Origin of the sequence: Aeromonas sobria, assembly GCF_050266975.1 — a bacterium.
In the GTDB taxonomy this organism is placed as follows: Bacteria; Pseudomonadota; Gammaproteobacteria; order Enterobacterales; family Aeromonadaceae; genus Aeromonas; species Aeromonas sobria_B.
The window spans coordinates 1-94,688 of record NZ_JBKISU010000018.1 but is presented as its reverse complement, the minus strand read 5'-3'; the positions used below and the strand labels follow the sequence as shown (position 1 = coordinate 94,688).

Genomic DNA, 94,688 nt, shown 5'->3' with positions numbered 1-94,688 from the left:
GGGCAGTTTGTGCTGCCGGCACGAAGAGAGCGAAGTTACCCTCGCTGCGTGAAGCCAAGACCACAGAAGTACAGTGTGAAAAAAGCCAATAAAAACAATGCCAGTCAGCCTTAACTGACTGGCATTAGCCCCAGGGGCGCCTCTTTATTTGTCCGTCAATCCGGATGGGGCCAGCCCCGTCCGCCTATTCATCGACCCGGGTAATGGCAAAGATCACCCGGCGCTTGGAGATCAGGGAGCTGCATCCCTGGCAGAAGTAATCGACCGCGCCGCACGCCTGCAGGCGCTCCAGCGGGGCCCCGCAATCGGGGCAGCTGGCCTCGAACCTCAACTCGGCATGGCAGCCAGGACAGCGCTGCTCGCCGTGGCGAGGATCCAGCGCCGCCGCGCAGAGGGGGCAGCAGGGGGAGGAATCATTCATGACAAGGGTCCTCATTGGATGGCGCCGGCCCAAGCAGGCGCGCAGGTTCACCGCTATCAGCATGGGGGCGACGGCTGGCCCGGGTCAAGGTAACAGGGTCCGGGCCCCCGGACCTTGACCCCCATCAAGGTAAAACGGCTGCCCTGAGGCAGCCGTCGTCATCACTTCTTCTTCATCTTGAGCAGGCGCTTGCGTTGGCGCTCCTGGCTCAGGGTGAGGTTGTTCTTCTTGCCCTCGAACGGGTTGACCGACTCCTGGAACTCGACCCGGATCGGGGTGCCCATGATCTTCAGGGACTTGCGGAAGTAGTTGATGAGATAGCGCTTGTAGGAATCCGGCAAGTCGTTCAACTGGTTGCCATGGATCACGATGCGCGGCGGGTTGTAGCCACCGGCGTGGGCATACTTGAGCTTGACCCGGCGACCGTTGACCATGGGCGGCTGGTGATCTTCCTGGGCCATCTGCATGATGCGGGTCAGCATGGCGGTGCTGGTGCGACGGGTCGCGGACTGGTACGCCTCCTGGATGGATTCGAACAGGTGGCCGACCCCGCTGCCGTGCAGGGCGGAGATGAAGTGCACCCGGGCGAAATCGATGAAGCCCAGACGACGGTCCAGCTCGTTCTTGACGTCCTCTTTCACCTTCTGATCCAGGCCGTCCCACTTGTTCACCACCAGCACCACGGAGCGGCCGGTGTTGAGCACGAAGCCCAGGATGCTCAAGTCCTGATCCGTGATGGTCTCGCGGGCGTCGATCACCAGCAGGCAGACGTTGGCATCTTCAATCGCTTTCAAGGTCTTGATGACGGAGAACTTCTCCACCGTCTCGTGCACCTTGCCGCGGCGACGCACGCCGGCGGTGTCGATGATGACGTACTTCTGCTCGTCACGCTCCATGGGGATGTAGATGGAGTCCCGGGTGGTGCCCGGCATGTCATAGACGATGACCCTGTCTTCCCCCAGCATGCGGTTGGTCAGGGTGGACTTGCCGACGTTGGGGCGACCGACGATGGCGAACTTGATGGGCAGGTCGGCGAACGGGGTCTCCTTGGTGTCCTCCCTGGTATCGAGCTCACCGGCGGCGACCATGCGCAGCAGGGCCTCTTCGTCGAAGTCCTCCTCTTCCTGCGCCTCTTCTTCGGCGTCGGCGGCGGCCTCGACCAGCTCCTCCAGATGGGGGGCCAGGGCCAGCTCCAGCAGGCTCAGTACGCCACGACCGTGGGCGGCGGCGATCTGGTAGACCTCCCCCAGCGCCAGGGAGTAGAACTCGGACACGGCGGAATCACCGTCGATGCCGTCGGTCTTGTTGGCGACCAGGAACACCTTCTTCTGGGACTTGCGCAGATGCTCGGCGATGGCCTGATCCGCGGCGGTCAGGCCGGCGCGGGCATCCACCATGAAGAGCACCACATCGGCCTCATCGATGGCCTGCAGGGACTGCTCGGCCATCTTCAGCTCGATCCCCTCCTCGGTGCCATCGATACCGCCGGTATCGACCACGATAAATTCCAGCTCGCCCAGCTTCGCCTGGCCGTACTTGCGGTCCCGGGTCAGGCCGGGGAAGTCTGCCACCAGGGCATCCCGGGTACGGGTCAGGCGGTTGAACAGGGTGGATTTCCCCACGTTGGGGCGGCCCACCAGGGCTACTACAGGAGTCATAAAAGCCTCATTCTCAAGACGACAAAGGCTCCGGGTCCGAAGACCAGGAGCCGGATAATCATAATGTCGGACGATCAGGGACGCTTCAGGGCGTACAACTTGCCGTCACGGCTCTGCACATACAGGGTCTCGTCATCCACCAGGGGGGCGGCGTAGAGGCCACTGCTGTCGAGCTGTTGCATCGCCTGTATGGTGCCGTCGCTACGATCCAGCCAATACAGGTAACCTTCCACATCGCCGACCACCACATAGTCACCGAAGATGACGGGGGCCGTGACGCTGCGATTTTCGAGCTGGGTGTTGGACCACAGCTCCAGACCGTTGCGACGGTCGATGGCAAACAGGTGGCTGCGGCTGTCGGTCAGCACGATGGCATTGCCGGTCACCGCCATGTCGCGATAGCCGGAATACTTGCGCTTCCACACCTCGTCACCGGTCATCAGCTTGCGGGCCATCAGTTGGCCATTGTAAGCGATGGCGTAGAGTTCATCGCCGGCGATGAGGGGGGCGGCATCCACGTCCACCATGCGATCCAGCTCGGTGGCGCCACGCGGGTCGGCCACCTTGGACTGGCGCACCGGCTGGCCGTTGCCGAGCAGGGCGATGCCCACCTTGCCATCGGCGCGGCCGTAGAGCACGGCGCCATTGGTGATCACCGGTGCCCCCGTGCTGCGCAGGGTCAGCGGCGGCTGCTCCTCGGCCAGGGTCCATTGCAGCTTGCCCTCGTCGGTATCGAGCGCCACCAGGCGGCCCGAGGTGGTCAGCACCACCACACGGCCATCCTCGACGGCGGGACTCGCCACCACTTCACCGGGCACATTGGTCTGCCACAGCACCTCGCCATTCTCCTCGGAGAGGGCATAGACCTGACCATTCTCGGAGCCGAGGAACAGCTTGCCGTAACGGGAGACCAGGCCGCCGGAGAGGCGGGCGCTGCGCTTGTCGGCATTGACCGGCAAGTCCGCCAGATCCACGCTCCACAGCGCCTTGCCGGTGCTGCGCTCGAAGGCGGTGACGTCCCCGTCGCGGGCGGCGGCATAGATGACATCATCCTCGACCACGGGACGCAGCTGGGAGTAGAAATTGCCGATGCCATCCCCGACCGAGCTGCGCCACAGGGTGTCGGCCTGGAAGCTGGACTCCACCTTGGGCAGGGGCGCCATGGGATTGAGATCCTCATCCTTGCTGAACAGGGAGCAGCCCTGCAGCACCACGGCGATGGCGGTGGCGAGCGCGACGCGTTTGAGGTCGCGCTGCAAACCCGATGTCAGATCACGCATCCGGAGCTCCTGCAGTGGCGGCGGCCGGCAGGGCCAGATCGTCCATCTTCAGCTTGAGTTCCGGGCTGGCCTGCAGGCCACCGGCATCGGCCGCCGCCTGGTAGGCATCCCGCGCCTCTTCCGGCTTGCCCTGTTTGAGCAGCAGGTCGCCACGCACTTCCGCCACCTGGGCCTTGAAGGCGTCATTGCTGATCTTGCCAAGCTGGGCCTGGGCCTCGTCAAACTTGCCCTGATCCCCCAGTACCCGGGCCAGACGCAGGGCGGCGATGGGCTGCACGCTCTCGTCACCCTCGGCCACGACCCGGGTCAGCTGCTCTGCAGCCAGATCCAGCTTGCCCGCCTTGACGGCGGCGGCAGCCAGCTGCAGGGCGGCCAGCTCGCTGTAGGACTCGCCCTTGTGCTCGGCGATGAAGCTCTGCGCCTGGGCAAAGGCGGCATCGTCGCCCTTGGCCAGGGTCTGGGTCAGCTGGTTGTAGGCCTGGGAGGCGGCCTCCTGGTTCGACTGCTGGTGTTCGTTGTAATAGCGCCAGCCAAACAGGGCCACCAGACCGATGACGGTCCCGGCGATGACCGAGGTGCCGTTCTCTTTCCACCAGTTCTTGATGACTTCAACCTGTTGTTCTTCGGTGGTATACACTTCCACGGCTTACTCTCCTTTGTCTGCCAGCAGGGCAATGACGGCATCGACCGGGGCGGTCTGTTGTTCCCCCTGGCCACGCAGATACTTGATGGTCACCTCGCCGTTCTGCGCCTCGGACTCGCCGAGGATCAGGGCGATGGCCGCACCGCTCTTGTCGGCACGCTTGAGCTGTTTCTTGAAGTTGCCGCCGCCGCAATGGCTCATCAGGCGCAAGTCAGGCAGCGCATCGCGCAGCCGCTCGGCCAGGGCAAAACCGGCCGCTTCCACCCCCTCGCCCACCATGGCCAGGTAGACATCCACCGCAGGGCGAATGTCGGCATTGAGCTCCAGGGTCTCGAGCATCAGCACCAGACGCTCCATGCCCATGGCGAAGCCCACCGCCGGGGTGGCTTGACCGCCCAGCTGTTCCACCAGGCCATCGTAGCGGCCACCGGCACAGACGGTGCCCTGGGCTCCCAGGCTGCTCGTCACCCACTCGAAGACGGTGAGGTTGTAATAATCGAGACCGCGCACCAGTCGCTCGTTCACCTCGAACCGGATGCCGGCGGCGGTGAGCAGGCGCTTGAGCCCCTCGAAGTGGGCCAGGCTCGCTTCACCCAGGTGGTCGAACAGGCGCGGCGCGCCCACCAGGATCTCCTGTACCCGCTCGCTCTTGGAGTCGAGCACCCGCAGCGGGTTGCTGTACATGCGGCGCTGGCTGTCTTCGTCCAGTTCCTCCTTGTACTGCTCCAGGTAGGCGACCAGGGCATCGCGATAGGCGGCGCGCTCCTCGCTCTGACCCAGGGTATTGAGCTGCAGGGTGACGTGATCCTGGATGCCGAACAGGCGCCACAGGCGGTGAGTCAGCATGATGAGCTCGGCGTCTATGTCAGGCCCATGGATGCCGAACAGCTCGACCCCGAACTGGTGGAACTGGCGATAGCGCCCCTTCTGGGGACGCTCGTGGCGGAACATGGGGCCCATGTACCACATGCGGCGCTCCTGGTTGTAGAGCAGACCATGCTCGATACCGGCGCGCACGCAGCTGGCGGTGCCTTCGGGGCGCAGGGTCAGGCTGTCGCCATTGCGATCCTCGAAGGTGTACATCTCTTTTTCGACCACGTCGGTCACTTCACCGATGGCACGCTTGAACAGATGAGTCTGCTCGACGATGGGCATGCGCACCTCGCTGTAGCCATAACTGGCGACAACCTGACGCAGGATCTGTTCCACTTTCTGCCATACCGGGCTCTGCTCCGGCAGGCAGTCATTCATACCGCGAATCGCTTGAATCTGTTTTGCCACGTTGCTACTCGAGAAAAGACGTGAAATTTGGCCGCATTATAGGGATTTTCGACCCCGAGGTAAAATCAGGGTGCCCGGATGCGGGATGTAAAATCAATAACCTAAAGGCGGGGCCACCCCAGGTGGCCCCGCTCTGGTTGTACCTTTACCGGTTCAACCCTTGTCCACCTGGATCTGGTTGGCGGGATCCAGCATGGCGGCGCGGGCACGGATGCGCCGCTCCAGGGTCGGGATGAGATCCTTGTTGTCGAGCCGGTCGACCCGCTGCCCCCCCTCGTAGAAGGCGCTCTTGTTGGCCGCGCCGGCGAGGCCGAGATCCGAGACCAGGGCCTCGCCCGGGCCGTTCACCACGCAGCCGATGATGGAGACATCCATGGGGGTGATGATGTCTTCGAGCCGCTCTTCCAGGGCGTTGACCGTCCCTATCACGTCGAACTCCTGACGGGAGCAGGAGGGACAGGCGATGAAGTTGATGCCACGGGAGCGAATGCGCAGGGACTTGAGGATATCGAAGCCCACCTTCACCTCCTCCACCGGATCGGCGGCCAGGGAGATGCGCAGCGTGTCCCCGATGCCCTCGGTGAGCAGCATGCCAAGGCCGATGGCGGATTTCACCGCGCCGGCACGGAACCCGCCCGCCTCGGTGATCCCCAGGTGCAGGGGCTGGTCGATCTGCCTGGCCAGCAGGCGATAGGCGCCGACCGCCAGGAAGACGTCGGATGCCTTGACGCTCACCTTGAAGTTGTCGAAGTTGAGGCGGTCCAGGTAATCCACGTGGCGCATGGCCGATTCGAGCAGGGCCTCCGGGGTCGGCTCGCCATACTTTTCCTGGATGTCCCGCTCCAGGGAGCCGCCGTTGACGCCGATGCGGATCGGGATGTTGTAATGACGGGCGCAGTCGACCACGGCGCGCACCCGCTCTTCATTGCCGATGTTGCCCGGGTTGATGCGCAGGCAGTCGGCGCCATACTCGGCCACCTTGAGGGCGATGCGGTAATCGAAATGGATGTCGGCAACGATGGGGATCTGGGTCTGCTGCTTGATGAGGCGAAAGGCTTCCGCCGCCTCCATGGTGGGCACCGAGACCCGGACGATATCGGCACCGACCCGCTCGATCCGCCGGATCTGCTCGACGGTGGCGGCCACATCCGTGGTCTTGGTATTGGTCATGGTCTGGACCGTGATGGGGGCATCGCCCCCCACCGGTACCTTACCCACCATGATCTGCTTGGACTTGCGACGAATGATCGGGGATACATGAGCGGACATGGGTACAACTTACTCCTGCGGCAACGCGAACTTGGCGGTCCGGCCGTTATTGTAACGGCTCATGTCGATGGACTGGCCTTCGAACTCAATCCGGACCGCCATGGGCGCGCCCACGATGAATTTCAGCGGCGCGGTTCCGTTCAGAACCAGCTCGTCATTGGCCTTCTTCAGGCCGCTAAACAGGGTCTTGCCGGTGGCATCCTTCACGTCGAGCCAGCAGTCGGCGGTGAAGTTGAGCTTGAGCTGGGGCACGCTGGCCGGCTCTGCGGCGGGCTCGGCCACCGTGGCCACGGCCTCGCTGACCACGGGCTCTTCGACCGGGGCCGTGGGGATGGCGGCGCTCACGGCAGGCTCTTCGCTCACGGGCGCAACGCCTTGATCCACCTCGGCCAGGGGAGCCGGTTCTACCAGGGAGAGCTCGCCTTCGGTGGCCTCGCTCACCTCGGGGGAGGCCGAGGGGCCTATCTCGCTGGCGGCCAGCGCCTCCTCCCCGGCGGATCGCTTGGCCGTGCTCTGCCACCACCAGGCGACCGACAGACCGATCAGGGCCAGGATCACCAGCCAGGTCACCAACTTGAGGCGGCTGTCATTGGCCTGCTGACGGGAGCGGCGCGAGAAGCTCTGCATGTCGATGTTGTCCGGGGGGGTCAACCCCAGCTTGGTATAGGCGGCGAGCACAGTCTCCTCGGGCACCCCCACCAGCTTGGCGTAGGTGCGCAGGTAACCCCGGATGAAGGTATGAGAGGTGTGCTTGTCGTAAGTATCTGATTCGATAGCCGCAATCAGGGTAAGACGAAGATGAAGGCGTGACGCTACCTGTTCACGGGTCCAGCCAAGCTGTTCGCGAGCGGCGCGCAGCAGCTGGCCAGGGCCCGCTGCCTGAGATTCGTCTTGAGAGTCGTGTTGCTGTTCAATAGTCATTGGCTAAGTAACGCTTGGCTTGTGGCGAAGAGGGAAAGCGCTGTACCAGCTCAGTCCCGAATTGGTGAAGTAATGCCGGTTTGTCCATCGACTGGGCGAGACGCAGTCTCAGCCAGAGGCTCTGTTCGCTCTCCTCGGCCACGGCCGCATAACGAACGAGATAGTCCTGCACATCGGTCAGCTTGCCATCTTTCATGGAAAGCTCGGCCAAGTCCAGCAATAACCCTGGATCGCGGGGATTATACCCCAAGGCCAGATGATAGTATTCGCTCGCCTTGTCTTTTCTGTTGTTTTGCAACGCACAGAGCGCCGCATTCTCGTAGGTGTCGGCGATCTTGACGTAGTCTGGCTGGGCGATGGCCCGGTTGAAGGCCTGGTCGGCCTCGTCGAAGCGGCCGCGATTGCAGAGGAAGGCGCCGTAGTTGTTCATGGCGTCAGCATTGGTCGGATCCATGGCCAGGGCTTTCTTGTAGCTCGCCTCGGCCGACTTGAAATCCTGCACCTGCTGGAAGAAATAGGCAAAGCCTATCTGGATCTGGGGGTTGCCGGGGTCATATTGCAGCGCCTTGTCCAGATTGAACTTGGCCTGCTCGCTGTTGCCCTGACGCAGATACTGGATACCCAGATCCAGCCTGGTCTGGGCCGCGGCCTTCAGATCCGGGCCGACTTCCCTTTGTGTCGAGTTCGGGCCAACGTAGCTAGTCTCGGTCACGCAGCCGGACAGCGCACAGAGCGCTGCCACCATAATCAATTTACGTGTATCCATTTCCCTGACTATACAATGGCTTAGCGGTTAGACCATTTTGACGGAAATCCCATCCTGTTGCATCCGCTTTTTCATGGTGCGTTTAGTGCGGTCGATCACATCTCCGACCAACTGACCGCAGGCGGCGTCGATGTCGTCCCCGCGGGTCTTGCGCACTATCACGGTCAGGCCGTACTCCATCAGCACCTTGGAGAAGCGGTCGATGCGACTGTTGCTCGGCTTGCCAAACGGGTTGCCCGGGAAGGGGTTGAAGGGGATCAGGTTGATCTTGCTCGGGGTATCTTTCAGCACCTGAGCCAGCTCGTGGGCATGCTGCATGTCGTCATTGATATGATCGAGCAGCACATATTCCACCGTGACCCGGCCCCCATTGGCGTTGGACTTGGCCAGGTAACGACGCACACCGGCGAGGAAATCCTCGATGTTGTACTTGTCGTTGATGGGCATGATCTCGGAGCGCAGCTTGTCATTGGGCGCGTGGAGCGAGATGGCCAGGGCCACGTCGATCTGATCCCCCAGCATGTCCAGGGCCGGCACCACGCCGGAGGTGGAGATGGTCACCCGACGCTTGGAGATGCCATAGCCAAAATCGTCCATCATCAGTCGCATGGCCGGGATCACGTTGGAGAGGTTGAGCAGGGGCTCGCCCATGCCCATCATCACCACGTTGGTGATGGGGCGCTTGCCGCCGACCACCTTGGCGGCGCGCCACACCTGGCCAATGATCTCGGAGACCTTCAGGTTGCGGTTGAAACCTTGCTGGGCGGTGGAGCAGAAGGTACAGGCCAGGGCGCAGCCGACCTGGGAGGAGACGCACAGGGTGGCGCGGTCCGCTTCCGGGATGTAGACGGTCTCGACTTCCTGGTCCCCGACCTGCAGGGCCCACTTGATGGTGCCATCGGAAGAGCGCTGTTCACGGCTCACTTCCGGAGCGCGGATCTCGGCCACCGCCTTGAGCCGCTCGCGCAGCACCTTGTTGACGTTGTTCATCTGATCGAAATCGTCACAACCGAAGTGATAGATCCACTTCATCACCTGATCCGCCCGGAATGGCTTCTCGCCCAGTTCGACGAAGAAGGCACGCATGGCATCCCGATCAAGATCCAGCAGGTTGGTTTTTGTTTCGCTCATCAAAGGCCTCAGTCCACACACTACGAAATGATTGCTGACGGTCGTCAGGGGGCGGCATTGTACAAATAATGTGTCTGCCTTGCTACCCGCAGCATACGGAGTTATCCGGCTTTTCGCCAAATAACGAAAGGGAGCCGAGGCTCCCTTTGCTGGTTTTCACTGCCGACGTCATCAGGCGCGCGGGCAGATCTCGTCATCGCCGAAGAAGTAGGCAATTTCACGGGCGGCAGAGGCCGGGGCATCGGAACCGTGTACGGCGTTGCGATCTATGCTGTCGGCGAAGCAGGCACGCAGGGTACCGGCCAGGGCATCGGCAGGATTGGTGGCGCCCATGATCTCGCGGTTGCGACGGATGGCGTCTTCGCCCTCCAGTACCTGCACCATGACGGGACCCGAGGTCATGAAGGCAACCAGGGCATCATAGAAGGGACGCCCTTCGTGCTCGGCGTAGAAGCCGGCAGCCTGCTCGCGGCTCATGTGGATCATCTTGGCTGCGACGATGCGCAGGCCCGCGCTCTCAAAGCGGTTGTAGATGGCACCGATCAAGTTCTTGCTGACCGCATCCGGCTTGACGATAGAGAAGGTACGTTCGATAGCCATTAGATCTTCCTTAAACTACTGAGAATTAGGGTAAGAATTGATGTTCGGCGGCGATTATACGTAAACAAAAAGCGAAACAACATACAAAAAGGCAACTTTTTGTTAAACAAAGTCATCGTTAAAACAACATGACAGCTCACCTTGCCGTAGCCTAACCCAAAAAAATGTGCGCTTGCCCACGTTTTTCTGACCAAATGCATGAAAATCAAGCTCTCCCCCCCCTTTCGGGCGCCCTGTTGGCCTGCTGCCTTGCGGCGGGCGATCGCCCGAAGGCGCGGATCTTCGCCATGAAAAAGGCGCCATCAGGCGCCTTGTGGCAATGGGGTGAGCACTATCGCGTCTCGTCCAGCAGGGTGCGGGCCAGGGTACGCATCCCCAGGGTATTGGCCCCCGGCGCCCACAGGCTGTCACCGTTCTCGCTGAAACAGGAGGCAAGATCCACGTGCAGCCAGCCCTGCCCCTCGTTGGCGACGAAGCGGGAGAGGAAGCCGGCCGCGTTGGAGGCGCCCCCCGGGCCGCCGCCCGGCACGGGACGGCTGTTGGCGGTGTCGGCATAGTGGGACGGACACTGGGTGCGGTGCCACGGTTCGAGGGGCAGCGGCCAGGCCGGCTCCTGCTCCGCCTCGGCGTAGGTCATGGCCCGGCTCACCAGTCCCTTGTCCAGGCCGAACAGGGCGTTGTAACGTCCCCCCAGCGCCATCACGGCCGCCCCGGTCAGGGTGGCGGCGTCCAAGATGAGGGGCGCGCCGCTGGCACAGGCCAGCTGCAGGCCATCGGCCAGTACCAGACGCCCCTCGGCGTCGGTGTTGACTATCTCCACCGTGGTGCCGTTCTTGTAGGTGAGGATGTCACCCAGCTTGTAGGCGTGGCCCGAGACCAGGTTCTCGGCGCAGCAGAGGATGAGCTTGACCCGCTTGTCCAGGCCCCGCAGCATGGCCAGCGCCAGGGCGCCGGTGACGATGGCGGCGCCCCCCATGTCATGCTTCATGGTCAGCATGCCCTGGGAGGTCTTCATGGAGTAGCCGCCGGAGTCGAAGGTGATGCCCTTGCCCACCAAGGCCGCGGCGACGGGGGCCTTGGGATCCTTGCCCGGGTTGAAGTCGAGCTCCAGCATGACCGGCTCGCGATCGCTGCCCCGGCCCACCTGATAGAGGCCCACCCAACCGGCCTGGGCCAGGGCCTCGCCCTTGAGGATGCGGTGGCTCACCTTGTCCGGCGCCAGCTCGGTGATGAAGGCCGCCGCCTCCACCGCGAGATCCAGCGGCCCCAGCTGCTCCGGCGTGGCATTGGTCATCTCGCGCACCCAGCGCCCGCACAGCCAGCGCCCTTCCAGCTCGGCCCTGTCCTCCTCGCTGCAGGTGGCCCATTGCAGCTCCACCTCCACCTTGGGGGTCTGCAGCCCCTGGGCGAAGGCCCACTGCTGCTCCCTGTCCCAGTGACCGGCCAGGCTCACCCTGTGGATCCCCTGGCTGCAGAGGCGGCGCGCCGCCTGCTGGATATCCTGCAGGGGACTCGCACTCACCAGATGGATCAGGGCGCCGTCGGCGCGATGGGAGAGCAGGGCTCCCTCCCCCCACTCTGGGGCGGCAAATTCACGGCTCAGCCAGACATTCATACAGACACCTCTTCGAGACAGATCGCAATGGAGGCCCCCCCGGCTAACACCGGGTAGCCGTGGTCATGATCCCCCTGTTTCAGGCAGGCGTTCATGCCGTCACCTCTTCGAGCCAGCGGGCGATGGTGCGCAGGCCATGGCCCTTGGCGCCGGTGGCCCACAGCTCGTTGCCCGCCTTCTGGTAGGCACCGGCCAAGTCCATGTGCAGCCAGCCCCGCCCCTCGTCACGGACGAAGCGCGACAGGAAGGCGGCCGCCGTGGTGGCGCCGGCCGTGCCTTCGGCCGTGGCCACGTTGCTCATGTCGGCAAACGAGGAGCCGAGCTGGCCCTGATGCCAGGTCTCCAGCGGCAGGACCCAGGCCTTCTCGTTTTCCGCCTTGGCGGCGGCCAGGCCACGGGCCTGCTCGGCCTCGTCCAGGGCGAACAGCGCATTGTAGTCACGGCCCAGGGCCATCTTGGCGGCGCCGGTCAGGGTGGCGGCATCGAGAATGTAGGGGGCGCCGCTCTCGCTGGCGGTCAGCAGGCCGTCCGCCAGCACCAGGCGTCCCTCGGCGTCCGTGTTCTGGATCTCGACGCTGATGCCGTTGCGATAGGTGAGGATGTCGCCGAGCTTGAAGGCATGGCCCGAGACCAGGTTCTCGGCGCAGCAGAGGATGAGCTTGACCCGCTTGTCCAGGCCCCGGGCGATGGCCAGGGCCAGGCCGCCGGTTACCATGGCGGCCCCCCCCATGTCGGATTTCATCGGCAGCATGCCATCGGACGATTTCATGCTGTAGCCGCCGGAGTCGAAGGTGATCCCCTTGCCCACCAGGGCAGCGGCCACGGGGGCATCCGGGTTGCCGCTCGGGTTGTAATCGAGTTCCAGCAACACGGGCTCGCGCTCGCTGCCCCGGCCCACCGACCAGATGCCGATGTGGCCCGCTTCCTTCAGGGCTTCACCGCTGGTGATGCGGGCGGTGACACTGTCACCGGCCAGGCCGCGAATGAGCAGCAGGGCGGATTCCGCCAGGCTCATGGGGTAGATCTCCTCCGGGCAGGCGTTGGTCACGTCCCGCACCCAGGCGCTGGCCTTGAGCAGGCCATCGAGGGCCTGGGCGTCCTGGGCCGACTGCTCGCCAAACGCCAGTGTCCGCTCCCCCTTGGCGGCATAGAAGCCCTGGGCGAAGGCGAAGCGGCGCTCCAGATCCCAGCCCTCACCGGCCAGGCGCACCCGCTTGATGCCGGAGGACTCCAGGCGGCGGGCGGCCCGCTGAATGGCGCGCAGGGGCTCCTGGTCAAGATGTACCCGGGCCTCGTCACCGTTGAAACTCAGCAGGGCACTCTCGCCCCAGTGGGGGGCGGCCGCCTGGGTGGACAACACTACATTCATCATCTCAGCCATCTCTTCTTGCTTCCTTTTCTTTTTGGCAATGGGTCGGTCGGGGAATGGCGGCAATAAAAAAGGCCGTCTCCCTCTCGGGTCACGGCCTTCACCATATCACTTTTGCATCCGCACCGGCTGCATACTCGTTTGACCCGGCGCGGATCAGTGGCGCTCGGAGGCGAGGTTGAGGGTGTACTTGGGCAGCTCCACCACCAGATCCTCGTCCGCCAGACGCGCCTGGCAGCTCAGCCGGGATTCCGGCTCCAGACCCCAGGCCTTGTCCAGCATGTCGTCTTCCAGCTCGTCGCTCGGCTCGAGGGAATCAAAGCCTTCCCGTACCACGCAGTGGCAGGTGGTGCAGGCGCAGGATTTCTCGCAGGCATGCTCTATCTCGATGCCGTTGCGCAGGGCGATGTCCAGTATGGTCTCACCGCTCGCCCCTTCCAGGGCCGCGCCCTCCGGGCAGAGTTCGGGATGGGGCAAAATGATCAGTTTCGGCATATCACACCTTGTTAACGTCTTGGCCGGTCAGCACCTTGCGGATGGAGGCATCCATGCGACGGGCGGCAAACTCGCCACTGGCAGCATCCGCCGCCTCGATGGCATCTTTGATTTCATTGGTCGACCCGGCCAGGCGCATCTGGCTGAGATGGGCGATGGCGGCATCGAGTTCGGCCCGCTCGGCGGCGCTCAGCAGGATCTCGCCATCGGCGGTCAGGGCGGCATTGAGGCTCTCGATGACTCGATCCGCCTCTACCTGCTGTTCGGCCAGCATGCGGGCGGCCATGTCCTGCTCCGCATGTTCGATGGAGGAGGTCAGCATGGAGAGGATCTCCTCCTCGGCCAGGCCGTAGGAGGGCTTGACCTGGATCTCGGCCTGCACCCCGGAGGACTTCTCCATGGCGCTGACCGAGAGCAGACCATCGGCATCCACCTGGAAGGTGACCCGGATGTGGGCGGCCCCCGCCGCCATGGGCGGAATGCCGGTCAGGGTGAAGCGGGCCAGGGAGCGGCAATCGGCCACCAACTCGCGTTCCCCTTGCACCACGTGGATTGCCATGGCGGTCTGGCCATCCTTGAAGGTGGTGAACTCCTGGGCGCGGGCCACCGGGATGGTGGTGTTGCGCGGGATCACCTTCTCGGCCAGCCCCCCCATGGTCTCAAGCCCCAGGGAGAGCGGGATCACGTCCAGCAGCAGCATCTCGGCGTCGGGCTTGTTGCCCACCAGGATGTCGGCCTGGATGGCGGCACCGATGGCCACCACCTTGTCGGGGTCGATGCTGGTGAGCGGGGTGCGGCCGAAGAAGCCCCCCACCTGTTCACGCACCAGGGGCACGCGGGTCGAGCCGCCGACCATCACCACTTCCAGCACCTCCTCGGCGCCGAGCCCGGCATCTTTCAGGGCGCGGCGGCAGGCCAGCAGGGTGCGCTTGACCAGGGGCAGGATGAGGGCATCAAACCGGACACGGCTCACCTCCCCCTGCCAGCCGGCAAAGGTGCAGGGCACGGTGTCGGCATCGGTCAGGCCATGCTTGACCGCGGCCGCCGTGTCCAGCAACTCCCGTTGCAGGCGGGCATCGAGGTCACCGGCCAGACCGGCCTGCCCCTTGATCCAGTCCGCCAGCAGGTGATCGAAGTCATCGCCACCCAGGGCCGAGTCGCCGCCGGTGGCCATCACCTCGAACACGCCGCGATGCAGGCGCAGGATGGAGATGTCGAAGGTACCGCCGCCGAGATCATACACGGCGATCACCCCTTCCTGGCCCGAATCCAGACCGTAGGCGATGGCGGCGGCCGTGGGCTCGTTGAGCAGGCGCAACACGTGCAGACCGGCCAGACGGGCCGCATCCTTGGTGCCCTGGCGCTGGGCATCATCGAAATAGGCAGGCACTGTGATGACGACACCATCGAGATCGCCCCCCAGGGACGCGGCACCGCGCTCGGCCAGGCTCTTGAGGATCTCGGCCGACACCTGCACCGGATTGACCAGCCCCTGGCGGGTCAGGATCTGGGGCGAGCCGTTGTCACTGGCCACAAACTCGTAAGGCTGCTGTCGGGTGTCAATGTCCGCCAGGGCCTTGCCCATCATGCGCTTGACCGAGATGATGGTGTTGCGGGGGTCGAGGGCGGCCTCGCGCTTGGCGTCAAATCCGACCCGGATGGTGTCGGTCTGGTAGTGCACGGCGGAGGGCAACAAGACCCGCCCCTGACTGTCACTGAGGGTATCGGCCTGGCCGCTGCGCACCGCGGCAACCAGCGAGTTGGTGGTGCCCAGATCGATGCCGACGGCACGTTTATGCTGATGAGGCGCGGCGCTCTGGCCGGGCTCGGCGATTTGCAGTAATGCCATGGGAGTGAAAATTCCAGCGTTAAGGGATCAAGACTCGAACAGCGAGTCTTCGAAACGTTCCAGCTCATCGAGCAGCTTGTCGACAAACTTGAGCTTGCGCACGCAATCGGCGGCCTTGAGATCGTCGCCAGCGGCGAGACTGTCGATCAGCCGTTGCATCAGATGGCGGTGATCCTGCCCTATCTCCTGGCGAAAATCCGCGATGGCCGCCTCAGGTTGGGGATCGGACTTGAGATCCGCCAGCCGCTCGCGCCACTCCAGTTGCTGCATCAGGAAGGCGGTGTCTTGCAGGGTCTGCTGTTCGCCGCGGATCTCGGTGCCCCGCAGGGAGAGCAGGTATTCGGCACGGCGCAGGGGCGCCTTGAGGGTGGCGAACGCATCGTTGATGCGGGCCGCCTGCTGCACGGACGCCAACCGCTCCCGTTCGGGTGCGGTGGCAAAACGGTCTGGATGAAACTGGCTTTGCAGCTGGCGGTAGGTCTCCCCCAGCTGGCGGGTATCGAGCTCGAACCCTGGTACCAGTCCAAACAGCTCGAAATGGTTCATGAGGTCCCCTTACACACTGAAGCTTTCGCCGCAACCACACTCGCCCTTGGCATTCGGGTTGTTGAACTGGAAGCCCTCGTTGAGGCCCTCCTTGACGAAATCCAGCTCGGTGCCATCCAGGTGGGCCAGGCTCTTGGCGTCGACGATGATCTTGACGCCCTGTTGCTCAAATACCCGATCGCCGTCGCTGAGCTCGTCAACGAACTCCAGCACATAGGCGAGACCCGAGCAGCCGGTGGTCTTGACGCCGAGGCGCAGGCCCAGGCCCTTGCCGCGGTTGCTCAGGAAATTGGATACCCGCTCGGCCGCGGCTGCTGTCATGGTAATGGCCATACTGCTCTCCGAACCTTAAACGAGACCTTTCTTCTGCTTGTAGTCGGCGATGGCTGCCTTGATGGCATCCTCAGCCAGGATGGAGCAGTGGATCTTGACCGGCGGCAGCGCCAGCTCTTCGGCGATATCCGTGTTCTTGATACCGGCCGCTTCGTCCAGTGTCTTGCCCTTGACCCACTCGGTCACCAGGGAGCTGGAGGCAATGGCGGAGCCACAACCATAGGTCTTGAACTTGGCATCTTCGATGATGCCGGCGTCGCTGATCTTCAGCTGCAGCTTCATGACGTCGCCGCAGGCCGGCGCACCGACCATGCCGGTGGCGATGCTGGGGTCGTTCTTGTCGAAACCGCCGACGTTACGGGGGTTTTCGTAGTGGTCTATTACTTTTTCGCTGTAAGCCATGATTAACTCCTGCTAATTCCGTTGTCGCCGCTGATCCTCAGTGATCAGTGGTGTGCCCATTCGACCGTGTTCAGATCGACGCCGTCCTTGTACATCTCCCACAGGGGAGACATCTCGCGCAGACGACCGATGGAGTCACGGATAAGCTTGATTGCGTAATCGATCTCTTCTTCCGTGGTGAAGCGACCCATGCTGAAACGAATGGAGCTGTGTGCCAGCTCGTCGTTCAGGCCGAGGGCGCGCAGCACATAGGAGGGCTCCAGGCTGGCAGAGGTACAGGCCGAACCGGAGGAGACCGCCAAATCCTTGAGCGCCATGATGAGGGATTCCCCTTCCACATAGGCAAAGCTGACGTTGAGGTTGCCCGGCACGCGCTGATCGAGATCCCCGTTGACGTAGACGGCTTCGATGTCTTTCACCCCGTCCCACAGACGCTGGCGCAGGGCCATCATGCGCTGGCTCTCGCTCGCCATCTCTTCCTTGGCGATGCGGAACGCTTCGCCCATGCCGACGATCTGGTGGGTCGGCAGGGTGCCGGAGCGCATGCCACGCTCGTGACCGCCGCCGTGCATCTGGGCTTCCAGACGAACCCGGGGCTTGCGACGCACGTAGAGGGCGCCGATCCCTTTGGGGCCATAGACCTTGTGGGCGGACACGGAGAGCAGATCCACCTTGAGGGCTTCGACGTCCACCGGGATCTTGCCGGCGCTCTGGACCGCATCGACGTGCAGGAAGATCTTGCGCGAACGGCACAGGTTGCCGATGGCGGCGATGTCTTGCACCACGCCGATCTCGTTGTTGACGTGCATGATGCTCACCAGCACGGTGTCATCGCGCAGGGCGCCTTCGATCTGCTCCAGGGTGAACAGGCCGTTGGGCATGGGCTCGAGGTAGGTCACCTCGTAGCCTTCACGCTCCAGCTGGCGGCAAGTGTCGAGCACCGCCTTGTGTTCGGTCTTGGAGGTGACGATGTGCTTGCCCTTGCTGGCGTAGAAGTGGGCTATGCCCTTGATGGCCAGGTTGTTGGACTCGGTCGCACCTGAGGTGAACACGATCTCGCGGGGATCGGCACCGATGAGCTCTGCCACTTGATTTCGGGCCAGATCGACCGCCTCTTCGGCCTGCCAGCCGAAGCGGTGGGAACGGGAGGCAGGGTTGCCAAACAGGCCATCCATGGTGAGGCACTGCATCATCTTCTCAGCGACCCTGGGGTCGACGGGGCAGGTTGCCGAATAATCAAGGTATATAGGCAGTTTCATCTTTTTCTCCGTTACAGACCGACCACACATCGGTTGGCTGTGGAAAGCACGTTTATAGTTGGACTTTCAGGCTCACATCGCCGCGTTCCGCCCGGTCAACCAGGGACAACACGGTTTTCATCTTTTCATCCTGCTTGTCGGCAATCCGGCGGACATCCGCCTGCCCGACCAACTCGGCCAGGGTGATATCGCCAAGGAAGCTGGAGATACGTTCACTCAGATCGCGCCACAGGGAGTGGGTCAGGCACTGGGTACCGCCATGGCAGCCCCCTTTGCCGAGGCACTTGGTGGCATCGACCGACTCGTCGACGGCCGTGATCACCTGGCCGACCGAGATGGCCGCCGGATCCAGACCGAGGCGATAGCCGCCGCCGGGACCGCGTACGCTGCTCACCAGGCCGTGCTTGCGCAGGCGGGCGAACAGCTGCTCAAGGTAGGACAGAGAGATGCCCTGGCGTTCGGAAATATCAGCCAGGGGCACGGGCCCCTGCTCGGCATGTAACGCCACATCTAGCATGGCGGTTACTGCATAACGTCCTTTCGAGGTCAGTCTCATATCCGTTACCGTCTTGCGAACCAATTGGCAATTATGGTCACATACCCGACTAAAACAGTCAAGTTTATGGTTGACTGTTTTAGTCGGGATTAATCCTGGGGTCTGGGCTTCTGTACCGAGGTCAGGATGCCGCGCAAGATGTTGAGTTCCACCGCTTCCGGCCGGGCCCGGTTGAACAGGCGGCGCAGCTTGTTCATCACCTGTCCCGGGTGCTCCTCGCTGATGAAACCGGTCTTGAGCAGGGTCTGCTCCAGGTGCTGATAGAAGCCATCGAGCTGAGCGGCGCTCGGGTAGACAGCCTCGTCTGCCGGCTCAGGGGACGGTGCCTGCTGCGCCAGCCAGTGCATGCGCACCTCGTAGCAGAGGGTCTGCACCGCCATGGCAAGGTTGAGGGAGCTGTATTCGGGATTGGCCGGGATGGCCACATGAAAATGGCACTTCTGCAGCTCGTCATTGGTCAGGCCGGTACGCTCGCGACCAAACACCAGGGCGACCGGATGCCGGGCCGCCTCCGCCACCAGCTTGGCTCCCGCTTCGCGCGAGTCCAGCATCGGCCAGCTCAGGGTGCGTGAGCGGGCACTGGTGCCGATCACCAGACCACAATCGGCGATCGCTTCATCCAGGGTAGAAACGATGCGGGCATTGGCCAGGATATCGCTGGCACCGGCGGCCAGGGCATTGGCGTTGCCATCGGGCAGCGCCTGGGGGTCAACCAGTACCATCTGGCTCAGGCCCATGGTCTTCATGGCCCGGGCGGCCGAGCCCATGTTGCCGGTGTGAGAGGTGTTTACCAAGACGATACGAATCTTATCCAACATGCCCGGTCAATCTTTCGTGAAAAATGGCGCGCAATTGTAACATAGCCGATGCCCCTTTTGGCATCGTAAATGGCGATCCATTTCGAGGGCCCAGGGAACTTATTGGCCCATCTCCCGGGACTAACAAGATAGGTACCCCACACAGGTTGATGGCATGTTGCCGCTCTGGTTGTATGAAAGCCTGCCCGCCGCCTCTCTGGGCGGGGGCCTCTTGTTGCTGCACCTTGGTGCTCATCCTCTCCTGCTGGGGGGCGGCGCCCTGCTGTTTGGCTGTGGCGCCCTGCTCTGGATGATGCGCTCCAGCTATCGACGCACCGACCTGGTGGTCTATCCCAGCCACTGGTGGTTTCGCCCCGAATGGTTCTATGAGGCGCAGCCCTTCCTCTGGCTGGGGTTGGCCGCCGCCCTCGGCCGGCTCGAGCAGGGCACCTGGCCGGCTCTGCTTGCCAGCGGGTGGGCCCTGCGCTGCCTCTGGGCCAGACACAGGCATCGCCATCACGCCGACGGCCTGGCGTCTCAGTTAAAGCGCAGCACCCTGCGCCGTCGCCACCGGCTGCTCTGATGCCTGTCCCTGCACGATGAAATGGGCCAGATCCTGCAACGGATACCTGAGCAGCGCCGGCAGGGCGGCCAGATCCAGGCTGTCTATCAGGTTCTTGAGTTCGAGCCCGAGCTCGGTGTCCCCTTCGATCTTGAGGCGACGCTGGAAGAAGAGGGTATCGGGATCCTCCTTGCGCGCCGAGATGAGAATGAGATCGCTGCCGCTGCCACTGAAGCTGACATCGACCCTGGGGGAGGCGTCGCTCACCAGCAGCGCCCCCTCCCGCTGACTGATGAACCAGCACAGCCCCAGATCCGTCACCTCCACCTTCAGCCACTTGTCCGCCAGAAAATCGAGATCCCCGTCCGCGATGGCCTCTCGGAACACCCGGGCCAGCAGCGGCTCCATCAATCGGCGTTGCAGGGCAAAGGGCACCATCCCCAGGGGACGGCGCAGCAGCTGGGGGGCCTGGGCGACCAGACGGCGCTGTAGTTGTTGAAACACGGTTCTCTCCTCCTCGGGGTTTTCGGCATTCAAGCACAGGCCGGCAAGACGGATCCTGTTGAAAATCAAACTTGTGCGCGGTTAACCCTTGCTGGGTAAAGCCACCTAAAACTGCCTCAGGTCAAAAAGCGCGGCCGCCGCCCTGCATACAATCGGGGCTCTTTTGCGTTATCGGAGCACAACCGATGGAATTACTCTGCCCGGCGGGGAGCCTGCCGGCTCTGAAAAGCGCCGTGGATAACGGCGCCGATGCCGTCTATATCGGCTTCAAGGACGACACCAATGCCCGCCACTTCGCCGGCCTCAACTTCGATGGCGGCAAGCTGGAGAAGGCGGTCGACTATGTGCACCAACATGGCCGCAAGCTGCACATCGCCATCAACACCTTCGCGCACCCGGGCGGCGATGCCAGGTGGCAGCAAGCGGTGGACAAGGGGGTGGCCCTGGGCGCCGACGCCCTCATCGTCGCCGATCTCGCCGTGCTCGATTACGCCAGCCGTCGCCATCCCGAGATGGAGCTCCATGTCTCGGTGCAGGCCAGTGCCACCAATGCCGCCGCCATCCGCTTCTACCAACGCCACTTCAACGTCGGCCGGGTGGTGCTGCCCCGGGTGCTCTCCATGCATCAGGTCAAGCAGCTGGCGCGGGAGACGGACGTCGGCCTCGAGGTGTTCGCCTTCGGCAGCCTCTGCATCATGGCCGAGGGGCGCTGCTACCTCTCCTCCTACCTGACCGGGGAGAGCCCCAACACGGTCGGGGCCTGCTCCCCCGCCAAGTTCGTGCGCTGGGAGGAGACCCCGAACGGGCTCGAATCTCGGCTCAACGAGGTGCTGATCGATCGCTACGGTCCGGGTGAGAACGCCGGCTACCCGACCCTGTGCAAGGGGCGCTTCGAGGTGGATGGTCAGACCTATCACGCCCTGGAGGAGCCCACCAGTCTCAACACACTCGGCTTGTTGCCCGAGCTTTTTCAAAGCGGGATCCAGTCGGTCAAGATAGAGGGACGCCAGCGCAGCCCCGCCTACGTGGAGCAGGTGACCCGGGTGTGGCGCGCCGCCATCGACAGCTACCTCGCCTCCCCCGAACGCTATGGCGTCAAACCCGAGTGGGATGCCCAGCTCGCCCGCGTCTCCGAGGGCAACCAGACCACCCTCGGCGCCTATCACCGCAAGTGGCAATAAAAGGAGCACATATGCAATTTTCTCTCGGGCCCCTGCTGTTCTACTGGCCCAAGACCCAGACCCGGGCCTTCTACGAAGCGGCGGCCCAAAGCGAGGCCGATATCGTCTATCTGGGGGAAACCGTCTGTGCCAAGCGGCGCGAACTCAAGGTCGATGAGTGGATGGCGCTCGCCAAGGAGGTCGCGGCGAGCGGCAAGCAGGTGGTGCTCTCCACCCTGGCCCTCATCTCGGCGCCGTCTGAGCTCAAAGAGCTCAAGCGACTCGTCGACAATGGCGAGCTGATGATAGAGGCCAACGATCTGGGGGCGGTACAGCTCGCCCGGGAATCGGGGGTGCCCTTCGTCTGCGGCCCCGCCATCAATGCCTACAACGCCGAGGTACTGCGCCTGCTGCTCAAGCAAGGGATGCAGCGCTGGGTGATGCCGGTGGAGCTCTCCCGTGACTGGCTGGTGCAGCTGGCACAGGATCTGGGCAAGGAGCGTCAGCAGTTCGAGGTGGAAATCTTCGCCTACGGCTATCTGCCCCTGGCCTACTCGGCGCGCTGCTTCACCGCCCGCTCGCTGGACAAGCCCAAGGATGGCTGCGAGCTGGCCTGCATCCACTACCCTACCGGGCGTCAGGCCCTGAGCCGGGAGGGGCAGCCCCTGTTCAACCTCAATGGCATCCAGACCCAGTCCGGCTACTGCTACAACCTCGGCAACGAGCTGGCGGGGATGCGGGATCTGGTGGATGTGGTGCGCCTCTCCCCCCAGGGGATGGACACCCTGGCGATGCTGGAGCGATTTCGGGCCAATCAGGGGGGGCTGGCTCCCCTGCCCCTCTCGGCAGATCGCGAGTGCAACGGCTACTGGCGCCAGATCCCGGGCATCCAGCTGGCGCAGTGACCTGCGTTCGCCAGAGACGAAAAAGGCCTCGTGACGAGGCCTTTTCTCATGGGAGGAACAGACCCAGATCAGATGGCGGGCTGCTTGCTGCCCTGATCGCGCCTGGCCTCACCCCCCGGCTGCGCCGCCTTTCTCGCCATCAGCTCCAGCTCCAGCAGGGCGTACCTGTGCTCGATGAAGTCATAGACATTGTTCGCAAGCGCCAGCTTGAAGTAGCTGATCGCCTCCTTGCGGTTGCCCTTGGCCAGCTCGAACTTGCCCAGGTAGAAGTAGGCCTCGCACAGGCGCTCGGCCAGCTCGCGGTTGTCCTTCACCCCGGTCACCACGCTGGCCATCAGCTGGGTAGGCGTGAGTGTGCCGCTGTAGAGGCGCACCAGATCCCAGTTCCAGGCGCTATCACCATGCTGGCGCAGGTGCTCGCGCAGATGGCTCATGGCACTCGCCTCGTCGAGCTTGCGCTCGGCCAGGTAGAGCCAGAGCACCCGGTAGGGATCTTCGGGCTGGGCATCGTAGAAACGCTTCATGTCCGAGACCGACAGCGAGGCCCGGTTGCCGTAATAGAGGGCGATGCCGCGGTTGAGGTAGGCATAGTCGTAATCCGGGGCCAGCTCCAGCGCCGAGTCGAACGCCTCGTAGGCCTCGTCATAGTTCTGCTGCTGCACCAGATAGACGCCGATGAAGTTGTACGCCTCGGCAAAGTCCGGTTTCTCCCGCAGGGCGCGGTTGAAATCCAGCCTGGCGAGGGAACGCAGCCCGACCCGGTCAAACACCACGGCGCGCTCGTAAAACAGCTCGGCCCGCTGCTCCGGGGTCAGCTCCATCTCTCCCAGCATCTGGCCGAGGCGGGCCAACGCCAGCTCACTCTGGTAAGAAACCTGCAAGGGGGTCGCCAGCACCAGCGAGGTGGGCTGTGGCACTACTTTAGGGGGCTCTACCTGACTACGACTGCTGCATCCCGACAGGGGCAGCAATACCAGGACACCGAGCAGGTATCCCATCCCTTTACTGACGCTCAATGAACACTCCGACGCAGACCCTTGACTGGCATATGGTAAAGAGGAAGTCCGCCTTTGTCATGTGGCTGACCCCTTTCCCGACAAATAAATCAGGATTCGACAGGGTATCCAGCATCGAGCCAGCCCCTGAAGCCTCCATCGACGCTGATCACATGGCGGTATCCCATCTGGCGCAGGGCATCTGCCGCCAGAATGGAGCGAAAACCGCCGCCACAATAGAGGTAGAGCGGGGTTTCCGGATCCGGGTAGTTGACCTCTATGTCCCGCTCTATGATCCCCTTGCCGAGGTAGCGAGCCCCCGGCAGGTGGCCACGGGCCCACTCGCTCTCCTCGCGGATGTCGATGAGATGAAAGTGACGCCCCTCATCCTGCCAACCCTTGATCTGATGAACGTCCGTCTCTTCAACCCGGCCTCGGGTTGCCTCGATCAGAGCCAAAAAACGGGGACTGTGTTGCATGTGATGCTCCTTGTCTTGTGACCAATGGGAGAGAGAATGAAGTGCCATGCTCCCGCTGCGCAGTGACGATACGGGGTCTCGCCCCCTTTGTCACCCTGCCTGAAGATGCCGGGCGATGCAAAACAAGAGAGCGCCCGCAGGCGCTCTCTTCATATCAGGATCAGGGATGCCGCTCAGGGCAGTACATCGGGCTGATCCGCCCCTTCCTTCTCGACCTGGGTCGGCATCATGTGCTCGCGCTTGATGCCGATGAACATGGCGAAGGCGCTCGCCACATAGACCGAAGAGTAGGTACCAAAGCCGATGCCGATCAGCAGGGCCGTCGCGAAGCCGTGGATCAGGGTGCCCCCCTTGAGGAACAGGGCCACCACCACCACCAGGGTCGTGCCTGAGGTGATCAGGGTACGGCTCAGGGTCTCGGTCATGGAGGCATCCAGGATCTCGGCGGTATCGCCACGGCGCAGCTTGCGGAAGTTCTCCCGCACCCGGTCAAACACCACTATGGTGTCGTTCAGGGAGTAGCCCACCACCGTCATCACGGCCGCCAGCACCGTCAGGTCAAACTCCCACTGGAAGAAGGAGAAGAAGCCCAGGGTGACGATGACGTCGTGAGCCAGCGCCAGCACGGCGCCGGCCGAGAGTCGCCACTCGAAGCGGAAGCTGATGTAGGCGAGGATGCAGAGCAGGGCCACCAGGATGGCGAGACCACCCTGCTCGGCCAGCTCCTGACCGACCGCGGGGCCGACGAACTCGACCCGCTTGATCTGGGCGCTGCCCAGGGTCTTGACCGCGGTCAGCACCTTGTCACCCTGCTGCTGGGCCTGCAGCCCCTCTTCCGGTGCCAGGCGGATCAGCACGTCGCGGCTGGAACCGAAGTTCTGCACGGTCGCGCCCTCTATCCCCTGGCTCTCCAGCACCTCGCGAACCTTGGGCAGCTCGACGGTCTGCTCGAAGCCCACTTCGATGATGGTGCCGCCGGTGAAGTCCAGGCCCCAGTTCAGTCCCTTGGTGAACAGGCTGGCAAAGGCCAGGATCACGAACAGGATGGAGAGGGCGGAGGCCGGTTTGGCAAAGCGCATGAAGGGAATGGCTTTGTCGGTTTTCAATAACTCATGCATGGCGCTTCCCTCAGATCGGCAGCTTGTCGAGACGCTTGCCGCCCCAGGCCAGGTTCACGATGGCGCGTGTTCCCGTGATGGCGGTAAACATCGAGGCCAGGATACCGATGGCCAGGGTCAGGGCGAAGCCCTTGATGGCGCCGGTTCCGACCGCGAACAGTATGATACAGGTGATCAGGGTGGTGATGTTGGAGTCGGCAATGGTGCCAAACGCCTTCTCGTAACCCAGGTTGATGGCCTGCTGCACACCGCGTCCCGCCCGCAGCTCCTCACGAATACGCTCGAAGATCAAGACGTTCGCATCCACCGCCATGCCCATGGTCAACACTATGCCGGCGATGCCGGGCAGTGTCATGGTGGCGCCCGGGATCATGGACATCAGCCCGATGATCAGCACCACGTTGACCACCAGCGCCAGGTTGGCCACCAGGCCGAACTTGCGATAGTAAATGGCCATGAAGATGACGATGGCGAGCATGCCATAGCCCATGGCCTGCATGCCGGAATCTATGTTCTGCTGACCCAGGCTCGGGCCTATGGTGCGCTCTTCCACGATCTGGATGGGGGCTATCAGGGCACCGGCACGCAGCAAGAGCGCCAGGTTGTGGGCCTCGTTGGCGTTGTCGATCCCGGTGATGCGGAACTGGCTGCCAAGGCGCGACTGTATGGTCGCCACGTTGATCACCTCTTCCTGCTTGCGGAACTTGCGCTTGCCATCGGGACCGGGTTCACCGACCGGCTTGTACTCGATGAAGACGGTGGCCATGCCCTTGCCGACGTTGTCCTTGGTAAAGTTGGCCATCTTGTTGCCACCCTGACCATCGAGCTTGATGTTGACCTGGGGACGGCTGTACTCATCGAAACCGGACTGGGCACCCACTATGTGGTCACCGGTCAGTATGATGCGCTTTTGCAGCACCACAGGGCGGCCGTTGCGATCGGTATAGACCTTGGAGCTCGGCGGCACCCGCCCGTTGGCGGCGGCCTGGAGATCGGCGGTCTCATCGACCATGTGGAACTCCAGGGTCGCGGTGGCCCCCAGGATCTCCTTGGCACGGGCGGTGTCCTGGATGCCGGGCAGCTCGACCACGATGCGCTCGGCACCCTGTTGCTGCACCAGCGGCTCGGCCACCCCCAGCTCATTGACCCGGTTGCGGATGATGGTGATGTTCTGCTCGAGAGCGTACTTCTTCACCTCCTTGATCTTGGCTTCGCTCAGGGAGGCCAGCACCAGGAAGTCATCCCCTTTCTGCTCGCTGTTGAACACCAGATCGGCATTCTGGCGGCGCAGATGGGCGATAGCCTGCTCCTGATCCGCCTCGTCACGAAACAGGATTTCGACCCGATCGCCACTGCGGCGCACGCCGGAGTAACGAATTTTCTGGGTGCGCAGCTCGGTGCGGAAATCCTGCACCATCTGCTCCTGCTGCTTGGTCAGCGCCTCGGCCATGTCCACTTCCATCAGGAAGTGCACACCACCGCGCAGGTCCAGACCCAGCTTGAGGGGATTGGCACCGATGGCCTCAAGCCAGGCCGGGGTGGAAGGGGCCAGGTTCAGCGCGGTGACGAAGTCATCGCCCAGCTTGGTCGCGACCAGGTCGCGGGCCTTGAGCTGATCTTCGGTATTGGTGAAACGCACCAGGATCTGGCCGTGTTCGAAAGCGGCATGTTTGACCGGAATGGCGGCCTCATCCAGGATCGCTTTGACCTGATCCAGCGTCTTGAGCTGAACCTCGGCACCGCGACTGGCGGAGACTTGCAGAGCCGGATCCTCACCGTACAGGTTGGGGGCTGCATATAGAAAACCGATGGCGATCACGACGATCACCATCAGGTATTTCCACAGCGGATAGCGGTTTAACACGCTGTGCTCCTTGGGAGATTAAAGGGACTGGATAGAACCCTTGGGCAGAACGGCGGTGACGAAATCACGCTTGATGGTGACCTGGGTCTGCTCGTTCAGGGCCAGCACCAGGTAGTCGTTCTCGGTGGAGACCTTGACTATCTTGCCAACCAGACCGCCGGAGGTGAGCACTTCGTCACCCTTGGCCAATGAGCTCATCAGATTCTTGTGCTCCTTCACGCGCTTGGCTTGCGGACGGTAGATCATGAAGTAGAAGATGAGGCCAAACACGGCCAGCATGATGATCATTTCCATGCCGCCACCCTGGGGGGCCGCTTCACCGGCAGCATATGCTTTAGAGATAATGCTCATTTAACAACCTCTTATTGATGTAGATACAAGACACAACGCGCTGATACGTTGTTGTTATTACACGTTTTCTTCAGCTAATGGAGGCACGGCCTTCCCTTGCCGACGATAAAACTCAGTCACAAAGTCGTCTAATTTACCCTGCTCGATCGCGTCCCGCAAACCCTGCATCACCCGCTGGTAATAGCGCAGGTTGTGAATGGTATTCAAACGGGCACCAAGGATCTCGTTGCACTTGTCCAGATGGTACAGATAGCTGCGGGTGTAGTTCTTGCAGGTGTAGCAGTCGCAGTCCGCATCCAGGGTGCTGGTATCCTCGCGATACTTGGCGTTGCGGATCTTGACCACGCCGTCGGTGGTGAACAGATGACCGTTGCGGGCGTTGCGGGTCGGCATGACGCAGTCGAACATGTCGATGCCGCGGCGCACCCCTTCCACCAGATCTTCGGGCTTGCCCACCCCCATCAGGTAGCGGGGCTTGTCGGCCGGGATTTTCGGGCAGACGTGATCCAGGATGCGGTGCATGTCTTCCTTGGGCTCACCCACCGCCAGACCGCCGACCGCATAGCCGTCGAAGCCTATCTCCAGCAGGCCGTCCAGGGAGACATCCCGCAGCGGCTCGTAGACCGAGCCCTGGATGATGCCGAACAGGGCGTTCTTGTTGCCCAGGGCATCGAACTTGTCGCGGGAACGCTTGGCCCAGCGCAGGGACATCTCCATGGACTTGCGCGCCTCTTCGTACGTCGCCGGATAGGGCGTGCACTCGTCGAAGATCATCACGATGTCGGAGCCCAGATCGTACTGGATCTCCATGGATTTCTCGGGGTCGAGGAAGATCTTCTCGCCGTTGATGGGATGACGAAAATGCACCCCCTCCTCGGTGATCTTGCGGATGTGACCCAGGCTGAACACCTGGAAACCGCCGGAGTCGGTCAGGATGGGCCCCTGCCAGTTCATGAAGTCATGGAGATCCCCATGGGCGCGCATCACCTCCTGACCCGGCCGCAGCCAGAGGTGGAAGGTGTTGCCGAGCAGGATCTGGGCGCCGGTCTCGCGCACCTCTTCCGGGGTCATCCCCTTGACGGTGCCATAGGTGCCGACCGGCATGAAGGCCGGGGTCTGGACCGTGCCGCGCTCGAACACCAGCTGGCCGCGACGGGCGCGCCCATCTGTGGTTTTCAGTTCAAATTTCATTGCTACCTCGATTCAGTCAGAGAAACAGTCTGACAGCAGGGGGCCCGATGGACCCGAGACAAAGAAGCCGGCCAAGATAGTGACAAGGTGTCCCTGAACGGCTTCTGAAGGGCGAGGCTTAGCCTTGCGCCCGGCGACGGGTGACGAACATGGCGTCCCCGTAGCTGAAGAAACGGTACTGCTCGGCCACCGCCGCCCGGTAGGCCGCCATCACGTGGTCGTACCCGGCGAAGGCGCTGACCAGCATGATCAGGGTCGATTCGGGCAGGTGGAAGTTGGTGATCATGGCATCGACCAGCTGGAACTCGTAGCCCGGGAAGATGAAGATGTCGGTGTCGCTGAAAAAGGGCGCCAGCGGCTTGCCCTGGGCCAGGGTCACCCTGGCCGCGCTCTCGAGCGATCGCACCGAGGTGGTGCCCACCGCGATCACCCGGCCGCCCCGGGCCCGGGTCGCCGCGATGGCGTCCACCACCTCTTGCGGCACCTCGGCGTATTCCGAGTGCATGTGGTGATCTTCAATCTTGTCCACCCGCACCGGCTGGAAGGTGCCCGCCCCCACGTGCAAGGTGACGAAGGCGGTCTCCACCCCCTTGGCCCGGATCTGCTCGAGCATGGCCTCATCGAAGTGCAGGCCGGCTGTGGGCGCCGCCACTGCGCCCGGTTTGGCGTTGTAGACGGTCTGGTAACGCTCCTTGTCGGCGTCCTCGTCGGGCCTGTCGATATAGGGGGGCAGCGGCATGTGGCCGATGGCCTCCAGGATATCGAGTACCGGGCGGGGATCCAGGAAGTGGATCTCGAACAGGGCATCGTGGCGGACACGCATCTCGGCCTCCACCTTCTCCCCGTCGGGGCCGCCATCGAGGATGAGGCGGGTACCTGGCTTGGGGGACTTGGAGGAGCGGACATGGGCCAGCACGCTGTGCTCGTCCAGCATGCGCTCCACCAGCACCTCCAACTTGCCGCCGCTGGCCTTCTGGCCAAACATGCGCGCCGGAATGACCCGGGTGTTGTTGAACACCAGCAGATCCCCCGGATTGAGTCTCTCCAGGAGGTCGACAAACTGGCCGTGGCGCAGGGCGCCGCTGTCGCCATCGAGTTGCAGCAGACGACTGGCACTGCGCTCGCTCATGGGATAGCGGGCGATCAGGGCGTCGGGCAGCTCAAAGGAAAAATCGGATACTTGCATCGTGACTACTTGGCTTGGCAATAGGATCGGCGGCTAGTCTAGTTATCCCCCACAGGCATGGCAACCGAAAAGGCCAAAAACACAGGGGATACAAGGGGTAGAGGCCAGCCTGGCGCGTCGGTCCCCCTCACCCGGCTATCCCCTTCCCCCTTGACCCCGATCATGTTGCAACCCGGCCCCCTGGGCTAGGGTGAACTCAGGCACTCGACATCAGCCATAGGAGGCTCCCATGATGACCCTGAGCGAGATAATGACAGAGCACCCCCTCACCCTGGGACCGGACAACAGCGTCAAGCAGGCGATGGATCTGATGCAGCAGGAGCGGATCCGCCACGTCCCCATCGTCGATGAACAGCAACAGCTGCTGGGGTTGGTGACCCTCACCGATATCCTGGCGACTAGGGAATCCAAGTTGCTGCTGATAGACCCGGAGCGGGAGGCCGAGTTCACCGACAGCGCCCGCCTCGAGGAGATCATGACCCGCAAGGTGGCCAGCGTCAGCCCCCATGCCGGCATCAAGGAGGCGGCGCTCTATCTGCAACGCCACAAATACGGCTGCCTGCCGGTACAGGACAAGGGAGTGCTGATAGGCATCGTCACCGAGTCGGACTTCATCGCCGTGGCCATCAATCTGCTGGAACTGATGGAAGAGCGTGAGCCACCGACCTCGGACAGCCTGGATGAGGGCGAGTGGAGTCGGCCCTGAAAAAAGGTAATAAAGTTACAGAAATGACGATGACAAGGCCATTTAATCGCCATTCCCAGCGAGAGAACGGCCTTAAATGGTAATAAAACAACAAATCAGGGTTGCAATGTGACGCTCGTCACACTATTATCCCCCTGCAAAATTGCCGAGGGGGTGCCTGTGGTGTGTGCAGCCAGCAAGCTTCCTCTCATCATCTGCACGTTTGCACACCCCAAGTCTTTATTTTTATTGCCATTCCTTGTTTTGATAGCCCGGCCCCTGCGCCGGGATTTTTTTATCTGTCACCCCTTCCCCCCTGCCCCCTGATGCGCTTCCCCTTGCAACCGACCCCGTGCCACGAGCAGTATGTCTCTGGTTCCTCACCCCGGCTCAGGTGAGCAAAAGTCACCCCGACTGCTGGGCAAAGAGGGATGCAACATCTAGCTTATCTTTGTAAAACATATGTTTATTCATAATGGGTCGGTATATTCATCCTGGGTACAGGCAGGATGGTTAATCTAAAAAACAGATTTGCCCGATTGATAATTGCCGCTTTAATCGATTGGGACCAGCCTCTATCATGGCCCAAGTCAACTAACCCGGGGTCGCAAATCGTTGCACCAGGGATTCACAGGAGCAAATAGATGTCTACCTATATCAATACCGAGATCAAGCCGTTCACCGCTACCGCCTATCACAATGGCAAATTCGTTGAGGTCTCCGAACGTGACCTGAAAGACAAGTGGTCCGTGATCTTCTTCTACCCGGCTGACTTCACCTTCGTTTGCCCGACCGAGCTGGGCGATCTGGCTGACAACTACGCCGAATTCCAGAAGCTGGGCGTCGAGATCTACTCCGTCTCCACCGACACCCACTTCACTCACAAGGCGTGGCACGACACCTCCGACACCATCAACAAGATCCAGTACCCGATGATCGGCGACCCCACCGGTGCCATCACCCGCAACTTCGGCGTGATGATCGAAGAAGCCGGTCTGGCTGACCGCGGTACCTTCGTCATCGACCCGAAAGGCGTCATCCAGATCGTTGAAATCAACGCCGGTGGCATCGGCCGTGACGCCCTGGAGCTGCTGCGCAAGGTCAAGGCTGCCCAGTACGTTGCCGCTCACCCGGGTGAAGTGTGCCCGGCCAAGTGGAAAGAAGGCGACGCCACCCTGGCCCCGTCCCTGGATCTGGTAGGCAAAATCTAAGCCTCCTGCTCTCCAAGACCGGCCCATTCAAGGGCCGGTCTGCTTTCTGGCCTATGACTTTCTGTCCTGCTTTCCAGGCGCATTCTCACGGCCTGCAAACAGTGTCGACCGCAATTACAAGAAGGAATTCGAAGATGTTGGATACCAACCTCAAACAGCAGCTCAACGGTTACTTGCAGTACATCGTCAATCCCATCGAGATCAGCGTGTCCGGCAATGACAGCGACAAATCCGCCGAACTCCTGGCCTTGGGCCAAGAGATAAGCGAGATGTCCCCCAAGATTGCCATGACCGATGGCAGCAATGCCCGCAAGCCTTCCATGAGCATCGCGCCCCAAGGCCAAGCCCCGCGCGTGCACTTTGCCGGCATCCCCATGGGTCATGAATTTACCTCCCTGGTGCTCGCCCTGCTGCAAAGCGGCGGTCACCCCTCCAAGGCCGATCCGGCCGTGCTGGAGCAGGTGAAAAACCTCAAGGGCGAGTTCCACTTCGAGACCTATATCTCCCTCTCCTGCCACAACTGCCCGGACGTGGTGCAGGCCCTCAACCTGATGGCCACCCTGAACCCCGGCATCAGCCACACCATGATCGACGGCGCCCTGTTCCAGGATGAGGTGAACGAGCGTCAGATCATGGCGGTGCCGAACGTCTACCTGAATGGTCAACCGTTCAGCCAGGGCCGCACCTCGCTCGAAGAGATCGTCGCCAAGCTCGATACCGGCGCCGCAGAGCGCAAGGCTGAAGAACTCAACGAAAAGGCACCCTACGACGTGCTGGTGGTGGGTGGTGGCCCGGCCGGCGCCGCAGCGGCCATCTATGCCGCCCGCAAAGGCATTCGCACCGCCATCGTCGCCGAACGTTTCGGTGGTCAGGTGATGGACACCGTCGGTATCGAGAACTTCATCTCCGTGCCCTACACCGAGGGCCCCAAGCTGGCCGCGAGCCTGGAGCAGCACGTCAAGCAGTACGGCGTGGAAGTGATCACCGAGCAGCGCGCCGCCGCCATCAGCAAGGATGGTTACGTCAACGTGGATCTCGCCTCCGGCGCCACCTTGAAGAGCCGTGCCGTGATCCTGGCGACCGGTGCCCGCTGGCGCGACCTGAACGTGCCGGGTGAGGTGGAATACCGCACCAAGGGCGTGGCCTACTGCCCCCACTGTGACGGCCCCTTCTTCAAGGGCAAGCGGGTGGCGGTGATAGGTGGCGGCAACTCCGGCATCGAGGCGGCCATCGACTTGGCCGGCATCGTCGAGCACGTCACCGTGGTGGAATTCGCCGATACCCTGCGCGCCGACGAGGTGCTGCAGAAGAAGGCCCGCTCCATGGGCAACATCGACATCATCATGAGCGCCCGCACCACGGAAGTCATCGGTGACGGCAGCAAGGTGGTGGGCATGGACTACGAGGACCGCACCACAGGCGAGATCAAGCACCTGGCGGTGGCCGGCATCTTCGTCCAGATCGGTCTGGTGCCGAACACCGAGTTCCTCAAAGGGAGCGAGATTGCCCTGACCCGCTTTGGCGAGATCGAGATCGACACCAAGGGGGCTACCTCCCTGCCCGGCGTCTACGCCGCAGGGGATGCCACCACGGTGCCGTTCAAGCAGATCATCATCTCCATGGGTGCCGGCGCCACCGCCGCCCTGGGGGCGTTCGATTACCTCATTCGCACCCCTGAGCCCAGCCAGGTGGCGAACGCGGAACCGGCCCTGGCCTGATCCCTCCCCCCTCGATCGCAAACCGGTGCCCAGGCACCGGTTTTTTTATCCTCTTGCTGGCACGACGGGTCCCGCTCGCCCCGCCATCGGGGTCAAAGCGCCTTGCTCATGGCCAGGTTGGTCACCCGATAACCGAGCCGGCGATAGAGCGCCAGGGCTGCCGGGTTATTGGCAAAGACATTGAGCCCAATGCTGACCAATCCCTGGGCACGGGCCAGGGACTCGAGCAAGGTGAAGGCGCGCCGACCATGACCCTGGCGCCTGGCGCCCGGCAAGATGGTGATGTCATAGACAAACCCGCTGCGCTGGCCATCCGGCGCGGTGCGGATGGCCAGCCAGAGCCCGCCGACCGTCTGCCCAGCGCCATCCTGGATCGCGAACAGCTGCTGGGAGGAGGTCGCCAGCCCCTGAGGCAGCAGGGCCTCATATTCGGCCCTGGCTCGCGCCAGGGCGCCCGCCTGCGGCCAGCGCCCGGTCGCCACATTCTCCTCGGCGTAATCACGCCATGACTGCGCCACATAGCGCTCATACTGCCCCTGGCTCATGGCCACCAGCTCGGTCTGCATGACGACTCCTTTATATGTTGATGTTTCGCTTGCCCGCCCCACCATCCCATCGCGGATGCCAGGGCAATACCAGGCACCTTGCTGGGGCAGGCTCAGCTCGTCTGGCCCTGCGCCTGGGTCAGCTCCACATCGGGTCTGGGCTCCAGCTCGGCGGTCATGGGGGTGTTGGGCGGCACGGGGATGAACTGTTGATGCTCGGCCAGGGGCACGGGGGCCCGCACCCGCTGGCGCCAGATCAGAAACAGGGTCAACAGCGCCCCGCACAGGCAGAAATAGGCGAACAGGCCCTGAGGACCGAACAGCTGGATGGCACTCGGCGCCAGCACAGGCCCTATCATGGCCCCCAGGCTGTAGGCGAGCAGCAGCCCCTGGTTGGCCCCCAGCACCTGATCCGGCTTGAGCTCATCGCAGGCATGGCTGAGGCTCAAGGGGTAGATGGAGAAGGCCAGGCCGCCAAACAGGAAGATGAGTCCCGTCATCAGCCAGTCGGGCTGAGGCGCCGGCAGGATCACCATCAGCAGGGAGACCAGGGTGAGCAGCGCGGCCAGCAGGCCGATGACCAGGCGCCTGTCGAGGCGATCCGACACCCGCCCTATGGGGTATTGCAGGCACATGCCCCCCAGGATCACCACGGCCATCATGTTGGCGACCCGCTCCAGGCCATAGCCGTTGTCGGTGAAATAGAGGGGCAGCAGGCCATAGATGGCCCCCAGGATGAGCCCCGAGCTCAGGCTGCTCCACATCCCGGCCGGGGTGAGGCGAAACAGCTCGAAAAAGCCCACCTGCTGGGGCTGGATCATGGTGGGCATGGCGACCCGGGAGAGGGCCAGGGGGATCACCGAGAGGGAAGCGGCCATGGCGCACAGGGCGAAGGGGGCCAGCACCATGGGGTCGATCACCTTGAGCAGCAGCTGACCGGCGGCCAGGGCCCCGTAGAGCAGTATCATGTAGAGGGACATCAGCTTGCCCCTGTCCCGCGGCGTGCTGGAGACCAGCATCCAGGATTCGAGCACCACGAACAGGCCCCCGGTGGCAAAGCCCCCCAGCAGGCGCAGCCCGGCCCAGATCCAGGGATCGACGATGAGGCCGTGAAGCAGGGTCAAGGTGCAGATGAGGGAGGCATAGGCCGCGTAGGCGCGGATATGGCCCACCCGTATGATGAGGCGCGCATTGACGAAGGAGCCGAGCACCAGACCGGCGAAATAGGTGCCAGAGACCAGCCCGATGGCCTGGGCATCCACCTGCTCGGCCGAGAGCCGCACCGTCAGCAGAGTGCTCATCAGGCCGTGACCCAGGATGAAGATCACCAGACTCATCAGCGGGGAGACCACCCCTTGCCACCTCGTCGCCACCATCTCCCGTGCCCTCTCTGCCGCGCCAAAACCATACAGGCTACGGACAAATGGCGGCGGCTTCAACCCGAAGCGGCCTCTCCTTCCAGCCAGGATGGCTCCCCCATGCCCATAGAGTGAGGAGTGCCCCTGCCGTCATCCGTCATTCATTGACCGCGCCCCCCGCCTCGGTAGCGCGCGCCAGGGGAATACCTCCCCCCCGCTCGATCAAGGTCAGGCCCCGGGTCGAGCGCAGCAGCAGGGAGCCCAGCCTGGCCTCCTGCTGCGCAATCAGCTTGGAGATGGCGGCTTGCCCCAGCCCCAGCCGGCGAGCCGCCGCCGAGAAAGAGCCGGTCTCCACCGCCAGTCTATCCATCTGCCTCTCCCCCTCACATCATTGGTCTCATTGGGGCGGCCGTTTCCCCCTGGGGTCCGAGTGTATCGAGACACCCGGGGCAAGCCCGCGACAGCCATAAAAAAGGCCGCTCGATGAGCGGCCTCTTGGCAGGGTATCAGGGCTTAGCTGTCGCGACGCTTGCCACCGAATTTGCGATCCTTGTTGAAGCCACCTTCACGGCGCTCTCCACCCTTGTTGAAGGGGCGGTCACCGCTGGGACGACGGTCCTTGTTGAAGGGACGGTCATTACGGTACGGACGCGGGGCACCCGTGCTGCCGCCGGCCGGCACTTCGGTGTAGCGGGTGATCTGCAGCGGACGCTGGCAGACACGGGCCTTCTTGATCACTTCCAGCACGTCGGCGGTCATGCCCTTGGGCAGATCGACGGTGGAGAAGTCATCGGCGATGTCGATGTTGCCGATGAAGCGGCTCTCGATGTTCGCTTCGTTGGCGATGGCGCCAACGATCTGGCCCGGCTTGACGCCGTGATGGGCACCCACGTCTACGCGGTAACGCTCCATCTCCACGTCAGGATTGTCTTTGAGCGGGCGCGGCTCCAGGGACGGCATGCGACGAGCCGGGCGATCGCCACGGTCAGCGAAGTCACGGCCACCGCGGTCGTTGAAGTCACGACGCTCGAAGCCACCGCGATCGTTGCCGGCGTTCAGCAGCGGATCCGGGATGGAGTCATCCAGCAGCAGGGGTTGGTCACCCTGTACCAGCTTGGCCAGGGCGGCGGCCAGCTCCAGGGGATCGGCAGAATCTTCTTCGATCAGCTCGTTCACCAGGTTCAGATAGATCTCAAGCTCTTCGCCCATCATGGTTTCCCGGATGCGCTCCTTGAACTTGGTCATGCGGTGCTGGTTGATGTCCTCGGTGCTCGGCATCTTCATCGGCTCGATGGCCTGACGAGTGGCGTGCTCGATGGCGCGCAGCATGCGGCGCTCACGGGGTGCCACGAACAGGATGGCCTCGCCCTTGCGACCGGCACGGCCGGTACGACCGATACGGTGAACGTAGGATTCGGTATCGTAGGGGATGTCGTAGTTCACCACGTGGGTGATGCGCTCGACGTCCAGACCACGGGCGACCACGTCGGTGGCGATCAGGATGTCCAGCTGGCCTTGGCGCAGCTTGTCGACGGTACGCTCACGCAGCTTCTGCGGGATGTCACCGTGCAGGGCTTCACAGGCGTGGCCACGGGCGGCCAGCTTGCCGGCCAGCTCTTCGGCGGCGTTCTTGGTGCGCACGAAGACCAGTACGGCTTCGTACGGCTCGACTTCCAGCAGACGGGTCATGGCGTCCAACTTGTGCAGACCGGTTACCTGCCAGTAGCGCTGGCGGATGGTCGGTGCAGTGGACGTCTTGGTGATGATCTTGATCTCTTTGGGCTGCTTCAGGTGCTTCTGGGCAACACGGCGGATCTGGTCCGGCATGGTGGCGGAGAACAGGGCAACCTGACGGGTGGCCGGGCACTGTTCCATGATCCAGTCCACGTCGTCGATGAAGCCCATACGCAGCATTTCATCGGCTTCGTCCAGTACCAGGGCTTTCAGGCCGGACAGATCCAGGTTCTTGCGACGGATCAGATCCATCACGCGGCCCGGGGTACCGACGACCACCTGGGCACCGCGGCGCAGGGCGCGGGTCTGGGTTTCGTAGGAGGAACCACCATAGATGGGCAGGACATGGAAGTCAGGCATGTGCTTGGCGTAACGTTGGCACGCCTCGGCAACTTGCAGCGCCAGCTCACGGGTCGGTGCCAGCACCAAAATCTGGGTGTTACGGTTACCAGCTTCCAGACGAGACAACAGAGGCAAGGCAAAAGCAGCGGTCTTCCCTGTACCGGTTTGCGCCTGCCCCAGCAGATCGTGTCCCGCCATCAGGTGGGGAATTGCTGCGGCCTGGATCGGTGACGGGCGCTCATAGCCCACGTCCTGCAGCGCTTTCAATACAGGCGCGGCCAGTCCAAGCTCACTAAAAAGGGGCAGTTGTTCGGTATCAGACATAGATTCTTCCAGATTAAGGCAGGCGGCTAAACACCGCGGAATAGCAAAAGGCGGCGATTATAGCGCCACTTTGTTCTGCTGTCTTGAAAAATGTGATAGGTGTCTCAAGACGTTGGCAATTATAGAGGGATCTCCCGACTATGGCTTGCTTATTTTTCGGTCATGGTGCGTGATGGCGGGTCGAGCGGCGCCTTAGCCCTTGTCCCGCTTGTGTTTGAGCACGGCGACCGTCAAGCGGCTGGTGCAGAGCAAACGGCTTCGTTCGTCTCTTATTTCTATCTGCCACACCTGGGTGGTCGCCCCAAGATGGAGCGGCGAGCAGCGCCCGGTCACCACCCCTTCCCGCTTGGCTCTCAGGTGGTTGGCGTTCACCTCCAGTCCCACGCAATAGCTCTCCTCCCCCACCGCCATGTTGGCCGCCAGCGATCCCAGCGTTTCCGCCAGCACCACGGAGGCGCCGCCGTGCAGCATGCCCAGCGGCTGATGGGTGCGGTGATCCACCGGCATGGTGGCCTCGAGCCAGTCGGGGCCAAAGGCGGTGTAGACGATGTCGAGGTGGGCCATCAGGGTGTTGCGGGAGCTGGCATTGAGTCCCGCCAACGTCAGGGGTTGCTGCCAGATGGGAGTCATCGCATCGCTCATGGGCTCTTGTCCTGTACTGGGTGCTTAACAAAGTGAGGACGCGGGCCAGAGGCCTGCGTCCGGGATCGGATGACGGAGGGCGGCGGCGCTGCGCCTCACCATGGATAGCTGGTACCGGGCCATTGAGACCAGGGCACCCCTCGTCCGGGCAGACAGGGATGATGCCAGTGCCACACCTTGCCCAGCCAGGCGCGCAGCTCGGCCTCCAGCTCGGCATCCGTGATGGGGGCCTCGGCCTGTTTCCAGAAGAAGAGCTCCACCTCCACCTCCGGCAGCACCGAGGGGTAGAGATAGACCCCGCCCCAGAACTGGGGCTCCCTGTCCGGGCTCCAGAGGCCATAGGCGAAGGAGCGCTTGGCGAGAAACTCCGAGCGCTGCCACGCCAGATCGTCCTCGTGCTGACTCAGGCTGAAGTTGGCGGAGGGCCAGGCATCGTTCGGGCGAAACAGCTGGTGGAGCTGCTCCCGCTCGCGCAGCATGGCGACGAACTCCACCACGGCCTGGGACGGGGTGGCGGGCAACAGCAGAAAGTGCGGGTGCCGATAGGCCTTGGGCACCCGAAATCCCTTGGGGAAACACAGCATCAGAGCAGTTCCAGCAGGGCCTGCAGCGGATGCTTGAGTTTCTCCCCCTCCATCCGCTTGACCTGGCTGCGGCACGAATAACCGGTGGCAAGGCAGCGTTCCTTGGGCAGACGGGCGAGGGGCTCGGCCCAGCTCAGACCATATATGCCCTTGGAGTGCTCCACCTGCTTGGCGTCGTGGCCATAGGTACCGGCCATGCCGCAGCAGCCCACCGACACCGGCTGCAACTGGGCACCGAAGCGGCCAAACAGGGTACCCCAATCGCCGTGGGTCGAGGGCTTGGCCGTCTTCTCGGTGCAGTGGGCAAACAGATACCAGGGCTCGGCCTGCTCCGGCTCTTTCGCTGCGGCCCTGACTTGCGGGGCCGGAAGAGAGAGCAGCCACTCCTGGGGCAGCAACACCTGGAAGTCGCCGCGGGCGGGGCCCAGGGCTTTCACATACTCATCGCGATAACAGAGCACCAGGGAGGGATCCACCCCCACCATGGGGATACCGAGGGCCGCCATCTTGTTGAGGAACTGGGCGCTGCTGGCGGCGGTGCGGGCGAAGGCGCGCAGGAAGCCCTTCACGTGCTGGGGCTTGCCGTTGGGCTTGAACGGCAGCAGGTAGGGCTGATAACCCAGCTTGCTGGCAAGCTTCACCAGGTCGCGCACCACGGGGGCGTCGTAGTAGCTGGTGAAGGGATCCTGCACGATGAGCACCACTTTTTGGCGCTGCTCGGGGCTCATTGCCTCGAGGCCCGGCAGATCGAAATAGCGGGCCTTGTGATCACGCAGCTCCTCGGCCAGGGTGGGGATGCTCAGCAGCGGCACATCCACCATGCCGATGCTCTTCTCGGTCGCCTTCTGGGCCCACTCTTTCTCCAGGAAGAAGTTGACCAGCTTGGGGGCCTTGGCCAGCAGGGGCGCATAGCTTTCTACCGTGCCCACGAAGTAATCCTTGGGGCCGCGCAGATAGCGGCTGTGGTAGAGCTGCATGAAGCGGGCACGGAAGGTGGGCACATCCACCTTGATGGGGCACTGGCTGGTGCAGGCCTTGCACGCCAGGCACCCCTCCATCGCTTCCATCACCTCGTGGGAGAAGTCATACTGGCCGCGGGCACGGGCCAGGGTGTTGCGGAACTTGTCGACGATCTGCTTGAAGCGCAGACCACCGCTTTGCAGCGCGACTTCTTCGGCCAGGGGGTCGAAACCCTGCTCAGACAACTGGCGCAACCATTCGCGCATCAGCCCGGCCCGCCCCTTGGGGGAGTGGCGGCGGTCGCGGCTGATCTTGACCGAGGGGCACATGGGAGAGTCGGTCTCGAAGGTGAAACACAGACCGTTGCCGTTGCAGTCCAGGGCCCGGGTGTAGCTCTCGCGCACCGCAATCGGGATCTGGCGGTCAAACTTGCCGCGCTTGGGCCCGTCCACCGACACCAGTTCGGCGTCGCTGCCGTAAGGGATACAGATCTTGCCCGGGTTGATGCGGTTATGGGGATCGAAGGCCCCCTTGACCCGTTGCAGCTCCTCCCACAGCTCGCCAAAAAAGGCTGGGCTGTATTCGGAGCGAAAACCCTTGCCGTGCTCGCCCCACATCAGGCCGCCGTATTTGGCGGTGAGCGCCACCACCTGATCCGAGATGCGCCGCAGCAGCACCTCCTGCTCGGGGTCGCACAAGTCCAGCGCCGGGCGCACGTGCAGCACCCCCGCATCCACGTGGCCGAACATGCCGTAGTCGAGGCCGTGGCCGTCCAGCAGGGCGCGAAACTCCATGATGAAGTCCGCCAGGGACTCCGGCGGCACGGCGGTGTCTTCGGTAAAGGCCACCGGCTTCTTGCGCCCCTCGGCGTTGCCGAGCAAGCCCACCGACTTCTTGCGCATGCCGTAGATGGTCTCGATGCTTGGCAGGTGGTCACACACCTGATAGCCGATGATGCCCGCCTCCCCCTTGGCCAGCAGGCCGTCGATGCGCCGGCACAGCTCGGCCACCTTGATCTCGTGCTCAGCCTCATCGGTGTCGGCAAACTCGACGATGTTGAGCCCCTGCAAGTCCTTGCCCGGCACATCCTGGATGAGGTCTTTCACCGAGTGCCAGATGATGTCGGCACGGGCCAGCCCCAGCACCCGGGAGTCCACCGTCTCCACCGACAGGGCCTGGGCCTGCACCATAAAGGGGGCGTTGCGCAGGGCCGAGGGGAAGCTGTCGTACTTGACATTGACCAGGGTGCGATAGCGTGGGATGGGGGTGATGTTGAGGCGAGCCTCGGTGATGAAGCCGAGGGACCCCTCAGATCCGCACAGCACCCGGCTCACGTCCAGGGTGTCGCTGTCGGGCTGATAAAGGTGCTTGAGATCGTACCCGGTCAAAAAGCGGTTGAGCTTGGGGAAGGTGGCCTCGATGTCGGCGCGCCTCTCCTTGCCGATGCGATAGAGGGTGCGATAGATCTCCCCCTCGCGATTCTCCAGCGCCAGCTTGTCCGCCAGCCGGGCACCTGTGACCGGTTCGGTCGCCATGATGTCGCCGTTTTCCAGCACGGCTTTGAGGCCGAGCACGTGATCCGAGGTCTTGCCGTACACCAGGGACCCCTGTCCCGAGGCGTCGGTGTTGACCATGCCGCCCAGGGTGGCGCGGTTGGAGGTGGAGAGATCCGGCGAGAAGAAGTAGCCGTGGGGTTTGAGGTAGGCGTTGAGCTGATCCTTGACCACACCGGCCTGGGCCCGTACCCAGCCCTGCTCCAGATTAATTTCCAGGATCTGGTTCATATGGCGGGAGAGATCGACAATAATGCCGCCGCCCAGGGACTGACCATTGGTGCCGGTGCCGCCGCCGCGAGGGAAGAAACTCAAGGTGGCGTACTCGGGACCCTGTGCCAGCTTGAGCAAGGTGGCGATATCATCCGCGCAGCGCGGATAGAGCACCGCCTGAGGCACCACCTGATAGACGCTGTTATCCGTCGCCATGGCGAGCCGGCTTGCATAAGACTTTTCGATATCACCACGAAATGCTGATCGCGCCAGCAACTCAAGAAACTGCAGGGTTGTAGGTGACAAACTGTCCTGGTAATCGAGTCTCGGGATCATGAATCCTTGTTCCCATCCTTTGCTTGATGCCGGCACGCCGGCGACAACGACTGGCCTGGCTCACCTCTTCAGGGTGCTCTGGTTTTCAGAACCATGGGGCCAGCCCGCTCACATGTGAGCGGGCAGTATATCAGCTAGAAAACCGCTTGCGCGCGCAATCTTTACCATTTGAAAGGAGGATATTTATGGCTCATTACAGCCATGTTATCAGTACGTTGATCAACACAGAGAAACAGGCGCTGACCCTGTCGCTGTTTGGCTGCATCGGCTTCGCCATCTTCGGGATTGGCTATGGCCTCCTGGTCGGTTCCAACGCCATCATGCTCGATGGCATCTTCACCCTGTTCAGCATGGGCATGACGGGCCTGGGGCTCATCACCGCCTACCTGGTGACCCGCCCCTCGGACGCCCGCTTCCAGTACGGTTACGCCCACTTCGAGCCCATCACCAACGTCATCAATGGCGCCATCATCTTGCTGCTCTGCCTCGGCGCCCTCCATAGTGGCATCACCTCCCTGCTCGAAGGGGGACGGGAGATAGACCTTGGTCACGCCCTCATCTATGCCGCCGTCTCCACCTTCTTCTGCGCCATCATCTATCGGGTCGAGTCTGCGGTCGCCGAACGAGTCGGCTCCGAGCTGGTGCGGGTGGACGCCAAGGAGTGGCTGGTGGATACCCTGCTCAGCGCCACCCTGCTCATCGGCTTTCTGGTCGCCATCGGCCTCGACGCCCTCGGCCATGGCCAGTACAACCGCTACATAGACCCCGTGCTGGTCACCCTGCTCGCCCTGTGCGCCACCCTGATCCCCATCAAGGTGCTCGGCCGCAACCTGCGGGAAGTGTTGAAAATCGCCCCCAAGGGGGACGTCTCGGCGCGAGTCGAGCGCGAGATTGATGCCCTGCGCCAGCGCCATGGCATCGAATGCCATAGCCATCTGGCGAAAAGCGGCCGCCGCTTCGATCTGGAATTGAACATATTGGTGGCCCCGGATCAGGAGTGGCCCATCGAGCGCCAGGATGCCCTGCGCCAGGAGCTCTGGTCCCGCCTCGGCGATACCCTGGGGGACGCCTGGCTCTCGGTCTGCTTCACCCGCGAGAAGCGCTGGCTCTGATCCGGCGTCAGCCATCCTGATGCAACGCGGGGCCCATAGCCCCGCGTGATCAGCCGCCGACATGCGAGGCGGCGCCCCCACCTCTCCTGACGCCACCTCCTCCATCTCCCCATTGTTGCCATCAGCGCAGCACTCTTATGCAGATACCCGGGTTTATCCCAATGATGAGGATCGTTAGAGTGGCCCCACTCCCACCATGAGGAACGCCAAGTGAACCATGATCCCCTGTTCTGCCCGCTGCGCCTGGGCCAGCTGCATCTCACCAACCGCATCGTCATGCCCCCCATGACCCGCTCCCGCGCCAGCCAGCCCGGCGATGTGGCGAATGCCATGATGGCGACCTATTACGCCCAGCGCGCCGAGGCCGGTCTCATCATCTCCGAAGGCACCCAGGTAGACCCCCTGGGCAAGGGCTACGCCTGGACCCCGGGGATCCACAGTGCCGAGCAGGTGGCCGGCTGGAAGCAGGTGACCGACGCGGTGCACGCCAAGGGCGGCGTCATCTTCGCCCAGCTCTGGCACGTGGGCCGGGTCACCCACCCGGACAACATCGGCGGCGCCCAGCCCCTCTCCTCGTCCGCCATCCAGGCCAAGGGGGTGAAGGTGTTTGTGGACAATGGCAGCGACGCCCCGGGGTTTGTGGAGACGGTCACCCCCCGCGCCATGACCCAGGCCGACATCGACGCCGTGGTGGGCCAGTTCCGCCGGGCCGCTCGCCACGCCATGGAAGCGGGATTTGACGGCATCGAGCTGCACGCCGCCAACGGCTACCTCATCAACCAGTTCCTCGACTCCGAGTCCAACGCCCGCACCGACAAGTACGGCGGCGCCCTGGAGAACCGGCTGCGCTTCCTGAAAGAAGTGACAGAGGCGGTCAGCAGCGAAATCGGCGCCGACCGGGTTGGGGTGCGTCTGGCGCCGCTCACCACCCTCAACGGCACCGTGGATGCCAACCCCCAGGAAACTTATCTGGCCGCCGCCCGCCTGCTGGGAGCGCTCGATGTCGCCTATCTGCACGTGGCCGAGGCGGACTGGGATGACGCCCCCCTGATGGCGCAGAGCTTCAAGCAGGGGCTGCGGGATGCCTTCCCCAACACCCTTATCTATGCGGGCAAATATGATGGCACCCGGGCACGGGCAGCCCTCGAGGCGGGCTGGGCCGACATGATAGGCTTCGGTCGCCCCTTCGTGGCCAACCCGGATCTGCCGAACCGGCTGCGCCACGGCTATCCGCTGGCCCCCCACGATCCCGCCACCCTGTTTGGCGGCGGCGAGCAGGGGCTGACCGACTACCCGACCTACCAGGAGTCAAAAGAGCCGCAATCGGCCTGAGGCCAGGCCCGACCATGACGCCAACGCCCGCCATCTCTGGCGGGCGTTGCCGTATCCTGCCGTGCCGGCGCTAGTAGAGGCTGACCCCGTGGCAGGCGGCATGGCTCCTGATCTCCCGGGTCAGCCGCGCCTTGTCGGCCAGACCGAGCCAGCTCGCCTCCACTGCGTTCAGAGACAGGCGGCAGAGCTGGCCCATGCTGGCGCCCAGTTCATGGGCCAGGGCCTGGAAGTTGGCGGTCAGATAGCCGCCGAAATAGGCCGGATCGTCGGAGTTGATGGTGACGCACAGCCCCTGCTCCAGCAGGGTCAGCACATTGTGATCCGCCATGGTGCCAAACACCTTGAGCCGCACGTTGGAGAGGGGGCAGACGGTGAGGGGCAGCCGGGTGTCGGCCAGATAGCGCAGCAGCTCGGGATCCTCGGCGCAGCGCACCCCGTGGTCGATGCGGCGCACCTGCAGCTCCCGGATGGCCTGCCAGATGTAGTCGGCCGGCCCTGCTTCCCCGGCGTGGGCCACCACCGGCAGCCCCAGCTCCCGCGCGCGGGCGAAGACCCGGGCAAACTTGGCGGGCGGGTTGTCCCTCTCCCCCGAATCCAGGCCGATGCCGTGGATGCGGTCGAGCGAGGGCATGGCCTGCTCCAGGGTGGCGAACGCCGCCTCCTCGCTCAGGTGACGCAAAAAGCTCATGATGAGGCGCCAGCTGATGCCAAGTTCCCGCTCCCCGGCCCGCAGCGCCCGCTCGATGCCCGCAAGCACGGTGACGAAGGGAATGCCGCGAGCGGTATGGGCTTGCGGATCGAAGAAGATCTCCACATGCACCACCCCCTCCGCCGCGCAGCGCGCCAGGTAGGCCCGGGTGAGGTCGAAGAAATCCTGCTCGGTGACCAGCACGCTGGCCCCCAGGTAGTAGAGATCGAGGAAGGACTGCAGGCCGTCAAACTCATAGGCGGCGCGCACGCTCTTCTCATCGGCCCAGGGTAGCGATATGCCGTTGCGCGCGGCCAGGCGCAGCATCAGATCCGGCTCCAGGGTGCCCTCGATATGCAGGTGCAGCTCCAGCTTGGGCAACCCAGCGATAAACTCGTCCATGATCGACTCCTTCTCTCTCTCCCCCTGCGTCTCGGCAAAGGCCGGCGCCCTGGCCGAGCCAACCACAAGGGGCTGTTTGGCTCGATTGCTGTCACACCTTGTCATCAAAGGGGCTTATAATGGCGGCACAAAAAACCATAACCGATTGAAGACATGCAAGAATGTCTCTGCCTCATCCCTGCCCCTGAAGGAGTTTCCATGAAGAAAAACGTCATCTGTGACATCGACGGCGTCATTTTGCACAACAACGATCTCATCCCGGGGGCCGATCTCTTCGTCCATCGCCTGCTGGAACAGGGCAGCAAGCTGTTGTTCCTCACCAACTATCCGGCCCAGACCCAGAAAGACCTGCAAAACCGCTTTCGCGCGGCCGGGATAACGGTGCCGGAGGAGAGCTTTTATACCTCCGCCATGGGCACCGCCGATTTCCTCAAGCGCCAGGATGGCAAGAAGGCCTATGTGATAGGAGAAGGGGCCCTGACCCACGAGCTCTACAAGGCTGGCTTCACCATCACCGACATAGACCCCGACTTCGTGGTGGTGGGGGAGACCCGCAACTACAACTGGTCCATGATGCAGCTGGGGGCCAAGTTTGTCGCCCAGGGCGCCCGCTTCATCGCCACCAATCCGGACACCCACGGCCCCATGATGTACCCGGCCTGCGGCGCCCTGTGCGCCCCCATCGAGCGGATGACCGGCAAGAAGCCCTTCTATGTCGGCAAGCCGAGCGCCTGGATCATTCGCGCGGCGCTGAACCGGATGGAGGCTCACTCCGACAACACCCTCATCATAGGTGACAACCTGCGCACCGACATCCTCGCGGGTTTCCAGGCCGGTCTGGAAACCGTGCTGGTGCTGTCAGGGGTGAGCAAGGTGGCCGACATAGAGCAGATGCCCTTTAGCCCCAACCACATCTTCAATTCCGTGGTCGATATCGACATCGTCTAGGTCGGCCGATGGCGGCGCGGCCCCTGCGGGCCGCCCATCCCTCATGAGTTGCGGGCCGAGGCCCGGAAGATGGTAATTGTATGGAACCTGTACTGATCGCCGTGGCATTCGTCTGCGGCATGCTGGTCAACCTGATTGGCCTGCCTCCCCTGCTCGGCTTCCTCGCCGCCGGCTTCCTTCTCAATGGCATGGGGTATGAAAATACCCCGGCCCTGGCAGAGCTGGCGGATCTCGGGGTCACCCTGCTGCTGTTCACCATAGGGCTCAAGCTGGATGTGCATACCCTGCTACGTCGGGATGTGTGGGGCACCGCCAGCCTGCACATGCTGCTCTCCACCCTGCTGTTTACCCTGGTGCTCCTGGTGTGCAAGGGGCTCGGCATGGCGCTGGCCATGTCCCTGGGCTGGCAACTCGCCGTGCTGCTGGGGTTTGCCCTCTCTTTCTCCAGCACTGTCTTCGCGGTCAAGGTGCTCGAGGAGCGCAGCGACATGAATGCCCTCTATGCGCGCCTCGCCATCGGGGTGCTGGTGATGCAGGACATCTTCGCCGTCGCCTTTCTCGCCATCTCCAGCGGCAAGCTGCCGAGCATCTGGGCGCTGTGGATCCTGGGGCTGCCCCTCCTGCGCCCCCTGCTGTGCCGGCTGCTCGAGCGAGCCGGTCACGGGGAGTTGCAGGTGCTGTTTGGGGTCTTCCTGGCCCTGGTGCTGGGGGCCGCCGGGTTCGAGGTGGTGGGGCTCAAGCCGGATCTGGAGGCCCTCATCATCGGCATGATGCTGGCCTCCCACCCCGCCGCCGCCGGGCTGGCCAAGGCGCTGTTCACCCTCAAGGATCTCTTCCTCATCTGCTTCTTCCTGACCATAGGGCTCAACGGCCTGCCGACCCAGGATGCCATGTGGATAGCCCTGGCCCTGGTGCTGGCGCTGCCGTTCAAGAGCGCGCTCTATTACCTGGTTTACAGCGGCGCCCACCTGAGGGTACGCACCGTGCTGCTCTCCACCCTGGCGTTGAGCAACTTCTCCGAGTTCGGCCTCATCGTCGCCGCCATCGCCGCCAAGGCGGGCTGGCTCTCCCATGAGTGGCTGGTGACCCTCTCCCTGGCGCTGGCGGCCAGCTTCATGATCTCGGCCCCCCTCAATGGCCAGAGCGAGCGGATATACCACAGGTTCGGCAACTGGTTGCGCGGCCTGCAGGCCAGCGATCTGCACCCGGAAGACAGGCCCATCGAGCTGGGCGACGCCCAGGTGATCATCCTCGGCATGGGCCGCATCGGCCAGGGCGCCTACTTCGAGCTGGAGAACAAGTACGGTCCCGTCATCCTGGGGGTGGAGAACGACCACGGCAAACTGCCCGGGCTGCGCGAGCGCAACATGAACGTGATAGAGGGGGACGCGACCGATACCGACTTCTGGGACAAGGTGCTCATCTCCAACCAGATAGACCTGGTGCTGCTGGCCATGCCCCATCACTCCGGCAACCTCTATGCCATCGAGAAGCTGCGCAGCCACGGCTTCACCGGCAAGATAGCCGCCATCGTCCGTTTCGAGGACGACATCGACTCCCTGCGCGAGCAGGGGGTGGACGCCGTGTTCAACGTCTATGACGAGGCGGGCAGCGGCTTCGCCCGCCACGTGATCAGGGGAATGGAGGGGCGCGACCCCCTTGGCAAGACGGGGACGATCGTTTAGCGTACCTTGCTAGCCGTCAATTAAAACGAACGGGGCGTCGTCGGCTACCAGGAGGGTGGCCGGTAAGCCCCTGGTTCTCCCCTGCCATGGAGGCATCATGCTGACACTCAAAGACTGGACCCTGCTCGACCGCCAGACGGTCACCCCCTCGCCACTCACCCCGGCCCCGGAGCGCATCCGGGCGGGCAACCCGACCCAGAGCGTCTGGAACCACTACTCGGATCCGAGCCAGCAGTTTCATGTCGGCTTCTGGCACTGCGAGCCGGGGCGCTGGGCGGTGCACTACACGGAGCACGAATATTGCCAGCTGCTGGAGGGGGAGGTCTGCATCCACGATGATGAGGGGAACCAGCTGCATCTCGGCCCCGGGGATCGCTTCGTCATCCCGGCGGGCTTCACCGGACAGTGGGAGACCCTCACCCCCTGTCGCAAGCTCTATGTGATCTTCGAACCCAGCGCTTAGGCCGAGATGAGGCGGGGTATCCCTTGCCCCATGACGCCCGCGTCAAGCAGCTTGACGCGGACGTCATGGTTTTGAGCGGGCAGGATCCGGCCCACGGACCCGATTTTGTGCCATGTTGCCGCTTGCAAAAGGGGGTGGCGCTAGGCATTGTGAATGGCGAGGAATGTAAATGGAATTTCGAGCCCAAACGTGGGGGGCTCAATAAAAATTAAAGAGGATTTACATCAATGTGCTCAATTTTCGGCATTCTGGACATCAAATCTGACGCGGCAAGCCTGCGTAAATCGGCGCTCGAGATGTCCAAGCGACTGCGCCACCGCGGGCCAGACTGGTCCGGTGTCTACAGCTCTGACAAGGCGATCCTGGTCCACGAGCGACTGGCCATCGTCGATCCAGGCAATGGCGCCCAGCCCCTCTACAACCCGGAACGCACCCACGTGCTGGCGGTCAACGGCGAGATCTACAACCACAAGGAGCTGGAGAAGACCCTGGCGGTGGACTTCCAGTTTCAGACCAAGTCCGACTGCGAGGTGCTGCTTGCCCTCTACAAGGAGAAAGGGCCCGCCTTCTTGGATGATCTCAACGGCATCTTCGCCTTCATCCTCTATGACGCCGAGCAGGACGCCTATCTGATTGGCCGCGACCACATGGGCATCATCCCCCTCTACACCGGGCGTGACGAGCATGGCAACCTCTATGTCGCCTCCGAGATGAAGGCCCTGGTGCCGGTGTGCAAGAGCGTGGAAGAGTTCCCGCCCGGACACTACCTGTGGAGCAAGGATGGGGTCCTGACCCACTACTATCAGCGGGACTGGCGCGAGTTTGACGCCGTCAAGGACAACCCCGCCTCGGTCGAGGAGCTGCGCGCCGCCCTCGAGGCCGCGGTCAAGCGCCAGCTGATGTGCGATGTGCCCTACGGCGTGCTGCTCTCCGGCGGCCTGGATTCGTCCGTCATCTCCGCCATCACCAAGATCTATGCCGCCCGTCGCATCGAAGACGATGGCAAGAGCGAGGCCTGGTGGCCCCAGCTCCACTCCTTCGCAGTGGGGCTGGAGGGGTCGCCGGATCTCGCCGCCGCCCAGAAGGTGGCCGATCACCTGGGCACCGTCCATCACCAGATCCACTTCACGGTGCAAGAGGGCCTCGATGCCCTGCGGGACGTCATCTATCACCTCGAGACCTATGACGTCACCACCATACGCGCCTCGACCCCCATGTACCTGATGGCGCGCTACATCAAGGCGATGGGCATCAAGATGGTGCTCTCGGGCGAGGGCTCGGACGAGCTGTTCGGCGGCTACCTCTACTTCCACAAGGCGCCGAGCGCCAAAGATTTCCACGAGGAGACGGTGCGCAAGCTCGACGCCCTGCACCTCTACGACTGCCTGCGGGCCAACAAATCCATGGCCGCCTGGGGCGTGGAGGGCCGGGTGCCCTTCCTCGACAAGGAGTTCATGGACGTGGCGATGCGCCTCAACCCTGCTGCCAAGATGTGCGGCAACGGCAAGATAGAGAAGCACATCTTGCGCGAGGCGTTCGAGGCCCTGCTGCCCCACGAGGTGGCCTGGCGGCAGAAGGAGCAGTTCTCCGACGGCGTGGGTTACTCCTGGATAGACAGCCTGAAAGCCATGGTCGAGGTCGAGGTGACGGATCAGATGTTCGAGGCGGCCTCCTTCCGCTTCCCCATCCATACCCCCCTCACCAAGGAGGCCTACTTCTACCGCGCCATCTTCGAGGAGCACTTCCCGCTGGAATCCGCCGCCCGCTGCGTGCCCTACGGCAAGTCGGTCGCCTGCTCCACCCCGACCGCGCTGGAGTGGGATGCCAAGTTCAAGGAGATGGCCGATCCGTCCGGTCGCGCCGTGCTGGACGTCCACCAGCAGGCCTACTGAGCGCGGACTTGCCCGCCCGATAATGAAAAAGCGCAGCCCTGGCTGCGCTTTTTGCTGGCGCCCGTCTGGCAAGACGAGCGCCGATATCAGGGACTAGCGTCCCTGGCAGTATTCGGCAAAGGCGTCGATCACCTCGGCCACGTCATCGTCGGTGATCTGCAAGTGGGTGACCAGCCGCATCTCGCCATAGCCGGAGAAGAGGATGCCCCGCTCCTTCATGAAGGCCAGCAGCTCCCCGCTCTCCCCCTTGTCGAGCTGCAGGAACAGCATGTTGGTCTGCACCTGCGCCAGGCTCAGCTTGATACCCGGCAGGGCGGCCAGCCCTTCGGCCAGGCGGCGGGCCCGGCGATGGTCATCCGCCAGTCGCTCGAACTGGTGCTCCAGGGCATATTGCGCGGCGGCGGCGAGGAAGCCGGCCTGGCGCATGCCCCCACCCACCATCTTGCGCAGCCGTCTGGCCCGGGCGATGGTGGCGCCATCCCCCACCAGCACGGATCCCACCGGTGCCCCCAGCCCCTTGGAGAGGCAGAGGGAGACGCTGTCGAAGGGGGCGGCAATATCGGCCAGGGAGACCCCGCTCGCCACGGCGGCGTTGGCGACCCGAGCCCCGTCCAGGTGCAGCTTGAGCCCGTGCTGATCGGCGAAGGTGCGCGCCTGACGCAGATACGCGAGGGGCAGCACCTTGCCACTATGGGTGTTCTCCAGGCAGAGCAGGCGGGCCTGGGCGAAATGGGGGTCATCGGGCTTGATGGCCGCCGCGAGATCGGCAAAGGCCAGGGTGCCGTCGGCCTGCATGGGCACGGGATTGAGGGCCACCGAGCCCAGCACAGCGCTGCCCATGGCCTCGTAGCGGAAGATGTGAGCCCCCTGGCCGAGCAGCGCCTCCTCGCCGCGCTGACAATGGGCCAGCACCCCGAGCAGGTTGGACATGGTGCCCGAGGGGACAAAGAGGGCGGCCTCCTTGCCCAGGCGCCCGGCGGCATAAGCCTCGAGGGCATTGACGGCGGGGTCTTCCCCGTACACATCATCCCCCACCTGGGCATGGAGCATCACCTGACGCATGGCGTCCGTGGGCTGGGTTACCGTATCACTTCGTAAATCGATATAGCGCATGAGATCCCTCCTGATGCAGGAGGATGACATTAGCCAGCTCGGGCAGGCTTGGCAAGGAAGCCATACTCAGAATGTGAAACCCGGGGGGCTCGGCCACCGGGTCGAACACCGCCTGCCCGCCCCAAGTTGATCACACCGGCAAATCTGACGCAAGTCCCTGGCATGGGGCCAGAAACCGGGTTAGGGTGATCGGGAGACCTTGCACCACCAGCCCCGCCAGGGGCGCAGACAAACAGGGATCTCCTGGCATTGCTGTCATTATGTCGCTGACTCATTCCTCCTTTGACAGGAAGTCAATGATATGAAACATACCGACTCAGCCGTACCCAAGGCGCACCGCCATCAGCCGTCAGATATCCGCCTCTCTCGTGATGGACAACCGCCGCCAGCCGCCGACACCCTGCGGGATAAGGCCATGCCGACTCCTGGCCCTGCCGGCATGCGCCTCCCCATACCCTGTTCATGGATGGATCCCCCCTTTTTCCCCCCGCCGCCGGCAAGCCGGCCGACGCGTCTTGTAAGCAGCCTCATGGCCGCCCGCGGCGAGCAGGACCATGGCCGCAGCGATGACCCTGGGCCACTTCCAGGCAGCGACCCGCCCGTTCCCCCTCCCCCATCACATCAGCATTCACAAGACAGATCCCGCCCATGAGCAGAGGAGAGACACCATGAAAAACCTTCATCACATCCTGTTTGTCAGCCAGGGGCTGGTCGATGAAACGGAAGCCCTGACGCAGGCCATGAGCCTGGCCCGCAACAATCGGGCCATCCTGACAGCCCTGGTGGTATGCCCTCCATTTCCCCGGCAAATGAAGCACTACAGAGAAAGGTACGAGGCCTCTCTCAAGGCACAGCTGGCGCACGCCATCCAGGCCGCTCGCGATGTCGTCAAGGTGGATGAATCCGAACTGCCGCTGCACATCGACATAGAGAGTGGGGATGCCCCCGCCATTCGCATCATTCGACACGCGCTCAAGCATGCCCATGATCTGGTCATCAAGGCCGCAGAGCCCAAGGAGGGTGGCAAGGGCTTCAAGGCCATCGACATGGAGCTGCTGCGCAAGTGCCCTTGCCCCGTGTGGCTGACCCGTCCCATTCACCGGCATCGCAACGCCATTCGCGTCGCCGTGGCTATCGATCCGCAGAGTTCGGCCCCCGAGGGACACGACCTCTCCCTGCACCTATTGAAGGAGGCCCGTGCACTCGCGGACACATGCAGCGGCGAGTTGAGCGTCCTCTCCTGCTGGGAGTATGAGTTCGAGGAGTATCTGCGTCACAACGTGTGGCTCAAGATATCGGATGATGAGTTAAATCAGCAGATAGGTGCCGCCAAAGCGGAGCATCAGGCGGCGCAACAGCGCCTGTTGCAAGCGTCCGGCATTCAGGGCGCCTTGCAGTTGCACCTGCTGCGCGGGCATGCGGAACATGTGATCCCCCGATATGTGGCCGAGCAGGGCATCGACATCCTGGTGATGGGCACGGTTGCCCGTACCGGGATCTCGGGCTTCTTCATCGGGAATACGGCGGAAAACATAGTGCAGACCCTGGCATGCTCTCTGCTGGCCCTCAAGCCCAACGGTTTTGTCTCCCCGGTGGCGGCATATTGACGCTGGGAGCGAACCATGCACACGGAGCAACCCGGAGGCCGCCGCCCTCAAGCGGGCGGACGGCGGCATCGCCATGGGCCATAAGGGATCGGAAGCGGCCAAGGAGGCCGCCGACCTGGTGCTGGCCGATGATAACATCGCCTGCATTGCCGCGGCCGTGCGAGAGGGGCGCACCGTCTATGACAACATCAAGCAGGCCATCCGCTGGACCCTGCCCAGCAACGCGGGGAGGCCATGACCATCATGGAGACGGAGAAACAGCTCAGGCTGCTATGTGCTCCCCTGAAGCGCCCTTAGGGGGCCGGGCCTTTCCAGGGCGAGGCACCGGGCTCAAGCCTCATCCAGGTGCTTGCCGAACTGGCGGGCCATGGCCAGATCGAGAAAGCCGTCGGCCCGCTTGTGGCTGCGCAGGAACTGGTAGTAGGCGAGCAGCTTCACCAGGGCCTCCTCATCGGGCAGCACGGTGGCGGGCGCCTGTTCCCGCAGCAATTCCCCCGCCCCCTGCAACGCGGCCCGATCCACCACCTCCGCCTGCCGATAGAGATAGCCGCAGCCGGTGGCGAGCCACTCCAGGGAGCAGTTGGCGGCCATGGCGATCTGGTTCGCCTTGGCAAAGCCGGGCTCGGCCCCCTTGAGGTACTTGCGGATCAGCGCCTCACCCAGTCCCACCTTGCGGGCGAAGGCGCTCACGCTCATCTCCCCCATCAATATGCGCAGCCGCGCGGCAAACCCTGCGTCCATCTGCCCCTCCATCAGAACCAAAGTACGAATTGCACGGGGCGCCAATATTGCCTTAGCCGGGGGCAGGGGCCAAGATAGGCCCAGCATTTATTCCAAGGAGTGAGTTATGACCGTATCCCGCCTGCCTCTGCATCCCCAGGGTCCGGAGTTCTCCCGCATCGTCATGGGTTACTGGCGCCTGATGGAGTGGCAGCTCAGCCCGACGGCCCTGCTGGACCTCATCAAGTACCACCTGGACCTTGGCGTCACCACCCTAGACCACGCCGACATCTATGGCGGCTATCAGTGCGAGGAGGCCTTTGGCCGTGCCCTGCGTCTGGAACCCGCCCTGCGCAGCCGGATGGAGCTGGTCAGCAAGTGCGGCATCGCCCTCACCGCCAAGCCCGAGCATGCCCTCAACCACTACAACACCAGCAAGGAGCACATCATCGCCAGCGCCGAGGCCTCCTTGCACAAACTCGGCACCGATCACCTGGATCTGCTGCTGATCCACCGCCCGGACCCCCTGATGAATGCCGACGAGGTGGCCGAGGCCTTCATCGCCCTCCAGCAGGCGGGCAAGATCAGGCACGCCGGTGTCTCCAACTTCACCGCACGCCAGTTCGAACTGTTGCAGTCGCGCCTGCCCTTCCCCCTGGTCACCAACCAGCTGGAGATCTCCCCCCTCAACCAGGATCTCACCCTGGATGGCACCCTGGATCAGTGCCAGCAGCTGCGTATCAGGCCCATGGCCTGGTCTTGCCTCGGCGGCGGCAGCCTGTTCCATGACGGCCGCTACCAGGGATTGCGCCACGAGCTGGAGCGGATCCGCGAAGAGGTGGGGGCCCAGACCCTGGAGCAGGTGGTCTACGCCTGGGTCATGATGCTGCCGAGCCAGCCGCTGCCCATCATCGGCTCGGGCAAGCGCGAGCGGATCGCCAGCGCCGTCGCCTCCGAGCAGATCAGGCTCGATCGCCAGCAGTGGTTTCGCATCCGCAAGGCGGCCCTGGGCTACGACGTGCCTTGATCCCGGCGCGATGCGCCCTCTTGCACAAACAGAAACGGCATGGGAAAACCCATGCCGTTTTGCGTTAGCGAGGCCCCTTAACGATGACGCTGGGGGCGACCACGGGGTGCATCTGTCTTGGGTTTGGCCTGATTGACCGTGATGGTGCGGCCACCAATCTCGGTGCCGTGCAGCTCGGCGATCGCCTTCTCGGCGTCGCCATTGACCGGCATTTCAATAAAACCGAATCCCTTGGACTGACCGGTGTCGCGATCGATGATGATATCGACCTTGTCCACCTGTCCAAACTGGCTGAATAGGGTTGTCAGTTCGTCGGCCGTCATCCGGTACGACAGATTACCTACGTAAATCTTCATGCCATCCACTCTCGAGTCAGGGTGCCTTCACTATGCAATCACCGGCGCCGCAGCAAGGGCACAACCACCACGCCGGATTGACCCGGGCATCATGCCCGGGGCCTCCTCGCCTCAGAGTCCAAGCCATTGATCTCTTGGACAAGTCAGGCGACAAGTTCAATGCGAATAACTGGCAGTATCTGAGCTTGCCCCCGGCTTGTCTAGAAATTAATCAGCTCGATGTGGCACCAATTGCGCCAGCAGAGCCCCCAGGGCGCGCCGACTGTGCCAGGCCCGTTTAAAGCCAAAACGGTAGACGCCCGGGCTCACTTCATGGGCGGGCTCCTCCCCCAGGTCCAGCAACTCGGCCACCTGGGTCAGCTCATCCTGGTCCAGGGCAAGATCCAGGCTGAACTCGAGCCACTCCCCGTTGTGGCCGACCCGCCGCTCGCGGCCCACCTCGACCAGGGCGGCCCGGGGCAGCGCCCTGACGCTGTCCTGCTGGCCGTTGATGAGATAGAGATGATCCCTGTCCCAGGCGAGCTCCGCCATGCGCCAGGGCTGCCAGTGGCGGGGCACCAGCATCATCAGCAGCACTATGCCGCCAAAGATGACGCCGACCCAGGGCAGGAGCCCCATCTGGGGATACCCTTGCCAGAGTGACGCCCCCACCGCCGCCAGGCTCAGCACCAGCAGGCTGCCCATGGCGACATAGAAGCGCCCGGCCGGCGGTTGCAGCCAGCAGACCCCCGCCTTGCCGACCAGCTCACTCGCTTTCATCATCCTCTTCCCCTGTTCAGATACCGTTGAGGGGCGCATTGTGGCAACAAGGCGACACCGGGCGCAAGGGCAAGCCAGGTGCTGGTCTCGCCCCCCGCTCTGTTGCTATGCTGGTGACGCTCAAAAGACACCCTTTATCCCTGTTCGAGGCACATCATGCTTATCGCCACCCTGCTCTTGCTGGGCGCCACTGCACAACCCGAGGCCATCGGCGGTTATGCCGGCGGCTGCCTGAAAAATGGCATGGCCCTACCCCTGAGTGGCCCGGGCTACCAGGTGATCCGCAGCAAGCGACTGCGCTACTACGGTCACCCCGACCTCATCGACTACCTCAAGGGGCTGGCAAGCCGCACCAGGATGGCCGGCCTGCCGGATCTCTACATCGCCGATCTCGCCATGAGCCGCGGCGGCCCCTTCCGCTCGGGACACCGCAGCCACCAGACCGGGCTCGACGCCGACATCTGGTTTCGCATGGCCAACCAGCCCATCAACCGCTGGGAGCAGGATGCCCCCAAGGAGTGGGCCCTCATCGACGAGCCCAGCTATCGGGTGCTGCCGGGGCGATTCGGCCCCCAGCAGCTGACCCTGCTGCGCCTCGCCGCCCAACCGGCGGAGGTGACCCGCATCTTCATCAACCCCGCCCTCAAGGCGGAGGTGTGCAAACGCAGCCCGGACGAGCCCTGGGTCGGCAAGCTCAGGCCCTGGGTCGGCCACTTCAGCCACTTCCATGTGCGGCTGCGCTGCCCGGCCGGCAGCCCGGACTGCCAGCCCCAGGCCCCCATACCGCCGGGCAATGGCTGCGGCGCCGAGCTCGCCTCCTGGCTCAAGGACAAGCCGCAGTTGCCCAGGGTCTCCGTCACCTATCGCAACCTGCCCCCGCTGCCTCGCCGTTGTGAGGGCTGAGCACAAGGGGTATGGTGTGCGGGCAAACATTGAAAACTCACTGGAGAACAACGAGATGGCAACGAGTATCTGGCGCCCCTTCACCCGGGCCTGCCTGCTGGCTTCCCTGCTGCTGACCCTGACCGGCTGCGGCATGAACACGATCCCGACCCTGGATGAACAGGTCAAGGCGAGCTGGGGCCAGGTGGAGAACCAGTATCAGCGCCGCGCCGATCTGGTCCCCAACCTGGTTGCCACCGTCAAGGGCTATGCCAGCCACGAGCAGGAGACCCTCAAGGCGGTCACCGATGCCCGGGCCCGGGTCGGCAGCCTGCAGGTGAGCGATCCCGCCCAGCTCCAGCAGTTCGAGGCGGCCCAGAACCAGCTCAGCAGCGCCCTCTCCCGCCTCATGGTGGTGGTGGAACGTTACCCGGATCTGAAAGCGGATCAGCAGTTTCTCACCCTGCAGGCCCAGCTCGAGGGCACGGAGAACCGCATCTCGGTGGCTCGCCGTGACTACATAGAGGCGGTGCGCCAGTTCAATACTGAGCTGCGCACCTTCCCGGGGGTCATCTGGGCCAAGCTGCTCTACTCGGATCTCGAGCCCAAGCCGAGCTTCAGTGCCAAGCCGGGTGCCGACGAAGCGCCCAAGGTCGAATTTTGATGGCGCAACTCATCCGGCCCTGGCTGTTGCTGCTGGGGCTGCTCTGTTCCTTCTCCCTGCTGGCCGCCCCCCAATTTCCGGCCCTGAGCGGGCGTGTGGTCGATGAGGCGCACCTGCTGAGCCCGGAGCAGGCCAGTCGCCTCACCCGCGAGCTCGCGGCCTTCGAACAACAGAGCGGCGTCCAGCTGGTGGTCGTCTCCCTCACCAGCCTGGATGGCAATACCATAGAGGAGTACGGCTACCAGCTCGGCCGCCACTGGGGCATTGGCCAGCAGGGCAAGAACAATGGCGTGCTGCTGATCATCTCCCCCGAGGATCGCAAGGTGCGCATCGAGGTGGGCTACGGCCTGGAGGGGGTGTTGCCCGACGCCATCGCCGCCAACATCATCCAGACCCGGGTGCTGCCCGCCTTTCGTCGAGGCGACATGGCGAGCGGCATCCTCGGCGGCAGCCAGGCCATCATGCAGGCACTGGCCGGCGAGTATCAGGCCAAGGCTCCTCCCAAGAAGGACAAGGTCAACGGCCTGCTCATCTTCATCATCATGGTGATTGCCATGATAGTGCTGCACAACCTGCGCGGTGGCGGAGGGGGCGGCGGCGGCCGGGGCCGCAGAGGCGCCATCTATACCGCCGGCGGATTCGGTGCCGGACGCTCGGGTGGCGGTTTTGGCGGCGGCAGCTTCGGCGGCGGTGGTGGCAGCTTCGGTGGCGGCGGTGCCTCCGGTGGCTGGTGATCCCCATACCTATTGAGATAAAGAGATGATATCAAAACAGTTTTTTCACACTCTCCAGGCCAGGGTCAAGCAGGCCGAGCAGGCCACGGACGCCGAGTTGGTGACGGTACTGGCCCCGGCCAGCGACAGTTATCGCTACATCCCCACCCTGTGGGCGGCCCTGCTCGCCATGCTCACCCCCCTGCTGGTGTTCGAGCTGGGCTTCTGGCTCGGCTGGTACGAGATCCTGCTGACCCAGTGGGCGGTCTGGCTCGCCCTGACCCTGCTGTTTCACTGGACCCCCATCAAGATGCTGCTCATTCCCAAGAAGGTGCGTCGCCACCGGGCGGCCCTGATGGCGCGGCTGCAATTTGTCGAGCAGGGGCTGCACCGCACCCACGACCGGCTGGGGGTGCTGATCTTCGTCTCGGTGGCGGAGCACTATGTGGAGATCCTGGTCGATGACGGGGTCGCCCGGCACATAGAGAACGCCCAGTGGCAGGCGATCATCGACGACTTTACCGCCCGGATCCGCAAGGGTGAGGTGGAGCCCGGCTTCATCGAGTGCGTGACCCGCACCGGCGCCATCTTGGCCGATGCCTTCCCCCCCACCAACGACAAGAACGAGCTGCCCGACAGCCTGATCATGCTGGACAAGCCATGAGGCGATAAAAGCGCCAGAGTCGGCATAAAAGCTGTGCAAACGGAAAAAGATATGAAAAACAAGGGGAAAAAAGGTTGACCCATCACCGGCTTTCCCCTAAATTACGCCCCGTTCCAGCGCAACAGCGTAGTGAACACAGTGTTGGCTGAACACGTTAAACCACAGACCAAAATTTGGTGAGGTGTCCGAGTGGCTGAAGGAGCACGCCTGGAAAGTGTGTATACGGCAACGTATCGAGGGTTCGAATCCCTCCCTCACCGCCAAATTGAAAAAACCGACCTCAGGGTCGGTTTTTTGCTTTTCGTCATGCCGGCCCCTCCCTGCCCCCCTCCCCTTGTCTCTCACCCCTTGCCCGATCTCTTTCAGAGGGCGCTGACCAGCGATCCCGCGTCTCCTGGGCCAGGAGGTCCTTCACCGCTGCCAGCGCCGAGCTCGGGCTCTCTGCCCCGGCAGGCAAGATGACCGCCTGCTACGAATAAAAAAACCGGCCACATGGGCCGGTTCTCTCATTATGGGGTTGCCTGCATCAGCCCAGGCGGACCCGGGCGTTTCTGAACATGCGCATCCAGGCACCGTCCTCGCCCCAGTTGTCCGGGTGCCAGGAGTTGGCCACGGTGCGGAATACCCGCTCCGGGTGCGGCATCATAATGGTGGCGCGGCCGTCCGTGGTGGTGACCGCAGTGATGCCGTCCGGTGAGCCGTTCGGGTTGGCCGGGTAGCCTTCGGTCGCCTGACCCCGGTTGTCGACGAAGCGCAGCCCCACCAGACCGCTGGCTTGCAGCGCGGCAAGGTGGGCGGCGTCTTGCACCTCCACTCGCCCTTCCCCGTGGGAGACGGCGATGGGCATCACGGAACCCGCCATGCCGGCGAAGAAGGCGGACGGGGAATCCTGCACCTGCACCAGGCTGAAGCGCGCCTCGAAACGCTCGGAGCGGTTGCGCACGAAGCGCGGCCAGAGATCGGCCCCCGGGATGAGGTCGCGCAGGTTGGACATCATCTGGCAACCGTTGCACACCCCCAGGGAGAGGGTGTCGCCGCGCTCGAAGAAGCGCTGGAACTGCTCGCGGGCGTTGTCGTTGAACAGGATGGACTTGGCCCAGCCTTCCCCCGCCCCCAGCACGTCGCCGTAGGAGAAGCCGCCACAGGCCACCAGGGTCTGGAACTGGCCAAGCTCGATGCGGCCGCTGAGGATGTCGCTCATGTGCACGTCCACCGCGGTGAATCCGGCGCGATCAAACGCCGCCGCCATCTCGACGTGGGAGTTGACCCCCTGCTCGCGCAGCACCGCCAGACGGGGGGAGACCCCGCGGGCGATGTAGGGGGCGGCCACGTCCTCGGACGGGTTGTAGCTCAGGCTGGCGTGCAGGCCCGGGTCGGTGGCGTCCTGGCGAGCGGCATGCTCCTGATCCGCGCACTCCGGGTTGTCCCGCAGGCGCTGCATCTGCCAGCTGGTCTCGCCCCAGAGGGTACGCAGGGCGGTGCGGCTGGCGCGATACACCTCCTGGCCGACCCGCTTCATCACCAGATCATCGCCGTCGCTGGCGGTGCCGATGACATGGGCGCAGGCCGCCAGGCCGTGGCCCGCCAGCAGGGTCATCACGGCTTCCTTGTCCTCGCGGCGCACCTGAATGACGGCCCCCAGCTCCTCGTTGAACAGGGCGGGCAGCAGCTCGCCACCGACGCGATCGAGCTGGATATCGAGGCCGCAGTGACCGGCGAAGGCCATCTCGGCCAGGGTCACGAACAGGCCGCCATCGGAGCGGTCGTGGTAGGCGATCAGCTTGCTGTCCGCCACCAGGGCCTGAATGGCGTTGAAGAAGCCCTTGAGCTGGGTCGGGTTGTCCAGATCCGGCGCACTGTCACCGAGCTGGCGATAGACCTGGGCCAGGGCGGAGGCGCCCAGGCGCTGCTTGCCGTTGCCAAGGTCGATGAGGATAAGGTCGGTCTCACCGAGATCGGTGCGAAGCACAGGGGTCACGGTATTGCGCACGTCTTCCACCCGGGCAAAGGCGGTGATGAGCAGGGAGAGCGGCGAGGTGACGCTGCGCTCCTCGCCATCTTGCTGCCAGCGGGTCTTCATGGACATGGAGTCCTTGCCCACCGGTATGGTGAGGCCGAGCTCGGGGCAGAGCTCCTCCCCCACGGCCTTCACGGCGTCGTAGAGGCCGGCATCTTCCCCCGGGTGACCGGCGGCGGACATCCAGTTGGCGGAGAGCTTGACCCGCTTCAGCGACCCGATGTGGGCCGGCGCCAGGTTGGTCAGGGCCTCGGCCACCGCCATGCGGGCAGAGGCGGCGTGGGAGAGCAGGGCCACCGGGGTGCGCTCCCCCATGGACATGGCTTCGCCGTGATAGCTGTCGTAGGTGGCGGCGGTGACGGCGCAATCGGCCACCGGGATCTGCCAGGGACCGACCATCTGATCGCGGTTGACCAGGCCCGTCACGGTGCGATCGCCGATGGTGATGAGGAAGGATTTCTCCGCCACGGTCGGCAGGCGCAGCACCCGCTCGGCCGCGTCATTCAGGGTGATGCCGTCCAGTTGCAACGCCTTGCCCTGGGCGGGCAGGCTCTGCACGTCCCGGTGCATCTTGGGCGCCTTGCCGAGCAGCACGTCCAGGGGCAGATCGATGGGCTGGTTGTCAAAATGCGCATCGGAGAGGGTGAGGTGCTTCTCTTCGGTGGCGGTACCGATGACGGCATAGGGGGCGCGTTCGCGCTCGCACAGGGCCTGGAACAGCGCCAGCTTGTCCTGGGCGACCGCCAGCACGTAACGCTCCTGGGATTCGTTGCACCAGATCTCGAGCGGGCTCATGCCGGGCTCGTCGCTCTGGATGGCGCGCAAGTCGAAGCGACCACCGCGCTCGCCGTCGTTGACCAGTTCGGGCATGGCGTTGGAGAGGCCACCGGCGCCCACGTCGTGGATGAAGGCGATGGGGTTGTCGTCCCCCAGTTGCCAGCAGCGATCGATCACCTCCTGGCAGCGGCGCTCCATCTCGGGGTTGTCCCGCTGCACCGAGGCAAAATCGAGGTCTTCGGCAGACTGGCCGGAGGCCATGCTGGAAGCCGCGCCGCCGCCCAGGCCGATGTTCATGGCCGGGCCGCCCAGCACGATCAGGGCCGCGCCGACCGGGATCTCCCCTTTCTGGACGTGTTCGCTGCGGATGTTGCCAAGGCCGCCCGCCAGCATGATGGGCTTGTGATAGCCGCGCACCTCGACGCCGTTGTGGCTCGGCACCTTCTCTTCGAAGGTACGGAAGTAACCGAGCAGGGCCGGACGGCCAAATTCGTTGTTGAACGCCGCCCCGCCGAGCGGGCCTTCCTGCATGATGTCAAAGGCGCTGACGATGCGGCTCGGCTTGCCGAAATCCTGCTCCCAGGGCTGCTCGAAACCGGGGATGCGCAGGTTGGAGACGGAGAAGCCCACCAGACCCGCCTTGGGCTTGGCGCCACGACCGGTCGCACCCTCGTCGCGAATTTCGCCGCCGGAGCCGGTGGCCGCCCCCGGGAAGGGGGAGATGGCGGTCGGGTGGTTGTGGGTCTCCACCTTCATCAGGATGTCGACCCGCTCCTGGTGATACTGGTACTCGCCCTTGCTGCTCGGGAAGAAGCGGCCAGCCTCGCTGCCCTCCATCACGGCGGCGTTGTCTTTATAGGCGGACAGCACATGATCCGGCGTCTGTTCGAAGGTGTTCTTGATCATCTTGAACAGGGACTTGGGCTGGGGTTGCCCGTCTATGGTCCAGTCGGCGTTGAAGATCTTGTGACGGCAGTGTTCGGAGTTCGCCTGGGCGAACATGTAGAGCTCGATGTCGTTGGGGTTACGACCGAGCTTGGTGAAGTTCTCCACCAGGTAGTCGATTTCGTCATCGGCCAGGGCCAGGCCCAGGGCGATGTTGGCCGACGCCAGGGCGGCGCGACCACCGCCGAGCACATCCACCTGGGTGAAGGGGCGCGGTTCATGGTGAGCAAACAGGGCGCTCGCCTGCTCGGGGGCCGAGAAGACGGTCTCCATCATGCGATCGTGCAGCAGGGCGGCCACATCCGCGTGCTGGTCGGCGGTCAGTTCGCCTTCCACATAGTAGGCAATACCGCGCTCGAGCCGCTTGACCTGGGTCAGGCCGCAGTTGTGGGCGATGTCGCTTGCTTTGGAAGACCAGGGGGAGATGGTGCCGGGACGGGGGGTAACGAGGAAGAGCTGGCCGCTGGGGGCGTGTTCCTGGATGGTCGGGCCGTAGCGCAGCAACCGTTCCAGTGTCGTTCGCTCGCCATCGGAGAGCGGCGCAGTCAATTCGGCAAAATGCACGTATTCGGCGTAGATACTGCTTATCTCGAGTCCTCTGTGCGCGAAGCTTTGCAGCAACTTGTTGATACGAAACTCAGACAGTGCAGGCGCACCTCGCAAGATTTCCATATGACCTTTCTCACCAAGTTTTAATGTGTGGGGGGGATTTGAGACGCGCGTATTATAGGGATCCCGCCCCCGCCGGACAAACGTTTTTATCCTCGCCATCGATGTGACTCGCCTCCGACTCTCTGGTATAAAGGGGCCTGTTTCCCGACGATCGTCGATATTTTCAACAAGGGTATTCACCTACTTGCGCCCCATTGTTCGACTGCTGCTCGCCGTGACCATGACCCTGGCCCTCGCCAGTTGTGACTTTCACACCCCCTCCAGCCAGCTGGAACAGATCCGCCAACGGGGCGAGATCCGGGTCGGCACCCTGTACGGTCCCACCTCCTATTACCAGCGGGACGACACGGCCCTGGGCTACGATTACGAGCTGGCCCAATCCTTCGCCGACTGGCTCGGGGTCAAGCTGACCATAGTGCCGGTCAACACCAGCGCCGAGCTGGTGGGGCTGCTGGAGCGGGGCAAGCTGGATCTGGCCGCCGCCGCCATCGTCGTCACCCCGGAGCGCCGCGCCCTGTTTCGCTTCGGCCCCGGCTTCTATCAGGTCTCCCCCAAGCTGGTCTATCGCAACGGCACCCGGCGCCCCCGCAGCCTGGCGGACGTCGACGGCCAGTTGGTGGTGGCCCAGGGCTCCACCGGCGATGACCTGCTCAAGGCCTATGGCAAGCAGCATCCGACCCTGAGCTGGCGCGCGGACGCCAGGATGGACACGGAGGACTTGCTCAAGGCCGTGGCCAAGGGCGAGATCGACTACACCATAGTGCAGGACACTGTGCTGGCCCGCACCCAGCGTTACTACCCCGAGCTGGCCGAGGCGCTCACCCTCTCCGACAACCAGACGGTGGCCTGGGCCATGAACCGGCTGCCCGATGACAGCCTCTACGCCAGCATCATCGACTTCTTCGGCCAGCGCTTCATGGACGGCGCCATCGCCAAGCTCGACGAGAAATACTTCGGCCATGTGCAGAACTTCGACTTCGTCGATACCCGCACCTTCCTGCGCCGGGCCAAGGAGCGGCTGCCCAGGTACCAGTCCCTGTTCAAGCAGCACGCCCTGGACATCGACTGGCGCCTGCTGGCCGCCATCAGCTATCAAGAGTCCCACTGGGACCCCAATGCCCGCTCCTACACAGGGGTGCGCGGCATGATGATGCTGACCGAAAACACCGCCAAGGCCATGGGGGTGAAGGACAGAACCCACCCAAAGGAGAGCATCGAGGGGGGCGCCCGCTATCTCAAGCTGATGATGGACAAGGTGCCGGACTCTGTTCCTGACGATGAAAAGGTGTGGTTCGCCCTCACCGCCTACAACATAGGTTACGGTCACATGATGGATGCCCGCCGCCTCACCAAGCTGCTTGGCAAGGACCCCGACAGCTGGGGCGACGTCAAGGAGGTGCTGCCGCTGCTGCAGCAGGCCAGATGGCACAGCAAGGTGCGCTACGGCTACGCCCGGGGCGGCGAGGCCCGCAGCTATGTCAACAATGTGCGCCAGTACTACCAGAGCCTGCTCTGGCTCGACAACGAGCAGCAGAAGGCGCGGCGCCTCGAGGCCCTGGACGAGGATGACAGCGAAGCGGTGAGCCAGGCGGCGCCCAGCCCCATCGCGGAGGCCGTGAGCCGGATCACGGGTGCCGAACAAGGCTGATATTCCCCCCTGTCTTAGGACCGGCCGGCCTGCTATCATGCCGACACAGCGGAGCCTGTCCGACACGGCGCCATCCCCCGGCAGCCCGGCTCGCGATGGTCAATGACAGTGTCGGCAGTGCCCCACCTCGAGTACCCCTATGCAACATGAGGATCCCCTGGCTCGAGCGAGCAAGGGGGCAGGAGACCAAGATGCAAAAACGTAGAAGAATACGTCTGGTCAAGGCGACAAAGAGCGGCTGGAGCCCCAGACGCAAACTCAAGCTCAACGACACCAAACGCAAGATCTGGCGCCGCAACCGCTCCTATACCCTGCTCATCGCAGAGTAAGGCGGCGATGCCAGTCACAACAAAGGCGCCATCGGGCGCCTTTGTTGCATTCTGCTTCGCCTCGGGGCGATCACCACCAGCCGAGCAGATTGCGCCCCACCAGGGCGCCCCACACCAGCAGGTTCAGTGCCAGGGCGATGAAGACGGCCGCCGACCCCAGATCCTTGGCGCGCCCCGACAGCTCGTGGTGTTCGGATCCGATGCGATCCACCACCGCCTCCACCGCCGAATTGAGGATCTCGACGATCACCACCAGCCAGCTGACCGCGATCAGCAGCAGGATCTGATCCAGGGAGTCGCCGATCCAGAACGCCAGCGGCATTAACAGCACGATCAGGATCAGCTCTTGCCGAAAGGCGGCCTCGTTGAGCCAGGCGGATCTCAGACCCTTCATGCTGTAACCGGTTGCCTTGATGATCCGGGTCAGGCCGGTCGCGCCAGGTTTTGCCACAAAAACTACCTCGGGTAGGGATAAAACGGCCTCACATCCTAGCAGAGCCGGCCAAGGTTTCAATCGACAGGATTTTGCTTTATTTTATCCCTTTGCTTTTTTTCGCCGCCTGTGGCCATGCCACCCACTCGAGACTTGAGTTTCTTATGTCCATTCACACCGATGAATTGCGCACCCGTCGCCTGGAGTCCCTCATCACCCCCAGCGAACTCGCCAGCGCCTTCCCCATTACCGACACGATCGCCCAGAACCTGCTCGATGCCCGCCGCGAAGTGGAAGCCATACTGACCGGTGAGGATCAGCGACTGCTGGTCATCATAGGCCCCTGCTCCATCCATGATCCGGTCGCCGCCCTCGACTACGCCACCCGCCTCAATGTCCTGCGCGAGCAGTACAAAGAGAGCCTGTGCATCGTGATGCGCACTTATTTCGAGAAGCCGCGCACCATAGTCGGCTGGAAGGGGCTCATCAACGATCCCCGCCTCGACGGCAGCTTCGACGTGAATGAAGGGCTGAAACTGGCCCGCAAGCTGCTGGCGGACATCAATGCCCTGGGCATGCCCACCGCCACCGAGTTCCTCGATATGGTGACCGGTCAGTATATTAGCGACCTCATCACCTGGGGTGCCATTGGCGCGCGCACCACCGAATCCCAGGTCCACCGGGAGATGGCCTCCGCCCTCTCCTGCCCGGTCGGCTTCAAGAACGGCACAGACGGCAACACCCGCATCGCCATCGATGCGGTGCGCGCCGCCCGCCACAGCCACATCTTCTACTCCCCGGACAAGGACGGCAAGATGACCATCTACCGCACCGCCGGCAACCCCTTCGGTCACGTGATCCTCCGTGGCGGCCACAGGCCCAACTACGACACCGCCAGCATCGACGAGGCGTGCGAAGCCCTGGCCCAGGTGGGCCTGCCCGAACGGCTGGTGGTGGACTTCAGCCACGGCAACAGCATGAAGGATCACCGCCGCCAGCTACTGGTGGCCCAGGATATCTGCGATCAGCTGCGGCGCGGCCGTACCGGCATCGCCGGCATCATGGCCGAGAGCTTCCTGGTGGAAGGCCGCCAGGAGGTGGAGAACGGCTGCGCCGCCACCTTCGGTCAGAGCATCACGGATGCCTGTCTGTCGTGGAATGACACCGAGACCCTGCTGGCCATGCTGGCCGAAGCGGCCACTGCGCGCCTTGCCAAGACCAACACGAGATAACGGCTGCCTCAATCGCCTTCGGCCAGCGCATCACGGATGCTTGCCTGTCCTGGTCAGACACCGAGACCCTGCTGGTCATGCTGGCCGACGCCGCCCAAGTGCGCCTGCACAAGCTGGGCTGAACAGCCAATAAGCAAAGGGGCCAGTATGTTCGATACTGGCCCCTTTTTCTTGGGCGGCCGATTACGCTGCGCCCCGCTCCTACAAACTGGGCATAAACCAGGTGCGGCCGCCCGCCTCGATCCGCGTCGTCTTGATCTGGAACACCCGCTCGAGCAGCGCCTCGTCGATGATGTCGACGCTCCCCTCGCACACCAGCTTGCCCCCTTGCAGGCAGAGCATGCGATCCGCCCAGTCGATGGCCAGATTGATGTCGTGGATGGCCATCACCACCAGCAGTCCCTGGCGTGCCAACGATTTCAGCAGCCGCAGCAGCGCCAGCTGATGGTGCAGATCCAGCCCGGCCAGGGGTTCATCCAGCAGCAGCAGACGCCCCGCCAGATTGAGTCCGGGCCACACCTGGAGCAGGGTGCGGGCGATCAGCACCCGCTGCTGCTCCCCCCCGGAGAGGCGGCTGAAATCCCGGGCCAGCAACGTATCGAGCTCCAGGGCCTGACAGAGGGTCGCCATGGCGGCCCTGGCCGCCGGGCTCGCAGGATCGCGCCCTCCCAGCCCCAGGGCGAGCACGGCGAAAACGGGGGTATGAAACAGATGGGGCTGACGCTGGGGCAACATGGCGCGGCGCGCCGCCAGCGCCTCCAGGCTCAGGGCGGCGATCCCCTCCCCCTCCAGCAGCACCTCGCCGCGGGCGGGCAGCAGGCCGGCCAGGGAGGCGAGCAGGGTCGACTTGCCGCTGCCGTTCGGGCCCAGCAGGGCCACCAGCTGGCCCCCGGACCAGCTCAGGCTGAGGGGGGCCAGGCGCTGGGCCAGGCAGAGGTCGCGGGCGCAGAGCCGCGCCTTGTCATCAATGGGGCTGGTCATGGGATTGCCTGAGCAGGAGGTAGATAAACAGGGGTGCCCCCACCGAGGCGGTCACCACCCCGATGGGCAGCTCCCCCGCCGCCAGCAGGGTGCGGGCGCAGAGATCCGCCCCCAGCAGCAGGGCGCCTCCCCCCAGGGCCGAGGCGGGCAGCAAGAAGCGCTGATCGCTCACCCCGCACAGGCGCAGCAGATGGGGCACCACCAGGCCGACGAAGCCGATGACGCCGCACAGGGCCACCGCCAGCCCGGTGAGCAGGCAGACCGCCAGCACCAGCCGCACCCGCAGCCGCTGCACGTCCAGCCCCATCAATCTGGCCTGGGATTCCCCCAGCAGCAGCTGTTGCAGCCCCCGTCCCTGCCGGATGAGCCAGAGCAGGGTCAGGGGCATGAGCAGCCACCACCAGCCAAATTGCTGACTGCCATAGGCCAGGCTGCCCATCATCCAGAACATGAATTCGCGCACCGAGCCGTCGTCGGCGAAATACATCAGCCAGGTCATGGCCGCATTGGTGAGGATGCCGATGGCCACCCCCAGCAGCAGCAGACGGGCGCTGCCCAGATGGGCGCGGCGGGCGGCCAGCAGCAGCAGGAGGGTCACCAGCAGGGCCCCGGCGAAGGCGGCCAGGGAGAGGGCCCAGCCCGGCAGCGCCATGTCGGCCCCCTTGGCCAGGGCCATGGCGACCATGGCGGCCAGTCCGGCCCCGCTCGAGACGCCGAGCAGGCCGGGTTCGGCCACCGGGTTGTGCAGCATGATCTGCAGCACGGCGCCGCCGCAGGCCAGAGCGGCCCCCGCCAGCAGGGCGAGCAGGGCCCGGGGCAGGCGCAGCTCCAGCAGGATCTGCTGCTCCAGGGGACCAAGGGGCTGCCAGGGCAGCACCATGAAGGCGCCGACACTCAAGGAGAGCAGCAGCAGCAACAGGGTCAGGCAGAGCAGGCCGAGCAGCAGGCGGCGCTGCAGGCGGCGCTGGCGGGCGATCAGTGTGGTGAACAAGGCATGTCCCGAGCAAAGACCCTTGGGTCGAGATGAGAAGGGGCCAATGATAGCAAGGGAGAGGGTCCTATGGTCAAGGCGCCGAGCCAGGAGAGAGACTGGACCCGCACCATGGGGCGGATGCCGGTGCGCCTGCACGGCGGCCAGGCTATCCCTATCCAGCCCGGTGAAACGGCCGTCGGCCTGCAAGATGCGAAATGGTGGCCAGACGTCGGTGGTCATCGTCAGGCTCGCAGAGCTGGCGCCCCTGTGCCGGACAGCCCCACAGAACACAGCGCCAGCCCACCAGAACCTGTCTCGCTTTTCCTCCCGAGGATCCCGTGTCAAAAATACCTTGGAGAGGGGGTTATGGAGATGGCTCCGCTAGGATATAACAGCAGCCGTCATCGGGAGGCTCCGCCTCCTGCCCATCCTCTTCTCAGTGCCCGATGCGGCCTCACGTAAGGAAGACCCATGAATCCCATTCTCGTCAGCATCGGTCTGCTGGTGTGCAGCAACGTCTTCATGACCTTCGCCTGGTATGCCCACCTCAAGGAGATGAACCACAAGCCCTGGATCATCGCCGCCCTGGTGAGCTGGGGTATCGCCCTGTTCGAGTACCTGTTGCAGGTGCCCGCCAACCGCATCGGCCACAGCGTCATGACGGTGGCGCAGCTCAAGATCCTGCAGGAGGTGATCACCCTCACCGTCTTCGTCCCCTTCGCCGTCTTCTACCTCAAGGAGGAGCTGAAGTGGGACTACCTCTGGGCGGCCCTGTGCATCATGGGGGCGGTGTTTTTTGTGTTTCGCGAGAAACTGGTCGGCGGATAAGGGGTACACTCTTCTCCATTCCCTGTTCACCCTAAAACGAGGCCCATCATGGAGCTGCAAGCGATGCTGACCATATTGGCGAGCCAGGATGGCTCCGACCTCTATCTCTCCACCGGCGCTCCCCCTTGCGCCAAGTTTCAGGGGGCGTTGCGCCCCCTCACCGACACTCCCCTCGCCCCGGGGGAGGTGGCCGCCATCGCCGCCGCCATCATGGACGAGGAGCAGCGCCAGCAGTTCGACAAGGAGCTGGAGATGAACCTCGCCATCTCCCTGCCCCAGACAGGCCGCTTTCGGGTCAACATCTTCAAGCAGCGCAATGAGGTCTCCCTGGTGGCGCGCAACATCAAGACCGAGATCCCCCGCTTCGAGGATCTCAAGCTCCCCCCGGTGCTGCTCGACACCATCATGGAAAAACGCGGCCTGGTGCTGTTCGTCGGCGGCACGGGCTCGGGCAAGTCCACGTCGCTCGCGGCCCTCATCGACCATCGCAACCGCAACAGCGGCGGTCACATCATCACCATCGAGGATCCGGTGGAGTTCGTCCATCGCCACCACAAGAGCATCATCAACCAGCGGGAGGTGGGGGTAGACACCCGCAGCTTCCACGCCGCCCTGAAAAATACCCTGCGCCAGGCGCCGGACGTCATCCTCATCGGTGAAATTCGCGATCGCGAAACCATGGAGCATGCCCTGGCCTTCGCCGAGACCGGCCACCTGGCCATCTCCACCCTGCACGCCAACAATGCCAACCAGGCGCTGGATCGCATCATCAACTTCTTCCCCGAGGAGCGCAGGCCCCAGCTGCTCAACGACCTTGGCAACAACCTCAAGGCCTTCGTCTCCCAGCGGCTGGTGAAGACCACAGATGGCGGGCGCCGGGCGGCGGTGGAGGTGATGCTCGGCACCCACACCATTCGCGATCTCATCAAGCGCGGCGAGTTTGGCAGTCTCAAGGAGGTGATGGAGAAGTCCCGGGCCCTTGGCATGGTCACCTTCGACGAGGCCCTGTTCGATCTGGTGGTGGAAGGGGTGATCGAGGATGAGGAGGCGGTGAAGAACGCCGACTCCCAGACCAACCTGCGCCTCAAGATAAAACTCTGGCGTGACAAGGGGCAGATTGCCGCCAGCAGCGATGCCAGCGGCTGGAGCCTGGAACCCACCGGGGACGAGGGAAGCGATCCCTTCTGACCCTGTCAGGCCCCCATCACCTTGCTGGAACGCCCCGGGTTCCGGCAAGGTGCCTGCCCCGCCACCCTGCTCCTTTCTTGTTCGCGCCGCGCCTTTCCTCTCCCGCCATGAAGCTCGGCCCCCGGCTTCCCCATCCCCCCTGGCAGGACTCTTCCCTGCCCTCTGCCTTCCTCCTCCCTCGCCCCTTTCCCGTCTGAGCGCCACCTGCCGACGCCCCTTGCGACAACTTTTTTCGCACAACTAACAAAGAAATCAATAATAGAGGGTGACCTTTTGTGAAGTGTGACTGAGCGCGCTAAAACATCTTCTCTTAACGGTTAATCTCAGCAGATACCACCAACAAAGGGGATTTAAATGTTATTACAGCCTACCGAAACGGCAACATCCAGACAGTTGCTGAACGAAACCATGGCATTGGTTTTAGCAGGAGGCCGAGGCAGCCGCCTCAAAGAGTTGACGGACCACAGGGCGAAACCCGCCGTACATTTTGGCGGCAAGTTCCGCATCATCGACTTCGTACTCTCCAACTGCGTCAACTCAGGGCTCCGTCGGATAGGCGTAGTGACCCAGTACAAATCCCACAGCCTGCTGCGTCACCTGCAATCGGGCTGGTCATTTCTGCGCAACCAGATGAACGAGTTCATCGATCTGCTGCCGGCCCAGCAGAGGGTGGACGAGGTGAACTGGTATCGCGGCACCGCCGATGCCGTCTATCAAAACCTGGACATCATCCGCGACCACGCCCCCAAATATGTGGTGGTGCTGGCGGGGGATCACATCTACAAGATGGACTACGCCGCCATGCTGCTCGACCACGTCAAGATGGGCGGGCGCGTGACCGTGGCCTGCATCGAAGTGCCACGCAGCGAGGCGAGCGCCTTCGGCGTCATGGCGGTAGATGGGGATCGCAAGATCAATGCCTTCGTCGAGAAGCCCGCCAATCCCCCCGCCATGCCGGGCAAGCCCGACACGGCGCTGGCCTCCATGGGGGTCTACATCTTCGATGCCGAATACCTCTATCAGTTGCTGGAAGAAGACCTGGCCAACGAGGCCTCCCATCACGATTTTGGCATGGACGTGATCCCGCGGGTGGTCAAGGAGGGCACCGCCCATGCTCACCCGTTCAGCATGTCCTGCGTCGGCTGCTGCCCGCAAAAGCGCGCCTACTGGCGCGATGTGGGCACGGTGGATTCGTTCTGGGAGGCGAACATGGATCTCGCCTCCGTCACCCCGGAGCTCGATATCTATGATCAGGACTGGCCCATCTGGACCAGCCAGAGCATGACGGCCCCCGCCAAGTTCGTGCAGGATCAGAACGGCCAGCACGGCATGACCATCAACTCCATGTTTGCCGGCGGCACCATCGTCAGCGGCTCCTTCATCATGAGTTCCGTGCTGTTCCACCATGTGCGGGTCGACTCCTTCTGCACCCTGGATCAGGCGGTGATCTTCCCCGACGTCGAGATAGGGGCCGGCTGTCGCCTGCGCCGGGTGGTGATCGACAAGGATTGCATCCTGCCAGAGGGGCTGGTGGTGGGGGAGAACGCCGACGAGGATGCCCGCCGCTTCTACCGCTCCGAGCAGGGCACCGTCCTGGTCACCAAGGAGATGCTGGCCAGGCTGTGAGCCCAAACGCCCCTGCCCCGTGCCAACACAAAAGACCCCCCGCTGGCGGGTCTTTGCTTCATGCGCAGTATGAGCCCTGGGGGCGGGGCGGCTCAGCCTTTTTGCACCAGGCCTATCCGGCCGGGCTGGCACCACTCGAACATCACCTCCTGGCTCTTGCCACAGCAACCGCCGCCGCACACCCGGCTCTCCCGCTTGGTGACGCGCCCCTTGCGCATCCAGACCCCCAGCATGGCCTCGACGGCATCCTCCGAGGTGTGGAAGTGGCGGGCCAGATCCCGCCGGCTCACCCTCTGCTGCGCCGCCAGATAATCACCCAGTTCGCGCAATATCATGGGGTGACCTCCCCTTGCCGGATCCATCCCCTCGTTGGCGCCATCACAGGGTCACCACCTTGCGCGCGGCGATGTCGCCACGGCGACGGCCAACCCACCACAGCAGCGCCAGGGAGAGGCCATAGCTCGCCACCCAGAGCAGGCTCTGCTCGGGATGGTCGGCGAAGGTGGCCAGCTGGTAGAAAAGGGTGGCACACAGGAAGGCCATGTAGTTGCACCAGGCGGCGGTCAGCAGGGCCCACTGGCGACCGGTTTCCCGCACCAGGGCGCCCATGGCGGCGGCGCAGGGCATGTAGAGCAGCACGAACAGCAGGTAGGCGAAGGCGCCTGCGGCCCCGTCGAAGTGGCTCTGCATGTTGCCATAGGTTGACACGTCCACCTCCTGGGCCTCGGCGGCGGCTTGTCTGTCATCCAGCTCGCCGATCTGGATCCCCATGGGATCGGACGGGTCTATGTCGGCCAGATTGGCGGCCACGGCGGCGATGGCCTCATGGAAGCTGGCCACCAGGGAGAATTCGCTCGCCTCCTCGTCCCCGCCTGCGCCGGCGTAGAGGCTGTTGAGGGTGCCGACCACCGCCTCCTTGGCGAAGATGCCGGTGACGATGCCGACCGTGGCCTGCCAGTTGTCGTCGCGCACCCCGATGGGATGCAGCACCGGGGTCACCGCCTGGCTTATCTTGCTCAGCACCGAGCTTTCCTGATCCTGATGGCCGAAGCTGCCGTCGGTGCCGAGGGAGTTGAGCACGCTCAGCACGGCCACCACCAGCACTATGGTCTTGCCCGCGCCAAAGACGAAGGACTTGAGCTTCTGCCAGGTCTTGATCCCGACGTCGATAGGGCGCGGCCACTCATAGTCCGGCATCTCCATCACCATGGAGTCGCTCTTGCCCGGCAGCAGGGTGCTGCGCAGGAAGAGGCCGGTGAGCACGGCCACCAGGATGCCGATGAGGTAGAGGCCGAACACCAGGTTCTGGCCGGATGCAGGGAAAAACGCCACCGCAAACAGGGCGTAGACCGGCAGGCGGGCGCCGCACGACATGAAGGGGGCCATGGCCGAGGTCATCAGCCTTTCCCGCTCGGAGTTGAGGGTGCGGGTCGCCATCACCGAGGGCACTGTGCAACCAAAGCCCATCAGCATGGGGACGAACGCCTTGCCCGGCAGGCCGAGGCGGCGCATCAGGGCATCCACCACGAAGGCGGCCCGGGCCAGATAGCCCGAGCTCTCCAGCACGGCGAGAAACAGATAGAGGCAGCCAATCACCGGGATGAAGGTGGCCACGGTCTGTAGGCCCACCCCGAAGCCGTCCGCCAGCAGGGCACCGAGCCAGTCGGGTGCCTGGACAAGACCCAGCAGGTGGTGTACCCCATCGACGAACAGGGCGCCCCCCATGATGTCGAAGAAGTCGATGAAGGCGCTGCCCACATTGATGGCGAACAGGAACATCAGGTACATCACCAGCAGGAAGAAGGGGATGCCAATCCAGCGGTTGAGCAGCGCCCGGTCCAGCCACTCGCTCTGGGCCTGGGTGAGCTTGCCCTTGTGCTGGCGCGCCTGGCTCCCCCAGTGATGGATGTGGCCGTAGCGAATATCGGCCAGTTGCAGGTCGACGTCCTGGGTCTGGTGCGCTCGGGCGACCACGTTGGCGGCCGCCGCCCCTTGGCCCGGCAGCAGGGTCTCCTGCATCGCCTCATCCTCTTCCAGCAGGCGCAGGGCCCGGCCGCGGGCGCTGAGGTGATGGGGGGCGAGCAGGGTCTCCAGCTCCGCCAGATCCTGCTCGAGGGGCTGGCCATAATCGAGCCGCAAGGCCGATTGGGCCTGATCGGTCAGGGCGGGGATCTGGCGCTTGAAGGCGGCGACCTGCTGGCGATTGTGGGCAGAGAGGGCCACCACGGGGCAGCCCAGCGCCTCGGCCAGCAGGGCTTCGTCTATCACTTCCCGCCGCTTTTGCAAGATATCCATCTTGTTGAGCACCACCACCATGGGCAGCCCCAGCTCCCGCAGTTGCAGGGTCAGATAGAGGGATCGCTCCAGATTGGCGGCGTCGATGACGTTGAGCACCAGATCCGGCCGCTGGCCCAGGGCAAAGCGGCTGGCGATCTGTTCGTCCAGGCTGCCATCCTCACCGGCCAGGCTATAGATGCCGGGCAAGTCCATCAGCTTGCACTCATGCTCGCCCGCGCGAAACGCCCCCATCTTCTTGTCGACCGTGACCCCGCTCCAGTTGCCCACCTGCTGGCGGGCCCCGGTGAGGGCGTTGAACAGCGAGGTCTTGCCGCTGTTGGGGTTGCCGACGGTAACCAGGGAGTAGCTCATACCGGTTCTACCTCTGTGTGCCCTTGGGCAGGGCGATGGCGTGGTGACAAGGCATTCATACCGGTTCCACCTCTATTTGCTGGGCGAGACTCTTCTGCATGGAGAGGCAGATCCCCTGGCACTGGATCTGAAGCGGATCCCCGAGGGGGGCGGCCCGCAGATAGATGATCTCGGCCTGGGGCAACAGGCCCATCACCATCAGCTTGCGTCGCAGGGTGCGACCAAGATGGTTCATGTGTGTGATGCGAGCACTCTGCCCCGGCGACAACTGCGTGAGTACCATGACGGGCTCCTGAGGTTAAACAAGAATAATTCGCTTTTAGTGGGAGGATTATAAGCTGTGCCCCCAACATTAATTTGCGTAAAATCAAACTCCCCTCAGCTAATCCACAAAGAAAGACCATGACTCCAGACAACAACAGCCGCCTGGTTTACAGCACGGATGGCGGCCTCATCAAGGAACAGGCCAGCCCCCAGAGCGCCTCCCCCTTCCCCGCCGACGGCATGGTGCGCATTCGCCGCGAGACCAAGGGGCGCAAGGGCGCCGGCGTCATCAGCATCCATGGCGTCCCCGCCGATCAGCAGAAGGCCATCGCCACCCTGCTCAAGAAGAAATGCGGCACCGGCGGCGGCCTCAAGGAGGGGGTGATCGAGATCCAGGGGGACAAACGGGACCTTATCAAGGCCGAGCTGGAGAAGGCGGGCTTCACCGTCAAGCAGGTCGGCGGCTAGTCGGCCCGCCCTGCGCCTTGAAATGCCAAGGGAAGTTCCCTAGAATGCCCGCTCCCATCGAGGGGGAGTAGTCTCTGACGGGCGACACAGCCCGCAGACCCTGATCAACATACTTGGTGCCAACTCACCATGGTCAGGGTGATCCGCAAGAGCAATGCCGGATTTGACAAGACCTTTGACGGGCCAGTGCCAATACCGGGGACGGATGGCGCAGGCTTGTCTCTGGTTTATAACAATTCCGTCCCCCGGTAATCTTTATGGAAGCCCTGTTAACCTCCACCCTGAGCGTGGCCATCGCCGAGATCGGCGACAAGACCCAGCTGCTCGCACTCCTGCTTATCTGTCGTTTCCGCGCCCCCTGGCCCATCATCGCCGGCATGCTGGCCGCCACCCTGCTCAACCACGCGGCCGCCGCCTGGATTGGCGAACTGGTCAGCCGCTGGCTCGATCCCAGGCTGATGACCTATCTGGTGGCGGGCGCCTTCATCGCCATGGCGGTCTGGATCCTGGTGCCGGACAAGCTGGACGACGAGGAGAGTTCGCTGGACAAATACGGCCCCTTCCTCGCCACCTTCGTGCTCTTCTTCATCGCCGAGATAGGTGACAAGACCCAGATTGCGACCGTGCTGCTGGCCGCCAAGTACGACTCCCTCACCCAGGTGATCGCCGGCACCACCCTCGGCATGATGCTGGCCAACGTGCCCGTGGTGCTGCTCGGCAAGCTGGGGGCGGACAAGCTGCCCCTCAAGGGGATCCGCATCGGCTGCGCCATCCTGTTCGCCACCCTTGGCATCAGCACCCTGATCGTCGCCCCCTGATCCCATCACGGTCATGACCTCCAGGCCCCCTCCCCGCGAGGAGGCCTGCCTTTATCTGGCCCAGCCCTGTGCTGCTATTGCCAGCTGCCGTTGCCTCGTTCCCCCTTCCCTATGCCATGGCGCCGCCAAACTGCCCGGTACCGCAGCCAGTGGCCAGTTGCCTTGTTCACCCTGCGCCATGCCATGGCGCCGCCAAACGGCCCGTCGCTGCCATTGCCTTGTTCACCCTGTGCTATGCCATAATGCGGCAAACTGCCCGGAGCCCGCCCATGCACCATCACGCCCGCCGCCCTTTGCTCGACTGGATCAAGCAAGGCCGACTCGCCCCCGACCGGCTCGCCGATGCCCTGCGTCTGGCCGAGCTGCCCCCCGGCCCCGACCGCTGGCGCCAGCTGTTCGATCGCCTGTTGCTGCTGCTCGGCTGCCTCTGCCTCGGGGCCGGCATCATCTTCTTCGTCGCCTTCAACTGGCAGGGGCTGGGGCGCCTGCCGCGCCTCGGCCTGGTCGAGCTGCCCCTGCTGGCCATGCTGCTGGTGCTGTGGCGCGCCCCCTTGAGCGATGGCGCCCGCCAGGGTCTGCTGCTCTTGTGCGCCCTCAACCTCGGCGCCCTGCTCGCCCTGGTGGGCCAGACCTATCAGACCGGGGCCGATCCCTGGCAGCTGTTCGCGCTCTGGGCCCTGCTGCTGCTGCCCTGGGCCCTCCTGGGTCAGAGCCCTCTGCTCTGGACCCTGAGCTGGCTGCTGAGTCAGCTCGCCCTGGTGCTCTACTGGCGCCTTGGCCTCTTCAACCTCTTCTTCTCCTTCAACGAAGAGGGGCTGGCCTGGTGCCTCGCCCTGCTCAACGCCCTGCTCTGGCTGCTGCTGTGGCGCCTGCCGGGGCGCTACCGGCTGATGCCCGCCTACCTGCCGGCCCTGGCGGCCGGGCTCGGGGTCACCCTGCTGGTGCTGCTCAGCCTGTTCGATGCCGCCTCCCCCTGGGCCTGGCCCGCCTGGCTGCTCTGGCTCGGCGCCGCCTATGGCTGCTGGCACCACCGCTTCATCACCGGGCTCGCCATGGCGTGCCTGAGCGTCATCGCCGTGCTGCTGGCGGCGCTCGGCAAGTGGATGGAGCCCGACGTGAACGGTTTTTTGCTGCTCTGCATCATCGCCATCGTCCTGTCGGTGGCGGCCAGCCGCTGGCTGCAACACCAGCGCCGGGAGGCCCGCCATGACGCCTGATACCCCTCACCACCACGCCGGGAGCCCCCATGTCCTCACCCGCTGAACTCTGGCAAATCCTGCGCTCGGCCTCCCTGGTCGAGGGGGAGATGCCCCAAAGCCAGGAGCCCCACTGGGCCACCCGTTTCATGCTGGGGGTGGTCGGCTGGCTCGCCGCCCTCTTCCTGCTGTTCTTCCTGTTTCTGAGCTTTGGGGATCTGGCCCGCAGCCCGGATCAGGCCCTGGCCATGGGCGCGGCCCTGCTGGCCGTCGCCCTGGTGCTCAATCGCCGTGCCCGGGGGGGCGATCTCTGGGATCAGTTAGTGCTGGCCCTGACCCTGGCGGCCGACGCCTGGCTCATCGCCGGGCTGGTGGATAGGATGGATCTGCACTCCTTCGCCGCCTGGGCCGGGCTGTGCGCCCTGGCCTTCGCCATCGCCTTCCTGTTCGATCACTGGCTGATCCGGCTGTTTCACGCCCTGGCCGCCGCCCTGCTGCTGACCCTGGCCCTCGCCTGCCTCGGCTGGCAGGCCCTGGCCGTGCCCCTGGTGATGGGGTTGCTCGCCGGCTGCTGGCTCTGGGCCGAGCGTCGAGCGCACCAGTATGATCGCTACGAGGCCATGGCCTTTGGCCTGGCGCTCTCCCTGCTGCTGCTCGGCCACCTGCATCAACCTCTGCTCGGCGAGGCGAGCCTGCTCGAGGAGCTGGGCCAGCCGCGCCTGCCCCACTGGCTCAACCCCTTGCTGTGCGCGGCCGTGCTGCTGGCCCTGCTGTACCACCTGCGTCTGCCCTGGCGCCAGGGGATCCTTGCCCTGCCCCTGGTGCTGCTGGCGGCCCTGATCCCCGGCATGGGGGCCGGCGCCCTGGTGCTCCTGCTCGGCTTCTATGGGGGGAGCCTGGGCATGATGGCCCTGGCCGCCCTGCTGCTGCTCGGCTTTGGCTCCCTCTATTACTACGATCTGGCGCTACCGCTGATGACCAAGTCCTGGCTGCTGCTGGGCTCAGGCGCCCTGCTGCTGTTGATCCGCGCCCTCTTGCTGCGCGTAAGGAGCGTCTCATGAGATCCCTTGCCATCCTGCTCTGCGGCCTCGTCATCCTGCTGGGGGTCAATGTCGGCGTCTGGCGTCTCGAGCACGCCATCGAGACGGGGGAGCCCGTGCTGCTGCGTCTGGCTCCGGTGGATCCCCGCTCCCTGATGCAGGGGGACTATATGCGGCTCAACTATGAGCTGGCGCGGGAGTGGGCCCAGGCCCATCCCGCCCCGGCCCGGGGGCGGCACACCCTGGTGATCCGCCTCGACGCACAGGGGGTGGCCCACTGGCAAGGCGACAGCGAGGGCGCCGGGCTGGCGCCGGACGAGCGGCGACTCATCCTCACCCGGGAGGAGGGGCAAACCCGGATTGGGCCGGACGCCTACTTCTTCGAGGAGGGCCAGGGAGATCGCTTCAGCGCCGCCGCCTATGGCGAGTTTCGCCTGCAGCAGGATGGCAACGTGCTGCTGGTGGGGCTGCGGGACGGCGACCTGCGCCCCCTCGGTCCGATCCGGGGTCGCTGGTAGCCCCTGAGCCAGGGCCTGGGCCACTGGCGAAATCCCGCGCCTTGACAACACTCAAGGCTGACCGCAACGAGAGGAGAAGGCAGATGAGATCATGGATTGTCACCCTGAGCCTGCTGTTGACCATCATCATGCCAGCCGCCCAGGCCAACCCGGCCCTGGCGCAATTGCACTATCTGAGCGAGGAGTATCACCCCTTCAACTACAGCGATGAGGCGGGTCAGCCCACCGGGCTCGCGGTCGAGCTGCTGCAACAGGTGTGGCAGCAAACCCAGACGCCGCCCCAGCCCATCAGCATCCTGCCCTGGGCCCGGGGTTACTACCTGCTGACCCAAAAGCCCAATGTGGTGCTGTTTGCCACCGCCCGCACCGAGGCCCGGGATCCCCTGTTCAAATGGGCCTGCCCCATCGGCTATGCCGAAATCGTGCTGCTGGGTCTGGCCAGCCGCAAGCTGAGCCTGCAACGCCTGGAGGAGGCTCAGCAATACACCATAGGGGCGGTGCGGGCCGACGTGGGGGAGCAGCTGCTGCTCAACCACGGCTTCGACGAGCAGAAGATCATGACCGCCAACCGCCTCGCCCAGACCCTCAAGATGCTGAGCTCGGGGCGGGTCGATCTGGTCTCCACCAACAAGACCACCTTCATGAGCCTGATCGCCGCACAGCGCCTCGATCCCGCCCACTACCAGGTGGCCTGGACCCTGAGCTCGGAGCAGTTCTGCTTCGCCTTCAGCCAGGGGGTCGATGACGGCACCGTCAAGGCGTTCCAGGACGGCCTGACCCGGGTGCTGGCCAGCAGCGAATACCAGCAGATCCAGCGCAAGTACCTGCCCGCCCCCTGATCCCCCGGCAAGGGCCGCCAGCCGGCCCTTGCCCTTCCTATGCCCTGCCCTTTCCCGGCCCGGCCCGGCCACCGCCATTGGGTTGCGCTGGCGCACGAAACCCACTTTATTTCACGCCCCCGGCCAACCAAGGGGTGACGCGGACCGCCCTGGGTCCGTAAGATGGTCGAGGGTGCCTGTTGGCCCTCCTGGCAGAGAGTCAGCGGCGCACTGTGGTAGCGACAGCCAGGGGCGGTAGCGTCCCTGGCGGATGCCCCCCACACCCAACACCTATTTCACCTGGTCAGGATCAAGATGCACAACCTTGTCAAACCCATTTTCGTCATTGCCCTCTCAACCCTGCTGACCGCCTGCGGCGGCGACAAGACCACGGGCCAGGCCTGCCTTGGGGCCAACAACGACACGCTGGTGGAGAAAATGCCGGATCAGTGCAAGGCAGGGGATGCCATTGCCACCAAGCATCCGGCCTACTTCTGCGATTTCAATTACGCCGTCGCCTACAACGACTACAACTCGGCGTTCTGTATCTATGCCGGCGCCCTCAAGGCAGAAAGGATCAAGGGCAAATCATAAGCGGCGCCGCCGTCAGGCCCGGCAGACCGCTTGTCGCACTCTGGCTTGCAGTGCCAGGAGCGGCTTGGGACAACGGGCCGACCCGGCTATTTGACCCGCATCAGACGATGACAGACGTCGCCCAACGCCAGCTGCACCACCTGGGAGCGGGCCATGGCATCGACCCGGGCCAGCATCTCGGCGCTGTAGCCCTTGCGCTGCATCCACTGCATGGGCTGCTCGAAGCTGCCTTCGTTGACGATAAAGGTATCGGTGTAGGTGCCGTTCACTATGCTGACCACCCAGATGCGCTGCTGAAACTCCGACAGCCTGGCAACGAGGGTGGCCGCCTGCCGCGCGATCGCGCGAAAATGACGGATAAGGGAATGGGCCATGGGCATAGGCTCCTGCGTGGCAAAAGGGGGATATCCTAGCACCCAGGTGAGCGAACCACCATGTGCCATATCAAGCCTGTCCCACCGCCATCGCGAGGCAGGTATCTCAGAGGGAAGAGGGCGGGCTCTCGGCTTCCCCTGAGGCGCGGCGCTGGCGCTTGACCGCATACATGCTCTCATCGGCCAGCCGCAGCGCCTCCTCGACGCTGACCTCGGCCGGCATGACTGCCACCGCCCCCACGCTGGCGCCGGGATAGTGGATCACCTTGTCCCCCACTGGCAATTGCAACATGCTGTGATCGAACAAGCGCTGCCGGAAGGCCTCCACCGCCCCGTCCAGCGTCTGGGATGTCGGGAAGGGCCCCATGCCCATGGCCACAAACTCGTCACCGCCGAAGCGCGCCAACATGTCGCCGCTGCGCAAAGTTTCACTAAGTTGCCGTGCCAGGGAGGTGAGCAGTCTATCCCCCGCCTCGTGGCCATACTCGTCGTTGATGGCTTTGAAACCGTCGAGATCGACAAAGGCGATGAGCACCGTATGACCGGTCCGTTCCGACAGGGAGAACAAGCGAGTCAGCTCCAGTATCAGAGCCCGGCGATTTGGCAACCCGGTCAGGGGATCGGAGAGAGCCAACCGTGACAGCTCATCGTTGGCCCGCTGCAATTGCAGCAACAGTTGCTCCCGCTCCACCTGCTCGGCGATAAGGTGTGCAAAAAAGGCGATCAACTGCTGCGCACCCGGCACGGCAGGCTTTTGTTCGGTACTGGCGCCGCACAGGGTGCCATAGAGTGAGCCGGACGAGGTGCGTACCGGGCTACTCAGATAGGAGCGAATACCCAGCTCACTGGCCGCCAGGGACTCCCCCCAAAGGGTGGCAACGTCATCGGTGTAGCGTATCTCCTCATCGATAGCCCGGCGACACAGGGTATCGCTCCACTCCACCGTCATCCCCTCGGGGATCTGCAGCCCGGCCACATTGCGGGCATAACGGACATGCTGGGTGCTTTGCCCGAGGTCAATCTCGGTGAGATAGGTCGACTCCAGCCCGGTCACCGACTCCAGCATCTCCAGCAGGGGGCGGGTCAGGCTCTCCAGATCCCGCGCCTTGATCACCTGCTCCGAGAGCGCCAGCAATATCTTGTCCATTCCTATCTCCACTGCGTGCATGAGAGGGGCGACCAGCTTAGCCAACTCGGGATAGGCCCGACAAGCGGGAGACCTCGATAGGCCGGGAGGAAAGTCGATTTGTTCACATTCTGGCATACCCGGGACGTTGGCAGCATCGAGCGGGGTGTCCTGCTCGCCAAAGGTGAAGCTGACCCTGACCTCGCTCACTCCCTGTTGGCCAGGGATCGGGCCTGCATATCGGGGGCGGTGGCCGCAGTGGCTGCCATAGGCATCACAGACGCCAGCAGGAGCAGGGCCAGAGACGGCCCAAGTTCAACTTCATGACGTCACCTCCTTGTTGCTCTTGAAAGACAGGGGCAGCCATCAAGCCTGCTTCTGCCGTATATTGACCCCATGCCACCACGGAGGAACGCCATCTTGAAACACCTTTACGCCCTACTGCTGCTGACAACGACGGTCGTCCAGGCCAGCGAGGATTGCCGCGATCCCGTGACCCAGTCCGCCATGAACATCTGTGCGTTGCAGGAGTACAAGCAGGCCGATGCAGCGCTCAACGCCGCCTACCAGCAGCTGGTCACCAGGCTCGACAAGGCGCAGCTCGGCAGATTGAAAGGGGCCCAGCGCGCCTGGATCACCTTTCGCGATGCCCAGTGTCGCTACGAGGCCGGGGTCTATGAAGGGGGCTCGATGGAGCCCCTGATCCACAGCAGTTGCCTCACCCAGTTGACCCAGCAGCGCACCAAGGATCTGAGCGCACTGCTGGATCAGCCATGATCAGAGGCGCCAACCAGGTCAGGTACGAACTGGGGGGCAAGCAACAGACGGCTTGCCGGCACGCCGGCGAGTCATGATGTTAGCTCCCCTCACCCTGGCCCTCTCCCACAAGGGGAGAGGGGATCAGGGCGCAGGCCACCGAGGCTTAAGCAGAGCACCGAGGCTTGAGGGAGCCGAGGGAAAAGCCACCAACAAAAACCGCAGCCCTGGGGCTGCGGTTTTGTTATTGGGTCAACCGGTTGGCGCGAGCAGCGCCACCAGCCTCAGGCACGGCGCCAGCTGGTCTTACCGGCGCTGTCTTCCAGCACGATGCCCATCTCGGTGAGGCGGTTGCGGGCGGCATCCGCCGCGGCCCAGTTCTTGTCGGCGCGGGCCTGGTTACGCTGGGCGATAAGCTGCTCTATCTCGGCCACTTCGTCGTCCGCTTCGTTGCCCTTGAGGAAGGCGTCCGGATCCTGTTGCAGTATGCCGAGCACGGCGCCCAGTTCCCGCAAGCGGGCACCCAGGCCTGCGGCCACGCTCATGTCTTCGGCCTTCTGGCGGTTGATCTCGCGCACCAGATCGAACAGGGCGGAGTAGGCTTCCGGGGTGTTGAAGTCATCGTCCATGGCATCCTTGAAGCGAGCCACCTGCTCCTCGCCACCGACGGCGGCAGCCGCCGGCAAGTCGCGCAGGGCGGTGTACATGCGCTCCAGGGCGGCGCGGGCCTGCTTCAAGTTATCTTCCGAGTAGTTGAGCTGGCTGCGGTAGTGGCCGGACATCAGGAAGTAACGCACGGTTTCGGCGTCGTAGTGGGCCAGCACGTCTCGGATGGTGAAGAAGTTGCCGAGGGACTTGGACATCTTCTCCTTGTCCACCATCACCATGCCGCTGTGCATCCAGGTGTTGACGTAGTCGCCACCGTGGGCGCAGCAGGACTGGGCAATTTCGTTCTCGTGGTGGGGGAACTGCAGATCCGAGCCGCCGCCGTGGATGTCGAAGTGGTTGCCAAGGTGCTTGGCGTTCATGGCGGAGCACTCGATGTGCCAGCCGGGGCGACCCGGGCCCCAGGGGCTGTCCCAGGTCGGTTCGCCGGGCTTGGACATTTTCCACAGCACGAAGTCGAGCGGATTGCGCTTGGCATCCACCACCCCGACCCGGGCACCGGCTTGCAGCTGCTCCAGATCCTGGCCCGACAGCCTGCCGTAGTCGGCGTAGGAGTCGACGATGAACATGACGTCGCCGTTGTCGGCCACGTAGGCGTGATCCCGGGCGATCAGCTCCTCCACCATCTCGATGATTTCATGGATGTGCTGGGTGGCACGGGGTTCGATATCGGGGCGCACCATGCCGAGGGCGTCGAAATCGGCGTGCATGTCGCCAATCAGACGCTCGGTGAGATCGTCGCAGGTGACGCCGGTTTCGGCGGCGCGCTTGATGATCTTGTCGTCCACGTCGGTGACGTTGCGCACATAGTTGAGCTCATAGCCGCTGTAGCGCAGGTAACGGGCCACCACGTCGAAGGCGACGAAGGTGCGGCCGTGGCCGATGTGACAGAGATCATAGATGGTGACGCCACACACATACATGCCCACCTTGCCCGGGTGGATGGGTTTGAATTCTTCTTTTTGACGAGTGAGTGTGTTGTATATCTTCAGCATCGATGAACCACTGCCTGTGAGTGAAATGGCCTGACATTCTAACCGCATCCCCGCCAGAAAACGAGCCGGTTAAGCCCCTCGCCCGGCCCCTGTCATCAGGTGGGCGCCAGGTTTGCTGTTTGCCTGCTGCGGCGGCGCTGCACCGCGTTTATCGCACCGATTGGCAAGGCGCCCTGACGCCACCACAAGAGGGCGCATTTTTTCGCCAACGAGCCCGGCGCACCGGCAAAGTCGGCCTATCTCGCCCCGCGGCTTTGCCCGGCGGCGCCGATACGCTAGAATTGCCGCCATTGCCCGTATCACAGCCGCCATCGCGCGCTCGGGCTCGCTCCGGCACATGCCCCAGGTTTCACCCAAGAGAATGAAAGGACATATCATGGTCACTCTGCACACCAATCACGGCGACATCACCCTTACCCTGAATGCCGAAAAAGCGCCGCAAACCGTGGCCAACTTCCTGCAATACTGCCGTGACGGCCACTACGATGGCACCATCTTCCACCGCGTCATCGACGGCTTCATGATCCAGGGCGGCGGCTATGCCCCGGGCTTCGAAGAGAAAGAGACCCGCGCCCCCATCCAGAACGAAGCGGCCAACGGCCTCTCCAACAAGGTGGGCACCATCGCCATGGCCCGCACCATGGAGCCGCACTCCGCCAGCGCCCAGTTCTTCATCAACGTCAGCAACAACGACTTCCTCGACTTCAAGTCCGCCACCACCCAGGGCTTTGGCTACTGCGTGTTCGGTGAAGTGACCGCCGGCATGGACGTGGTCAACAAGATCAAGGGCGTCAAGACTGGCAACGCCGGTCGCATGCACCAGGACGTGCCGGTAGAGGATGTGGTGATCACCAAGGTGACCCTTGCCGACTGAGGCGAGTCCCCTGCCCGATGAACTGACTGCGGCCCCGGCCGCAGTTTTTCCATCTGAGCACGATTGGCGCCGCCTGGACTATCTGGCCCTGGGCAACGGGCGGCAACGCTCGGCCCATGCCCTGCTGACGGAAACGCCCCTGTGGCGGCAGTTGCAGGGGCTGTGCCTGGACGTGGCGCTGGTGAGCACGGTCGCCATCGGGCTGGATCGGCCCGGCAGCGACCTCGATATCCTCTGCCAGCACCCGGAGCCCGCCCGCCTCGCCGCACTCCTCGGCGCGCAAGGCTGGGCGGCCCGGGCCAGGGGGGAGGACATCTGGCTGATGGAACGCACCCTGACGGGCCCGGATCAGCAATGCTGGCCGGTGGAGCTCTACGTCACTCCCGCGCCCCTTGAGACCCTCAACGGCTGGCGCCATCTCACTCTGATGGCCGCTCTGCTGGCGCACCTTGGCGATGACTTTTACCGGGCGGTGCGCCGTCTTCGCCTCCTGCAAGGACTCAAGGGGGAAGCGGCCATCTGCCAGTTGCTGGCCCTGCCGGGCGACCCTTACGAGGCGCTGCTGGCCCTGGAGGGGACGGATATCGCTCTGCTCCCTTGGCCGCCCCGTTCCGCTTCATCCCTTGACCCCATTTCTGCCAACGACAGGGCCCCATGAGCACCCTCTTTATCAGCGACATTCACCTCAGTGAGGCCCGCCCCGACATGACGGCCGCCCTGCTCCACTTCCTGCAGCAGGAGGCTCCCGGGGCCGATGCCCTCTATGTGCTCGGCGATCTGTTCGAGTTCTGGATTGGAGACGACGACCCCAATCCCCTGCACCAGCAGGTGGCCGATGCCTTCCTGGCCCTCGGCAGGCGGGGCGTGCCCCTCTATTTCATCCACGGCAACCGCGACTTCCTGCTCGGCCGAGACTTTGCCAGGCGCGCCGGCATGACCCTGCTGCCCGATCCCTGCATCATCGATCTCTACGGCGCCCGCACCCTGCTCAGCCATGGCGATCTGCTCTGCACCCGGGATCTGGGTTACCAGAAGTTTCGCCGCATCACCCAGCTCAAATGGCTGCGCTGGCTCTTCCTGCGCCTGCCCCTGGCCAGACGCCGCAAGATAGCCGGCAAGCTGCGCGGTCAGAGCCAGCAGCAGAACGCCTACAAGGCCCAGGCCATCATGGACGTGACCCCGCAGGCGGTGGACAACATGCTGCGCCAGCACGGCTGCCGCCTGATGATCCACGGCCACACCCACAGGCCCGCCATCCACGAGCTGCGACTCGATGGCGCCCCCGCCCGCCGCATCGTGCTGGGGGACTGGTTCGAGCAGGGCTCCATCCTGATCTGCACCCCGGGCGGCCAGCGCCTCGAGCAGCGCTCACTGCCCACCGTCCCCAGCCCATGAACTAGGCTCTCTAGTGGGTATGAGTCCGACGGTTTCTGGCTCACTCCCCCCTGACGGCCCTGTGCCAGGGTGGCATTTGGGCCTATAGTCTGACGTCCAATCATTGATGAGGGTTTCTCCATGGGTTTCTTCTCCTGGATAGTGCTGGGTCTGATCGTGGGCATACTGGCGAAGTGGATCATGCCGGGCAAGGATGGCGGCGGTTTCATCATGACGGTGGTGCTGGGGGTGGTCGGCGCCATGGTGGGGGGCTATCTCAGCACCCTGCTCGGCATGGGCACAGTGACCGGTTTCAATCTCTCCAGCCTGATCATCGCCGTGGCCGGCGCCCTGCTGGTGCTGTTTGCCTACAAGAAGCTGCGCAGTTGAAGGCGCTTTCTGACCGACACGAGGGCGCCGCTGGCGCCCTCGCTCTTTCTTGCTTTCTGTTTCATCCCGGGCTTGCATCATTTCTAGATGAGGCGTCTAATAAGCCCCATGCCAACCCCTGACTCCCTGCCCCGTCGCCCCCGTGGCCGCCCCGCCCAGCACGGACAATCCTATGCCGATACCCGGGATCTGCTGATCCACCGCGGCATGGAGCTGCTCACCGAGCAGGGCATCGCCGCCACCTCCATCGAGCGTGTCCTGCAGTCGACCCGGATCCCCAAGGGCTCCTTCTATCACTATTTCGCCAACAAGCATGACTTCACCCTGGCGGTCATGGATGCCTATCACCACTACTTTTGCCGCAAGCTGACGCGCCATCTGGGGGATGCCAGCCTGCCTCCCCTGGCGCGCCTGGGCGCCTTCGTCGACAGCGCCTGCCGGGGCATGACCCGCTATGGGTTCCAGCGCGGCTGCCTGGTGGGCAACCTGGGTCAGGAGGTGGTGCAGCTGACTCCGGCGCTGCGCCTTCGCCTCGAGCAGATCCTCTGCGACTGGGAAGCCCTGCTGGCCCTGTGTCTGGAGGAGGCGGTAGCGACGGGGGCGCTGCCCCCGAGCTGCGACTGCCCCGCCCTCGCCCATCAGTTCTGGATCGGCTGGGAAGGCGCCGTGCTGCGCGCACGCCTGGTGGGCAGTACCGAGCCCATGCTCTCTTTTCTTAATTTTTTCATGAAGTTAGCCAGGTAATTTTTTAACGCTTATTAATAATCAACCAGTCCAATTATTGGAGGAGACAAGATGTTCAAGGGTATCCTGATCGAAAAAGACGAGGCGGGTTATCGCGCCGCCTACCAGAGCATCCCCGAGGAGATGTTGCCTGAGGGGGATGTGACCGTGGCGGTGGAGTGGTCTTCCCTCAACTACAAGGACGGTCTGGCCCTCACCGGCGCCGCCCCCGTGGTGCGCCGCTTCCCCCTGATCCCCGGCATCGACTTTGCCGGCACAGTGCAAGAGAGCCGGCACCCCGACTGGCGTCCCGGCGACAAGGTGGTACTCAACGGCTGGGGCGTGGGTGAGACCCACAGCGGCGGGCTGGCCGAGTTGGCAAGGGTCAAGGGGGACTGGCTGGTGCCCCTGCCTGAGCGCTTCAGCACCCGGGACGCCATGGCCATCGGCACCGCCGGTTACACCGCCATGCTCTGCGTGATGGCGTTGGAGAAGCACGGCGTTACCCCCGGGGACGGCGACATACTGGTGACCGGCGCCAACGGCGGCGTCGGCAGCGTGGCGATCGCCCTCCTGGCCAAGCTGGGCTACCGGGTCGTGGCCGCCACGGGGCGCCTGAACGAGGCCGATTATCTCAGCTCCCTCGGCGCCGCCGAGGTGATCGATCGCGCCGAGCTGGCAGAGCCGGGCCGCCCCCTGGGCAAGGAGCGCTGGGCCGGGGTCATCGACACCGTCGGCAGCCACACCCTGGCCAATGCCTGCGCCACCACCCGCTACGGCGGCGCCGTGGCCGCCTGCGGCCTGGCGGGGGGCATGGACCTCCCCTCCACCGTCATGCCCTTCATCCTGCGCGGCGTCACCCTCTATGGCATCGACAGCGTGATGGCGCCGCGCCCGCTGCGCCAGCAGGCCTGGACCCGGCTGGCCCAGGATCTCGACCTGAGCCGCCTCGGCCTCATCACCCGGGAAGTGCCCCTCTCAGGGGTCGTGGCCCTGGGTGACGCCTTCCTGACAGGCCAGGTTCGCGGCCGGATCCTGGTCAACATCCAGGAGTAATGGCTGACTCAGCCTGAGCGGGAGCGCCTCCCATCGCGCGGCGATCCCCTCTGCGGCCATCGACCGCCATGTCCACAAGGCCCCCATGGGGCCTTTGCTCCCTCTATGCCCCACGGTTCCGGCCACGCCTTCGGGTCGAACTCGGCGAGCCACTGGCCGGCTGTCTGCCCCCCTACAGCCATTGGTCTTCCGCCAGATCACCGTGATGCGCCGGTTATGCGGCGATGCAGGGCAATGGCGTAACGGCGGGATCGGCATCTATCGGGGTGAGCAATGGGTGCATATGGCCCCCCATGACTCAGGTTCCGCGCCTGATGGAACAACTGATGCAATGGTTGGCAGAAACAGAGGCCCATCCCTTGATCGCCTCTTGTGCCTTGCACTACGAGTTGGCGTTTATCCACCCCTTTTCCGATGGACATGGCCGTATGGGGCGCTTATGACAAACGGTGATCTTGAGCCGCTGGCAACCCGTGATGGCCTTCCTGCCGGTGGCAGCGATCATCAATGCGCGCCAAGAGCCCTACTACCACCCATTGAGTCAGGCCGACAGGCTGAGTGACTATTCTGTTTCTGCTGGAGGCGCTGCGAGATGCCCCGAGGCGATTGCCGCGCAACCGGCATCACAGTCAACATATCGGCAAGAAATGCGGGTAGAAACGCCGGTAGAAATGCGGGTGTAAATGCTTCGCGGCTCCGCATCCATGCCGTAGCCAGCGCCATGTGGGTCGATGGGAGTTGAGCTCGTTGATTGTCGTGCCCTACCACTGGCCCGCGAGCAGAAAACGTTGTGGTACCGTGTTTTTTGGCCGTGCCCGCGTGAGAGTGCGATCGAGCACTACAACGGGAGGCTATCAGTAGCACGATGAAAGGGCCTTTATTAGAATGGCCGCTGGATTAGAATGGCCGCTGGCCTTTATCAATTAGTGTGCCCAGATGATCATTGATATCCCCACCATGTTTATGATGCTCATCGCAGCCAGCGTGACCCTGACGTGTTCAGTTGGCTGGGTCACCCGCGCCAAAGACGAGAAAGAGCTACTGCTCTGGACGCTCGGGCTGGCCTTGCAGACGCTGGTCTTCACGCTGTTCTTCTTGCGTAACCAGATACATGACTTCTTGTCTGTATTGGTAGCGAACACGGCGTTATCCGCGAGTCTCTCGTTCTTCTTAGCGGCCGTCGTGGTGTTTCAGCAGCGCCGCCTGTCGCGCTTGTGGTTCTACGCCCCTCCCTTGTTGTTGGCGGCGACGTTCAGCTTTTTCATGGATGATATCGGTGCCCGCATCATGATTTGTGGCGCCATCTGCAGTGCGCAGTGTCTGTTCATGCTGATCACCTTGCTGGATAGGCGAGTGGTGATGATCGGGCGCGGCAAGTATCTGATTGCTATTGGGTTGAGCCTCTCGATCACCGTGCTGACCCTGCGATTTTTCAGCGTGATGTTTTACCCCAACGACATCTCCAGCCTGCTACGCACCACCCCCATTCAAGTGGTCACTTTTTTGGCGACCTTTATCACTTTGCTCCTGATGTCCAATGGTTTTGTGTTGATGATCAAGGAGCGTGCGGATGAGCAAATCCGTCAGCTGGCCATGAAGGATCGCCTCACAGGGATTTGGAGCCGGGGACATATAGAGGAGGCCGCCAAGCAGGAGATGGCGCGATTCGAACGCTACGGCCATACGGTCTCGTTGATCATGATGGACTTGGACTATTTCAAGCAGATTAATGACAAATTCGGTCACGGGGCGGGCGACATCGCCCTCAAAGAGTTCTGCGTCGTGGTGCAGGGCTGCATCCGTACCACCGATTTACTGGGGCGCTGGGGAGGTGAGGAATTTCTACTGTTGCTTCCCAACAGCGGTTTTGCCAATGCGGCACCATTGGCGGAACGGATCCGGAGTGCTATCGAGCAATATCCGTTTTCAAACGGGTTACACATCACCGCCAGCTTTGGCTTGGCGGTCTGTCAATCGACGGACAGTTGGGATTCCTGGTTGGAGCGCACCGATCAAGCACTCTACCGTGCCAAAGCCGCAGGCCGCAATCGGGTGGAAAACGAGACCCTGGACGATGAGCCGGGTCAGATCACTTCCCCCTACCCCAATCTGGTGCACCTAGTGTGGCGCAGTACCTATGAATCGGGTATCACTTTGATCGATAACCAGCATCGCAGCTTGTTTGAGCAAACGAACACCTTGCTGCAGGCACTGCTGGAGTCGCAACCTAAGCCTGACATCGCCCGCCTCATTGCGCAGCTAGTGTCGGACATTGAGCAGCATTTCCATGATGAAGAGGCACTCTTCCAGCAGGAAGGCTATGTGGAAGGTAGCGCTCACAGCCAGCTCCACTCCCAGCTGTTGGCGCGGTCACAGCGCTTGTTAGATCGTTTCGAGCACGATCAGGTCGAAGCGGGGGAGTTACTGCATTTTCTGGCTTATGAAGTGGTCGCCCAACATATCCTGCTGGAGGATCGCAAATATTTCACCTCGCTCAAGCGCCTGGCCATCGCCTGACCAAGTCCCCCATCACGGCCCAATCACACGCCCTCGCCGATGTTGGAATGCAGAACCCGTTGTTTGCAGCGAGTCGCAGGAAGTCGTCAGTCGCTTAGCCAAGAAATGGGCAAAAAAGGAAAAGTGAGAGAGGGGAAGCGCTGGGGAGCAGAAACAAAAACGACGCAATAAAGCGTCGTATCTGTTTAATCTGTAAGACTTTTTTTCTTCAATCTTAATGGTGCCGAGGCCGGAATCGAACCGGCACGCCTCGAAAAGCGAGGGATTTTAAATCAAAGGGCCTCGTTTGCATCTTATTGCATGAAATAGCAAGTAGATGGAGCGAGTGACACCGCTAATTCACAACGAATGGCACCACGTCATAGGGCATCGCATACTGCTTATCACAGAATTCGCAAAGATACGCCGCCGTGTTGGTCTTGCCCCCGATCTGATAATCTCTGAGCCTTCGCATTTGCAATCGTTTCAGTCGGAGTCCCCCATGGCAGCCTATTCCCCTCCCTTCACCCTGACCCACGCCATGTTGAGCCGGGTGGCGGAGATCGCAGAATTGGTGGGGCAATGGCGCTCGACGCAGAGCTCGCAAGTCCCCATGCTGCGCCGGGAAAACCGGATCCGCACCATCCAGGCATCCCTGGCTATCGAGCACAACACCCTGAGCCTGGATCAAGTCACGGCAGTGATCGATGGCAAACCTGTACTGGGATTACCCCGTGAGATCCAGGAGGTGCGCAATGCCTTTGCCGCTTATGAAGCAATGTCGACTTGGGCACCTACCTCTTCTGCGGATTTGCTCAGGGCCCATGGACGCTTGATGCACGGGTTATGCGACGATGCAGGACAATGGCGTAGCAGTGGGGTCGGCATCTATCGGGGTGAGCAATTAGTGCATATGGCTCCCCCCGCGACTCAGGTTTCACGTCTGATGGAACAACTGATGCAATGGTTGGCAGAAACAGAGGCCCATCCCTTGATCGCCTCTTGTGCCTTGCACTACGAGTTGGAGTTTATCCACCCCTTTTCCGATGGAAATGGCCGTATGGGACGCTTGTGGCAAACGGTGATCTTGAGCCGTTGGCAACCAGTGATGGCCTTCCTGCCGGTGGAAGCGATCATCAAAGAGCGCCAAGAGCACTACTACCACCAATTAAGTCAGGCCGACAGGCTGAGTGACTACACCGATTTTATTCTGTTTCTGCTAGAGGCGCTGCGAGATGCGTTGACCGAGGCGATTGCCGCGCAACCGGCATCACAGTTCACACAGCTGGAAAAAACGCGGGTAGAAACGCCGGTAGAAATGAAGGTAGAAATGCGGGCAAAAACACCGGATGCAGTGTTGGCGCTCTTGGCGAGCGAGCCTGCCCTGACCCTGACACAAGTAGCCGAGCGGATAGGCAGATCGACCAGCACGGTGGAGCGGGCGGTGGCGGCGTTGGTTAAGGCGGGACGATTACGCTTTGTTGGTCCGCGCAAGGGTGGGCATTGGGAAGTGTTGTCATAGGACAGCTTGCTAATGCCACCGAGTGTGTTACTACAGCCGCCCAGCTTCCGGGTCGCATCAGTAAACATACAACCAGCCAAGTAAACCCTAGCGCAACGAACCCCATTTGCGCACAAAAGGGGCGCAGTAACTCTCTGTTTTATCTCACTAACACCACAAGGTGTAAGATCTCCATTGGGGATAATCAGATACTGTGATACTTGCCCCACATCCCAATGGATAGACTCCTATAGGTCAGCTAACCTGACCTCACCACATCCCCAAAAAGACGCATGAAATGGAATTCTCGTCGCTCGCGGTATCTGTTCTGGCAACTACTGGCTTGTTCTTGTGCCCAATATTCTTATCTGTCGGGATCATCTTGTTAATAAGAAAAAGGCTTCGCTCACATAGGGTCAGCCCGTTGACCGCCGACCTGCTCAGGCCAGCGGGTCACACCCTGCAACAGCAAATCCAGGACCTGCAGATAGACCTCTTTTCCCAAATGCTATTCACGCCATTGACCATGATGATGATCGGGTTCTACCTTTTGTTACAGAGCTACATCGATAAGAGAGCTATGAGCACGACTGTGATGCTGATTTCCGGGGTCGTTATGCTGGGCCTCTTTATCTATGGCACAACCAAAACTTACAAAATGGCCAACAAGGTTCAGCACCTCAAGCTGGGTTACTCCTGTGAACTGGCAGTGGGTCAGGAGTTGGACCAAATCGTTAGGCCCCAACAGCACCCCTATCGGGTTTACCACGATATCCCGTTTGATGGATTCAATGTCGACCATTTGATCATCTGCCCTAACGGGGTCTTTGTCATCGAGACTAAAGGCCGCTCCAAACCCATCAACAATGGAGAAAAACAGTTCAAGGTTCGGGTCGAAAATGATGCGCTTCACTTCCCAAACCATGTTGAAAAAGCCCCACTCGAACAGGTCCGCCGTAACGTCACCACAGTGCGTAACTGGCTCAACAGTGCAACTGGGACCGAAGTCCCGGTAGGTGGCGTTCTGGTTCTGCCTGGCTGGTTTGTGGATTTACGCCAGAAGATCACCTTCCCCTACATCGTCAGTGCCGCTGCACTCCCCAAGCAACTCCCCCAATTTAGGGCAGGCTCACTAGAACTGGCCCAGATCCAGGCCATCGCGCACCAGGTAGAGCAAAAAGTACGGGACGTTGCCAAGGCTGGCTAAGAGATCTTCATTGCCGACTGATACGCCATCAGTCAGCAAACTTATCCCTCCACCCTTGAATGCCCCTCAGTTTGAAGCTCTTGGGGTATAGAGGAATACATGGGAATTCGCAGCGATGAAATTGAAGTCACCCATTGCAGGTAAAAAGCCAGCGGCGCTATTGTACTAATTCTTTTTTTGCACAAGGAGTGTGCTCGATGTCTATCTCGCCTATGGATCTCGCAACTTATTACGGTGTCGATGACATTCCTGCTGCCCTATCGATAGGCGATGGTAATCCCCCCATTTTTAGGGGCATTCAAAAGTAGAGGTCATGCAGCCTTTGTCAGATGCTGCTTTGGGGTATAACCATCCAGCGCCATATTGGGCCGCTCATGGTTATAAACCCATAGCCATTG

Annotated in this window: 93 protein-coding genes and 2 tRNA genes; 44 read left to right on the top strand and 51 right to left on the bottom strand. The window is 63.3% G+C overall.

Going from position 1 to position 94,688, the window contains the following annotated elements:
• Positions 1 to 184: 184 nt before the first annotated feature.
• From ACLHZ1_RS12100 to trmJ, 20 genes are all read right to left on the bottom strand, one after another.
• The gene (locus tag ACLHZ1_RS12100; RefSeq protein WP_408796529.1) at positions 185 to 421 is read right to left on the bottom strand and encodes a zinc ribbon domain-containing protein; all 237 of its coding nucleotides are present in this window, start codon (positions 419 to 421) and stop codon (positions 185 to 187) included.
• A 161-nt stretch (positions 422 to 582) separates the two neighbouring features.
• Positions 583 to 2,079 (bottom strand): ribosome biogenesis GTPase Der, encoded by a 1,497-nt coding sequence (gene der, locus ACLHZ1_RS12095; RefSeq protein ID WP_427262283.1) that lies wholly within the window; start codon positions 2,077 to 2,079, stop codon positions 583 to 585.
• 74 nt (positions 2,080 to 2,153) lie between these two features.
• Entirely contained in the window at positions 2,154 to 3,359 is a 1,206-nt protein-coding gene (gene bamB / locus ACLHZ1_RS12090; RefSeq protein ID WP_427262282.1) for an outer membrane protein assembly factor BamB, read from the bottom strand.
• Positions 3,352 to 4,002 carry a YfgM family protein gene (locus tag ACLHZ1_RS12085; RefSeq protein ID WP_427262281.1) on the bottom strand — a complete coding sequence of 217 codons (651 nt, stop codon included), beginning with the start codon at positions 4,000 to 4,002 and terminating at the stop codon, positions 3,352 to 3,354. Before ACLHZ1_RS12085 ends, bamB begins: the two co-directional genes overlap by 8 nt.
• Positions 4,003 to 4,005: 3 nt before the next feature.
• Positions 4,006 to 5,283, bottom strand: coding sequence for a histidine--tRNA ligase (hisS, locus tag ACLHZ1_RS12080; RefSeq protein ID WP_427262280.1), 1,278 nt, complete (start codon positions 5,281 to 5,283; stop codon positions 4,006 to 4,008).
• 153 nt (positions 5,284 to 5,436) lie between these two features.
• On the bottom strand, positions 5,437 to 6,552 hold the full coding sequence (ispG, locus tag ACLHZ1_RS12075; RefSeq protein WP_427262279.1) for a flavodoxin-dependent (E)-4-hydroxy-3-methylbut-2-enyl-diphosphate synthase: 1,116 nt from the start codon (positions 6,550 to 6,552) through the stop codon (positions 5,437 to 5,439).
• Positions 6,553 to 6,561: 9 nt separating this feature from the next.
• A complete protein-coding gene (locus tag ACLHZ1_RS12070; RefSeq protein ID WP_427262278.1) occupies positions 6,562 to 7,473 on the bottom strand; it encodes a RodZ domain-containing protein in 912 nt (303 codons plus the stop codon).
• Entirely contained in the window at positions 7,463 to 8,239 is a 777-nt protein-coding gene (pilW, locus tag ACLHZ1_RS12065) for a type IV pilus biogenesis/stability protein PilW (protein WP_427262277.1), read from the bottom strand. The genes ACLHZ1_RS12070 and pilW overlap by 11 nt, the downstream gene beginning before the upstream one ends.
• A gap of 27 nt (positions 8,240 to 8,266) precedes the next feature.
• Positions 8,267 to 9,370 (bottom strand): bifunctional tRNA (adenosine(37)-C2)-methyltransferase TrmG/ribosomal RNA large subunit methyltransferase RlmN, encoded by a 1,104-nt coding sequence (locus ACLHZ1_RS12060; protein ID WP_408796537.1) that lies wholly within the window; start codon positions 9,368 to 9,370, stop codon positions 8,267 to 8,269.
• A 171-nt stretch (positions 9,371 to 9,541) separates the two neighbouring features.
• Complete coding sequence (gene ndk / locus ACLHZ1_RS12055; RefSeq protein ID WP_041994423.1) at positions 9,542 to 9,970, bottom strand: nucleoside-diphosphate kinase; 429 nt, start codon at positions 9,968 to 9,970, stop codon at positions 9,542 to 9,544.
• 331 nt (positions 9,971 to 10,301) lie between these two features.
• Entirely contained in the window at positions 10,302 to 11,585 is a 1,284-nt protein-coding gene (gene pepB / locus ACLHZ1_RS12050; protein WP_041994426.1) for an aminopeptidase PepB, read from the bottom strand.
• Positions 11,586 to 11,676: 91 nt separating this feature from the next.
• A complete protein-coding gene (pepB, locus tag ACLHZ1_RS12045; protein WP_427262276.1) occupies positions 11,677 to 12,966 on the bottom strand; it encodes an aminopeptidase PepB in 1,290 nt (429 codons plus the stop codon).
• A gap of 144 nt (positions 12,967 to 13,110) precedes the next feature.
• On the bottom strand, positions 13,111 to 13,449 hold the full coding sequence (gene fdx / locus ACLHZ1_RS12040) for an ISC system 2Fe-2S type ferredoxin (protein ID WP_005907038.1): 339 nt from the start codon (positions 13,447 to 13,449) through the stop codon (positions 13,111 to 13,113).
• A gap of 1 nt (position 13,450) precedes the next feature.
• Entirely contained in the window at positions 13,451 to 15,298 is a 1,848-nt protein-coding gene (gene hscA / locus ACLHZ1_RS12035) for a Fe-S protein assembly chaperone HscA (protein WP_427262275.1), read from the bottom strand.
• A gap of 27 nt (positions 15,299 to 15,325) precedes the next feature.
• On the bottom strand, positions 15,326 to 15,844 hold the full coding sequence (hscB, locus tag ACLHZ1_RS12030; RefSeq protein WP_427262274.1) for a co-chaperone HscB: 519 nt from the start codon (positions 15,842 to 15,844) through the stop codon (positions 15,326 to 15,328).
• A 9-nt stretch (positions 15,845 to 15,853) separates the two neighbouring features.
• The gene (gene iscA, locus ACLHZ1_RS12025; protein ID WP_041994443.1) at positions 15,854 to 16,177 is read right to left on the bottom strand and encodes an iron-sulfur cluster assembly protein IscA; all 324 of its coding nucleotides are present in this window, start codon (positions 16,175 to 16,177) and stop codon (positions 15,854 to 15,856) included.
• A gap of 15 nt (positions 16,178 to 16,192) precedes the next feature.
• Positions 16,193 to 16,579: a Fe-S cluster assembly scaffold IscU gene (gene iscU / locus ACLHZ1_RS12020; RefSeq protein WP_005907033.1), complete on the bottom strand. Its 387-nt coding sequence runs from the start codon at positions 16,577 to 16,579 to the stop codon at positions 16,193 to 16,195.
• A gap of 44 nt (positions 16,580 to 16,623) precedes the next feature.
• Complete coding sequence (locus ACLHZ1_RS12015) at positions 16,624 to 17,838, bottom strand: IscS subfamily cysteine desulfurase (protein WP_041994450.1); 1,215 nt, start codon at positions 17,836 to 17,838, stop codon at positions 16,624 to 16,626.
• Positions 17,839 to 17,890: 52 nt separating this feature from the next.
• A complete protein-coding gene (gene iscR, locus ACLHZ1_RS12010) occupies positions 17,891 to 18,394 on the bottom strand; it encodes a Fe-S cluster assembly transcriptional regulator IscR (RefSeq protein WP_427262273.1) in 504 nt (167 codons plus the stop codon).
• A gap of 89 nt (positions 18,395 to 18,483) precedes the next feature.
• Complete coding sequence (trmJ, locus tag ACLHZ1_RS12005; protein WP_427262272.1) at positions 18,484 to 19,212, bottom strand: tRNA (cytosine(32)/uridine(32)-2'-O)-methyltransferase TrmJ; 729 nt, start codon at positions 19,210 to 19,212, stop codon at positions 18,484 to 18,486.
• Between the two features lie 154 nt (positions 19,213 to 19,366).
• Between trmJ and ACLHZ1_RS12000 the strand changes: the two genes are divergently transcribed.
• The gene (locus ACLHZ1_RS12000) at positions 19,367 to 19,774 is read left to right on the top strand and encodes a hypothetical protein (protein ID WP_111874542.1); all 408 of its coding nucleotides are present in this window, start codon (positions 19,367 to 19,369) and stop codon (positions 19,772 to 19,774) included.
• Here ACLHZ1_RS12000 and ubiT read toward each other — a convergent pair.
• The gene (ubiT, locus tag ACLHZ1_RS11995; RefSeq protein WP_427262271.1) at positions 19,733 to 20,257 is read right to left on the bottom strand and encodes a ubiquinone anaerobic biosynthesis accessory factor UbiT; all 525 of its coding nucleotides are present in this window, start codon (positions 20,255 to 20,257) and stop codon (positions 19,733 to 19,735) included. The two genes, ACLHZ1_RS12000 and ubiT, sit on opposite strands and share 42 nt — an antisense overlap.
• A 185-nt stretch (positions 20,258 to 20,442) precedes the next feature.
• Between ubiT and ubiU the strand changes: the two genes are divergently transcribed.
• Both ubiU and ACLHZ1_RS11985 read left to right on the top strand, forming a co-directional pair.
• Entirely contained in the window at positions 20,443 to 21,438 is a 996-nt protein-coding gene (gene ubiU / locus ACLHZ1_RS11990; protein WP_427262270.1) for a ubiquinone anaerobic biosynthesis protein UbiU, read from the top strand.
• Between the two features lie 11 nt (positions 21,439 to 21,449).
• Positions 21,450 to 22,322, top strand: coding sequence for a U32 family peptidase (locus ACLHZ1_RS11985; protein ID WP_427262269.1), 873 nt, complete (start codon positions 21,450 to 21,452; stop codon positions 22,320 to 22,322).
• A 68-nt stretch (positions 22,323 to 22,390) separates the two neighbouring features.
• Here the strand turns inward: ACLHZ1_RS11985 and nlpI are convergent, their stop codons facing one another.
• From nlpI to queA, 7 genes are all read right to left on the bottom strand, one after another.
• On the bottom strand, positions 22,391 to 23,338 hold the full coding sequence (gene nlpI / locus ACLHZ1_RS11980; protein ID WP_408796548.1) for a lipoprotein NlpI: 948 nt from the start codon (positions 23,336 to 23,338) through the stop codon (positions 22,391 to 22,393).
• 89 nt (positions 23,339 to 23,427) lie between these two features.
• On the bottom strand, positions 23,428 to 23,796 hold the full coding sequence (locus tag ACLHZ1_RS11975; protein ID WP_408796549.1) for a rhodanese-like domain-containing protein: 369 nt from the start codon (positions 23,794 to 23,796) through the stop codon (positions 23,428 to 23,430).
• A 173-nt stretch (positions 23,797 to 23,969) separates the two neighbouring features.
• Entirely contained in the window at positions 23,970 to 24,914 is a 945-nt protein-coding gene (gene secF / locus ACLHZ1_RS11970; protein ID WP_111874538.1) for a protein translocase subunit SecF, read from the bottom strand.
• Positions 24,915 to 24,924: 10 nt separating this feature from the next.
• Positions 24,925 to 26,778 carry a protein translocase subunit SecD gene (gene secD, locus ACLHZ1_RS11965; RefSeq protein ID WP_427262268.1) on the bottom strand — a complete coding sequence of 618 codons (1,854 nt, stop codon included), beginning with the start codon at positions 26,776 to 26,778 and terminating at the stop codon, positions 24,925 to 24,927.
• An 18-nt stretch (positions 26,779 to 26,796) separates the two neighbouring features.
• On the bottom strand, positions 26,797 to 27,129 hold the full coding sequence (gene yajC, locus ACLHZ1_RS11960; RefSeq protein ID WP_041994478.1) for a preprotein translocase subunit YajC: 333 nt from the start codon (positions 27,127 to 27,129) through the stop codon (positions 26,797 to 26,799).
• A 57-nt stretch (positions 27,130 to 27,186) separates the two neighbouring features.
• The gene (tgt, locus tag ACLHZ1_RS11955; RefSeq protein WP_408746205.1) at positions 27,187 to 28,320 is read right to left on the bottom strand and encodes a tRNA guanosine(34) transglycosylase Tgt; all 1,134 of its coding nucleotides are present in this window, start codon (positions 28,318 to 28,320) and stop codon (positions 27,187 to 27,189) included.
• 118 nt (positions 28,321 to 28,438) lie between these two features.
• Positions 28,439 to 29,506, bottom strand: coding sequence for a tRNA preQ1(34) S-adenosylmethionine ribosyltransferase-isomerase QueA (gene queA, locus ACLHZ1_RS11950; RefSeq protein WP_427262267.1), 1,068 nt, complete (start codon positions 29,504 to 29,506; stop codon positions 28,439 to 28,441).
• Positions 29,507 to 29,735: 229 nt separating this feature from the next.
• Here queA and ACLHZ1_RS11945 point away from each other — a divergent pair, with 229 nt between their 5' ends.
• The 3 genes from ACLHZ1_RS11945 (at position 29,736) to ahpF (ending at position 33,120) form a co-directional block, all read left to right on the top strand.
• Entirely contained in the window at positions 29,736 to 30,212 is a 477-nt protein-coding gene (locus ACLHZ1_RS11945; protein ID WP_427262266.1) for a CBS domain-containing protein, read from the top strand.
• A gap of 623 nt (positions 30,213 to 30,835) precedes the next feature.
• Positions 30,836 to 31,402, top strand: coding sequence for an alkyl hydroperoxide reductase subunit C (gene ahpC, locus ACLHZ1_RS11940; RefSeq protein WP_427262265.1), 567 nt, complete (start codon positions 30,836 to 30,838; stop codon positions 31,400 to 31,402).
• 134 nt (positions 31,403 to 31,536) lie between these two features.
• On the top strand, positions 31,537 to 33,120 hold the full coding sequence (gene ahpF / locus ACLHZ1_RS11935; RefSeq protein ID WP_427262264.1) for an alkyl hydroperoxide reductase subunit F: 1,584 nt from the start codon (positions 31,537 to 31,539) through the stop codon (positions 33,118 to 33,120).
• Positions 33,121 to 33,212: 92 nt separating this feature from the next.
• On the opposite strand, the gene ACLHZ1_RS11930 is transcribed toward ahpF, so the two are convergent.
• The 7 genes from ACLHZ1_RS11930 to ydiJ all read right to left on the bottom strand — a co-directional run bounded on the left by ACLHZ1_RS11930 (position 33,213) and on the right by ydiJ (position 41,711).
• On the bottom strand, positions 33,213 to 33,686 hold the full coding sequence (locus tag ACLHZ1_RS11930; RefSeq protein WP_427262263.1) for a GNAT family N-acetyltransferase: 474 nt from the start codon (positions 33,684 to 33,686) through the stop codon (positions 33,213 to 33,215).
• 92 nt (positions 33,687 to 33,778) lie between these two features.
• The gene (locus ACLHZ1_RS11925) at positions 33,779 to 35,041 is read right to left on the bottom strand and encodes an MFS transporter (protein ID WP_408796559.1); all 1,263 of its coding nucleotides are present in this window, start codon (positions 35,039 to 35,041) and stop codon (positions 33,779 to 33,781) included.
• A 139-nt stretch (positions 35,042 to 35,180) separates the two neighbouring features.
• Positions 35,181 to 35,393 (bottom strand): helix-turn-helix domain-containing protein, encoded by a 213-nt coding sequence (locus ACLHZ1_RS11920; RefSeq protein WP_427262262.1) that lies wholly within the window; start codon positions 35,391 to 35,393, stop codon positions 35,181 to 35,183.
• A gap of 143 nt (positions 35,394 to 35,536) precedes the next feature.
• A complete protein-coding gene (locus ACLHZ1_RS11915) occupies positions 35,537 to 37,423 on the bottom strand; it encodes a DEAD/DEAH box helicase (RefSeq protein ID WP_427262261.1) in 1,887 nt (628 codons plus the stop codon).
• A 192-nt stretch (positions 37,424 to 37,615) separates the two neighbouring features.
• Positions 37,616 to 38,065 carry a hotdog fold thioesterase gene (locus ACLHZ1_RS11910; RefSeq protein ID WP_427262260.1) on the bottom strand — a complete coding sequence of 150 codons (450 nt, stop codon included), beginning with the start codon at positions 38,063 to 38,065 and terminating at the stop codon, positions 37,616 to 37,618.
• A gap of 95 nt (positions 38,066 to 38,160) precedes the next feature.
• Complete coding sequence (locus ACLHZ1_RS11905) at positions 38,161 to 38,649, bottom strand: hypothetical protein (RefSeq protein ID WP_427262259.1); 489 nt, start codon at positions 38,647 to 38,649, stop codon at positions 38,161 to 38,163.
• Complete coding sequence (ydiJ, locus tag ACLHZ1_RS11900; RefSeq protein ID WP_427262258.1) at positions 38,649 to 41,711, bottom strand: D-2-hydroxyglutarate dehydrogenase YdiJ; 3,063 nt, start codon at positions 41,709 to 41,711, stop codon at positions 38,649 to 38,651. Before ydiJ ends, ACLHZ1_RS11905 begins: the two co-directional genes overlap by 1 nt.
• Before the next feature lie 185 nt (positions 41,712 to 41,896).
• Here ydiJ and ACLHZ1_RS11895 point away from each other — a divergent pair, with 185 nt between their 5' ends.
• Positions 41,897 to 42,823, top strand: coding sequence for a cation diffusion facilitator family transporter (locus tag ACLHZ1_RS11895; RefSeq protein ID WP_427262257.1), 927 nt, complete (start codon positions 41,897 to 41,899; stop codon positions 42,821 to 42,823).
• Positions 42,824 to 43,033: 210 nt separating this feature from the next.
• Positions 43,034 to 44,155 (top strand): alkene reductase, encoded by a 1,122-nt coding sequence (locus tag ACLHZ1_RS11890; RefSeq protein ID WP_427262256.1) that lies wholly within the window; start codon positions 43,034 to 43,036, stop codon positions 44,153 to 44,155.
• Positions 44,156 to 44,225: 70 nt separating this feature from the next.
• On the opposite strand, the gene ACLHZ1_RS11885 is transcribed toward ACLHZ1_RS11890, so the two are convergent.
• Complete coding sequence (locus ACLHZ1_RS11885) at positions 44,226 to 45,245, bottom strand: adenosine deaminase (RefSeq protein WP_427262255.1); 1,020 nt, start codon at positions 45,243 to 45,245, stop codon at positions 44,226 to 44,228.
• 198 nt (positions 45,246 to 45,443) lie between these two features.
• Here ACLHZ1_RS11885 and ACLHZ1_RS11880 point away from each other — a divergent pair, with 198 nt between their 5' ends.
• The 4 genes from ACLHZ1_RS11880 to asnB all read left to right on the top strand — a co-directional run bounded on the left by ACLHZ1_RS11880 (position 45,444) and on the right by asnB (position 50,233).
• The gene (locus ACLHZ1_RS11880) at positions 45,444 to 46,193 is read left to right on the top strand and encodes an HAD-IIA family hydrolase (protein WP_408796568.1); all 750 of its coding nucleotides are present in this window, start codon (positions 45,444 to 45,446) and stop codon (positions 46,191 to 46,193) included.
• 80 nt (positions 46,194 to 46,273) lie between these two features.
• Positions 46,274 to 47,878 carry a cation:proton antiporter gene (locus ACLHZ1_RS11875; protein WP_427262254.1) on the top strand — a complete coding sequence of 535 codons (1,605 nt, stop codon included), beginning with the start codon at positions 46,274 to 46,276 and terminating at the stop codon, positions 47,876 to 47,878.
• Positions 47,879 to 47,975: 97 nt separating this feature from the next.
• Positions 47,976 to 48,341, top strand: a complete 366-nt coding sequence (locus ACLHZ1_RS11870; RefSeq protein ID WP_408796570.1) for a cupin domain-containing protein — start codon at positions 47,976 to 47,978, stop codon at positions 48,339 to 48,341.
• 227 nt (positions 48,342 to 48,568) lie between these two features.
• Positions 48,569 to 50,233: an asparagine synthase B gene (gene asnB, locus ACLHZ1_RS11865; RefSeq protein ID WP_408773000.1), complete on the top strand. Its 1,665-nt coding sequence runs from the start codon at positions 48,569 to 48,571 to the stop codon at positions 50,231 to 50,233.
• A 93-nt stretch (positions 50,234 to 50,326) separates the two neighbouring features.
• Here asnB and ltaE read toward each other — a convergent pair whose 3' ends face one another.
• Positions 50,327 to 51,346, bottom strand: a complete 1,020-nt coding sequence (gene ltaE, locus ACLHZ1_RS11860; RefSeq protein ID WP_427262253.1) for a low-specificity L-threonine aldolase — start codon at positions 51,344 to 51,346, stop codon at positions 50,327 to 50,329.
• Between the two features lie 668 nt (positions 51,347 to 52,014).
• Between ltaE and ACLHZ1_RS11855 the strand changes: the two genes are divergently transcribed.
• Positions 52,015 to 52,953: a universal stress protein gene (locus ACLHZ1_RS11855; RefSeq protein WP_427262252.1), complete on the top strand. Its 939-nt coding sequence runs from the start codon at positions 52,015 to 52,017 to the stop codon at positions 52,951 to 52,953.
• Between the two features lie 73 nt (positions 52,954 to 53,026).
• Entirely contained in the window at positions 53,027 to 53,191 is a 165-nt protein-coding gene (locus ACLHZ1_RS11850; RefSeq protein WP_427262251.1) for a hypothetical protein, read from the top strand.
• Positions 53,192 to 53,283: 92 nt separating this feature from the next.
• Here the strand turns inward: ACLHZ1_RS11850 and ACLHZ1_RS11845 are convergent, their stop codons facing one another.
• Positions 53,284 to 53,694 carry a helix-turn-helix domain-containing protein gene (locus ACLHZ1_RS11845; protein WP_408796572.1) on the bottom strand — a complete coding sequence of 137 codons (411 nt, stop codon included), beginning with the start codon at positions 53,692 to 53,694 and terminating at the stop codon, positions 53,284 to 53,286.
• Positions 53,695 to 53,800: 106 nt separating this feature from the next.
• Here ACLHZ1_RS11845 and ACLHZ1_RS11840 point away from each other — a divergent pair, with 106 nt between their 5' ends.
• Positions 53,801 to 54,700: an aldo/keto reductase gene (locus tag ACLHZ1_RS11840; RefSeq protein ID WP_427262250.1), complete on the top strand. Its 900-nt coding sequence runs from the start codon at positions 53,801 to 53,803 to the stop codon at positions 54,698 to 54,700.
• A 77-nt stretch (positions 54,701 to 54,777) separates the two neighbouring features.
• Here ACLHZ1_RS11840 and ACLHZ1_RS11835 read toward each other — a convergent pair whose 3' ends face one another.
• The gene (locus ACLHZ1_RS11835) at positions 54,778 to 55,056 is read right to left on the bottom strand and encodes an RNA recognition motif domain-containing protein (RefSeq protein WP_427262249.1); all 279 of its coding nucleotides are present in this window, start codon (positions 55,054 to 55,056) and stop codon (positions 54,778 to 54,780) included.
• A 207-nt stretch (positions 55,057 to 55,263) separates the two neighbouring features.
• A complete protein-coding gene (locus tag ACLHZ1_RS11830; RefSeq protein WP_427262284.1) occupies positions 55,264 to 55,815 on the bottom strand; it encodes a hypothetical protein in 552 nt (183 codons plus the stop codon).
• 156 nt (positions 55,816 to 55,971) lie between these two features.
• Here ACLHZ1_RS11830 and mepA point away from each other — a divergent pair, with 156 nt between their 5' ends.
• The 5 genes from mepA to ACLHZ1_RS11805 all read left to right on the top strand — a co-directional run bounded on the left by mepA (position 55,972) and on the right by ACLHZ1_RS11805 (position 59,001).
• Positions 55,972 to 56,718, top strand: a complete 747-nt coding sequence (mepA, locus tag ACLHZ1_RS11825) for a penicillin-insensitive murein endopeptidase (protein WP_408796574.1) — start codon at positions 55,972 to 55,974, stop codon at positions 56,716 to 56,718.
• A gap of 55 nt (positions 56,719 to 56,773) precedes the next feature.
• A complete protein-coding gene (locus tag ACLHZ1_RS11820) occupies positions 56,774 to 57,361 on the top strand; it encodes a LemA family protein (RefSeq protein WP_408796575.1) in 588 nt (195 codons plus the stop codon).
• Complete coding sequence (locus ACLHZ1_RS11815) at positions 57,361 to 58,095, top strand: TPM domain-containing protein (RefSeq protein WP_427262248.1); 735 nt, start codon at positions 57,361 to 57,363, stop codon at positions 58,093 to 58,095. The genes ACLHZ1_RS11820 and ACLHZ1_RS11815 overlap by 1 nt, the downstream gene beginning before the upstream one ends.
• Before the next feature lie 25 nt (positions 58,096 to 58,120).
• Entirely contained in the window at positions 58,121 to 58,738 is a 618-nt protein-coding gene (locus ACLHZ1_RS11810) for a TPM domain-containing protein (protein ID WP_408796577.1), read from the top strand.
• A gap of 175 nt (positions 58,739 to 58,913) precedes the next feature.
• A tRNA-Ser gene (locus ACLHZ1_RS11805) sits at positions 58,914 to 59,001 on the top strand.
• A 263-nt stretch (positions 59,002 to 59,264) separates the two neighbouring features.
• Here the strand turns inward: ACLHZ1_RS11805 and purL are convergent.
• On the bottom strand, positions 59,265 to 63,149 hold the full coding sequence (gene purL, locus ACLHZ1_RS11800; protein WP_427262247.1) for a phosphoribosylformylglycinamidine synthase: 3,885 nt from the start codon (positions 63,147 to 63,149) through the stop codon (positions 59,265 to 59,267).
• 184 nt (positions 63,150 to 63,333) lie between these two features.
• On the opposite strand from purL, the gene mltF reads away from it, so the two are divergent.
• Both mltF and ACLHZ1_RS11790 read left to right on the top strand, forming a co-directional pair.
• On the top strand, positions 63,334 to 64,797 hold the full coding sequence (gene mltF, locus ACLHZ1_RS11795; protein ID WP_427262246.1) for a membrane-bound lytic murein transglycosylase MltF: 1,464 nt from the start codon (positions 63,334 to 63,336) through the stop codon (positions 64,795 to 64,797).
• A 191-nt stretch (positions 64,798 to 64,988) separates the two neighbouring features.
• Complete coding sequence (locus ACLHZ1_RS11790; RefSeq protein WP_408794791.1) at positions 64,989 to 65,126, top strand: hypothetical protein; 138 nt, start codon at positions 64,989 to 64,991, stop codon at positions 65,124 to 65,126.
• Between the two features lie 70 nt (positions 65,127 to 65,196).
• On the opposite strand, the gene ACLHZ1_RS11785 is transcribed toward ACLHZ1_RS11790, so the two are convergent.
• On the bottom strand, positions 65,197 to 65,577 hold the full coding sequence (locus ACLHZ1_RS11785) for a diacylglycerol kinase (protein ID WP_408794788.1): 381 nt from the start codon (positions 65,575 to 65,577) through the stop codon (positions 65,197 to 65,199).
• Positions 65,578 to 65,723: 146 nt separating this feature from the next.
• Between ACLHZ1_RS11785 and ACLHZ1_RS11780 the strand changes: the two genes are divergently transcribed.
• Positions 65,724 to 66,791: a 3-deoxy-7-phosphoheptulonate synthase gene (locus ACLHZ1_RS11780; RefSeq protein ID WP_427262245.1), complete on the top strand. Its 1,068-nt coding sequence runs from the start codon at positions 65,724 to 65,726 to the stop codon at positions 66,789 to 66,791.
• Positions 66,792 to 66,992: 201 nt separating this feature from the next.
• Here ACLHZ1_RS11780 and ACLHZ1_RS11775 read toward each other — a convergent pair whose 3' ends face one another.
• Together ACLHZ1_RS11775 and btuC are read right to left on the bottom strand one after the other, a co-directional pair.
• A complete protein-coding gene (locus ACLHZ1_RS11775) occupies positions 66,993 to 67,772 on the bottom strand; it encodes an ATP-binding cassette domain-containing protein (RefSeq protein WP_427262244.1) in 780 nt (259 codons plus the stop codon).
• Positions 67,756 to 68,763 (bottom strand): vitamin B12 ABC transporter permease BtuC, encoded by a 1,008-nt coding sequence (gene btuC, locus ACLHZ1_RS11770; RefSeq protein ID WP_408794779.1) that lies wholly within the window; start codon positions 68,761 to 68,763, stop codon positions 67,756 to 67,758. Before btuC ends, ACLHZ1_RS11775 begins: the two co-directional genes overlap by 17 nt.
• Positions 68,764 to 69,216: 453 nt before the next feature.
• On the opposite strand from btuC, the gene ACLHZ1_RS11765 reads away from it, so the two are divergent.
• The 3 genes from ACLHZ1_RS11765 (at position 69,217) to glgC (ending at position 72,387) form a co-directional block, all read left to right on the top strand.
• Positions 69,217 to 69,573, top strand: coding sequence for a DMT family protein (locus ACLHZ1_RS11765; RefSeq protein ID WP_427262243.1), 357 nt, complete (start codon positions 69,217 to 69,219; stop codon positions 69,571 to 69,573).
• Between the two features lie 48 nt (positions 69,574 to 69,621).
• Entirely contained in the window at positions 69,622 to 70,761 is a 1,140-nt protein-coding gene (tapW, locus tag ACLHZ1_RS11760) for a type IVa pilus ATPase TapW (RefSeq protein ID WP_427262242.1), read from the top strand.
• Between the two features lie 354 nt (positions 70,762 to 71,115).
• Positions 71,116 to 72,387 carry a glucose-1-phosphate adenylyltransferase gene (gene glgC / locus ACLHZ1_RS11755; RefSeq protein WP_427262241.1) on the top strand — a complete coding sequence of 424 codons (1,272 nt, stop codon included), beginning with the start codon at positions 71,116 to 71,118 and terminating at the stop codon, positions 72,385 to 72,387.
• 92 nt (positions 72,388 to 72,479) lie between these two features.
• On the opposite strand, the gene ACLHZ1_RS11750 is transcribed toward glgC, so the two are convergent.
• From ACLHZ1_RS11750 to ACLHZ1_RS11740, 3 genes are read right to left on the bottom strand one after another with little or no spacing between them, the layout of a single operon-like run.
• Complete coding sequence (locus ACLHZ1_RS11750; protein ID WP_427262240.1) at positions 72,480 to 72,722, bottom strand: FeoC-like transcriptional regulator; 243 nt, start codon at positions 72,720 to 72,722, stop codon at positions 72,480 to 72,482.
• A gap of 43 nt (positions 72,723 to 72,765) precedes the next feature.
• A complete protein-coding gene (gene feoB / locus ACLHZ1_RS11745) occupies positions 72,766 to 75,036 on the bottom strand; it encodes a Fe(2+) transporter permease subunit FeoB (protein WP_427262239.1) in 2,271 nt (756 codons plus the stop codon).
• Between the two features lie 55 nt (positions 75,037 to 75,091).
• Entirely contained in the window at positions 75,092 to 75,319 is a 228-nt protein-coding gene (locus ACLHZ1_RS11740; protein ID WP_427262238.1) for a FeoA family protein, read from the bottom strand.
• A gap of 119 nt (positions 75,320 to 75,438) precedes the next feature.
• Between ACLHZ1_RS11740 and ACLHZ1_RS11735 the strand changes: the two genes are divergently transcribed.
• The 7 genes from ACLHZ1_RS11735 to ACLHZ1_RS11705 all read left to right on the top strand — a co-directional run bounded on the left by ACLHZ1_RS11735 (position 75,439) and on the right by ACLHZ1_RS11705 (position 80,752).
• The gene (locus ACLHZ1_RS11735; protein WP_427262237.1) at positions 75,439 to 75,768 is read left to right on the top strand and encodes a translation initiation factor; all 330 of its coding nucleotides are present in this window, start codon (positions 75,439 to 75,441) and stop codon (positions 75,766 to 75,768) included.
• A gap of 257 nt (positions 75,769 to 76,025) precedes the next feature.
• Positions 76,026 to 76,586, top strand: coding sequence for a TMEM165/GDT1 family protein (locus ACLHZ1_RS11730; protein ID WP_408794755.1), 561 nt, complete (start codon positions 76,026 to 76,028; stop codon positions 76,584 to 76,586).
• Positions 76,587 to 76,855: 269 nt separating this feature from the next.
• Positions 76,856 to 77,803 carry a DUF2157 domain-containing protein gene (locus tag ACLHZ1_RS11725; protein WP_427262236.1) on the top strand — a complete coding sequence of 316 codons (948 nt, stop codon included), beginning with the start codon at positions 76,856 to 76,858 and terminating at the stop codon, positions 77,801 to 77,803.
• A 29-nt stretch (positions 77,804 to 77,832) separates the two neighbouring features.
• Positions 77,833 to 78,843: a DUF4401 domain-containing protein gene (locus ACLHZ1_RS11720; protein WP_427262235.1), complete on the top strand. Its 1,011-nt coding sequence runs from the start codon at positions 77,833 to 77,835 to the stop codon at positions 78,841 to 78,843.
• Positions 78,840 to 79,340, top strand: coding sequence for a GDYXXLXY domain-containing protein (locus ACLHZ1_RS11715; protein ID WP_427262234.1), 501 nt, complete (start codon positions 78,840 to 78,842; stop codon positions 79,338 to 79,340). The genes ACLHZ1_RS11720 and ACLHZ1_RS11715 overlap by 4 nt, the downstream gene beginning before the upstream one ends.
• Before the next feature lie 83 nt (positions 79,341 to 79,423).
• Positions 79,424 to 80,179, top strand: coding sequence for a substrate-binding periplasmic protein (locus tag ACLHZ1_RS11710; RefSeq protein WP_427262233.1), 756 nt, complete (start codon positions 79,424 to 79,426; stop codon positions 80,177 to 80,179).
• A 294-nt stretch (positions 80,180 to 80,473) separates the two neighbouring features.
• The gene (locus tag ACLHZ1_RS11705) at positions 80,474 to 80,752 is read left to right on the top strand and encodes a hypothetical protein (protein ID WP_408794744.1); all 279 of its coding nucleotides are present in this window, start codon (positions 80,474 to 80,476) and stop codon (positions 80,750 to 80,752) included.
• Positions 80,753 to 80,838: 86 nt separating this feature from the next.
• On the opposite strand, the gene ACLHZ1_RS11700 is transcribed toward ACLHZ1_RS11705, so the two are convergent.
• Both ACLHZ1_RS11700 and ACLHZ1_RS11695 read right to left on the bottom strand, forming a co-directional pair.
• The gene (locus ACLHZ1_RS11700) at positions 80,839 to 81,126 is read right to left on the bottom strand and encodes a hypothetical protein (protein WP_427262232.1); all 288 of its coding nucleotides are present in this window, start codon (positions 81,124 to 81,126) and stop codon (positions 80,839 to 80,841) included.
• 106 nt (positions 81,127 to 81,232) lie between these two features.
• Positions 81,233 to 82,273: a GGDEF domain-containing protein gene (locus ACLHZ1_RS11695; protein ID WP_427262231.1), complete on the bottom strand. Its 1,041-nt coding sequence runs from the start codon at positions 82,271 to 82,273 to the stop codon at positions 81,233 to 81,235.
• A gap of 399 nt (positions 82,274 to 82,672) precedes the next feature.
• Between ACLHZ1_RS11695 and ACLHZ1_RS11690 the strand changes: the two genes are divergently transcribed.
• Positions 82,673 to 83,029: a lysozyme inhibitor LprI family protein gene (locus tag ACLHZ1_RS11690; protein ID WP_427262230.1), complete on the top strand. Its 357-nt coding sequence runs from the start codon at positions 82,673 to 82,675 to the stop codon at positions 83,027 to 83,029.
• Positions 83,030 to 83,292: 263 nt separating this feature from the next.
• Here ACLHZ1_RS11690 and cysS read toward each other — a convergent pair whose 3' ends face one another.
• Positions 83,293 to 84,669: a cysteine--tRNA ligase gene (gene cysS / locus ACLHZ1_RS11685; RefSeq protein WP_427262229.1), complete on the bottom strand. Its 1,377-nt coding sequence runs from the start codon at positions 84,667 to 84,669 to the stop codon at positions 83,293 to 83,295.
• Positions 84,670 to 85,045: 376 nt separating this feature from the next.
• On the opposite strand from cysS, the gene ACLHZ1_RS11680 reads away from it, so the two are divergent.
• The 8 genes from ACLHZ1_RS11680 to ACLHZ1_RS11645 all read left to right on the top strand — a co-directional run bounded on the left by ACLHZ1_RS11680 (position 85,046) and on the right by ACLHZ1_RS11645 (position 91,603).
• Entirely contained in the window at positions 85,046 to 85,543 is a 498-nt protein-coding gene (locus ACLHZ1_RS11680) for a peptidylprolyl isomerase (RefSeq protein WP_408773038.1), read from the top strand.
• A complete protein-coding gene (locus ACLHZ1_RS11675) occupies positions 85,533 to 86,201 on the top strand; it encodes a DUF4269 domain-containing protein (RefSeq protein ID WP_427262228.1) in 669 nt (222 codons plus the stop codon). The genes ACLHZ1_RS11680 and ACLHZ1_RS11675 overlap by 11 nt, the downstream gene beginning before the upstream one ends.
• Positions 86,198 to 86,938: a UDP-2,3-diacylglucosamine diphosphatase gene (gene lpxH / locus ACLHZ1_RS11670; protein ID WP_427262227.1), complete on the top strand. Its 741-nt coding sequence runs from the start codon at positions 86,198 to 86,200 to the stop codon at positions 86,936 to 86,938. Before ACLHZ1_RS11675 ends, lpxH begins: the two co-directional genes overlap by 4 nt.
• Positions 86,939 to 87,058: 120 nt before the next feature.
• Positions 87,059 to 87,307, top strand: coding sequence for a GlsB/YeaQ/YmgE family stress response membrane protein (locus tag ACLHZ1_RS11665; RefSeq protein ID WP_408794726.1), 249 nt, complete (start codon positions 87,059 to 87,061; stop codon positions 87,305 to 87,307).
• 108 nt (positions 87,308 to 87,415) lie between these two features.
• Positions 87,416 to 88,051, top strand: a complete 636-nt coding sequence (locus ACLHZ1_RS11660) for a TetR/AcrR family transcriptional regulator (RefSeq protein ID WP_427262226.1) — start codon at positions 87,416 to 87,418, stop codon at positions 88,049 to 88,051.
• Positions 88,052 to 88,102: 51 nt separating this feature from the next.
• Positions 88,103 to 89,086: an MDR family oxidoreductase gene (locus ACLHZ1_RS11655; protein ID WP_427262225.1), complete on the top strand. Its 984-nt coding sequence runs from the start codon at positions 88,103 to 88,105 to the stop codon at positions 89,084 to 89,086.
• A 224-nt stretch (positions 89,087 to 89,310) separates the two neighbouring features.
• Positions 89,311 to 89,529 carry a Fic family protein gene (locus tag ACLHZ1_RS11650; protein ID WP_427262224.1) on the top strand — a complete coding sequence of 73 codons (219 nt, stop codon included), beginning with the start codon at positions 89,311 to 89,313 and terminating at the stop codon, positions 89,527 to 89,529.
• Between the two features lie 493 nt (positions 89,530 to 90,022).
• Positions 90,023 to 91,603, top strand: a complete 1,581-nt coding sequence (locus tag ACLHZ1_RS11645; RefSeq protein WP_427262223.1) for a diguanylate cyclase — start codon at positions 90,023 to 90,025, stop codon at positions 91,601 to 91,603.
• Between the two features lie 218 nt (positions 91,604 to 91,821).
• Here ACLHZ1_RS11645 and ACLHZ1_RS11640 read toward each other — a convergent pair.
• Positions 91,822 to 91,959 (bottom strand) — tRNA-Leu (locus ACLHZ1_RS11640).
• A 125-nt stretch (positions 91,960 to 92,084) separates the two neighbouring features.
• On the opposite strand from ACLHZ1_RS11640, the gene ACLHZ1_RS11635 reads away from it, so the two are divergent.
• Together ACLHZ1_RS11635 and ACLHZ1_RS11630 are read left to right on the top strand one after the other, a co-directional pair.
• Positions 92,085 to 93,104 (top strand): Fic family protein, encoded by a 1,020-nt coding sequence (locus ACLHZ1_RS11635; RefSeq protein ID WP_427262222.1) that lies wholly within the window; start codon positions 92,085 to 92,087, stop codon positions 93,102 to 93,104.
• Positions 93,105 to 93,507: 403 nt separating this feature from the next.
• Complete coding sequence (locus ACLHZ1_RS11630) at positions 93,508 to 94,290, top strand: nuclease-related domain-containing protein (RefSeq protein ID WP_240453125.1); 783 nt, start codon at positions 93,508 to 93,510, stop codon at positions 94,288 to 94,290.
• Positions 94,291 to 94,688: the final 398 nt, after the last annotated feature.

What these genes read in the sequence shown, in the direction of transcription:
- ACLHZ1_RS11920 (WP_427262262.1), bottom strand. Translation starts at nt 35,393, where the DNA reads ATGGATAGACTGGCGGTGGAGACCGGCTCTTTCTCGGCGGCGGCTCGC.
- der (WP_427262283.1), bottom strand. Translation starts at nt 2,079, where the DNA reads ATGACTCCTGTAGTAGCCCTGGTGGGCCGCCCCAACGTGGGGAAATCC.
- ACLHZ1_RS11765 (WP_427262243.1), top strand. Translation starts at nt 69,217, where the DNA reads ATGAATCCCATTCTCGTCAGCATCGGTCTGCTGGTGTGCAGCAACGTC.
- glgC (WP_427262241.1), top strand. Translation starts at nt 71,116, where the DNA reads ATGTTATTACAGCCTACCGAAACGGCAACATCCAGACAGTTGCTGAAC.
- iscR (WP_427262273.1), bottom strand. Translation starts at nt 18,394, where the DNA reads ATGAGACTGACCTCGAAAGGACGTTATGCAGTAACCGCCATGCTAGAT.
- lpxH (WP_427262227.1), top strand. Translation starts at nt 86,198, where the DNA reads ATGAGCACCCTCTTTATCAGCGACATTCACCTCAGTGAGGCCCGCCCC.
- iscU (WP_005907033.1), bottom strand. Translation starts at nt 16,579, where the DNA reads ATGGCTTACAGCGAAAAAGTAATAGACCACTACGAAAACCCCCGTAAC.
- ubiU (WP_427262270.1), top strand. Translation starts at nt 20,443, where the DNA reads ATGGAATTACTCTGCCCGGCGGGGAGCCTGCCGGCTCTGAAAAGCGCC.
- ACLHZ1_RS11835 (WP_427262249.1), bottom strand. Translation starts at nt 55,056, where the DNA reads ATGAAGATTTACGTAGGTAATCTGTCGTACCGGATGACGGCCGACGAA.
- ACLHZ1_RS12100 (WP_408796529.1), bottom strand. Translation starts at nt 421, where the DNA reads ATGAATGATTCCTCCCCCTGCTGCCCCCTCTGCGCGGCGGCGCTGGAT.
- ACLHZ1_RS11695 (WP_427262231.1), bottom strand. Translation starts at nt 82,273, where the DNA reads ATGGACAAGATATTGCTGGCGCTCTCGGAGCAGGTGATCAAGGCGCGG.
- ACLHZ1_RS11840 (WP_427262250.1), top strand. Translation starts at nt 53,801, where the DNA reads ATGACCGTATCCCGCCTGCCTCTGCATCCCCAGGGTCCGGAGTTCTCC.
- pepB (WP_041994426.1), bottom strand. Translation starts at nt 11,585, where the DNA reads ATGAATGTCTGGCTGAGCCGTGAATTTGCCGCCCCAGAGTGGGGGGAG.
- ACLHZ1_RS11875 (WP_427262254.1), top strand. Translation starts at nt 46,274, where the DNA reads ATGGAACCTGTACTGATCGCCGTGGCATTCGTCTGCGGCATGCTGGTC.
- iscA (WP_041994443.1), bottom strand. Translation starts at nt 16,177, where the DNA reads ATGGCCATTACCATGACAGCAGCCGCGGCCGAGCGGGTATCCAATTTC.
- ACLHZ1_RS11845 (WP_408796572.1), bottom strand. Translation starts at nt 53,694, where the DNA reads ATGGACGCAGGGTTTGCCGCGCGGCTGCGCATATTGATGGGGGAGATG.
- ACLHZ1_RS11750 (WP_427262240.1), bottom strand. Translation starts at nt 72,722, where the DNA reads ATGATATTGCGCGAACTGGGTGATTATCTGGCGGCGCAGCAGAGGGTG.
- trmJ (WP_427262272.1), bottom strand. Translation starts at nt 19,212, where the DNA reads ATGTTGGATAAGATTCGTATCGTCTTGGTAAACACCTCTCACACCGGC.
- ACLHZ1_RS11730 (WP_408794755.1), top strand. Translation starts at nt 76,026, where the DNA reads ATGGAAGCCCTGTTAACCTCCACCCTGAGCGTGGCCATCGCCGAGATC.
- pepB (WP_427262276.1), bottom strand. Translation starts at nt 12,966, where the DNA reads ATGGCTGAGATGATGAATGTAGTGTTGTCCACCCAGGCGGCCGCCCCC.
- ltaE (WP_427262253.1), bottom strand. Translation starts at nt 51,346, where the DNA reads ATGCGCTATATCGATTTACGAAGTGATACGGTAACCCAGCCCACGGAC.
- ACLHZ1_RS12015 (WP_041994450.1), bottom strand. Translation starts at nt 17,838, where the DNA reads ATGAAACTGCCTATATACCTTGATTATTCGGCAACCTGCCCCGTCGAC.
- ACLHZ1_RS12000 (WP_111874542.1), top strand. Translation starts at nt 19,367, where the DNA reads ATGTTGCCGCTCTGGTTGTATGAAAGCCTGCCCGCCGCCTCTCTGGGC.
- ACLHZ1_RS12070 (WP_427262278.1), bottom strand. Translation starts at nt 7,473, where the DNA reads ATGACTATTGAACAGCAACACGACTCTCAAGACGAATCTCAGGCAGCG.
- bamB (WP_427262282.1), bottom strand. Translation starts at nt 3,359, where the DNA reads ATGCGTGATCTGACATCGGGTTTGCAGCGCGACCTCAAACGCGTCGCG.
- ACLHZ1_RS11975 (WP_408796549.1), bottom strand. Translation starts at nt 23,796, where the DNA reads ATGCAACACAGTCCCCGTTTTTTGGCTCTGATCGAGGCAACCCGAGGC.
- feoB (WP_427262239.1), bottom strand. Translation starts at nt 75,036, where the DNA reads ATGAGCTACTCCCTGGTTACCGTCGGCAACCCCAACAGCGGCAAGACC.
- ACLHZ1_RS11885 (WP_427262255.1), bottom strand. Translation starts at nt 45,245, where the DNA reads ATGGACGAGTTTATCGCTGGGTTGCCCAAGCTGGAGCTGCACCTGCAT.
- ACLHZ1_RS11905 (WP_427262259.1), bottom strand. Translation starts at nt 38,649, where the DNA reads ATGCTGTGTTTCCCCAAGGGATTTCGGGTGCCCAAGGCCTATCGGCAC.
- ahpC (WP_427262265.1), top strand. Translation starts at nt 30,836, where the DNA reads ATGTCTACCTATATCAATACCGAGATCAAGCCGTTCACCGCTACCGCC.
- ACLHZ1_RS11985 (WP_427262269.1), top strand. Translation starts at nt 21,450, where the DNA reads ATGCAATTTTCTCTCGGGCCCCTGCTGTTCTACTGGCCCAAGACCCAG.
- tapW (WP_427262242.1), top strand. Translation starts at nt 69,622, where the DNA reads ATGGAGCTGCAAGCGATGCTGACCATATTGGCGAGCCAGGATGGCTCC.
- ACLHZ1_RS11930 (WP_427262263.1), bottom strand. Translation starts at nt 33,686, where the DNA reads ATGCAGACCGAGCTGGTGGCCATGAGCCAGGGGCAGTATGAGCGCTAT.
- ACLHZ1_RS11645 (WP_427262223.1), top strand. Translation starts at nt 90,023, where the DNA reads ATGATCATTGATATCCCCACCATGTTTATGATGCTCATCGCAGCCAGC.
- ACLHZ1_RS11725 (WP_427262236.1), top strand. Translation starts at nt 76,856, where the DNA reads ATGCACCATCACGCCCGCCGCCCTTTGCTCGACTGGATCAAGCAAGGC.
- cysS (WP_427262229.1), bottom strand. Translation starts at nt 84,669, where the DNA reads ATGCTGAAGATATACAACACACTCACTCGTCAAAAAGAAGAATTCAAA.
- ACLHZ1_RS11665 (WP_408794726.1), top strand. Translation starts at nt 87,059, where the DNA reads ATGGGTTTCTTCTCCTGGATAGTGCTGGGTCTGATCGTGGGCATACTG.
- ACLHZ1_RS11780 (WP_427262245.1), top strand. Translation starts at nt 65,724, where the DNA reads ATGTCCATTCACACCGATGAATTGCGCACCCGTCGCCTGGAGTCCCTC.
- ndk (WP_041994423.1), bottom strand. Translation starts at nt 9,970, where the DNA reads ATGGCTATCGAACGTACCTTCTCTATCGTCAAGCCGGATGCGGTCAGC.
- ACLHZ1_RS11635 (WP_427262222.1), top strand. Translation starts at nt 92,085, where the DNA reads ATGGCAGCCTATTCCCCTCCCTTCACCCTGACCCACGCCATGTTGAGC.
- ACLHZ1_RS11650 (WP_427262224.1), top strand. Translation starts at nt 89,311, where the DNA reads ATGCAGGGCAATGGCGTAACGGCGGGATCGGCATCTATCGGGGTGAGC.
- ACLHZ1_RS11945 (WP_427262266.1), top strand. Translation starts at nt 29,736, where the DNA reads ATGATGACCCTGAGCGAGATAATGACAGAGCACCCCCTCACCCTGGGA.
- ACLHZ1_RS11895 (WP_427262257.1), top strand. Translation starts at nt 41,897, where the DNA reads ATGGCTCATTACAGCCATGTTATCAGTACGTTGATCAACACAGAGAAA.
- ACLHZ1_RS11655 (WP_427262225.1), top strand. Translation starts at nt 88,103, where the DNA reads ATGTTCAAGGGTATCCTGATCGAAAAAGACGAGGCGGGTTATCGCGCC.
- ACLHZ1_RS11660 (WP_427262226.1), top strand. Translation starts at nt 87,416, where the DNA reads ATGCCAACCCCTGACTCCCTGCCCCGTCGCCCCCGTGGCCGCCCCGCC.
- ACLHZ1_RS11710 (WP_427262233.1), top strand. Translation starts at nt 79,424, where the DNA reads ATGAGATCATGGATTGTCACCCTGAGCCTGCTGTTGACCATCATCATG.
- ACLHZ1_RS11850 (WP_427262251.1), top strand. Translation starts at nt 53,027, where the DNA reads ATGGGCCATAAGGGATCGGAAGCGGCCAAGGAGGCCGCCGACCTGGTG.
- tgt (WP_408746205.1), bottom strand. Translation starts at nt 28,320, where the DNA reads ATGAAATTTGAACTGAAAACCACAGATGGGCGCGCCCGTCGCGGCCAG.
- ACLHZ1_RS11915 (WP_427262261.1), bottom strand. Translation starts at nt 37,423, where the DNA reads ATGTCTGATACCGAACAACTGCCCCTTTTTAGTGAGCTTGGACTGGCC.
- ACLHZ1_RS11815 (WP_427262248.1), top strand. Translation starts at nt 57,361, where the DNA reads ATGGCGCAACTCATCCGGCCCTGGCTGTTGCTGCTGGGGCTGCTCTGT.
- ACLHZ1_RS11680 (WP_408773038.1), top strand. Translation starts at nt 85,046, where the DNA reads ATGGTCACTCTGCACACCAATCACGGCGACATCACCCTTACCCTGAAT.
- ACLHZ1_RS11720 (WP_427262235.1), top strand. Translation starts at nt 77,833, where the DNA reads ATGTCCTCACCCGCTGAACTCTGGCAAATCCTGCGCTCGGCCTCCCTG.
- ACLHZ1_RS11705 (WP_408794744.1), top strand. Translation starts at nt 80,474, where the DNA reads ATGCACAACCTTGTCAAACCCATTTTCGTCATTGCCCTCTCAACCCTG.
- ACLHZ1_RS11735 (WP_427262237.1), top strand. Translation starts at nt 75,439, where the DNA reads ATGACTCCAGACAACAACAGCCGCCTGGTTTACAGCACGGATGGCGGC.
- ACLHZ1_RS11810 (WP_408796577.1), top strand. Translation starts at nt 58,121, where the DNA reads ATGATATCAAAACAGTTTTTTCACACTCTCCAGGCCAGGGTCAAGCAG.
- yajC (WP_041994478.1), bottom strand. Translation starts at nt 27,129, where the DNA reads ATGAGCATTATCTCTAAAGCATATGCTGCCGGTGAAGCGGCCCCCCAG.
- ACLHZ1_RS11790 (WP_408794791.1), top strand. Translation starts at nt 64,989, where the DNA reads ATGCAAAAACGTAGAAGAATACGTCTGGTCAAGGCGACAAAGAGCGGC.
- purL (WP_427262247.1), bottom strand. Translation starts at nt 63,149, where the DNA reads ATGGAAATCTTGCGAGGTGCGCCTGCACTGTCTGAGTTTCGTATCAAC.
- ACLHZ1_RS11855 (WP_427262252.1), top strand. Translation starts at nt 52,015, where the DNA reads ATGAAAAACCTTCATCACATCCTGTTTGTCAGCCAGGGGCTGGTCGAT.
- ACLHZ1_RS11910 (WP_427262260.1), bottom strand. Translation starts at nt 38,065, where the DNA reads ATGAGCGATGCGATGACTCCCATCTGGCAGCAACCCCTGACGTTGGCG.
- ACLHZ1_RS11715 (WP_427262234.1), top strand. Translation starts at nt 78,840, where the DNA reads ATGAGATCCCTTGCCATCCTGCTCTGCGGCCTCGTCATCCTGCTGGGG.
- ispG (WP_427262279.1), bottom strand. Translation starts at nt 6,552, where the DNA reads ATGTCCGCTCATGTATCCCCGATCATTCGTCGCAAGTCCAAGCAGATC.
- mepA (WP_408796574.1), top strand. Translation starts at nt 55,972, where the DNA reads ATGCTTATCGCCACCCTGCTCTTGCTGGGCGCCACTGCACAACCCGAG.
- ACLHZ1_RS11740 (WP_427262238.1), bottom strand. Translation starts at nt 75,319, where the DNA reads ATGGTACTCACGCAGTTGTCGCCGGGGCAGAGTGCTCGCATCACACAC.
- ACLHZ1_RS11925 (WP_408796559.1), bottom strand. Translation starts at nt 35,041, where the DNA reads ATGGTGGCGACGAGGTGGCAAGGGGTGGTCTCCCCGCTGATGAGTCTG.
- ACLHZ1_RS11880 (WP_408796568.1), top strand. Translation starts at nt 45,444, where the DNA reads ATGAAGAAAAACGTCATCTGTGACATCGACGGCGTCATTTTGCACAAC.
- ACLHZ1_RS11870 (WP_408796570.1), top strand. Translation starts at nt 47,976, where the DNA reads ATGCTGACACTCAAAGACTGGACCCTGCTCGACCGCCAGACGGTCACC.
- ACLHZ1_RS11775 (WP_427262244.1), bottom strand. Translation starts at nt 67,772, where the DNA reads ATGACCAGCCCCATTGATGACAAGGCGCGGCTCTGCGCCCGCGACCTC.
- fdx (WP_005907038.1), bottom strand. Translation starts at nt 13,449, where the DNA reads ATGCCGAAACTGATCATTTTGCCCCATCCCGAACTCTGCCCGGAGGGC.
- ACLHZ1_RS11830 (WP_427262284.1), bottom strand. Translation starts at nt 55,815, where the DNA reads ATGAAAGCGAGTGAGCTGGTCGGCAAGGCGGGGGTCTGCTGGCTGCAA.
- hscA (WP_427262275.1), bottom strand. Translation starts at nt 15,298, where the DNA reads ATGGCATTACTGCAAATCGCCGAGCCCGGCCAGAGCGCCGCGCCTCAT.
- hscB (WP_427262274.1), bottom strand. Translation starts at nt 15,844, where the DNA reads ATGAACCATTTCGAGCTGTTTGGACTGGTACCAGGGTTCGAGCTCGAT.
- ydiJ (WP_427262258.1), bottom strand. Translation starts at nt 41,711, where the DNA reads ATGATCCCGAGACTCGATTACCAGGACAGTTTGTCACCTACAACCCTG.
- asnB (WP_408773000.1), top strand. Translation starts at nt 48,569, where the DNA reads ATGTGCTCAATTTTCGGCATTCTGGACATCAAATCTGACGCGGCAAGC.
- pilW (WP_427262277.1), bottom strand. Translation starts at nt 8,239, where the DNA reads ATGGATACACGTAAATTGATTATGGTGGCAGCGCTCTGTGCGCTGTCC.
- ahpF (WP_427262264.1), top strand. Translation starts at nt 31,537, where the DNA reads ATGTTGGATACCAACCTCAAACAGCAGCTCAACGGTTACTTGCAGTAC.
- ACLHZ1_RS11820 (WP_408796575.1), top strand. Translation starts at nt 56,774, where the DNA reads ATGGCAACGAGTATCTGGCGCCCCTTCACCCGGGCCTGCCTGCTGGCT.
- queA (WP_427262267.1), bottom strand. Translation starts at nt 29,506, where the DNA reads ATGCAAGTATCCGATTTTTCCTTTGAGCTGCCCGACGCCCTGATCGCC.
- ACLHZ1_RS11700 (WP_427262232.1), bottom strand. Translation starts at nt 81,126, where the DNA reads ATGGCCCATTCCCTTATCCGTCATTTTCGCGCGATCGCGCGGCAGGCG.
- ACLHZ1_RS12060 (WP_408796537.1), bottom strand. Translation starts at nt 9,370, where the DNA reads ATGAGCGAAACAAAAACCAACCTGCTGGATCTTGATCGGGATGCCATG.
- secF (WP_111874538.1), bottom strand. Translation starts at nt 24,914, where the DNA reads ATGCATGAGTTATTGAAAACCGACAAAGCCATTCCCTTCATGCGCTTT.